At 47.7% G+C, this 115,343-nt stretch carries 117 protein-coding genes and 1 riboswitch (1 of these 118 cut by a window edge); of the genes, 33 read left to right on the plus strand and 84 right to left on the minus strand.

Translation table 11 applies throughout. The features are described from left to right. The 8 genes from B3G15_RS01310 to adhE form a co-directional block, all read right to left on the minus strand. Nucleotides 1-1,058, minus strand: the 5' portion of a protein-coding gene (locus B3G15_RS01310) for a GTP-binding protein (protein WP_214748260.1). 64 nt of this gene lie to the left of the window's left edge; only the first 1,058 of its 1,122 coding nucleotides appear in the window; the start codon lies at nucleotides 1,056-1,058; its stop codon lies off the left edge, out of view. A 133-nt stretch (nucleotides 1,059-1,191) separates the two neighbouring features. Then, nucleotides 1,192-2,073, minus strand: coding sequence for an alpha/beta fold hydrolase (locus B3G15_RS01315; RefSeq protein WP_290714718.1), 882 nt, complete (start codon nucleotides 2,071-2,073; stop codon nucleotides 1,192-1,194). A gap of 19 nt (nucleotides 2,074-2,092) precedes the next feature. After that, on the minus strand, nucleotides 2,093-2,539 hold the full coding sequence (locus B3G15_RS01320) for a DinB family protein (RefSeq protein ID WP_290714721.1): 447 nt from the start codon (nucleotides 2,537-2,539) through the stop codon (nucleotides 2,093-2,095). Then, on the minus strand, nucleotides 2,532-3,050 hold the full coding sequence (locus B3G15_RS01325) for a GrpB family protein (RefSeq protein ID WP_290714724.1): 519 nt from the start codon (nucleotides 3,048-3,050) through the stop codon (nucleotides 2,532-2,534). The genes B3G15_RS01320 and B3G15_RS01325 overlap by 8 nt, the downstream gene beginning before the upstream one ends. Nucleotides 3,051-3,104: 54 nt before the next feature. Further along, a complete protein-coding gene (locus B3G15_RS01330) occupies nucleotides 3,105-4,901 on the minus strand; it encodes a hypothetical protein (RefSeq protein ID WP_290714727.1) in 1,797 nt (598 codons plus the stop codon). Nucleotides 4,902-4,985: 84 nt separating this feature from the next. Then, nucleotides 4,986-7,700, minus strand: a complete 2,715-nt coding sequence (locus B3G15_RS01335; RefSeq protein WP_290714729.1) for a bifunctional 2',3'-cyclic-nucleotide 2'-phosphodiesterase/3'-nucleotidase — start codon at nucleotides 7,698-7,700, stop codon at nucleotides 4,986-4,988. Between the two features lie 456 nt (nucleotides 7,701-8,156). Then, nucleotides 8,157-9,557: a hypothetical protein gene (locus B3G15_RS01340; RefSeq protein WP_290714731.1), complete on the minus strand. Its 1,401-nt coding sequence runs from the start codon at nucleotides 9,555-9,557 to the stop codon at nucleotides 8,157-8,159. Nucleotides 9,558-9,748: 191 nt separating this feature from the next. Then, on the minus strand, nucleotides 9,749-12,343 hold the full coding sequence (adhE, locus tag B3G15_RS01345) for a bifunctional acetaldehyde-CoA/alcohol dehydrogenase (protein WP_290714733.1): 2,595 nt from the start codon (nucleotides 12,341-12,343) through the stop codon (nucleotides 9,749-9,751). 335 nt (nucleotides 12,344-12,678) lie between these two features. On the opposite strand from adhE, the gene B3G15_RS01350 reads away from it, so the two are divergent. The 8 genes from B3G15_RS01350 to B3G15_RS01385 all read left to right on the plus strand — a co-directional run bounded on the left by B3G15_RS01350 (nucleotide 12,679) and on the right by B3G15_RS01385 (nucleotide 19,651). Further along, nucleotides 12,679-13,230, plus strand: a complete 552-nt coding sequence (locus tag B3G15_RS01350; protein WP_035397969.1) for a beta-class carbonic anhydrase — start codon at nucleotides 12,679-12,681, stop codon at nucleotides 13,228-13,230. A gap of 313 nt (nucleotides 13,231-13,543) precedes the next feature. After that, nucleotides 13,544-14,863 (plus strand): Na+/H+ antiporter family protein, encoded by a 1,320-nt coding sequence (locus tag B3G15_RS01355; protein ID WP_290715982.1) that lies wholly within the window; start codon nucleotides 13,544-13,546, stop codon nucleotides 14,861-14,863. Nucleotides 14,864-14,986: 123 nt separating this feature from the next. Beyond that, nucleotides 14,987-15,580 carry a DedA family protein gene (locus B3G15_RS01360; protein ID WP_023467894.1) on the plus strand — a complete coding sequence of 198 codons (594 nt, stop codon included), beginning with the start codon at nucleotides 14,987-14,989 and terminating at the stop codon, nucleotides 15,578-15,580. Nucleotides 15,581-15,638: 58 nt separating this feature from the next. Continuing rightward, complete coding sequence (locus B3G15_RS01365) at nucleotides 15,639-16,520, plus strand: hypothetical protein (protein ID WP_290714740.1); 882 nt, start codon at nucleotides 15,639-15,641, stop codon at nucleotides 16,518-16,520. A 164-nt stretch (nucleotides 16,521-16,684) separates the two neighbouring features. Beyond that, the gene (locus B3G15_RS01370) at nucleotides 16,685-18,055 is read left to right on the plus strand and encodes an amino acid permease (RefSeq protein ID WP_064300124.1); all 1,371 of its coding nucleotides are present in this window, start codon (nucleotides 16,685-16,687) and stop codon (nucleotides 18,053-18,055) included. A gap of 335 nt (nucleotides 18,056-18,390) precedes the next feature. After that, a complete protein-coding gene (gene amaP, locus B3G15_RS01375; protein WP_023467891.1) occupies nucleotides 18,391-18,933 on the plus strand; it encodes an alkaline shock response membrane anchor protein AmaP in 543 nt (180 codons plus the stop codon). A gap of 20 nt (nucleotides 18,934-18,953) precedes the next feature. Beyond that, on the plus strand, nucleotides 18,954-19,160 hold the full coding sequence (locus tag B3G15_RS01380; RefSeq protein ID WP_029341361.1) for a DUF2273 domain-containing protein: 207 nt from the start codon (nucleotides 18,954-18,956) through the stop codon (nucleotides 19,158-19,160). Nucleotides 19,161-19,213: 53 nt separating this feature from the next. Then, nucleotides 19,214-19,651 carry an Asp23/Gls24 family envelope stress response protein gene (locus B3G15_RS01385; RefSeq protein ID WP_050677037.1) on the plus strand — a complete coding sequence of 146 codons (438 nt, stop codon included), beginning with the start codon at nucleotides 19,214-19,216 and terminating at the stop codon, nucleotides 19,649-19,651. A 55-nt stretch (nucleotides 19,652-19,706) separates the two neighbouring features. Here B3G15_RS01385 and B3G15_RS01390 read toward each other — a convergent pair whose 3' ends face one another. The 5 genes from B3G15_RS01390 to B3G15_RS01410 all read right to left on the minus strand — a co-directional run bounded on the left by B3G15_RS01390 (nucleotide 19,707) and on the right by B3G15_RS01410 (nucleotide 23,511). After that, nucleotides 19,707-20,474 (minus strand): ABC transporter permease, encoded by a 768-nt coding sequence (locus B3G15_RS01390; RefSeq protein ID WP_023467885.1) that lies wholly within the window; start codon nucleotides 20,472-20,474, stop codon nucleotides 19,707-19,709. 1 nt (nucleotide 20,475) lies between these two features. After that, the gene (locus B3G15_RS01395; protein ID WP_231681704.1) at nucleotides 20,476-21,426 is read right to left on the minus strand and encodes an ATP-binding cassette domain-containing protein; all 951 of its coding nucleotides are present in this window, start codon (nucleotides 21,424-21,426) and stop codon (nucleotides 20,476-20,478) included. Between the two features lie 79 nt (nucleotides 21,427-21,505). Then, nucleotides 21,506-21,787, minus strand: a complete 282-nt coding sequence (locus B3G15_RS01400; RefSeq protein ID WP_290714755.1) for a hypothetical protein — start codon at nucleotides 21,785-21,787, stop codon at nucleotides 21,506-21,508. Nucleotides 21,788-21,890: 103 nt separating this feature from the next. Next, on the minus strand, nucleotides 21,891-22,688 hold the full coding sequence (locus B3G15_RS01405; protein WP_290714758.1) for a transporter substrate-binding domain-containing protein: 798 nt from the start codon (nucleotides 22,686-22,688) through the stop codon (nucleotides 21,891-21,893). Beyond that, nucleotides 22,681-23,511 (minus strand): transporter substrate-binding domain-containing protein, encoded by an 831-nt coding sequence (locus B3G15_RS01410; protein WP_290714761.1) that lies wholly within the window; start codon nucleotides 23,509-23,511, stop codon nucleotides 22,681-22,683. The genes B3G15_RS01405 and B3G15_RS01410 overlap by 8 nt, the downstream gene beginning before the upstream one ends. A gap of 263 nt (nucleotides 23,512-23,774) precedes the next feature. On the opposite strand from B3G15_RS01410, the gene B3G15_RS01415 reads away from it, so the two are divergent. Then, nucleotides 23,775-24,413 (plus strand): SDR family oxidoreductase, encoded by a 639-nt coding sequence (locus B3G15_RS01415; RefSeq protein ID WP_290714764.1) that lies wholly within the window; start codon nucleotides 23,775-23,777, stop codon nucleotides 24,411-24,413. A 126-nt stretch (nucleotides 24,414-24,539) separates the two neighbouring features. On the opposite strand, the gene B3G15_RS01420 is transcribed toward B3G15_RS01415, so the two are convergent. The 6 genes from B3G15_RS01420 to B3G15_RS01445 form a co-directional block, all read right to left on the minus strand. After that, complete coding sequence (locus tag B3G15_RS01420) at nucleotides 24,540-26,198, minus strand: FAD-dependent oxidoreductase (RefSeq protein WP_290714767.1); 1,659 nt, start codon at nucleotides 26,196-26,198, stop codon at nucleotides 24,540-24,542. A 20-nt stretch (nucleotides 26,199-26,218) separates the two neighbouring features. Continuing rightward, entirely contained in the window at nucleotides 26,219-27,523 is a 1,305-nt protein-coding gene (locus B3G15_RS01425; RefSeq protein WP_290714770.1) for an arsenic transporter, read from the minus strand. A 129-nt stretch (nucleotides 27,524-27,652) separates the two neighbouring features. Beyond that, nucleotides 27,653-27,967, minus strand: a complete 315-nt coding sequence (locus tag B3G15_RS01430; protein ID WP_223041661.1) for an ArsR/SmtB family transcription factor — start codon at nucleotides 27,965-27,967, stop codon at nucleotides 27,653-27,655. Between the two features lie 182 nt (nucleotides 27,968-28,149). Next, nucleotides 28,150-29,160 carry a hypothetical protein gene (locus tag B3G15_RS01435; protein ID WP_290714776.1) on the minus strand — a complete coding sequence of 337 codons (1,011 nt, stop codon included), beginning with the start codon at nucleotides 29,158-29,160 and terminating at the stop codon, nucleotides 28,150-28,152. Nucleotides 29,161-29,228: 68 nt separating this feature from the next. Then, nucleotides 29,229-29,651, minus strand: a complete 423-nt coding sequence (locus B3G15_RS01440; RefSeq protein ID WP_290714779.1) for a MarR family winged helix-turn-helix transcriptional regulator — start codon at nucleotides 29,649-29,651, stop codon at nucleotides 29,229-29,231. A gap of 75 nt (nucleotides 29,652-29,726) precedes the next feature. Continuing rightward, nucleotides 29,727-30,461, minus strand: coding sequence for a nuclease-related domain-containing protein (locus B3G15_RS01445; protein ID WP_290714782.1), 735 nt, complete (start codon nucleotides 30,459-30,461; stop codon nucleotides 29,727-29,729). A 130-nt stretch (nucleotides 30,462-30,591) separates the two neighbouring features. Here B3G15_RS01445 and B3G15_RS01450 point away from each other — a divergent pair, with 130 nt between their 5' ends. Further along, entirely contained in the window at nucleotides 30,592-30,897 is a 306-nt protein-coding gene (locus B3G15_RS01450) for a hypothetical protein (protein WP_035398001.1), read from the plus strand. A 52-nt stretch (nucleotides 30,898-30,949) separates the two neighbouring features. Here the strand turns inward: B3G15_RS01450 and B3G15_RS01455 are convergent, their stop codons facing one another. The 5 genes from B3G15_RS01455 to B3G15_RS01475 all read right to left on the minus strand — a co-directional run bounded on the left by B3G15_RS01455 (nucleotide 30,950) and on the right by B3G15_RS01475 (nucleotide 37,302). Continuing rightward, nucleotides 30,950-31,489, minus strand: a complete 540-nt coding sequence (locus B3G15_RS01455) for a class I SAM-dependent methyltransferase (RefSeq protein ID WP_290714785.1) — start codon at nucleotides 31,487-31,489, stop codon at nucleotides 30,950-30,952. Nucleotides 31,490-31,593: 104 nt separating this feature from the next. Beyond that, complete coding sequence (locus B3G15_RS01460; protein WP_195865361.1) at nucleotides 31,594-32,331, minus strand: Bax inhibitor-1/YccA family protein; 738 nt, start codon at nucleotides 32,329-32,331, stop codon at nucleotides 31,594-31,596. A gap of 57 nt (nucleotides 32,332-32,388) precedes the next feature. Then, nucleotides 32,389-33,180, minus strand: a complete 792-nt coding sequence (locus tag B3G15_RS01465; RefSeq protein WP_290714792.1) for an aminoglycoside N(3)-acetyltransferase — start codon at nucleotides 33,178-33,180, stop codon at nucleotides 32,389-32,391. A gap of 13 nt (nucleotides 33,181-33,193) precedes the next feature. Then, a complete protein-coding gene (locus B3G15_RS01470) occupies nucleotides 33,194-36,199 on the minus strand; it encodes an AAA family ATPase (RefSeq protein ID WP_290714795.1) in 3,006 nt (1,001 codons plus the stop codon). Continuing rightward, the gene (locus B3G15_RS01475) at nucleotides 36,181-37,302 is read right to left on the minus strand and encodes an exonuclease SbcCD subunit D (RefSeq protein WP_050677105.1); all 1,122 of its coding nucleotides are present in this window, start codon (nucleotides 37,300-37,302) and stop codon (nucleotides 36,181-36,183) included. Before B3G15_RS01475 ends, B3G15_RS01470 begins: the two co-directional genes overlap by 19 nt. A gap of 295 nt (nucleotides 37,303-37,597) precedes the next feature. Between B3G15_RS01475 and B3G15_RS01480 the strand changes: the two genes are divergently transcribed. Beyond that, a complete protein-coding gene (locus B3G15_RS01480; protein WP_290714800.1) occupies nucleotides 37,598-37,966 on the plus strand; it encodes a hypothetical protein in 369 nt (122 codons plus the stop codon). A gap of 130 nt (nucleotides 37,967-38,096) precedes the next feature. Here B3G15_RS01480 and B3G15_RS01485 read toward each other — a convergent pair whose 3' ends face one another. From B3G15_RS01485 to B3G15_RS01520, 8 genes are all read right to left on the minus strand, one after another. Then, the gene (locus B3G15_RS01485) at nucleotides 38,097-38,453 is read right to left on the minus strand and encodes a hypothetical protein (RefSeq protein WP_290714803.1); all 357 of its coding nucleotides are present in this window, start codon (nucleotides 38,451-38,453) and stop codon (nucleotides 38,097-38,099) included. A 121-nt stretch (nucleotides 38,454-38,574) separates the two neighbouring features. Beyond that, a complete protein-coding gene (locus tag B3G15_RS01490; protein ID WP_290714806.1) occupies nucleotides 38,575-39,582 on the minus strand; it encodes a ThiF family adenylyltransferase in 1,008 nt (335 codons plus the stop codon). Next, on the minus strand, nucleotides 39,579-40,343 hold the full coding sequence (locus B3G15_RS01495; protein WP_290714809.1) for a thiazole synthase: 765 nt from the start codon (nucleotides 40,341-40,343) through the stop codon (nucleotides 39,579-39,581). The genes B3G15_RS01490 and B3G15_RS01495 overlap by 4 nt, the downstream gene beginning before the upstream one ends. Nucleotides 40,344-40,345: 2 nt before the next feature. Beyond that, nucleotides 40,346-40,546, minus strand: coding sequence for a sulfur carrier protein ThiS (thiS, locus tag B3G15_RS01500; protein ID WP_058705114.1), 201 nt, complete (start codon nucleotides 40,544-40,546; stop codon nucleotides 40,346-40,348). After that, a complete protein-coding gene (locus tag B3G15_RS01505) occupies nucleotides 40,543-41,487 on the minus strand; it encodes an FAD-dependent oxidoreductase (protein WP_290714814.1) in 945 nt (314 codons plus the stop codon). The genes thiS and B3G15_RS01505 overlap by 4 nt, the downstream gene beginning before the upstream one ends. Continuing rightward, nucleotides 41,484-42,077, minus strand: coding sequence for a thiamine phosphate synthase (locus B3G15_RS01510; RefSeq protein ID WP_290714817.1), 594 nt, complete (start codon nucleotides 42,075-42,077; stop codon nucleotides 41,484-41,486). Before B3G15_RS01510 ends, B3G15_RS01505 begins: the two co-directional genes overlap by 4 nt. 82 nt (nucleotides 42,078-42,159) lie before the next feature. After that, nucleotides 42,160-42,262: riboswitch (TPP riboswitch) on the minus strand. Between the two features lie 56 nt (nucleotides 42,263-42,318). After that, the gene (nagZ, locus tag B3G15_RS01515; RefSeq protein WP_290714820.1) at nucleotides 42,319-43,539 is read right to left on the minus strand and encodes a beta-N-acetylhexosaminidase; all 1,221 of its coding nucleotides are present in this window, start codon (nucleotides 43,537-43,539) and stop codon (nucleotides 42,319-42,321) included. Then, nucleotides 43,536-43,961: an OsmC family protein gene (locus tag B3G15_RS01520; protein ID WP_023467853.1), complete on the minus strand. Its 426-nt coding sequence runs from the start codon at nucleotides 43,959-43,961 to the stop codon at nucleotides 43,536-43,538. The genes nagZ and B3G15_RS01520 overlap by 4 nt, the downstream gene beginning before the upstream one ends. 190 nt (nucleotides 43,962-44,151) lie before the next feature. Between B3G15_RS01520 and B3G15_RS01525 the strand changes: the two genes are divergently transcribed. Next, the gene (locus B3G15_RS01525) at nucleotides 44,152-45,336 is read left to right on the plus strand and encodes an MFS transporter (RefSeq protein WP_290714827.1); all 1,185 of its coding nucleotides are present in this window, start codon (nucleotides 44,152-44,154) and stop codon (nucleotides 45,334-45,336) included. 127 nt (nucleotides 45,337-45,463) lie between these two features. Then, nucleotides 45,464-45,952, plus strand: coding sequence for a DoxX family membrane protein (locus B3G15_RS01530; protein ID WP_290714830.1), 489 nt, complete (start codon nucleotides 45,464-45,466; stop codon nucleotides 45,950-45,952). 28 nt (nucleotides 45,953-45,980) lie between these two features. On the opposite strand, the gene B3G15_RS01535 is transcribed toward B3G15_RS01530, so the two are convergent. The 8 genes from B3G15_RS01535 to B3G15_RS01570 form a co-directional block, all read right to left on the minus strand. Continuing rightward, nucleotides 45,981-46,274 (minus strand): hypothetical protein, encoded by a 294-nt coding sequence (locus tag B3G15_RS01535; RefSeq protein WP_023467850.1) that lies wholly within the window; start codon nucleotides 46,272-46,274, stop codon nucleotides 45,981-45,983. Between the two features lie 82 nt (nucleotides 46,275-46,356). After that, the gene (locus B3G15_RS01540) at nucleotides 46,357-47,451 is read right to left on the minus strand and encodes a hypothetical protein (protein WP_290714835.1); all 1,095 of its coding nucleotides are present in this window, start codon (nucleotides 47,449-47,451) and stop codon (nucleotides 46,357-46,359) included. Nucleotides 47,452-47,461: 10 nt separating this feature from the next. Beyond that, a complete protein-coding gene (locus B3G15_RS01545) occupies nucleotides 47,462-48,277 on the minus strand; it encodes a hypothetical protein (RefSeq protein ID WP_290714838.1) in 816 nt (271 codons plus the stop codon). After that, complete coding sequence (locus B3G15_RS01550) at nucleotides 48,274-48,951, minus strand: ABC transporter ATP-binding protein (RefSeq protein ID WP_290714841.1); 678 nt, start codon at nucleotides 48,949-48,951, stop codon at nucleotides 48,274-48,276. Before B3G15_RS01550 ends, B3G15_RS01545 begins: the two co-directional genes overlap by 4 nt. After that, entirely contained in the window at nucleotides 48,944-49,324 is a 381-nt protein-coding gene (locus B3G15_RS01555; RefSeq protein WP_290714844.1) for a GntR family transcriptional regulator, read from the minus strand. Before B3G15_RS01555 ends, B3G15_RS01550 begins: the two co-directional genes overlap by 8 nt. Nucleotides 49,325-49,473: 149 nt before the next feature. After that, nucleotides 49,474-49,665: a hypothetical protein gene (locus tag B3G15_RS01560; protein WP_290714847.1), complete on the minus strand. Its 192-nt coding sequence runs from the start codon at nucleotides 49,663-49,665 to the stop codon at nucleotides 49,474-49,476. Between the two features lie 13 nt (nucleotides 49,666-49,678). Continuing rightward, nucleotides 49,679-50,554 (minus strand): SDR family oxidoreductase, encoded by an 876-nt coding sequence (locus tag B3G15_RS01565; RefSeq protein ID WP_290714849.1) that lies wholly within the window; start codon nucleotides 50,552-50,554, stop codon nucleotides 49,679-49,681. 86 nt (nucleotides 50,555-50,640) lie between these two features. Further along, the gene (locus B3G15_RS01570; RefSeq protein ID WP_290714853.1) at nucleotides 50,641-51,120 is read right to left on the minus strand and encodes an NUDIX hydrolase; all 480 of its coding nucleotides are present in this window, start codon (nucleotides 51,118-51,120) and stop codon (nucleotides 50,641-50,643) included. Between the two features lie 308 nt (nucleotides 51,121-51,428). Between B3G15_RS01570 and B3G15_RS01575 the strand changes: the two genes are divergently transcribed. Together B3G15_RS01575 and B3G15_RS01580 are read left to right on the plus strand one after the other, a co-directional pair. Next, a complete protein-coding gene (locus tag B3G15_RS01575) occupies nucleotides 51,429-52,166 on the plus strand; it encodes a peptidoglycan DD-metalloendopeptidase family protein (protein WP_050676998.1) in 738 nt (245 codons plus the stop codon). Nucleotides 52,167-52,424: 258 nt separating this feature from the next. Next, on the plus strand, nucleotides 52,425-53,369 hold the full coding sequence (locus tag B3G15_RS01580) for a peptidoglycan DD-metalloendopeptidase family protein (protein WP_290714858.1): 945 nt from the start codon (nucleotides 52,425-52,427) through the stop codon (nucleotides 53,367-53,369). Nucleotides 53,370-53,410: 41 nt separating this feature from the next. On the opposite strand, the gene B3G15_RS01585 is transcribed toward B3G15_RS01580, so the two are convergent. Together B3G15_RS01585 and brnQ are read right to left on the minus strand one after the other, a co-directional pair. Further along, nucleotides 53,411-54,520: a glycerol dehydrogenase gene (locus B3G15_RS01585; RefSeq protein ID WP_290714861.1), complete on the minus strand. Its 1,110-nt coding sequence runs from the start codon at nucleotides 54,518-54,520 to the stop codon at nucleotides 53,411-53,413. A gap of 153 nt (nucleotides 54,521-54,673) precedes the next feature. Further along, on the minus strand, nucleotides 54,674-56,014 hold the full coding sequence (gene brnQ / locus B3G15_RS01590; protein ID WP_290714864.1) for a branched-chain amino acid transport system II carrier protein: 1,341 nt from the start codon (nucleotides 56,012-56,014) through the stop codon (nucleotides 54,674-54,676). 280 nt (nucleotides 56,015-56,294) lie between these two features. Between brnQ and B3G15_RS01595 the strand changes: the two genes are divergently transcribed. After that, complete coding sequence (locus B3G15_RS01595) at nucleotides 56,295-57,227, plus strand: DUF2268 domain-containing protein (protein ID WP_290714867.1); 933 nt, start codon at nucleotides 56,295-56,297, stop codon at nucleotides 57,225-57,227. 59 nt (nucleotides 57,228-57,286) lie between these two features. On the opposite strand, the gene B3G15_RS01600 is transcribed toward B3G15_RS01595, so the two are convergent. The 5 genes from B3G15_RS01600 to B3G15_RS01620 are packed head-to-tail and all read right to left on the minus strand — an operon-like array spanning nucleotide 57,287 to nucleotide 62,124. After that, entirely contained in the window at nucleotides 57,287-58,477 is a 1,191-nt protein-coding gene (locus B3G15_RS01600; protein ID WP_290715986.1) for an acetyl-CoA C-acetyltransferase, read from the minus strand. A gap of 22 nt (nucleotides 58,478-58,499) precedes the next feature. After that, nucleotides 58,500-59,276 (minus strand): 3-hydroxybutyrate dehydrogenase, encoded by a 777-nt coding sequence (locus B3G15_RS01605; RefSeq protein WP_290714870.1) that lies wholly within the window; start codon nucleotides 59,274-59,276, stop codon nucleotides 58,500-58,502. A 5-nt stretch (nucleotides 59,277-59,281) separates the two neighbouring features. Continuing rightward, nucleotides 59,282-59,944, minus strand: coding sequence for a 3-oxoacid CoA-transferase subunit B (locus tag B3G15_RS01610; RefSeq protein ID WP_064300169.1), 663 nt, complete (start codon nucleotides 59,942-59,944; stop codon nucleotides 59,282-59,284). Nucleotides 59,945-59,957: 13 nt separating this feature from the next. Continuing rightward, a complete protein-coding gene (locus B3G15_RS01615; protein ID WP_290714875.1) occupies nucleotides 59,958-60,659 on the minus strand; it encodes a CoA transferase subunit A in 702 nt (233 codons plus the stop codon). 25 nt (nucleotides 60,660-60,684) lie between these two features. Beyond that, on the minus strand, nucleotides 60,685-62,124 hold the full coding sequence (locus B3G15_RS01620; RefSeq protein WP_214860864.1) for a GntP family permease: 1,440 nt from the start codon (nucleotides 62,122-62,124) through the stop codon (nucleotides 60,685-60,687). A gap of 240 nt (nucleotides 62,125-62,364) precedes the next feature. On the opposite strand from B3G15_RS01620, the gene B3G15_RS01625 reads away from it, so the two are divergent. From B3G15_RS01625 to B3G15_RS01635, 3 genes are read left to right on the plus strand one after another with little or no spacing between them, the layout of a single operon-like run. Further along, nucleotides 62,365-63,480 (plus strand): GGDEF domain-containing protein, encoded by a 1,116-nt coding sequence (locus B3G15_RS01625; protein WP_290714882.1) that lies wholly within the window; start codon nucleotides 62,365-62,367, stop codon nucleotides 63,478-63,480. A 55-nt stretch (nucleotides 63,481-63,535) separates the two neighbouring features. Further along, nucleotides 63,536-63,703, plus strand: coding sequence for a hypothetical protein (locus B3G15_RS01630; RefSeq protein WP_023467823.1), 168 nt, complete (start codon nucleotides 63,536-63,538; stop codon nucleotides 63,701-63,703). Between the two features lie 13 nt (nucleotides 63,704-63,716). Further along, nucleotides 63,717-64,121: a DUF350 domain-containing protein gene (locus tag B3G15_RS01635; RefSeq protein ID WP_023467822.1), complete on the plus strand. Its 405-nt coding sequence runs from the start codon at nucleotides 63,717-63,719 to the stop codon at nucleotides 64,119-64,121. Between the two features lie 94 nt (nucleotides 64,122-64,215). Here the strand turns inward: B3G15_RS01635 and B3G15_RS01640 are convergent, their stop codons facing one another. The 5 genes from B3G15_RS01640 to trhA form a co-directional block, all read right to left on the minus strand. Then, the gene (locus B3G15_RS01640; RefSeq protein ID WP_290714893.1) at nucleotides 64,216-64,962 is read right to left on the minus strand and encodes a hypothetical protein; all 747 of its coding nucleotides are present in this window, start codon (nucleotides 64,960-64,962) and stop codon (nucleotides 64,216-64,218) included. A gap of 132 nt (nucleotides 64,963-65,094) precedes the next feature. Next, nucleotides 65,095-65,355 carry a hypothetical protein gene (locus B3G15_RS01645; protein WP_290714896.1) on the minus strand — a complete coding sequence of 87 codons (261 nt, stop codon included), beginning with the start codon at nucleotides 65,353-65,355 and terminating at the stop codon, nucleotides 65,095-65,097. Nucleotides 65,356-65,376: 21 nt separating this feature from the next. Further along, nucleotides 65,377-66,075 carry a ribose-5-phosphate isomerase RpiA gene (gene rpiA / locus B3G15_RS01650; RefSeq protein WP_290714900.1) on the minus strand — a complete coding sequence of 233 codons (699 nt, stop codon included), beginning with the start codon at nucleotides 66,073-66,075 and terminating at the stop codon, nucleotides 65,377-65,379. Nucleotides 66,076-66,117: 42 nt separating this feature from the next. After that, a complete protein-coding gene (locus B3G15_RS01655) occupies nucleotides 66,118-67,842 on the minus strand; it encodes a M3 family oligoendopeptidase (protein ID WP_290714903.1) in 1,725 nt (574 codons plus the stop codon). 118 nt (nucleotides 67,843-67,960) lie between these two features. After that, nucleotides 67,961-68,608 carry a PAQR family membrane homeostasis protein TrhA gene (gene trhA, locus B3G15_RS01660; protein ID WP_023467814.1) on the minus strand — a complete coding sequence of 216 codons (648 nt, stop codon included), beginning with the start codon at nucleotides 68,606-68,608 and terminating at the stop codon, nucleotides 67,961-67,963. 112 nt (nucleotides 68,609-68,720) lie between these two features. Here trhA and B3G15_RS01665 point away from each other — a divergent pair, with 112 nt between their 5' ends. Both B3G15_RS01665 and B3G15_RS01670 read left to right on the plus strand, forming a co-directional pair. Continuing rightward, nucleotides 68,721-69,236 (plus strand): DUF1836 domain-containing protein, encoded by a 516-nt coding sequence (locus B3G15_RS01665; protein ID WP_290714910.1) that lies wholly within the window; start codon nucleotides 68,721-68,723, stop codon nucleotides 69,234-69,236. A gap of 54 nt (nucleotides 69,237-69,290) precedes the next feature. Continuing rightward, a complete protein-coding gene (locus tag B3G15_RS01670) occupies nucleotides 69,291-70,256 on the plus strand; it encodes a DUF4003 family protein (protein ID WP_290714913.1) in 966 nt (321 codons plus the stop codon). A 76-nt stretch (nucleotides 70,257-70,332) separates the two neighbouring features. On the opposite strand, the gene B3G15_RS01675 is transcribed toward B3G15_RS01670, so the two are convergent. The 4 genes from B3G15_RS01675 to B3G15_RS01690 form a co-directional block, all read right to left on the minus strand. Continuing rightward, the gene (locus B3G15_RS01675; RefSeq protein ID WP_214857217.1) at nucleotides 70,333-70,599 is read right to left on the minus strand and encodes a hypothetical protein; all 267 of its coding nucleotides are present in this window, start codon (nucleotides 70,597-70,599) and stop codon (nucleotides 70,333-70,335) included. Between the two features lie 61 nt (nucleotides 70,600-70,660). Beyond that, nucleotides 70,661-72,415: an EAL domain-containing protein gene (locus B3G15_RS01680; RefSeq protein WP_290714918.1), complete on the minus strand. Its 1,755-nt coding sequence runs from the start codon at nucleotides 72,413-72,415 to the stop codon at nucleotides 70,661-70,663. A 32-nt stretch (nucleotides 72,416-72,447) separates the two neighbouring features. After that, nucleotides 72,448-74,082 carry an ATP-binding protein gene (locus B3G15_RS01685; RefSeq protein ID WP_290714921.1) on the minus strand — a complete coding sequence of 545 codons (1,635 nt, stop codon included), beginning with the start codon at nucleotides 74,080-74,082 and terminating at the stop codon, nucleotides 72,448-72,450. 95 nt (nucleotides 74,083-74,177) lie between these two features. Then, entirely contained in the window at nucleotides 74,178-74,597 is a 420-nt protein-coding gene (locus B3G15_RS01690; protein ID WP_290714924.1) for a YaiI/YqxD family protein, read from the minus strand. A gap of 124 nt (nucleotides 74,598-74,721) precedes the next feature. On the opposite strand from B3G15_RS01690, the gene B3G15_RS01695 reads away from it, so the two are divergent. Together B3G15_RS01695 and B3G15_RS01700 are read left to right on the plus strand one after the other, a co-directional pair. Then, entirely contained in the window at nucleotides 74,722-76,467 is a 1,746-nt protein-coding gene (locus B3G15_RS01695; RefSeq protein ID WP_290714927.1) for an ABC transporter ATP-binding protein, read from the plus strand. Beyond that, on the plus strand, nucleotides 76,464-77,345 hold the full coding sequence (locus tag B3G15_RS01700) for an NAD(P)-dependent oxidoreductase (protein ID WP_023467807.1): 882 nt from the start codon (nucleotides 76,464-76,466) through the stop codon (nucleotides 77,343-77,345). Before B3G15_RS01695 ends, B3G15_RS01700 begins: the two co-directional genes overlap by 4 nt. Nucleotides 77,346-77,397: 52 nt before the next feature. On the opposite strand, the gene B3G15_RS01705 is transcribed toward B3G15_RS01700, so the two are convergent. From B3G15_RS01705 to acnA, 10 genes are all read right to left on the minus strand, one after another. Further along, a complete protein-coding gene (locus B3G15_RS01705; RefSeq protein ID WP_050678317.1) occupies nucleotides 77,398-78,033 on the minus strand; it encodes a DUF975 family protein in 636 nt (211 codons plus the stop codon). 186 nt (nucleotides 78,034-78,219) lie between these two features. Beyond that, complete coding sequence (locus B3G15_RS01710) at nucleotides 78,220-78,882, minus strand: copper homeostasis protein CutC (RefSeq protein ID WP_290714934.1); 663 nt, start codon at nucleotides 78,880-78,882, stop codon at nucleotides 78,220-78,222. Between the two features lie 25 nt (nucleotides 78,883-78,907). Next, nucleotides 78,908-79,672: a DeoR/GlpR family DNA-binding transcription regulator gene (locus B3G15_RS01715; RefSeq protein ID WP_047391234.1), complete on the minus strand. Its 765-nt coding sequence runs from the start codon at nucleotides 79,670-79,672 to the stop codon at nucleotides 78,908-78,910. A 191-nt stretch (nucleotides 79,673-79,863) separates the two neighbouring features. Beyond that, the gene (gene plsY, locus B3G15_RS01720) at nucleotides 79,864-80,478 is read right to left on the minus strand and encodes a glycerol-3-phosphate 1-O-acyltransferase PlsY (RefSeq protein WP_029341281.1); all 615 of its coding nucleotides are present in this window, start codon (nucleotides 80,476-80,478) and stop codon (nucleotides 79,864-79,866) included. A 17-nt stretch (nucleotides 80,479-80,495) separates the two neighbouring features. Then, nucleotides 80,496-81,527, minus strand: coding sequence for a M15 family metallopeptidase (locus tag B3G15_RS01725; protein WP_290714942.1), 1,032 nt, complete (start codon nucleotides 81,525-81,527; stop codon nucleotides 80,496-80,498). Between the two features lie 233 nt (nucleotides 81,528-81,760). Next, nucleotides 81,761-82,198: an acyl-CoA thioesterase gene (locus B3G15_RS01730; protein ID WP_290714944.1), complete on the minus strand. Its 438-nt coding sequence runs from the start codon at nucleotides 82,196-82,198 to the stop codon at nucleotides 81,761-81,763. Between the two features lie 12 nt (nucleotides 82,199-82,210). Then, nucleotides 82,211-84,454 carry an AAA family ATPase gene (locus tag B3G15_RS01735; protein WP_290714947.1) on the minus strand — a complete coding sequence of 748 codons (2,244 nt, stop codon included), beginning with the start codon at nucleotides 84,452-84,454 and terminating at the stop codon, nucleotides 82,211-82,213. Nucleotides 84,455-84,530: 76 nt separating this feature from the next. Next, complete coding sequence (locus tag B3G15_RS01740; protein ID WP_029341277.1) at nucleotides 84,531-85,238, minus strand: hypothetical protein; 708 nt, start codon at nucleotides 85,236-85,238, stop codon at nucleotides 84,531-84,533. Between the two features lie 190 nt (nucleotides 85,239-85,428). Continuing rightward, nucleotides 85,429-85,893, minus strand: coding sequence for a DUF3939 domain-containing protein (locus B3G15_RS01745; RefSeq protein ID WP_023467798.1), 465 nt, complete (start codon nucleotides 85,891-85,893; stop codon nucleotides 85,429-85,431). A gap of 57 nt (nucleotides 85,894-85,950) precedes the next feature. Beyond that, nucleotides 85,951-88,677, minus strand: coding sequence for an aconitate hydratase AcnA (acnA, locus tag B3G15_RS01750; protein WP_064300185.1), 2,727 nt, complete (start codon nucleotides 88,675-88,677; stop codon nucleotides 85,951-85,953). Between the two features lie 257 nt (nucleotides 88,678-88,934). Between acnA and B3G15_RS01755 the strand changes: the two genes are divergently transcribed. Next, on the plus strand, nucleotides 88,935-89,429 hold the full coding sequence (locus B3G15_RS01755; RefSeq protein WP_050678322.1) for a hypothetical protein: 495 nt from the start codon (nucleotides 88,935-88,937) through the stop codon (nucleotides 89,427-89,429). A 33-nt stretch (nucleotides 89,430-89,462) separates the two neighbouring features. Here B3G15_RS01755 and B3G15_RS01760 read toward each other — a convergent pair whose 3' ends face one another. Genes B3G15_RS01760 through B3G15_RS01770 form a run of 3 tightly spaced genes read right to left on the minus strand, consistent with a single transcriptional unit; the run spans nucleotide 89,463 to nucleotide 92,103 of the window. Next, nucleotides 89,463-90,032 (minus strand): hypothetical protein, encoded by a 570-nt coding sequence (locus B3G15_RS01760; RefSeq protein WP_290714954.1) that lies wholly within the window; start codon nucleotides 90,030-90,032, stop codon nucleotides 89,463-89,465. A 33-nt stretch (nucleotides 90,033-90,065) separates the two neighbouring features. Next, the gene (locus B3G15_RS01765; RefSeq protein WP_064300188.1) at nucleotides 90,066-91,250 is read right to left on the minus strand and encodes an RtcB family protein; all 1,185 of its coding nucleotides are present in this window, start codon (nucleotides 91,248-91,250) and stop codon (nucleotides 90,066-90,068) included. A gap of 31 nt (nucleotides 91,251-91,281) precedes the next feature. After that, nucleotides 91,282-92,103 carry a LysR family transcriptional regulator gene (locus B3G15_RS01770; RefSeq protein ID WP_214857208.1) on the minus strand — a complete coding sequence of 274 codons (822 nt, stop codon included), beginning with the start codon at nucleotides 92,101-92,103 and terminating at the stop codon, nucleotides 91,282-91,284. A gap of 107 nt (nucleotides 92,104-92,210) precedes the next feature. On the opposite strand from B3G15_RS01770, the gene B3G15_RS01775 reads away from it, so the two are divergent. Further along, a complete protein-coding gene (locus B3G15_RS01775) occupies nucleotides 92,211-93,449 on the plus strand; it encodes a purine/pyrimidine permease (RefSeq protein WP_149427056.1) in 1,239 nt (412 codons plus the stop codon). A gap of 142 nt (nucleotides 93,450-93,591) precedes the next feature. Here B3G15_RS01775 and B3G15_RS01780 read toward each other — a convergent pair whose 3' ends face one another. The 4 genes from B3G15_RS01780 to B3G15_RS01795 form a co-directional block, all read right to left on the minus strand. After that, complete coding sequence (locus B3G15_RS01780; RefSeq protein ID WP_290714962.1) at nucleotides 93,592-94,245, minus strand: hypothetical protein; 654 nt, start codon at nucleotides 94,243-94,245, stop codon at nucleotides 93,592-93,594. A gap of 93 nt (nucleotides 94,246-94,338) precedes the next feature. After that, nucleotides 94,339-95,427, minus strand: a complete 1,089-nt coding sequence (locus tag B3G15_RS01785) for an MBL fold metallo-hydrolase (protein WP_214724584.1) — start codon at nucleotides 95,425-95,427, stop codon at nucleotides 94,339-94,341. 122 nt (nucleotides 95,428-95,549) lie between these two features. Next, the gene (locus tag B3G15_RS01790) at nucleotides 95,550-96,053 is read right to left on the minus strand and encodes a general stress protein (protein ID WP_290714967.1); all 504 of its coding nucleotides are present in this window, start codon (nucleotides 96,051-96,053) and stop codon (nucleotides 95,550-95,552) included. Between the two features lie 124 nt (nucleotides 96,054-96,177). Next, nucleotides 96,178-97,758 (minus strand): peptide chain release factor 3, encoded by a 1,581-nt coding sequence (locus tag B3G15_RS01795; RefSeq protein WP_035408673.1) that lies wholly within the window; start codon nucleotides 97,756-97,758, stop codon nucleotides 96,178-96,180. Between the two features lie 402 nt (nucleotides 97,759-98,160). On the opposite strand from B3G15_RS01795, the gene B3G15_RS01800 reads away from it, so the two are divergent. Continuing rightward, the gene (locus B3G15_RS01800; RefSeq protein ID WP_064300193.1) at nucleotides 98,161-99,405 is read left to right on the plus strand and encodes an MDR family MFS transporter; all 1,245 of its coding nucleotides are present in this window, start codon (nucleotides 98,161-98,163) and stop codon (nucleotides 99,403-99,405) included. A gap of 58 nt (nucleotides 99,406-99,463) precedes the next feature. On the opposite strand, the gene B3G15_RS01805 is transcribed toward B3G15_RS01800, so the two are convergent. Next, on the minus strand, nucleotides 99,464-100,261 hold the full coding sequence (locus B3G15_RS01805; protein WP_064300194.1) for a hypothetical protein: 798 nt from the start codon (nucleotides 100,259-100,261) through the stop codon (nucleotides 99,464-99,466). A 140-nt stretch (nucleotides 100,262-100,401) separates the two neighbouring features. Between B3G15_RS01805 and B3G15_RS01810 the strand changes: the two genes are divergently transcribed. From B3G15_RS01810 to B3G15_RS01820, 3 genes are all read left to right on the plus strand, one after another. Beyond that, a complete protein-coding gene (locus tag B3G15_RS01810) occupies nucleotides 100,402-100,842 on the plus strand; it encodes an RrF2 family transcriptional regulator (RefSeq protein WP_023467786.1) in 441 nt (146 codons plus the stop codon). Nucleotides 100,843-100,935: 93 nt separating this feature from the next. Next, a complete protein-coding gene (locus tag B3G15_RS01815; protein WP_058265204.1) occupies nucleotides 100,936-101,949 on the plus strand; it encodes a hypothetical protein in 1,014 nt (337 codons plus the stop codon). Between the two features lie 26 nt (nucleotides 101,950-101,975). Then, nucleotides 101,976-103,280: an LD-carboxypeptidase gene (locus tag B3G15_RS01820; RefSeq protein WP_290714984.1), complete on the plus strand. Its 1,305-nt coding sequence runs from the start codon at nucleotides 101,976-101,978 to the stop codon at nucleotides 103,278-103,280. A 43-nt stretch (nucleotides 103,281-103,323) separates the two neighbouring features. Here B3G15_RS01820 and B3G15_RS01825 read toward each other — a convergent pair whose 3' ends face one another. Beyond that, entirely contained in the window at nucleotides 103,324-103,647 is a 324-nt protein-coding gene (locus B3G15_RS01825; protein WP_023467783.1) for a hypothetical protein, read from the minus strand. A gap of 91 nt (nucleotides 103,648-103,738) precedes the next feature. Between B3G15_RS01825 and B3G15_RS01830 the strand changes: the two genes are divergently transcribed. Further along, nucleotides 103,739-104,164 (plus strand): DUF2621 family protein, encoded by a 426-nt coding sequence (locus B3G15_RS01830; RefSeq protein ID WP_023467782.1) that lies wholly within the window; start codon nucleotides 103,739-103,741, stop codon nucleotides 104,162-104,164. A 42-nt stretch (nucleotides 104,165-104,206) separates the two neighbouring features. Here the strand turns inward: B3G15_RS01830 and B3G15_RS01835 are convergent, their stop codons facing one another. Next, nucleotides 104,207-104,686: a CcdC family protein gene (locus tag B3G15_RS01835; RefSeq protein ID WP_035398107.1), complete on the minus strand. Its 480-nt coding sequence runs from the start codon at nucleotides 104,684-104,686 to the stop codon at nucleotides 104,207-104,209. Between the two features lie 16 nt (nucleotides 104,687-104,702). After that, complete coding sequence (locus B3G15_RS01840) at nucleotides 104,703-105,401, minus strand: cytochrome c biogenesis CcdA family protein (protein WP_023467780.1); 699 nt, start codon at nucleotides 105,399-105,401, stop codon at nucleotides 104,703-104,705. 220 nt (nucleotides 105,402-105,621) lie between these two features. Here B3G15_RS01840 and B3G15_RS01845 point away from each other — a divergent pair, with 220 nt between their 5' ends. The 3 genes from B3G15_RS01845 to B3G15_RS01855 all read left to right on the plus strand — a co-directional run bounded on the left by B3G15_RS01845 (nucleotide 105,622) and on the right by B3G15_RS01855 (nucleotide 107,510). Beyond that, nucleotides 105,622-105,816, plus strand: coding sequence for an aspartyl-phosphate phosphatase Spo0E family protein (locus B3G15_RS01845; RefSeq protein WP_023467779.1), 195 nt, complete (start codon nucleotides 105,622-105,624; stop codon nucleotides 105,814-105,816). 205 nt (nucleotides 105,817-106,021) lie between these two features. Next, entirely contained in the window at nucleotides 106,022-106,309 is a 288-nt protein-coding gene (locus B3G15_RS01850) for a hypothetical protein (RefSeq protein WP_290714995.1), read from the plus strand. Nucleotides 106,310-106,613: 304 nt separating this feature from the next. Then, the gene (locus B3G15_RS01855; protein WP_290714998.1) at nucleotides 106,614-107,510 is read left to right on the plus strand and encodes an SH3 domain-containing protein; all 897 of its coding nucleotides are present in this window, start codon (nucleotides 106,614-106,616) and stop codon (nucleotides 107,508-107,510) included. Nucleotides 107,511-107,567: 57 nt separating this feature from the next. Here B3G15_RS01855 and B3G15_RS01860 read toward each other — a convergent pair whose 3' ends face one another. The 7 genes from B3G15_RS01860 to yneA all read right to left on the minus strand — a co-directional run bounded on the left by B3G15_RS01860 (nucleotide 107,568) and on the right by yneA (nucleotide 115,136). Beyond that, a complete protein-coding gene (locus B3G15_RS01860) occupies nucleotides 107,568-109,331 on the minus strand; it encodes an ABC transporter ATP-binding protein (RefSeq protein ID WP_064300196.1) in 1,764 nt (587 codons plus the stop codon). Further along, a complete protein-coding gene (locus B3G15_RS01865; protein WP_290715002.1) occupies nucleotides 109,321-111,078 on the minus strand; it encodes an ABC transporter transmembrane domain-containing protein in 1,758 nt (585 codons plus the stop codon). The genes B3G15_RS01860 and B3G15_RS01865 overlap by 11 nt, the downstream gene beginning before the upstream one ends. 120 nt (nucleotides 111,079-111,198) lie before the next feature. Continuing rightward, nucleotides 111,199-111,429 (minus strand): YneF family protein, encoded by a 231-nt coding sequence (locus tag B3G15_RS01870; RefSeq protein WP_012370001.1) that lies wholly within the window; start codon nucleotides 111,427-111,429, stop codon nucleotides 111,199-111,201. Between the two features lie 123 nt (nucleotides 111,430-111,552). Further along, on the minus strand, nucleotides 111,553-113,541 hold the full coding sequence (tkt, locus tag B3G15_RS01875; RefSeq protein WP_223041598.1) for a transketolase: 1,989 nt from the start codon (nucleotides 113,539-113,541) through the stop codon (nucleotides 111,553-111,555). Between the two features lie 258 nt (nucleotides 113,542-113,799). Continuing rightward, on the minus strand, nucleotides 113,800-114,036 hold the full coding sequence (locus B3G15_RS01880) for a DUF896 domain-containing protein (RefSeq protein WP_023467773.1): 237 nt from the start codon (nucleotides 114,034-114,036) through the stop codon (nucleotides 113,800-113,802). 113 nt (nucleotides 114,037-114,149) lie between these two features. After that, a complete protein-coding gene (locus B3G15_RS01885) occupies nucleotides 114,150-114,803 on the minus strand; it encodes a YneB family resolvase-like protein (protein ID WP_029341251.1) in 654 nt (217 codons plus the stop codon). 45 nt (nucleotides 114,804-114,848) lie between these two features. After that, nucleotides 114,849-115,136 carry a cell division suppressor protein YneA gene (gene yneA, locus B3G15_RS01890; RefSeq protein ID WP_023467771.1) on the minus strand — a complete coding sequence of 96 codons (288 nt, stop codon included), beginning with the start codon at nucleotides 115,134-115,136 and terminating at the stop codon, nucleotides 114,849-114,851. Between the last annotated feature and the right edge of the window lie 207 nt (nucleotides 115,137-115,343).

Below are 115,343 nucleotides of genomic sequence, written 5' to 3' on the forward strand. Positions count from 1 at the left end.
GTTTCGTGTTCCTGGACGAGACACGCATCAAATAGCGCTTCGAGCTTCTCCTGTTCTAGTCCGATGCCGATCAAGACGAGTTCGGTCCGTCGATCCTCATCTGATGCAAAACGACCAGCGTATTCCATGTTCGACGCATATCCTGCCTGATGGAACAGCAATGCCATCTCGGGACGTGTCGCAAGGAACAAGAAGCCTTTCGCCCGAACGACTTCTTGCGGCCAGTCTTCGATCAAGGCAAGCAAACGCTCCGGGTGGAACGGCACGTCGCGCTTGTAGACAAACGAACTGATCCCATACTCTTCCGTTTCCGGAATATGTTCTTCCGCATTCAACTCACGGATCCAGCCAGCACTCGCCACCGCTTGTTCAAAATCAAATAGATCAACGTCTAAGATGTCTGCCGGATCGACTTGACCATATGTCGTCTCGATCAAGCGGGCAACTGGATTTAATGCCTTTAGATAGCCGATGACGGTATGGCGTTCTTCCGGTGTCAGACGATCAACTTTGTTCAAGACGATGATGTCCGCGAACTCGACTTGATCGACGAGTAGATCGACGACTTCGCGCACGTCTGTCTCATCGACTGCCTGTTTCCGCTCAATCAACGATTCACCGGATTCGAAGTCCTTCAGGAAACGGTAACCATCGATGACCGTGACCATCGCGTTGATTTTCGTGACTTGTGATAAGTCGATGGCACTGTCCGGATCCTCGTACGTAAAAGTCTGTGCGACTGGAATCGGTTCCGAGATACCACTCGATTCGATGACAATACCGTCAATATCGCCTTGGTCGACGAGGCGTTTGACTTCAAGCAAAAGATCATCACGTAACGTGCAGCAAATGCAGCCGTTCGAGAGCGTGACGAACGACTCTTCCGTCCGCGAGAATCCGCCTTGCTCAATCAATGCCGCGTCAATGTTGACCTCACTCATGTCGTTGACGATGATCGCGAGGCGGCGTCCTTCGCGATTATGTAGTAAATGGTTCAATAGTGTCGTTTTACCGGATCCAAGATATCCAGATAAAACGGTGATCGATATCGGTTGCATCATCATTCATCTCCTAAAACGTAATCGTTACGTTTTATAGAGTAACCGACTTTTTACCTGACGTCAATCGTAATGATTTCGATTTATTTTTCATATAAGAAAAAAGCCGACGCTTGTCGACTTTCTCCATCACTCATTTTTGAATCGGTAAATCCCATGTCGTACCAATCAAATCCGTAATTCTCTTTGCCGCCTCGTGGGAAAAACCAGCAATCGTATAATGATTCGTGTCCGCAATCACATGATACATTCCGTTCGATAAGTGGTCTGCAAACATAGCATGAGCAGTATTGATTTGTTTGGTCAATGCCGGATTCAACCAACTTTCTGGCATACCACCTGCCCAGTCCGAGGCAGACAGAATGAGAACTGGCTGTGTCACTTCTTCAATCAGTGAAAGGATTTTTTGATTGTTTTCCTCGACCGCCTGCCATTCATCAAGTGTTCCACGCCAATGCCCGGGCGCTGCAAAATGTCGCCACATCGGTAGTTGATCAGCTTCTGGTAAGACACTGAACATCTTTTTACCAATTCGATCAGGAATCATCCAAGCAATCGGTCGTATGTGACTAAGGAAATAGAGAAAACGATTCCACTCCTCTTGCATTCGTTCATACCAGTTCGGCAATGCCGCATCAACATCCGGATGCGATGGATCGAGTAAGACAATACCACGGGTCTCATCATCAAACAGTCGTCCACTCGCAAGTGAAATGTAGGCTCCAAGCGAGTGACCGATGAAAACGTATGGTCCTTCGACACGAAGGATCCGTAAGACGTCCGCGAGTTCATCCGCTTGATGTGAAAAGAGACGTTTATTTTTCCCACGACTCGAGCGACCATAACCAAGACGCGAGTATTCAAAGACCCGTCCACGTTTTAATAATTCAGTTCGTAACCAACCCCATTGATGCCGATTCGACATCATCCCGTGATCGAGGACGAATGTGATGTCCCCGCTTCCTGTTAGCCGGATATCAAATCGACCGGCTGGTGTTTCAACAATATATTCCACGCTATCTCCCTACTTCCATTCATTCAAATAACGATATTTTTAGCTCATAGCCAAGGATGTTCAAATAATCAAACAGCTGGGATCGATGATGGTAGAGATGGACTGCAGCCTCAATCGCCCAGCCGTTCATCGAATCTTCAACACCCCAGTAGGTCGGACGCGTCACAAATCCAGTCGTTAGTTTTTCTTGATAGATGCAAAACGCACGATCAATTCGTTCAGAGAGCTGATCGCGTGTGACCGGCTTTACGTAAAATGTCTCCATCGTTTCCGCTGTTACCCCTGATGCAATCAACAAATCGGCTTCGAGCAAAACAGCAAGATGAACCGCCACTTCGCCAACAGTCCGTTTGCCAGGGATTGGCCTTGCGTCCCAATCCTTCGCCTCAATCTTCTCAAATAACACTTTCGACGTTTTGACACCAACTCCAACATGGAGAATAAGGGCACGCTCCCAGTCAGTCATGTTCTTTCCCCCAAGCAATGGCACGGTGTTCAAGTTCCTTGACGAGTGCATCCTTTCCGGCGATATAGGCTTCGATATCATACGGATATGTTGCAGCCAACTGCTCTTTTAATGTCCCATAAGCATTAGCTTCTTCTGGATGCGCGCGCAAGTAGTCCCGGAAGACGAGATGCCGCTCGATTTCTGGATTTCCTACCGCATACAGATGAATGTGATGCGTCCGTTCGTCTCCGCCTTTTCGGTAATAGCGTCGTCCGGGCATCCCGAATTCACCCTTCGCTTCGTAACCAAGTGCTTCCATCGGTTCATCAAACTGCTCGATTCCATCAAGCGAATTAACGACAGGTAAGATATCGATGATTGGTTTTGCTGCGAGTCCTGGAACAGATGTACTTCCCATATGATGAATGCTATTTAGACGTGCCCCAAACACGTCTCGTAATCGTTTTGCTTCTCGCGCGTATTCACTTTCCCATTCTGATTGATACGGTAACACAAAGACTTGTCGCATTATGCTATACCTCTGCAATTTGATTGTTAATGCTTAATAAAGATATTAATGAATTTATTCAAAACAATAGTTTTTAATTATTTTGACATATGAAGTGTATTCATCGTTAGAAATTTTTCCATCAACAAATCTTGAATCAATCTCTTTATACAATTCATTTATATTCTTGAAGTCTTTGTTAAATATATTTCTTTCAGTACCAGTAATAGTTTTTTCTATAAATTGAATACCTGACTCGTCTTTTCTCAAAAATAACGATTTAACACTCGATTTAGAATTTAAATAAGAGCTTAAACAAATAGTTAATAAAACCAGACTGCTTATTACTTGAGTTAAATGAACTGGTCTAATGAAATATATTTTAGTTTTTAATAGATCTTTCAAGCTTTCAAAAGATACATTAAATATGGAAACTGAGATTGTATACATAAATATGTTAACTAAATTGATTAATTCGTTTTTCAAAAATAAAAAAATAGATATGTTCACATTAGGTATTTTTACTGATATAACACACAAAATTAAGAGATATGAAAAAAGTATGATTTCTAACAGACTATTTAATGCTAGCTTAGATCTCATATTTTTATCGAGATTAGACTTTTTATCTTCTGGTTCGTCATGTATATCCATGAAAAATGAATAACAAATTTCAACAGATCTAATAAATAATCTATAAAAAATTAAAATGTAAATAATATCCATAAAATTTAAGAATAAATTTTCCGAATGTATAATCTCCTTATAAATTACTAATTTGAGTAAAATATAAGAAATAAAAAATATCAGCAGTGTATAAATAGAAATATATAAGTTATTCATGTTTCTCTCTCTTATATACTCACCTCTAAATTTTTTTAATTGTTCAAATGGTACAATTTGTTTCTCAAAATAGTCTTCACTCGATTCTTTTGTATTATTGATCACTAAATTGTTTTCATTAATAAATTTTAAGAAACTTTTTTTATTCCTTAAGGAACCTGAGAAGTTATTCATTTCATCTTTTATATTATATTCATCAAATAAAAATTCAGAGTTATATTGTTTTAAATAATCATTAACAATTACCTCATTTTCTATAATAATTTTTCGCTTATTTGCTGAATAGTACTCTTTCATTGATACTTTTTTAAAATTACATACTATGTATATCAATGCTAAGATAAAAGGATTTAATATTATTATGGATATGACAGTAATTTGAGCACTATACATTAACTCCATTACATCTTTTAAACTAGATAAATTTAAATAATTCAAAAAACCACTAAAAGAAAAATTAACATTTCTAAAAGTTTGCCCCAAAAATAATAATAATGTAATTAACACTGATAATTTTTTCTGGACAATTGTTAAATCTATAAGTTTATTCATTTCATTTCTCTCAAAATAAATTGAAGTAGCTAATAATAAATGTTTTATCCAGATAATTGATAAGAAAAGATATGTATTGTTGAATTGTCGATTACTGTCCACAAAATTATCAATAATATAATGACCAAAAGCTAAACTTGATACATAAAAAATAAATAAATATGGAATAATAAATTTTCTGGATTCGTTGTAACTTTTTATAGAAAAATCATCATTTATTATCAAATAATCAAAAGATACTATATTTTGATTGAATTTAATAAATTGATTTTTTTTCTGTTGTACTACAATAAGTTGATTTACATATAAATACAAAAAAATAAAAATTGAGACATTACTGAGGTTCAAGATTTTTTCTGGGGAAACTAGAATTGATTTAAATAAATCTCTTATTCTAAAATCATTTGTGAAATATAGCATTAACAAAATAAACAACCAGAAAAATATTTGTTGCTTAAATACTTCATTTTTTTTCATAAATCCAACTCTTTTCTATTTATTCGACATAAGATAGCCCGCAATCCAAATTCTAACATAATTGAATTACGGGCTACATATTTATTATTTTGTAATGAAGTAGCGTGATTGATCAAGATGATCCTTCGCTGTATAGATGTTGAGTTTGTACGAACCGTTCGTCAATTCCTTACGCATCTTCAGAACATAGTTCCCGTGCTGATCCGCCACGTCTTGAGCGATCAACTGATAACCAGATGCTGTCTTTTGATAGAGACGGACGATTTGACGTTTTTCGACTTTACCTGTCAACGTCTTTTTACCTGACCATTTTTTAACTGGGTATGTGTTCTTAATCGTGAACGACGCTTTTTTCGTGATCTTGTTCGAGATGTCTGTCGACTTGACCGTGTACGTCCCTGTCGTTAGACCGTTCTTGACCGCAATCTTGAAACCGCTTGCCGCCGTTTTTGCTTTTGCGATTTTCGTTGATCCTTTATAGAGCGTCACGTCAAGACCTTCCGTTGCTTTACCGCGGAGGACCGTCGATCCGTAGACTGCTGACTTTTTATCGATCGCTGGTGTCGCAACGACACCTGTTCCGACTGTGACGTTCGTTTCTGTCTTCATGAAGCTGAGTTCAGAGACGATCGTCAACTTGTCACGCAATTTGAGCGGACGTGTTCCGACTTCGTATTGACCCGCTTCGTTTGCTGTTGCTGTTCCAAGAACTTTTTCGCCAAGTTTGACTGTGACTTTCGCACCTGGAACGGCTTGACCAGTAACGACTTTTGCACCCGGTTTAACTGCTTTTGCCGAGACCGTGAAGTCTTTCATCGGCACGTTCATATTGAATTTAAGGAACGTACCTGTCTCACCTGGACGTGTTTCACCTGTGTTCGTGATGCCTTCATACCGCTTGACGTACGGTGCAGCTGCAGCCGCTGAATCAAAGCTGACCGTCGTCGGTTTGCTTGCGACGAGTGACCAGTTGTCATCGGCTTTATAATCAACCGGTTGTTTCGCTTTGATGAAGTCCGAGATGACATTACGTGTTTCGTAGGCTGATTTGTAGACGATATTCTTTCCGCCACCAAGACCTGGGAACGTCGCACTGCCTGCGCGGTAGTTGTTCGTCGCAACAAGGAATTCTTGATCGTCTGCGATCGCTTTGCCTTGATACTTGATATTTTGGACGCGATTTGCGTCTTTATTGACAACGACACCGTTAAAGTCGAACTTCGCTGGTTTCGTGATATCGATTTCATACGTCAATCCATCGAGGATATCAAAGTTATAGCTACGGAATTCTTTATTCAACAACTCTGTCTGCTCACCGCCGACTTGGTTGAATTGACCCGCAGACATCTCGAGCCAGTCTTTGACGTCAGCACCTGTTACTTTGACGACTTCGAGTGTATTCGGATAAACATAAAGATCGGCGACGTTCTTGAGTGCGATTGGTCCTTTTTTGATCAACGTGTAATCGGATGCGTTGACCTGGTTACGACCACCTGTCTTGAATGGTGCACCTGCAGACAACAACGGGAGATCTTTATATTTCGCAAGATCGGCATTTTCTTTGAGTTGTTTCTCGACATACCATTTCTGAGCGTTCGTTACGAACTGAACGGAATCATCGTCTTGCGCGAGAGCGAAGAAGCTCTGGATATCATCATTGATCGTCCCGACTTCTTGACGAATGTAAGCGAGCGTTCCTTCATGTGCTTTTTCGATCAACTTGACAGCACCGGCATCTGCTGTCGTGTCTTTCGTGACGTCCGCTAGTTTCGCACCAGACGTATCAACGACCCATTTCCCGTCGACTTGCTTCAACTGAAGATCGATGACTCCGACGTTTTTCCCTTGTGTGTTTGCCATGACGACCGGTTTGCCATTGATTAGACCGTTCGTCGCGTCAACGTTCGGCAGCTTGTTGAACGCTGAATCGGCTGCTGGGAACTTCCCATGCTGATGACCTGTCATCAAGACATCGATGTCTGCGACTTTCGTCAACGCGTAACCAACGTTCTCATCGCCATCTTTTTGATCCGTCGTATCTCCGATCCCTGTGTGTGCGAGTGCTACGACGACGTCTGCGCCAGCATCTTTTAATTTTTTCGCTGTTGCTTTAGCAGTCGGAATGATATCTTCAGCCGTGACTTTCCCCGTCAGGTTCCCCGCATCCCATGCCATGATTTGTGGCGTGACGACTCCGAACACACCCACCTTGACTGTTTTCATGTCACCGTTCTGGTCCTTGACTTGACGTTCGATGATTTGATAGTCTTTTCCATCTTTGTTGTAGTCCGCGACGATCGGCTTTTTCGTGACTGCATCCAATACGTTCGAGTTGACGAACTTGATTGAACCGCTCGAAGCACTCATCGCTGACTTGAGGAAATCAAGACCGAAGTTGAATTCATGGTTTCCGAGCGTGACTGCATCATAACCGAGGTATTCCATCAATTCGTACATCGGATGTTTGCCTTTGTTTCCTTTATCATACTGATTCTTGACGTAATCACCGAATGGCGTTCCTTGAAGTGTATCCCCGTTATCGAATAAGAAACTGTTCGTTGCGCCCACTTCAGTTTGTTGCTTTTTGATGACTGTAGCCGCTTTGACGAGACCAATCGTTTCGTCCTGCGCATCCTTGAAGTAATCGTAGTTCATTGAGTTCGTATGTAAATCCGTTGTTTCTAAGAAGCGTAACTTGACGACACTGTTGTCGGCAGCAAGTGTCTTGACTTGAACGACTGGTACGAGCATCGGTGCGATCAATGTCGACGCGATGACGAGTTTCGTTGCTTTTTTCATATGGATTTTCCCCCCAGGATGTTTTGACTGCTTCATTAATTTAGCATGGTTCGATTATAGCTAATAGTCCTTTCAAATAGGTCGGACATCCGTCTTATTTAACCTACTTAACTAATTCCAAATACTGGCTTAACATTGTTGATTTTACCTTTACAAACCAAGTTTATATGGTAAAAAAAGGAGATGATGCAAATGAGATGAACCACGTAAAAAAACGATACATTTCAGGACATGAACCTGAAAACGTATCGTTTATGCTTGATGTAGAACGTAACTGTTCCTTCTCGACTCCTACAGGCAAAGAAAGCATGTTTTTCGCTTTCGCCCGGCAGATGAAACATAGTTTAGGATACCGCGGCTTACCTTCCGCCTGTGGAAAGCGGCAATTACAGCAACGTTCGTCGTCTCCATTCAGGGCACATCTCCTAGTGGAGGAGCTTCATCACTCCACGTCCCTTAAACCGTTTTCTCTGGTTTCCGTCGGACGACATAACCAAGAATTCCGCCAAGTAACGCAAGACCTGCAGCGTAGAGTACCGTCCAGCCTGCCGTCTGTTGAGCGAACTCGAATAAGACGTCACTGCGCCATTTCATCGCGAACTGAACGTATGAAGCTTGACTGACGATGAAGCTGATGACACCGATCGCGATCGCAAAGACGAACGGATCGATAATCGACTTGAAGCTGCGGATACTACAGACAAAGTAGATCGCGAACGTTACGAGCAACAGCACCCAGTACGCACTCTCACTCGAGACATTCGGTGGCGTCGCTCCTGCCGATTCCGCATCAATTACTTGGATCGTCTGCCGCGCGACACCGTAATCAACCGGATCGAGCTTCAATTGTGTTGCTGACAAATCCGGACGTTCTCCACCGAGTAACGTCAACAATTGTTCTGTCACCCGGTCCGTGTCGATTCCATCGACGACTTTTTGGATCGAGTCATTGAGCTGATCCGTTGAGGTCTCCCCGTTCAACATCGAGACCGGGATTTCCGCATTCGCTCCAAGGACGTCTGCTTGATACACGACCTGACCGCCGTGGATCCAGTCGTACATCCCGCCACTTCCGGCGTTCAGACTCGCGACGGTGAGTGCCGTCCGAAGTGAGGAATCTCCGTCATATGCCGCTTCGTCCTGTACCGTAAAGACGAGTTGAAGTGTACTTGCGAGCATCAAAATCAGCAAGCTGGCACGACCGGCAGCTGTCAGACCAGATAACTTTTGCGGGAAGAACGCCATCCAACCAAGCAAACTGACGACGAGAAGCGGTAGGATCCCACTCATCGCATAGCCGTCTTGTAACGAGAGGAACGGCACGTCGTTTCCGCGTCCGGCAAGGACGAACCAGATGATTCCGACCGTTAAGAAGAAACTGATCGATCGAATCGTCCACCCGAGACGACTTGCCTTAATCCGTAACACCAAAAATAACAGGACAATCAAACCGATGCCAAAAACGGAATAGAGTAACGTGCCGTAAGAGACATCAAACGTAAGTGGTGCAAGGACTTGCTTTAAGTCAATCCCAAACAACGATAAGACGTCGCCGGCAGAACTCGCATCGAGCACCTGATTGATGATTCCTTCTCGGACCGCGCTCGGCATCGTGATCGATAGCCCACCGACGAACAGAAGCATAAATGACACCGTGATGTCTGCATCTTTCCAGGAGACGTCCGCCTGTTGCATCTGCGTCACGAGATCCTGATAGTCTGAGGATGAAGTGATTTGTGAAGTCAAAAATGCCATCACGCCATAGATGACACCGAAAAAGATGAGACCGATGAGGACGCCAAACAGGACATCCCAGACGGAAAACCGTCGTTGTTTCCTTTCTTGCCTTGACTCCATCCCATTTCCTCCTTTTTATGTCTGATGTTTGAATATTCCTGCTACAGCGAAACCAAAAACATCAAATTCATTCAACAGCCATTATATCCCACCTTTTCTCCGACTGTCTCCACTGATTTCCAAAATAAAAACCGGCTTCTCACAGTGAGAAGCCGGTTGAACGATCAGGTGCCATGGTATTTTTTTCTCTATTAGATGCCTTCGTATGCTTGTTCCATGATCGTCCGTAACTCAGCGACAAGCGGCATCTTCGGATTCGCCGTCGTACATTGATCCTCGAAGGCATCGACTGCCATCTTATCGAGTTTTGCCTCGAAGTCTGCTTTTTGAATGCCTTGCGCCTTGAATGACATCTTGATGTTGAGACGTTGCCCAAGATCAGCAACCGCTTGAATGAGGGATTCGACCCCTTGTTCCGTCGTTGCTGCCGGAAGACCGAGGTAGCGTGCGATGTCAGCATACCGTTCATCGGCAACGAATGATTCATATTTCGGGAATGCTGCTAGTTTCGTTGGTCGTGACGCGTTATAGCGAATGACATGTGGCATCAGGATCGCGTTCGTCCGTCCGTGTGGTGTGTGGAATTCGCCACCGATTTTGTGTGCGATCGAGTGGTTGATGCCGAGGAAGGCGTTCGCGAATGCCATCCCTGCCATCGTTGACGCGTTATGCACTTTTTCGCGTGCTTCGGCGTCTGATCCGTTAGCATATGCTCGTGGCAAGTAGTCGAAGATCATCTTGATTGCTTTCAGTGCCAGTCCATCCGTATAGTCGTTCGCAAGAACCGAGACGTATGCTTCTGTTGCATGTGTCAAGACATCCATTCCAGTATCAGCAGTGATTGAAGCTGGGACGGTCATGACGAATTCTGGATCAACGATTGCGACGTCTGGTGTCAATGCATAGTCAGCAATCGGGTATTTGACGTTTTTCTCTTTATCCGTGATGACGGTGAACGGTGTCACTTCTGAACCCGTACCAGAAGTCGTCGGAATCGCGACAAACTTCGCTTGACGACCGAGTGCCGGGAATTGATATGCCCGTTTGCGGATATCGAGGAATTTTTGACGTAAGTTCGAGAACGTTTCGTTCGGTTGTTCGTAGAAGAGCCACATTCCTTTCGCAGCATCCATTGCTGAACCACCACCAAGAGCGATGATCAAGTCGGGTTTAAAGTCACGCATCGCTTGAGCACCCGTCTGAACAGTTGTCACCGATGGATCTGGTTCAACTTGGTCGAAGATCCGGTAACTGACGGACTGTGGCAAGTTTTGAATCACTTTATCGGCATACCCGAACTGTACCATCGTTGGATCGGTTACAATCATGACGCGTGAAACGTCAGTCATCGACCGCAAGTACTGAACAGAGTTCTTTTCGAAGTATATTTTTTCAGGGACTTTGAACCATTGCATGTTCACGCGTCGTCTCGCCACCTTTTTGACGTTGAGTAAGTGTTTCGCTGTTACGTTTTCAGAAACAGAGTTTTTCCCGTATGATCCGCAACCGAGTGTCAGAGATGGTGTCAACTCGTTGTACAGATCACCAATTCCGCCATGAGCAGATGGGCTGTTAACGAGGATCCGGCAGGCTTTCATGCGGAGTCCGAACGCTGTCATCAAGTCATCGTTCGTCGTATGAATGACAGCTGTATGACCGAGACCTCCGATTTCAAGCATTTGTTCAGCAATCGTGAACGCTTCTTCGGTCGAAGCGACGCGATACGCACCGAGGACGGGACTGAGTTTTTCATGAGACAATGGTTCTGCCGCTCCGACGTGCTCGAGTTCCGCGACGAGCATGACCGTTGTTTCCGGAACATCGATGCCGGCTTTTTCTGCGATCCATGTCGCAGGTTTCCCGACGATGTCCGCGTTGACGGCACATGTATCGGTTTTGATGACGAGTGATTCGAGGCGTTGTTTTTCTGCCGGTGTACAGAAGTAACAACCGAGTGCTTCCATTTCCGTACGAACCATCGCATAAATCTCTTGATCGACGATGACGGCTTGCTCAGACGCACAAATCATCCCGTTATCAAACGTTTTTGAGAGAACAAGATCGCTGACTGCCCGTTTGACTTTCGCAGACTGTTCGATATAACACGGAACGTTCCCTGGTCCAACACCGAGTGCCGGTTTACCAGTTGAATACGCTGATTTGACCATTCCTGCTCCACCTGTCGCAAGGACCATGGCGATTTTTTCATGGTTCATCAAGACTTTCGTTGCTTCAAGTGATGGTTCTTCGACCCATTGAATACAGTCTTTTGGCGCACCTGCTTTAATGGCTGCGTCACGGAGTGTTTTCGCTGCTTCAACGGAACAACGTTGTGCCGATGGATGGAATGCGAAGACGATCGGGTTGCGTGTCTTAATTGCAATCAATGCTTTGAACATCGTCGTTGATGTCGGGTTCGTGACCGGTGTGACACCACAGACGACACCAACCGGTTCAGCGATATAGGTGATACCGTTTTGGACATCTTCTTCGAGAATCCCGACCGTTTTTTCATGACGTAGACTATTGTAGATGTATTCTGTCGCAAACATATTTTTAATCATCTTATCTTCAAAGACACCGCGTCCCGTCTCTTCTGCTGCGAGACGAGCGAGTTCGACGTGCCGTTCAAGTCCGGCAAGTGCCATATCCCGGACGATCGTGTCGATTTTTTCTTGATCGAATGTCAGTAATTCTTGTAATGCACGTTGCCCTTTTTCAACGATTTGCCCAACTGCTTGTTCGACCGGCGTTGCCGTCGATTTTGTTTTTTCTTTCACAGCCATGAGTGGTTTCCTCCCTGTCGTGGAACGAATCTGAGTTTGATTTGCCAACCATTATGTCAGGAATGCCAAGCTGTTTTTCAATAGTTTGTGCTTTCCTTCACAAATCAATCATAACCCCTTTTTCCTGTTTTGTGCATGACCATCCTGTGAATTCCCTCACACCTTTGATAGCGTTTACAACTGTTGTAAATTCTTCTTTTTTATCGTTTTGCTTCATGTACATGAATGTGTGCGATTTGTCACACCTTGCATTTTCGTGACTTGATAGCCGTTTCATCATCTTGTATTCTGATATGGGGACATATTAAGAGCTACCACTAAAGGAGGACACTTGAATGTCAGTTGTACAGGAAATGCTAGCCTTCAACGAGCGATTCGTCGCCGAAAAACAGTATGAGCAGTTCGTCTCGGATAAGTTCCCAGACAAAAAGGTCGTCATCCTGACGTGTATGGATGCCCGCTTGACGGAGCTCCTCCCACACGCACTTGGTCTTAAGAACGGGGATGCGAAGATCATCAAAAATGCCGGCGCTATCCTATCGCACCCATTCGGCTCCGTTATGCGCTCGATTCTCGTTGCGTTGTATGCTCTTGGCGCTGAAGAAGTCGTCGTCATCGGTCACCACGACTGTGGCATGAGCACGATTGATCCTAACCACATGATCAACGAGATGAAGGATCGGGGAATCGACCAACAGATTCTTCATACACTCGAAGTATCCGGGGTTGATTTGAATCAATGGTTGCGTGGCTTCACGTCAGTTCAAGAAAGCGTCGCTCACTCAGTCAGCCTCGTGAAGAACCACCCATTACTGCCACCTGGGACGAACGTCCACGGACTCGTCATCGATCCAGGTACTGGTAAGCTTGACGTCGTCGATTGCTGATCACTCTCTATAGAAGAAACGCAAATAGAATTGGATGATTTACTCCGCTTTAAACTAAAGATAACGTGCCATCCTCTCTTACCGGAGAAGGATGGCACGTTTTTTCGTATGAGTCATTTTCAGTGATCAAAACGCTTCTCACTTCATGCTTCGGGGTATAACAGAATGTATCATCTTGTAGAGAGCTAATAAGCGTATCATTCATCTTTTGATTACGAGGTCAGACTTTTACTCTTGACAGCATTCCAACATGGCTGTAAGATACTTTAGTATAGTACAGTGATAACAAAAGAAAGTGTGGTTTTACTGAATGATAAACGCCGTATTGTTTGCCGTCTTTTTACTGTTTATTTTAGCGATCTTCCGCGTCCACATCGTGCTCGCGATGGTCATCAGTGCGTTTGCCGGTGGTCTCGTCGGTGGTCTTGATTTAACGAAAACAACCGAAGCGTTTGCCGGTGGTCTTGGTGACGGGGCAGAAATCGCCCTGAGCTACGCGTTGCTCGGTGCATTTGCCGTTGCCCTCTCGAAAACGGGCTTACCGGATGCACTTGCTCACTCTTTGATTGCGCGTTCGCGTGGTAACGCAAGTGCCGCTTCCGTCAAAAAATTAAAAGGATTCATCTTGTTTGCGATTCTCTTGCTTGCGATCAGTTCACAAAACGTGTTGCCGATCCACATCGCTTTCATTCCAATCATCATTCCGCCGCTTCTTGGTCTCTTCAATCAATTGAAGATGGATCGACGCCGGATTGCGATCATCATGACGTTTGGTCTTGTGACACCATACATGTTCCTACCAGTCGGATTCGGAGACATTTACCTCAACCAGATTCTATTAAAGAACTTGAAGGCAAATGGTCTCGATACAGCAGGAGCATCCGTCATCGAAGCGATGGCGATTCCAGCACTCGGGATGGTCGTCGGTCTCTTGATCGGTCTATACTCATATCGTAAAGAACGGACATATGAGATGCGTGACATCGCACCGGACGATTATGAAATCCCAGTCATCACGAAAACGAAGCTTGTCTTAAGTGGTATCGTCGTCATCGCGACATTGATCGTCCAACTGCAAACGGAGTCGATGATTCTCGCTGCGACGACGGGGTTGATCCTCTTCTTGCTGCTTCGTCTTGTTCGTTTCAGTGAAGCAGATGACGTCATTACACGCGGTATGCGCATGATGTCATTCATCGGTTTCGTCATGATTTCAGCGAACGGCTTCTCGAACGTCTTGCGTAAGACGGGCGATATCGAGCCACTCGTCGAGAATTCGAAAGCGTTGATGGGCGATTCACAACTCGTTGCCGCCTTCGTCATGCTCTTGATTGGTCTTCTCGTCACGATGGGGATCGGCTCGAGTTTCTCGACCGTTCCGATCATCGCTGCCATCTTCGTTCCACTTTGTATCCAGTACGGATTCAGCTTAGAAGCGACGATTGCCATCATCGGTACAGCCGGTGCGCTCGGTGACGCGGGTAGCCCGGCGTCTGACTCGACACTCGGACCAACGAGTGGTTTGAATGCTGATGGTCAGCACGATCACATGCGAGAAACGGTCATTCCGACGTTCCTGCATTACAACATTCCATTACTCATCTTCGGTACGATCGCTGCGGTCGTATTATAAAAACAAGACGGATTCGCTGTCATCGCGAATCCGTCTTTTGAATTGTCTCCGTTTTTTTCCTTTTCATTTCGTCGCCGGTTCTCTAAAATAAAGGAATGAACTGATACAAAGGAGTTGTCTAACGTGTTATCTCAAGTCGTCAACCAGATTTTACTTTCGCTTGCCGATCTCGGATATTTCGGCATCGCCCTCGGGTTGATGATTGAAATCATACCGAGTGAAATCGTCCTCTCTTACGGTGGATTCATGATTTCCCAAGGAACGATCGGCTGGCCGCTCGCCATCGTCGCTGCCGTCATCGGTGGATTATTCTCGCAATTATTCTTATATTGGTTCGCTCGCTACGGCGGTCGTCCCCTTATCCTGAAATATGGGAAGTATGTTTTGATTTCAGAGCATCACTTGGACTTAGCCGAGCGTTGGTTCTTGAAATATGGTCAAGGCGTCATCTTCGGAGCCCGTTTCATCCCCGTCGTTCGTCATGCCATCTCGATTCCGGCAGGTCTTGCTAAGATGGATCAAACGAAGTTCTCTCTCTATACGGTGCTTGCGATCATTCCGTGGTCAATTTTGTTCCTGTATCTTGGTGAAACGCTCGGAACGAACTGGCGCTCGATCAAAGAAGTAGCAGCACCTTATACGAACGGTGTCCTAATCGCTGCCGTTGTCTTGATCATCTTCTACGTTATCTACAAACGCCGTCAACGAACGGTTTGAACAACTAGCAGTCTGTCTGACGACGGACTGCTTTTTTAAACAAACAGGAGGTCCTGCCATGCTCACATCCCCACTTGCTCATTTTCCACTCCGTCGTTTGACTGCATCCTATCGGAACGGTAAGCCGGTCGCGACCGGTATCAGTGTCGACGGACACATCCTACTCGTTGAAGAGACATTGGATGAAGCGCGCGGTCGTACGGTTTTGTCGATCCATCAATTAAAGGACGAGTGGCGTAAGACGACGATCGTCGCTCAGTCAGAAACTGATTTCTCGTTCGTTGATCGTTTCCCGGACGGTCGGCTCCTGCTCGTCGCCTCACGCTGCGATGACGACATCGACGGCTCCTGGATGCCGAATGCATTCATTTATGATGTTCAAGGGCACATACTCGATAGCTACTGTCTCGACGATGGGATTCAGAACGTTCAAATCGATGAACAAGGTCAGATCTGGGTCAGTTATTTCGATGAGGGCATTTACGCGGACGCAATGACGAGTTCAAACGGAGCGTTTGGTCTCGTTGCCTTCAACGACCGCGGTGAGGTCCAGTATAAAAATCGTCAATATCCAATTGATGACTGCTACGCTTTAAACGTTTGTTCGTCAAAGGAAGTCTGGTTTTTCTATTATTCCGATTTTCGCTTCGTCCGTATCAGTCAAGAGGATTTAGTCTGTGAAGCACCAACGATTGCTTTTTCCCAGTTTGCTCGTCATGGTGAATACCTTCTCGCTGCCGATCACGAGGATGTCCAATTATTAAAGCGGGATGGGACTATCTTTCAGCCGATTCGCTCGATTCGATTCGTGTCTGAACAGGGTGAAATCCTGTCAGGTGAACTTACAATGCGTCAAGATTTGATTGTTTTATCCACCTCGAATCAGTTGTTTTTCGGTAAGTTGGATCGACACCTCCCGGCTTTGATTGCCAACGAATGAAAGCTGTTACACAATCGTTTCATGAATTTCTGATTTTTGAAAACCTCATTTCAAATTTTCAAAAAGACTAGCCGAGTTCTATCTGAGGATAGTATACTCAGCGTTATAGTTATTCGGGCAAGTTGTCTGAACATTATGACGTCACAGAATTTTTTTTGGGGGAAATGATGAGTTCGAATTTGAAACGCGATTTAACAGCACGACAGGTACAAATGATTGCACTTGGTGGAACGATCGGGGTCGGTTTGTTCCTTGGGGCATCAAGCACGATCGCTTGGACGGGTCCATCCGTCTTACTTGCGTACATGCTAGCAGGAGTCTTTATCTTTTTCATCATGCGGGCACTTGGTGAGATGGTCTACACCCATCCTCACAGTGGTTCGTACGCAAAGTTCGCAAACGACTATATCCATCCAGCAGCTGGTTTCTTGACAGCAAGCAGTAATATCTTCAACTGGGTCGTCGTCGGGATGAGTGAAGTCATCGCTGTCGGGACATACTTACGCTTCTGGTGGCCGGAACTACCGACTTGGATTCCAGGCGTCGTCGTCATCATTCTCTTGACGCTTGCGAACCTTGCTTCCGTCAAGATGTTCGGTGAACTCGAGTTTTGGTTCGCCTCAATCAAGGTAATAACGATTCTTCTAATGATCGTCGCTGGACTTGGAATCATCTTCTTTGGTCTAGGAAATGACGGAAATCCGGTCGGCTTCTCGAATCTTTGGGCGAACGGTGGATTCTTCACAAATGGTTTCACCGGCTTCTTCTTTGCGCTCTCGATCGTCTTCGCCTCTTACATCGGTGTTGAGTTGATCGGCGTGACAGCTGGAGAAACGAAAGATCCAGAGAAGAACATTACGAAGGCGATCAATGGTGTCGTCTGGCGAATCTTGATTTTCTACGTCGGCTCCATCTTCATCATCGTCACGGTGTATCCGTGGAATGAGTTGTCTGATCTCGGCAGTCCGTTCGTTGCGACATTCGCCAAGGTCGGTGTCACGATTGCTGCCGGGATCATCAACTTCGTCGTCATCACGGCCGCTTTATCCGGTTGTAACTCCGGGATCTTCAGCGCAAGCCGGATGATCTATGCATTGGCTGAAAAAGAACAAGTGCCGTCCTTCTTCTTAAAGGTCAACAAACGCGGCATTCCATTCTACACGGTCTTAGCGATTTCAATCGGGATTTTCTTCGGTGTCATTCTCGATATCACCTTGCCACTCGTTCTCGGGAAGGATACGAATATCTTCGTGTATGTCTACAGTGCTTCGGTACTACCAGGGATGGTACCGTGGTTCGCGATTTTAATCAGTCATATCCGGTATCGTAAACTCGAAAGTGAACGGACAGCCTCACATCCGTTCAAGATGCCCGGTGCGCCGGTGACGAACTATCTGTCGATCGTCGCGCTGTTGACAGTGCTCGTCGGGATGTTGTTCAACGATGAGACACGCGTCTCGATCTTAATCGGAGTCGCTTTCTTGATCTTAAGTACGGTCTATTACATCGTAAAAGTACCGAAAATCGAAAAATAAACGTCTGTCTCTCCTCTCATGACCGCATGAGAGGAATTTTTTGATGGAGATGATTTTCTATATTGACATTGAATAATATTCATGATAGATATTTTTCGCGAACGCTTAAACCCTTAAGACGTCGTAACATTCTTGATTTCAATGCGTAAAGCCGTATTTCATCTACTATTTTTCTAATAAATAGATGAATTTTCAGAATAAATAGTCTTTTCATTCTAAGTGCATTTTCATGTTTCGAGTTCGTTTGAGCGGGAATATTCTCACCATACACATAATATTTCATGTGTAGAACAATCACGTTAAAACAATTTAACGGCAGAAAGGAGAGATGTAACATGAACGGATTCAATCGTTTCCTACTCGTTCTGATCGGCATTCTCGGTTTAGTCAGCGTCGGTCTTCTTGTACTTGGCGTCTATGATGTTCCACGACTCAGTCCTTTGATTGAACAGTGGCAAGATCAACAATGGTATAGCTACACGATTTTATCACTTGGTGGCTTCCTAGCATTCGTATTTGTCATTCTATTATTCACTGGACTACTCAGTCGTTCAAAAGGACAACGTCTCCTGATTCAGACGGGTGACGGGAATATCACGATCTCTAAGCAAACGATCGAACGAACGGCACTCGAGTCGATTCGTGGTATCAACGGCGTACGTTCGCCACGCGTCAACGCGGATATTCACTCGAAAAAAGAAACCGTCGCGTTAGAAGTCGACTGTTCCGTCTTCGGTCAAGAAGGCTTGCCGACAATCGGCAAAGACATTCAAGAACGCGCCAAGAACGCGGTCGAATCGTTGCTCGAACTACCTGTCACAAAAACACGCGTCCGAATCAGTGACACGAAGACCAAAACGTCTGAACGCGTCGTCTAAGATCCGAGAGGAGGAAGATCATGAAAACGAGCGAAGCACTTCGTCCGTATCGCTACCGTCTACTTGGCGGGCTAGTCGGACTGATCCTCGCCATCTTGTTCTTGACGATCGGTTTTGGACCGACGTTGTTGATCATCGTATTCGCAACAATCGGTTACCTGATCGGTCAGTGGCGGGATAATGCGCTCGATGTTGAAGGATGGATTCAGTTCTTTCAGCGGGATTGAGCATAGACAGAAAATAAAAATCACTTAACTTACACTAAAAGGAGAGATTTCTCATGGCTAACGAAATCAACACTAAACAAAACGAAAACGAAGTAGTACGCGAAAACAAACTCACATTCGAAGATCAAGTCATTAAAAAAATCGCCGGTATCGCATCAAATGATGTCAAAGGCATCCTCTCAATGAGCGGTGGCTTCATGAGTGGATTGACAGATCGTTTCCGGAGCACGGAAGATATCACAAAAGGCATCGACGCGGAAGTCGGCGAACGACAAGTCGCACTCGACTTAAAAGTCATCGTCGAGTACGGCAAAAACATCCCTTCCATCTTCCAAGACGCTGTAACGAAAATCAAAAAATCAGTCCATGATATGACAGGACTCGATGTCATCGAAATCAACATGCATGTCGAAGATGTCATGACACGTTCTGAGTTCGACGCAAAAAGTAAATCGTCGAAAGAAGAGGAAGAAAAACGCGATTTGAAATAAGACAGTCAACTAGATAGCCGCATAAAATGGACCCGCTTAAAAACGGGTCCATTTTTTACTTTTTCAATGCCCCGCGTGCGTTCAACGCAGCAAAGATCACCATCGCAATACTGAGAACAGCAGCGACGATCAAACCTTGCCAGTAGACCGACCAATCAATTTCCGGACGAGTCAGTACACTACGCATGCCTTCCATGATATAGGTCGTCGGATTGATTGTCGCAGCAATCTTCAACCACTCGGCTTCAATCAAGTCTTTCGGCACAAACGTCGTTGACAAGAAAATCAGCGGGAAGAATAAGAGCGTTCCGGCTTGAGCGGCTTGCGCATTCCGTGTCTTCAAAGCGACACCGACCGAATAACCGGCAAAGGCGAGACCGAAGCCAAGCGCGAGTAAAATCGTCAAGAAAAAGCCGCTAACACCGACTGGAATCGATAGACCAAGCAAAAAGGCCATCCCGAAAATCAGTAACGTTTGAACGAATAATTGCAGCATCCCGGCAAGCATTGGTCCGAGGACGATTGCCGTTCGCGAGACGGGTGTCAATAAGAGTCGAGCGAAATAACCACTCTCGATGTCCTTGACGAGTGCTTGCCCCGCTCCCCCTGCTCCGCCGACAGCACCCGAGACGATCGAAACAGGCAAAATGAAGTTCAAATAATCGACGCCGTCGAACTGCGGTAAATTCGAGATTCCGGACAAACCACTCGTGTAGACGAGCAGGAAGAAGACACTGATGATCAAGTTCGGAATGAAGGAAAACGGATTCCGTAACGTGACGAGGAGACTCCGACGCATCAAAAACCACGTTTCACGTATCATGTCACGATTCCTCCTTATAAGCTTGTCCAGTCAAACGAATGAAGACATCATCAAGCGACGGTTGTTTGACGACCAGTGACGTAGCGACCATTTTTCGTTCATCGAGAAAACGGACGACCGCGCGCAATGTCTCCGTTCCCCGCGAAGGAATGACGAGACGGTCTTTTTCCTGACGACCGGCAAACGTCTCTAAGACGATCCGTTCGTTCTCTTTTTCAGCTAGCGTCAATTCGATCCGCTCTTCTCCGTTTGCTGCTTTCAGCTCAGCTGCCGTTCCTTCCGCAATCAATTGTCCCTCATTGATGATCGCGATTCGGTCGGCTAGCTGATCGGCTTCTTCCAAGTACTGTGTCGTCAAAAAGATCGTTGTTCCGAACTCTTCGTTTAATCGTCGGACCTCGTTCCAGATTTGTACACGGCTCGCGGGGTCGAGTCCTGTCGTTGGTTCGTCAAGGAACAAGACAGTCGGTTGATGGACGAGCGTCAATGCCAGATCAAGCCGTCGTTTCATCCCGCCGGAGTAAGTACCTGATCGACGCTGACCGTCTTGATCGAGTCCGACGAGCTGCAACAATTCCTCTGCCCGTGTTTTTGCTTCCGTCTGACTTAATCCGAATAATTTTCCCTGTAAGACGAGTAATTCAAGTCCGGTCAAATCTTCATCGATGCCGGTATCTTGCAAGGCGACCCCGATTTGCAATCGGACCTGTTTTTCCTGTTTGACGACATCAAATTCCTGAATCGTCGCCCGACCTCCGGAAATTGGAATCAACGTCGTCAGCATCTGGACGGTCGTCGACTTTCCTGCCCCGTTCGGTCCTAGAAAAGCAAAGATCTCTCCTGCCTCTACATCAAACGAGATGCCTTTGACGACATCTTTCCCATCGTACGTCTTCGTCAAGTTCTCGACATGAATCATCTTCATTCCTTCTTTCCCTGAATTCAAAGTCATGTCCAAGATTTTCCCGTTTTTTCTGATCTCGAATCAAAAAAAGACATCTGATTCGATGCCTTGATTCAAGCTTTAACGATTATGCTACAATCTGATACACACCATACAAGACGCCGGCAGATACTACGAGCGTTGTGACGATCGACACCAGCATCATCGTTAATCCGATTCCTGTTAATCGAACAGTTCGGGCTAACGCGAGACTAAACGAAACCACTGTACCACTCGCAAGTACAATCGCCCCTGCGAATAACAATGTAGGATTGATCCATGCATCTCCGATGACGATCCATGCGTAAGTGATACCAGCAAAAAGAACGGTCATGATGAGCCATCGCCTTGCTGACAAATTTTTCAACATATTGGTTTCCTCCTAATTTACTTCTACATACTTGTTCGCCCTTTCCCATTAGATTCCTGTTACTAAAAAATCGTGCCTCCTGCTGTCAGGAGACACGATTCACTTATGACGCTACTTGCCATTTCTCTTTTAATTGCTCCATCTCTTCTTGACCTTCGTGCGATTGCATCCACAGATTGAAGACATCGACGACGTCCCCTTCCGACTCTCGGACGAGGTAGCTCTTCTCCGCCGGAATCCATTTTTCTTGAATTCTTGGTGCTGCGAGTCGTTTGTCGAGCGCTTCATAATGAATCGCCTCGACCGTATCGGTGATCATGACATCGACTTCGCCCGATGCGACTGCATGCGGGATTTCGAGATTTTGTTCATACATGACGATGTTCGCCTTCGTGAACGTCTTACGGACGAACTGTTCATTCGTTCCCCCTGGATTTAGACCAATCGTCACGTCTGGACGATTGATTTGTTCGATCGAAGCAAGCCGTTTAGCATCTTCTTTACGGACGAGCGGTGTCTTTTGGAATGACAGATAACTCGACGTGAAGTCGCCGATGATCTCGCGCTCGATGTTTTTCGTCACACCCCCGACGACCATATCGAATTTCCCGCTAGCAAGATCAGCAGACAGCGTGGGCCATGTCGTCGGGACGAATTCGACATCGATGCCGGTCGTCTTCGCGAATGAACGGATCACTTCGATATCGAACCCTTCGTACTCGTTCGTCTTCCGGTTCAAGTACGTGAATGGTTTGTAATCCCCAGTCGTTCCGACGACGATTTTTTTCGTCGCAAAGACATTCTTCGCTTGTACACGTCGTGGTTGCTCCGTTTGCCATAGCGTCAATAAGCTCGCAAATAAGACGCCACCTCCGACGACGATCCATCCCCATTTACTCATGTGCTCCCGCTCCTTTCGCTCCGACCGTCTCACGCGTCGAGACGATGTTCCATTTTTTCTTTAGTTGTTCAACCTGTTCTTGCCCCTCTGCACTTTCAATCCAGACCCGGAAGACATCTCCAAGCTGTTTTTGGTCCGGTTTCATCAAATACGCCATCTCAGCTGGTTCCCACGCCTCTGTCAGTTTCGGCACCGCAAGATCGAGTTCTGTCGCGTAATGCAACGCCTCGATGTCGTCCGTCACCATGACATCGACTTGTCCGCTTTTTACGGCTTTCGGAATGTCCAAGTTGTTCTCAAAGACGGTCACATCTGCCTTCGGAAAATGCTTCTTCACGAACGCTTCGTTCGTGCCACCCGGATTGACACCGATTTTGACTGCTGGATCATTGATTGCAGCGAGCGAATTCAAGCGTTCGACATCTTTCTTATTTACGAGCGGTGCTTTTTGAAAGGAGAAATACGACAATGTAAAGTCTCCGACGACCTCGCGCTCGACTTTCTTCGTGATGCCACCGACAGCGATATCAAACTTGCCTGATTTCGTATCCTCCGATAATGTCGGCCATGTCGTCTTGACGAACGTCACATCAAGATTTGCTGCTTTGGCGAACGCTTGGATGACATCGATATCAAAGCCTTGATAACGATTCCGTTCCTCGTTCCAGTATGTAAAGGGCTTATAATCCCCCGTCGTCCCGACGACCAGCTTGTGGTCTTCGAAGATGTCATGTGCTTTGGCATCCGTCTGTTGATTCCAGATTGTCCAAGCGGCAACGCCTGTCAAAACAAGTCCTGCCAGTAGCCATGGTTTCTTTCTCATCGTATCTCTCCTTTCTGTTTCGTCGTTGCCCATTCACCGAATATTGCTACAATTTAACCCAAATGATTTTCGGTGTGGGTAATAGTCATTATCCTACCACACTTACACGTGATTTCAAGATAATTTGATGATTTTATGCATAAAAGCGTTAAAAAGATATTTTGATGACGGTTACAGTTCTACAAGTCGTCTCTCTTTACAGAACCCCCCGTCTTTTCCATACTGAAACAGAATCATCAAATCGTGAAATGGAGGAATGGAACATGAGTCAGATTTTCATCATTGGTGCAAATGGTAAAGTAGGTCGTCATGCTGCTCGCTTACTGCAGGATTCGGAGCACGATGTCAAAGTAGGATTACGTTCCAAGAACCAGTTCAGTGATTTTGAGAAATTAGGTCATACCCCGGTCCATCTCGATCTGGAAGCGGACGTCGCGACGATCACTGATGCATTACAAGGATCAGATGTCGTCATCTTTACGGCAGGATCCGGCGGTCACACAGGAGCGGACAAGACGATGCTGATCGATTTCGACGGTGCTGTCAAAGCGATCGAAGCAGCGGAAGCAATCCATGCAAAACAGTTCATCATGGTCAGTGCCTTGAATGCCGATTCGCCGGAAACATGGTCCGACAGCATGAAGCCGTATTACATTGCAAAACGCTACGCGGATCGTGTCCTGAAAGAATCGTCACTTAATTACACGATTCTTCGCCCAGGCGGACTATCAGATGAAGCCGGCACAGGAAACGTCACGACGGATCCGTCCGAACAAGCAACCAAAAAAATTCCGCGCGAGGATGTCGCACGCGTCATTCTGGCTGCAATCGGTCACGACAAGGCGTCGAAGCAAGTCGTCACACTACTCGAAGGTGACACACCAATCAACGAGTTATTCTAATACAAAAGCTCACGTCTCCATTTTCGAGACGTGAGCTTTTTATAAACAAAATCTTGTCTATTCATTAAAAGCAGGTGTGCACTTCTTACATAATGGTTAGAAATTCTTATATAACTCAATTCAAGATTATGACAAACATTTTTTGATATGTTGATAGTTCTTATTGCCACCTGATAAGTTGCATACATCCGTAAATCCAAGATTTTTCAAGACGTTTTGCGCAGCATTCCCCGTCACGCCTTTGTTGCAGTAGACGATCGTCGGTAACGTCGGATCCAATTCCTTTGCGCGTGTCCGTAGTTCACCAAGCGGAATATGGATTGCTCCATCGACATGGTTTTTTTCAAATTGGGCTTTTGAGCGTGTATCGATGATTTGGAACGACTTCCCATTCGCGACTTGGTCAATTAATTCGTTCGGTGTCATCAAACGCGCTGTTTTTTTGATGGCATTATCGAGTGCCATTCCCGTATAGAGAACGGGATCCTTCGTCGTCGCGAACGGTGGAGCGTAAGCTAAGTCGAGATGGAATAAATCCTCTGCCTTCGCTTTAAAGGTGATCGCTGTCGCTAGGACATCAATCCGTTTGTCGACACCTTGCGGACCTACGATCTGGGCTCCGAGAACTCGCCCTGTTGCCCGATCGGCAATCGCTTTGATCGTCATCTCTTTCCCGCCCATGTATTCCGGACGATCTGGTTTGATGTTATGCAAGACTTCGATGTCATAGCCTGACTCACGCGCTTCTTTTTCCGTCAACCCCGTTTGAGCGACAGTCAAATCGAACGCCTTAAAGATTCCTGTCCCTAAAATACCACGGTGCTCCGCTTCTTCTCCGGTAATGACCATTCCGGCAATCCGTCCCATCTTGTTTGCTGTTGAACCAAGCGGACGATAAAGTGCCTCACCCGTGATGACGGAGAAACTCTCCGCGACATCGCCGACTGCGTAGACATCGGCTACATTCGTCTGCATGTGACGGTTGACTGCGATCGCCCCTGTTTTACCGAGCTCCACACCGATCTGTTTCGCAAGACCCGTGTTCGGCTTGACGCCAACAGATAAAATGACAAGATCCGTCTCGATCGTTTTTCCACTCTCAAGCGCGACCTCAGAAATACGTTCTTCTCCGTTGAACGCTGTCACGGATTCGCCAAGCAAGAGGGATACCCCTTTATCTTTCAAATGATCCGCTACACGTTCTGCCATATCGCGATCAAGTGGCGGCATGACTTGCGGCAAGCGTTCGACGAGCGTGACTTGAATACCGCGATACGTCAATTGCTCTGCCATCTCGAGTCCGATGAATCCTCCGCCGACAATCGTTGCTGTCTTCGGATCGTGAGCATCAATGTAGGACCGGATCGCGTCGGCATTGCGGACATTTCGAACCGTAAAGACATTCTCATGTTCAACGCCTGGAAGTGGTGGAATGATACTTGAAGCACCGGTTGCCAGCACTAACGTATCATACGTGTCCGTGAAACGATCCCCTGTCAGGAGATTGACGATCGTCGCCGTTTTTGTCGCATGATCAATCGATTCGACTTCGTGTTGTGTATGAATATCGATGTTATATCGTTTTTTAAAGAAAGCGGCATCGCGCGGTGTCAATTCGTCGATGTCAGCGATCTCCCCACCGACGAAGTAGGGAATCCCACAACCTGAATACGAGATGTCCTGATCCCGATCATAAATCGTGATTTGCAACTCTTCACTGTTACGACGTGCTTTTGCTCCAACGGAAGTTCCCGCAGCAACTGAACCAATAATCATCAATTTCATCTCTCGTTCCTCCTTGAAAATCAATAAAGTATCAAGCTGATATACAAGCCAAGCAATGTGATGGCAAGTGTCGGGATCGTCAGAATCGTTCCGATTTTAAAGTATTGACCCCAACCAATTTTCACACCCTTCGTTCGAAGCACGTGCAACCAAAGTAATGTCGCTAAACTACCAATCGGCGTGATCTTCGGTCCAAGATCAGATCCGATGACGTTCGCATAGATGAGCGCTTCTCGAATCGTTCCAGTTGCCTGGCTCAAGTCGATCGCAAGGGCATCAATCATGACGGTCGGCATGTTATTCATGATGGACGACAAGATGGCAGCCAAGAAGCCCATACCAAATGTCGCGGCTGCTAAATTCGTCGCAAAGCCATCAATGATGTCAGCGAGAACTTGTGTCAATCCTGCATTTTGAAGTCCGTAGACGACGATGTACATGCCAAGTGAAAAGAAGACGATCGCCCACGGTGCACCACCGATGACCTTTTTCGTCGGTACGCTCGGTGAACGGCGTGCCATCAATAAGAAGAACAAAGCGATGATTCCAGCGACAAGACTGACGGGAATGCCGATGACGTCACTCGTAAAGTATCCGACGACAAGCAAAATGAGGACGAACCATGAAAGCTTGAACATCCGTTGATCCTTGATCGCTGTTGCGGGTGCGACGAGTTGCGCGACATCGTAATTCTTTGGGATACTCTTTCGGAAATAGAGATACAAGACGATCAGACTGCCGATGACAGAAAAGAGATTGACGAACACCATCCGTGACGCATACTCCGTAAACCCGATGTTAAAGAAGTCTGCTGAGACGATGTTGACGAGGTTCGAGACGACGAACGGTAAACTGGCCGTATCGGCAATGAATCCGGAAGCGAATACGTAGGCTAACACGACATAATCCGGAAGTTTCAAGTGACGAACCATCGCGAGGACGATTGGTGTCAGAATCAAGGCTGCCCCATCGTTCGCGAATAAAGCCGCAACGACAGCACCGAGTAATGTCATGTACACGAATAGTTTGACACCACCACCTCGTGCGATGCGTGCCATGTGGAGTGCCGCCCATTCGAAGAACCCAATCTCATCAAGAATCAATGAGATGATGATCAGAGCGATGAAAGTAAAGGTGGCATTCCAGATGATGCCCCAGACCGTCGAGACATCATCGAGGTTGACGACTCCCGTCAATAGCGCAATGAGCGCCATTCCCATCGCGGAGTAACCGATGCCGAGTCCTTTCGGTTGTTTAATGATTAAGAATAAGGTGATCAGAAAAATTCCGATCGCTAGTAAATGTGTACCGGTCAATGCGTTCACTTCATTTCTGTATTAAATTTCGAGTGGTTTTGTTAACGATTCGTCATCCTTGAACGTGTCATTCAGAATGGAATATCGTTTTAATTCCCCTGCCTTACTCGGGCTAATCCATTTCATCCACAATGTGTCTTAGCAGCTTCTGTCCGGGATGTCCGGCGTGTCCATTTCTGCTAAAATCGTCAATAACAATCTGTGTTGCGGGTGATCTGGATTGATTCGAAAATAAATCCATTGTCGTTCCCGTCGTTCCAAGATGAGCTGGGATTGACGCAATAATTTTAGATGACGACTGACTGCCGGTTGCGAAATATCAAACATTTCGACGAAATCACAGACACAATGTTCCCGAACGTGTAGCCTTCGCAAAATTTCAAGTCGTGTTCCATCGCTCAGTAGCTTCAAGAACTGACTCATTTCTTCTACCCGTTTTGCTGTCTCGATCACTAGAGTATCCTCCTCTCTGTTATACGTATAGTCCATGCATGATACAGGAGCGAAAATATCAATTTCGCTTTTCACATAACCATATTATTATATAACGATTTTGTTATGCAATGATTTTTTCGTAAATCGATTTCAAACAAAAAAATCGCCATCTCATTCGATGACGATTCTTCTTACATTCTTCATGCAACAACACGTCGAGCTTGTCGTTGCTCCATCCAACTCAGCACTAAGCACGTTATGATAAAACTACCGAAACAAAGCAGGGATAAATGCAACACTTGCGTACCGATGGATCCATTCATGAATAACAATCGACTGAATCCAGCCACGGCATTCGGAACAGGTAAGAACGTTCCGAGGGATTGATAAAACGGTGCCAGCATCTTCGCCGGCACGATGTTTCCGGCAGTCATCAATTGGAACGGAATCAACGCAACATTGACGAGTGGAGCAATCGGTCCAAATATCGCAAAGTTCATCTGTGTGACGGCGATACAGGTCGCGACGACAAGGAGCTCAAACGCCCATAGTTTGATGAATGGTGTCGTAATATCCGTTAATACATGCGCCACGGAAACGAGTAGCAATGGAACAACCAAAAGAACGATCCCGTGTAATAGTTGGCGACTCCAAAATAGTGACCAGATCGAATGACGCTTACTTAAGATCGTGCTGACGAGATTGAATTGAATTCCCATCGTCATCGTCGCGATATAGATGACGAACCCGAGGATGAGTGGCAGCATCGACAAGGCAAAATCTGAGACGGCATGCTCCGTGACGACCGACGTCGTGAACGTTGGCTCACCATTCAACTGTTTGCCGATCGTTTCCGTTGCCCGCTCGAGAATTGCATTCGCGAATTCGGCATTCGACTGGCTGACGTGTGCCGTCAGTTGACGCGAAGCATCATCCTTTTGTAGAACGAGATCGACTTCATTGGCATCGAGTGCTTCCAACCCTTTCGCTTCGGTCGGAACTGCTTGGACCGTGAACGGTGCTTCTTTTAGTGATGTGACGAACGGGTCGTTCACTTCGCCAACGACACCGACGTTCAATTGATCGAGTCGTTCCGTCGTTCCTTCGTAACCAGTCATCCAGACGACGAGGAACAAGAGCGGGACGACAATCGCGAAGACGAGTCCCACTTTCGTTTGTGTCATTGACCAGACATCTTTCCATGCTTTCATATTACGATCTCCTTTTATATGCATTACTTATAATATCACGTGCAACTATATGTCCGAAGGAAAACCATTCACGTCACATTCCGGTGAATGGTCTCAAGTGTTTCCTTTAATTGCTCGATTTGATCTCGCGAGAGTCCACGGAACGCTTCGAGTTGTAGCTGATCGAGCTCTGGTCCGAGGCGATCGACGATATCGCGTCCTTCTCGTGTCATCAAGAGCAGAACCGCTCGTCGGTCCCGGGGATCCGGCGTTCGAACAATCAATTCTTTTTTACCGAGCTTATCGAGAATCTTACCAATCGTCGTTTGATCACGTTCTGTCACGAGTGCCAGTTGCTTTTGCGAAACACCATCTTGTTTAGCGAGTTCGCTCAGGACAGAAAACTGCTCTGGTGTCAGTCCGAACGCTTCCATCCGTTTAGCAGCAGCACGTTTGAACGCATAATAACTACGGGATAATTGCATGCCAAGCGACCATTCCGATTCTTTCATCCCATCATCTCCATATAGTTGCACTACTTATTATTTATCCACTATACCTGAAGAAGAACAAGTCCGTCAACGGTCTCATTTTGCCTGGCGTTGACGAATCCCATCGATATGCGCTTGTTGCGTGGCACGATCGACTTGTGAATGAACTCCGAGTTTTCCCGCGATCGTATCGACTTGACTCGGTGTCAATGGCTTTCCTGTCGCGAGTTGCTCGATCGTCTTACGTAAGACGTTTCGTTTCAAGACACGGACATGAGCTGAATCGACGGTGATCTTTTTCAGTTCACAGCGTTCGCTGAAGACGATCAAGGAGTGAAAGAGCGCGGGATCCGTTCCTTCTAAGAAGCGTTGCATGCTTTTGAGATGCCCTTCATTTTGTTTGATCGGATTATAGAACCGTTGCTTGAAGCGATTCTGGAACTGCTGCGTCCACTGACGGTCCTGCTCGCGTCCGAAAATCCACCCGCTGTAGTTTTTCGATTCGAGTACATAGATGCCACTTTCATGAATGAACGTCACATCGATCTCCGTCGTTCCTTCTCCACGCGCACGTGGTAAGTATGTATTAAAGACATACGTGCCGTATCCGGAAACTTGATCGAGTTGACGTGTCGTCAAGTATTCGCCCCATTTCCCTTTATCACGAACGATCCGTAAAAACGGTTCGCGCGTTAAACGATAATAACGACTACTGTGATACGAACTGCGTTTTACGAAGAAAAACAGACCAAACGTTCCGAAGAAGAACAGTACCATGATCAGTCCGATTTGAATCAAGAGCGGTAAAAATGTCACTAACACATTATCCACTAGATTTATCTCCTTTCCATATTAACCCTTTATTTTCCACTATATCAGCATAATCAATTTCTGCATCATTTTCCACTATTTGTTATGGTGACTATCCTATGGTACGGTGAAACAAAGGAAGGTGTTCACCATGGATTCTGTCGTCACGTTCGCACCACTGATCGTCTTATTCTTCATCTGGATGTCCTTATCCCAAAAAGCAGACGAAGCGAAACGCCGCCAACAAACGATTCTGAAGAAGCTACAACGGATCGAAGAGCACCTCGGTCTGAATGAGGTGTCACTAGAAGAAGCAGCGTTACAAGTCGAACTGGTTCAGTTGCTTCATGAAGGAAAGACGGTTGAAGCTGTGAAACGCGTTCGAGAGACGCTCGGATCGTCCTTGCTCGAAGCAAAACAATACGTCGATCAACTAAAAAGTGAGCACGGACTATGATCAAAAAGACCATCTGACAGCGAAGTTCAGATGGTCTTTTTCAACTATGTATTCATTTATATGCATCAAGTATCAACGAAGGAAATCTCATCTGTTCTGCATTACGGGGATCATATCGTTTCGAACGGAAAATGATACCGTCTGCGCCGTCCCAATCCGCTTGATGGAACACCCCATTCTCATCAAAATATTCGAGAAAACGTACCTGAAACCCAGCTTCTTCGAATACGTTCCGTAACGTTTCGTACGTATAGACGATTTTGTGACTCGCTGCCGGATGGTCAACTGGACCGGGACCACCGACTTGGACGATTGATTGGTATGCCTCATCCCGAAAATAACCGTCCGGCACTGCACAACGGACGTATCCTCCTGGTGCAAGGTATGTAAAACAATGACTTGCCGCGTCAATCCCTTCTTCGAATGTCAAATGCTCCCAGACATGTTCCGCAAGAATCGCTTGCAACGTGTCGTTCGAAAACAATCGTTCCCAATCGGACCGATTGAGCAAATTCAACTCATCTTCTTGTGAATGATACCAACCGGGATTGTTGTGATACGGTCCTGCTCCAATGACGATACGTTCTTTCATGTATCTTCTCTCCTTTCAGTTACGTTTTATCATTTCTTGTTTTCCGCGACCATCCCTGCTTTCGATAAAAAAATAGACGACGGATTCTCCGTCGTCTATTGCTGTTAATCCCGCGCCGCGAGGCGATACAAGAGATCAAGTAATTCGATATAGAGCCAGATGATCGTCACGATCAATCCGAATGCTGCAACCCACTCCATCGACTTCGGAGCACCGGCGCGAACTTGTTGCGATATGAAATCGAAGTCCATTACGAGTGACAAGGATGCCACGATGACGATGACGAACTGAACGCCGATCGCAATCGGTGAGCTACCTGTCATGAATGGGAGGTCGACACTAAATAACGCGAGAATCAAGTTGACCGCATACAAGACGAAAATCGAGAGAATCGCTGCTGTGACCGCAGAACGGAAACGTTGCGTCACTTTAATCATCCCCGTCGAGTAGACGAACCACATCGCAAACGCGACGACGAATGTCGCAACGACTGCTTTTCCGACGATTCCTGGGTACATACTTTCGAACATCAACGATAACGCTCCGACTGCCACACCCTCAACGATCGCATAAACCGGAGAAAGGACTGGAGCTGTTGCTGGTTTGAATGTGATGATCAAGGCAAGGATTAGACCGATGACGAATCCACCGATTAAGGCTGGGAATAGGAACGCTTGGTTTTCTGCGAGGAAGAACCAACTGCCCCCTGCTGCTGCCGTGACGAGAGCGAGCATCAAGAAAATCTTGCTCATCGTACCGCTTTTTGTCATTGGTCGTTCTCCGACACGTGCCGTATCGAATCCGCGACGCAATGCCGGGTTTACTTTAAAACGCGAAGCCATTGCTTTCACTCCTTTTTGTGATTCTGTTTTCTACTACGAAGGTTTCCCGAAAAAGTTTCAAAATAACCATTGATCAAGCGCTTTTAATTGCAACATGACGACTGGGATCGAGGCTTTCGCATCGATGCGGTACGATTTCGCTTGTCCGATCAGACCGGACGTGACGAAATCGGCACTTTCTAACGCTTCGCCGATCGGACCAAACGCGTCACTATCGATTTGGCGGTGTCGGTAATGAATGAATCGTTCCGTCGTTCCCTCTTTGATTTTACAACCATCCTCGACGTCCGGACGATTCAACCCGTATTCTGCATAATGCCAGACGGTCGTCGTATCCCAAGGAGAACCGATATGCAGAATTTGACCGTCCGCCTCGATGAAGCGTTCAATCGGTGAACCGGGACCGAAGCCATTTTCTAGTGTATGACCGGCAACGAATGTCGCCGCATCTTTCCCCCAGGCAGTCACGGACCACATCGGATGATCGCTTCGAACGACGCCGGGATACGTCCGGAAGACTTCCGGGACGCGCCCGATACCGCGTGTGACCGTTTTTGCCGGGTCATATGCCGGCATTTCCCGGCGGATCGTTTCCCACCATTCCTCGGGAACAGCGGGTTGGCTCCAGTTCTTCGGATCCGAATTATCGGTACTTTGCGCCGGCATCATGATCAACCCTTCCGTCGTGACGACTTCCTGTAATGCCTCAATCAATGCTTGTACGCCGCCGGGAATCCAGCCGATTTGTTTAAGTGACGTATGGACGAACAGTTTCATACCGGGCGTCACACCTAATTCGTGTAACGCCTCTTTGATTTGTGATTTCGTGACCATGTTTCGTGTTTCCATCGATCTTATCTCCTTACTCGACGACTAGTGCAATCGTCGACCCCGTTTTTCCTTGTTTGACCTCGATTTTTGCGTCAACTCGTGACTTCAGTTCCTGGACGTGACTGATGATCCCGACCATGCGACCGCTCGCTTGAATCGAGAGCAACGTCTCAATCGCTTGTTCGAGTGATTCTGGATCAAGTGTTCCGAATCCTTCATCGATGAACATCGTCTCAAGTGACACGCCACCGCTTGCTTCTTGCACGACTTCCGACAATCCGAGCGCAAGCGCAAGGGATGCTTTAAAGCTTTCGCCACCGGATAACGTCTTGACATGACGCGTTTGCGACGTGTAAGCGTCAAAGACATTTAAATCAAGCCCGTATTTCTTAAGCCCTTTTCCCGCCTCCGTTTTCCGTTCAAGCTGGAAACGCCCGGAGGTCATCTCGTGCAGATGCCGGTTTGCGGCGAACAATATTTCATCAAAGTATGCCGTCTGGACGTACGTCTCGAACGTCATCCGTTGCGCATTCTCCCCGACACCAACGCGAGCGAGTTCGCCGATGATGCCGTATCTCGCATCCTCGTCCTCAATCTGGCGTTGCAAGCTTTCCCAGGCCGCGATCAATTGATCGATATGTGCGCGTTCCTTCTCGAGCCCGACTCGTCGGTCAATCTGCTCCGTCAGTTCGAGCGACACCGTCTTCACATCCATCCGCAATTGTTCAAGGTCCGGACGCACTTGACCTTCCGTCTTCAAGCGGGCTTGTTCCTGTTTCAACTTTAATTCCTGCCGCGCTAGACGGTCTTGTTCCAAACGTTCTTGGAGGTGACGAAGCGCGTCACGCGACCGTCTCGCTTCACGGAAGGCTTCGATCGTCGGAAACGTTTCTTCTGCCAGGACTGCGTGTAATGCGTTTTCGCGGTTCGTTAATCGGTCGTTTTGTTCAGCAGATGCCTCGGTCAATTGACGGAATCGTCCTTGGTGTTCCGCGAAGTCACGATCAAGCTGTTCCTTCTCGCGTAACTGTTGCTGTTTGTCTTGTTTGAACTGCTCGATACGTGTTTCTGCCTGTTGTTGTTCCTCACGGAGTGCTGGTAGCGATTTCTCGGACTCTCCTGATTGACTCAGACGACCCGTCAAGTGTGCCAATTCCGATTCAATGCCGGTCCGGTCTTTGATCATTGCATCGATCTTTAGTTGTAGCTGGTCCATGGATTGTTCGAGTTGTTGCAGACGAGTCTCAAGACGCGCTTTTTCCGTCTGCGCTGCCGCTAATCGGGCTTCCGTCTGTCCGACTTCCTGAAGCTGTACTGAAACATCCGCATGAGATGACTCGTTTTCACTCGTCTTTTGCATCTCGGTCGTCAGTTGCTGCAGACGCTCCGCAACCGTCCGGTACGAGGCTTGTAATTCTTGATGCGCTTGTTGGGCTTCAAGGAACCGCTGCTGTGCTACATCGACGGATAATTCCTTTGCGACGGCGACAGCATGATGTGGATGCGACGTACTGCCGCAAACCGGACAAGCCGTCCCGTCCGTCAATCCTTTAGCAAGTTCAGCAGCCAGTTGTTCCCGTTCGTATCTGCGCGCTTCTTCATACTGGCGCGCCGCTGCCTCTTTTTGATCCCGGACGCTCGTGCCGCGGACGATCAGCTGTTGCCGTTCTGCTTCCAATTTGTCATGTTCCGCCATCTTTGTCGCTAGTTGTTGCAGGATGAAGCGCCGTTCTTGCACCTGTAAGCGCTCTGCTCCAACGTTTTGCAATGGATGCAGTTGTTCTTGAATAGTCTTACGTTCTGTCCGTGCTTGTTCGAGTTGCTTCCGTAATGGCTCTGGGTCCAAAAGCTTCAAACGTTCTACTAGTTGTTGCTGTTGTTGTCGTAAAGCCGTTTCTGCTTCCAAACGTTCGCGCTCTTCTTGAATCTTTTCGAGACGACGACTGAGTTGCTCGATCTGTGGTTCCTCCGCTAGCAATCGATCGACTTTTGCTTGCACGACATCTTGTTGCTCTCTCAAGCGAGCGATGTGCTGTTCGGTTTCCTGTTTTCGACGCGTGAGTTGCGTCAATTGTTCTTGATCCTGTTGCCACTGGTCATAGATCGGTCCGACGATTTGAGCGCGCTCAGCCGCCATTGCTTCTTCTTGCATCCGCTTGATTTCCGGTAAGCGGTCAATTAGCAACTGTTCCGTCTGTTGAAGTCGCTCCTGCTCTTGGAAAACCGCTTCAAGTTGCTCGCCTTGTTGCAATTGCGTCGTTTTCTTCTCAACGATCGCACGTGTCTCTACTTCAGCTTGACGTGCAGCCGTTAACCATTCGTCCCGTTCTGTCGTCAATGCCTCCATCCGTAACCGGATGTCGCCTTCCGTCAGTTCACTCCAGTTCGCTTGCAATGGTAATTCCTCAAGCTTTGCCCATTGTTTCGTCTTTGTTTCCTTGATGCGTGCCGCAAGATCGAGCGCTTGTCGATGCAAACGTTGCTGGAACTCACCATAGTGTTCCGTCTTAAACAGCTGTTTGAGAATCTGGAGTTTGTCTTTTGACTCTGCCATCAACAGTTCGCGGAACTTATTTTGCGGCAACAGGAGAATTTGTGAAAATTGTTTATGGTCGAGCTGGATCAACTCTTGAACGCGTTGTTTGATTTCTGGAATCTTGACCGCGAGCGGCTTCCATGTCGTTCCGTCGAACCGAGCGAGCTCGGCTTCATGCGAGTAACCGGTTTTATTGACTGGATGCGGTTGACTCGGTTGGCGGATGATCCGGTACCGTTCTCCTTTCAGCGTAAACTCCAGTTCAACTTCCGTCTTTTGCTCAGGCACGGCAAAATGACTTCGCAGTTCGCTCATTTCCCGTTCGCCGCCTGACGTTTCGCCATACAGAGCGAACGTCAATGCGTCAAAGATCGTCGTTTTTCCTGCTCCGGTATTCCCGGAGATGACGAACATCGTCCGTCCGGCAAGTGCAGTGAAATCAATCGTCTCTTCACCAGCAAACGGTCCAAAGGCGCGTAATGTCAGTCGTTCTGGGCGCATGTCGCTTCCTCCTTCAGGACGGCTTGCATCGCTTCCGTCGGTTTCTTTTCACGGACTGCTTCATAAAACTCACTGAATAGATCTGCAACGGATGCATCCTTGACTTGCTCCCGCGACGCCTTGACTGCCCGCGTACTCTCACGGACGAATCCAATTCGCTCGAGGTGAAGGATGTTCGGGTAGATTTTTTTCAGCTTGCCCATCGGATCCATCAAAGCTTCTCCGTCCGTTAGATTGATCTTTAAGTAATCGTCCGTGTCTTGTGTCGCGACGAATGCCGGGTCTGTCAGCTCAGCGAGACTTCCGGTCAATTCCCGCAAGTCACGTTTTGGTGCAAGTGGTTCGAATCGGCGATCGAACGTACCCGCTTCGTTCAACGTCAATACATCGACCCCTTTGACATGATGTGCTTCCGAAAAGGAATATTTCAAGAGCGATCCGCTGTAGCGAACCGTCTCGGATTGAATCGCAAGCGGATTGTGTAAATGACCGAGTGCCGTATACGTAAACGGTGCAAACTGGCTCGCGCTGACCTGTCCTGCTGTTCCGACGGACAATTGTCGCTCCGAATCGGTCTCGAGTCCACCGATCACAAAGGCATGACCGACGAGGACACTCGGTCCATCCGGAATACATCCGGCAAGGATCGTCCGCATCGCGTCATCATGTGTCTTGATCGTTTCGTCTTGATGCACGTAACGAACGGTCGCAGGATCGGCAAATGGCACCGGGTAAAATGACACCCCTTTGATCGTGACCGGAGTAATGACCGGCGTTAGTTTTCCGACGAGATGCAGACCAGCCCGTTGGAGTAACGTCGTTCCGAAACTTAACCGTTCGGCCGAATCGTGATTTCCGCTGATCGCAACGACCGGGATGTCTCGATCGAGAATCAAGGCAGCGAGCGTCTCGTCAAGCAGTTCGACGGCTTCCGTTGGTGGTACAGCGCGGTCGTACAAGTCACCCGCAATGACGATCGCATCCGGTTGTTCGCGGTCGACGAGTGTCAAAAAATCCGCTAAGACCGCCCGCTGGTTCTCGAGCATCGACTCGCCATGAACGATTTTGCCGAGATGCCAATCGGCAGTATGTATCCATTTCATCTTCATCACACTCACTTTTTGAATATAGTAGCTTAAGTGTAGCATGCAAGCGTTCGTTCTGCGACGAACATCCGTTTGGAACACAAAAAGCAGGAGTTATTCTGACACCCAGCGATGCTATGACAAATTTAGACGAAATGAAATTAGGATTCTTCTTGATCAAGAGAAAATTACTTTATCTTCAACATCAAATCAATTTCTGTTTACCTTATCATTTTTAATAATTTTGAACTTCAAAAAACTGCTAAGATATATATAAGGTATACATTTCCATCCGAATTGAAGGAGCTAAAATATGAAGAAATTATTAATGTTGACTGTATTATGTACTACTTTATCAGCCTGTAACGTAAACGATTCTAAACTCAGTTTTAGTGAGTTAAAGATTGTACCAAACGAAATACAAACGAAGATCAATCCCGCCAATACCTTGCAATTGATCAATACGAAAGACAAAGTCGCTTATGTTGTTTATCAGTCAAAGAAAACAGTTGCTACTGATCTTGAGGAACAAGGAGATACGCTAAAGATTAAATTGAATGAATCTAAAACTTATAAGAAAACGAAGCAGCATGTCTACAAGTTAACATTAGATCCTGAACATAAAATCATCGATGTTTACGTGAACGGTAAATCTACCGCATTTGATAACGTAACTAATTGATAAATCTAGATATAACAAGTAGAAACAACATACATACTAAAACCCCTTTATTTCTTTTATGAAACGAAAGGGTAACACAAAAAGCAGAAGGCGAATGCCTCCTGCTTTTTTCACTCTTGCGACGAATGTGTTATTTCGTCCGTTTTTTTCTAGAGCGTTGAACGGAACGAATCACAGAAACTGATCCGCCGATGATCGCACCGACGCCGACGACGATGCCTGTCTTGAATTTTTTGCCCGATTGTTCTGATGTATGCGTTGCTTGATTGTGTTCAAAAAGTTGTTGGAGGGGCGACGACGTCTCGACTTCGAGAATTTTCGATGCATCCTGATGCACGTCTTCTCTACGTTCGACACTACAAGGTGACAGATAGAATGGGTTCAAGTTCGTCCGGTACCGATCCGGATTCCAGTTGGCTTGCTGAACAACTGCTTGGGCGTCTTCCGTCTGTGCTTGATCCTTGATTGGATCGAATTCTTGTTTCATCTGAATCACTCCTCTTCACGTTCAAAACCTGTAAACCGATTTACGTCTGAAGTCTTATTTACCTGTTTTTCAAACGTTTAAAACATATATATTTAAAATTAGTTTTACTGTTTTGTGAACGTTAGCTGAAATAGGCATGATAGAGCCGCTTCGCTTTAACGAGATCCGCCTCGCCATGAATCAGAACACGTCCATCTCGGAAAGCAACCATCCGATGTTCGTCCGTCGTAAACGCCAGCAAATATGGATTATGAGCGGAAATCGCAGCGACCGGCAGGAGACGTTGTTTCAACTGTTCCAGATCCCGCTGTCCGTCTCCCCGGATTTGAACGGCATCGCGACCGCACAGTGCCGTGAAACGTACCGTTTGATCCGATAAGTAAGGATAGGACGGCTCGATGCCGCACGACGGGCACTCCTTTTTCTTCAGTGACTGGACGTTGATTTGTTGAAACGTATTCGACCAGACATCAAACGCAAGCAAGCGCGTCCGCATGGCGTCCGTCTGTCCGCTCAACCACTTCAATGCTTCTGTCACCTGCAAGGAAGCGACCATCTGTACAGCTGGTCCGATGATCCCCGCCGTATCACACGTCTCCTGATCCCGTGGTAATTGATCGAGTAGACAATGCAGACACGGCGTCTCCCCGGAACGGACGGTAAACGTGATCCCATAACTGCCGACACAGCCACCGTAAATCCACGGAATCGAACGCATCAACGCCATATCGTTCATCAGCAAGCGAATATCGAAGTTATCCGTCGCATCGATGATCAGATCGATATCATCGAGAAGCCACGTCAGTGCTGCCCGGTCGACGTCTACTACATGTGCTTCGATCGCCACTGTCGAATTGATCGCTTCAAGCCGTGCTTTTGCGGCAATCGCTTTTGGTACGATGTGACGCGCATCTTCCTCGGTATAAAGCTGTTGGCGTTGTAGATTACTCCACTCGACATAGTCGCGGTCGACGATGCGGACGACACCGACACCGGCGCGGACGAGTTGCTCTGCCGATGCCGTTCCGAGCGCTCCCATGCCGATGATCAGTACCTTTGCTGCTGCCAAGCGTGCTTGTCCCGCTTCCCCGATCGGTTGAAATCGAGTTTGCCGTGAGTAACGGTTCATCGAATCAATCCACTTGTCGGACTACTCGCGACCGCATACTGTTTCTTCTCGATACGTCCCGCTTCGTATCCGAAGCGCCCTGCTTCGACAGCTAGTCGCATGGCGTACGCCATCTTGACCGGATCTTGAGCATGGGCGACAGCGGAGTTCAATAAGACACCGTCCGCACCGAGCTCCATCGCATAGGCAACGTCGGTCGGCGAGCCGATCCCGGCGTCGACGATGACAGGGACCGTCGTCTGCTCGATGATGAATTGCAAATGGAGCGGATTGAGAATACCTTGTCCGGAGCCGATCGGTGACGCCGCCGGCATGATGGCGTGACAACCGAGTTCTTCGAGTCGTCGCGCAAGGACGACGTCGTCCGACGTATACGGTAAGACGATGAAGCCTTCTTTAAGTAATTCTTCAGAAGCCCGTAACGTCTCGATCGGGTCAGGTAATAACGTCTTGTCGCAACCGATCACTTCGACCTTGACCATGTCGCACATACCGGATGCCCGCGCAAGCTTCGCCAACCGTACGGCTTCCTCCGCCGTCTTCGCACCGGCCGTGTTCGGTAGTAGATCGTACTTTGTTAAATCAAGCGACTCCAAAAAATTCGCTTGTTGTTTATCAAAAATATCGAGCCTACGGACGGCGAACGTCAAGATTTGTGAGGCGGACGCATCGATTGCTTTCTGCTGTACCGTAGCATCCGTATATTTCCCTGTTCCGAGTAATAACCGTGATTCAAATGTCTTTTCTCCAATTTTCAGCATGTTTATCCTCCTCCTACGAAATGAACGATTTCAAATGTGTCATTGTCCCGAACGACCGTCTGACCATACGCCGCGCGATCGATGATTTGTCGATTCTGTTCGACGATGACAAGCTTCTCCCCTAAGCCGAGTTGCGTGAGCATGTCCTCGATCGTTTTAATCTGTTCGATCGTGTGGTCATTGCCGTTAATCGTAATGTTCATCGGACTTCCTCCTTCTGAATCAACCGTAATGTATTTACCAAGACTTCCGCTGTCGCCGGTGCGAGTAAGATGCCATGCCGATGATGCCCCGTCGCTAGGAAGATTTGACGGGATGAATCGGCGACTCCGATATATGGCAAGCCGGACACCGTTTGCGGTCGTACACCGGACCAGACTTCTTCGATGACCGCGTCACGAATCGGTGGATACAGTCGTTCTGCTGCTTGAAGCAGTGACGTGATCCCAGCGACACTGACACCGACCGTCTCGTCGTACGGCAGTTCGGTCGCACCGATCAAAATTCGTCCGTCTGCTTTCGGAACGAGGTAGACGGCGTCATCAAACAGAATCGAGCGTAACGGCTGACCCGCGAGACGGACGGCGAGACATTCCCCTTTGACCCCATAAGTCGCGATCGAAATACCAGCTGTATCGAGCAAGGCTTGCGACCCGCGTCCGGCAGCGACCGTCACCGTTCGTCCGGTCCACATTCTCGCGTTCGACTCGATCCTGACGAAGTCATCGCTCTCTTCGATGCGTGTGACTTCCACCTGTTCTTCAATCGATATGCCACGTGCGTGTAAGGCATACATCAATGCAGTCGTTAGTCGTCGCGGATCGATTTGACCGACCGATGGAAATAAGTATTCTTGCCCATTTCGTTTCAATAAAAATGGTTGTTCCCGGTAGCCACAATCGATCCCGGTCTCGCGCGTGAGGCGTCGCGCAAGTAACGGATACAGACGGCGACTTCGCGCGGCAAGCGTATGCAATTCTTCTCTCAGCTCGATGTCCGTCGCAAGCATCCCGGCAGCCGCCCGACTCGTCCCTTGTCCGCATGTTCCGCGATCAAGGACAAGAACGGATTCGTTCTGACAAGCGAGACTGTAAGCAAGCGTCAAACCGATGACTCCACCACCGATGATGATGTGATCCGTCATACCCGTACCCCCTGATAACGCTGAATGGCAGCAAGTGGATCCGCTTGACCGAGAATCCCCGATAAGACGGCGATTCCGGTTACACCGGTCGCTGCGATTTCAGGCATGCGTTCTGGTGTAATCCCGCCAATTGCAATGACTGGTTTCGTCGTGAAGGTGACGACTTGCTTCAAGGCGTCAATCCCTCGTGGTGGCACATTCGGCTTCGACGCTGTCGAATAAATATGACCGTACAGCAGTCGGTCGGCTCCTTCCGCTTCTGCTGCCAGTGCCTCTGCTAGTGAATGGACCGATTTCCCGATGACGAGATTCGGAAAATGACGACGGACATCACGGACACTCAAGGACCGGCGCGTCAACTGCACACCGATGCCTGCGACATGGGCGACATCGACCCGGTCATGAACCGTTAACTGCTCAGGCGAATAACCATGTGTAAGGAGCGCGTCAATCAGATCAAGCAATTCTGCTGCCGATAAGTTCGGTTCTCGTAGATGTAGCTGATCCGTATAAGGTTGAAGCGATTGAAAGGTCTTTATTTCGTCAAGCGGATTAATGGATCCCGTCGAAATCAGATGTAAACGCATCATGTTCTTCCTTTCCATACGAAAAAGGACCACTCCCGATGTTGAAGGGAGTGGTCCGAAAATGCGCTGAAGCGCTAAGGATATCTAGGATTTCGAGCCACTTCCCTCCGCTAGTACGAACTAGATCAGGTTCAAAGGGTCCGGATACTTCCGTCTCAGTCTGCTGGGAGACTCCCCTAGTGTCTTTTCGTGTTTAATTGGCTTGCCCCATTAGTCTAGCATGAGTCGCTTTGCTTCGCTAGTCCTAGTTGAGCGCTTCCACTTGCTGAATCAGCTCCGATTTCGTCGGTCGCTGTTGCTCTTGGCTGTCGGCATAGGTCTGCTTCAGCTTTAAGATCCGCATCACTTTAGCATCGAGCATCGCAGGCGTCAGCGTTTTGTCTTTAACGGCTTGCATTACTTCGGTGTGGACCTTCGTATAGGCACCTGCTTCCGAAAACATCGCCATATCTGCTCCATTGACAAGTGCCTGGCGTGCCGCTTCCGCAAGACCATATTGTTTCGTGATCGCCCCCATGACGAGATCATCCGTGATGATGACACCGTTGAATCCGAGTTGCTGACGCAAGAGGTCAGTCAAGATCGGCTTTGAGAGCGAGGACGGATTCGTATTGTCATACGCGGGATAGAGAATATGGGCGACCATCACCATCTCGGCGCCCTCTTGAATCGCTTCTTGGAACGGTAACAGTTCCGTTCGCTTCAGTTCTTCCTTTGATGCTGTCACTTTCGGCAAACCGACATGGGAATCGACACTCGTATTGCCGTGACCGGGAAAATGTTTGACGACCGGAATCGTTCCCGTCTCTTGCATCCCATGCATCAGGGCCGTACCGAGAGTCGCGACGGTCTTCGGATCAGCACTTAACGCACGGTCGCCGATGATTGGATTGTTCGGATTGCTATTGACGTCAAGGACCGGTGCGAAGTCCATGTTGAACCCATAAAATCGTGACAGGTGACCGAGCGTACGTCCGACATCTTCCATTTTTGCAGCATCTGCACCTTGCGCCATCCGTTGACTCGTCGGGAGACGTAATCGTTGATCCGGTACCCGGCTGACGCGTCCGCCTTCTTCATCAATCCCGACGAACGCATACGGTTTTTGGTTCGTCTCTTGAATCGCACGCGTGAACGTCAAGAGTTGCTCTTCCGACGTAATGTTTCCGCCGAGCAATAAGACCCCGCCAATCGCATGCGTCTGTAACAATTTCCGGTCAGCTGCTGAAAGTTCCGTGCCGGCGACTCCGATGTAGAGCAGTTGATCGATTTTTTCTGACGTCGACATCGCTTTTAATTGTTGCTTTAGTTTTGCTTGTTGTCGTTCCTCTTTCGTTGGCTCAGGTTTCGGTTTCTTTTCTTCTGTTGGTTGCTTCGTTTCCGGTTGCGATGGTTTCGTTGGTTCCATCGTCTCCTGCGCACACCCTGCAAGCAACAGGCAACCGATCAGTACGACTTTTTTCACAAAGGATCCTCGCTCCGGACACCATTGATTGAATAATAGACGGAAATCTCAGCGTTCAGGGATTGCGAGACCGAACAATATTTATCCTTTGATAACGAGATAGCGCGACGGACCTTATCTTCCGGGAGATCACCTTCGAGCCGATAATGAATCGAGATCGACGTAAAACGCCGCGGATGGTCCTCTGCCCGTTCTCCTTCGATATCCATTTCGAAATGGGTGATCGTCAAGCGCATCTTCTCTAAAATCGAGACGATATCAATTCCTGTACAGCCGGCAACGGCATGTAGCAAGAGTTCAGTCGGTCGTGGCGCTTGGTTTTCGCCACCGTTTTCGGGTGCTGCGTCCATCGCCAGATGATGCCCTGATTCCGTCTGTCCACTAAATCCCATCTGTTTGTTCCATGTCACTGTCGCTTGCATCGTTTCCACTCCTTTATAAGTAGTCTTCTTCTGTAGTATACGCAAAAAACAGCAAGCCTGGAAATTCACACGCTATTTCGAATAATGGTTCTTTTCCCGAAATCTCGCTTTGCGATACCCGACGAAATCGTTTCATGCTATTCTGTTACTCATAGTTTCGCGCGCAAGCGCTAGAATTGAGGAATCATCCATGTCACCTACTACTCGTTTAAGTCGACGCGATTGGCTCTTGATCGCCACGTTGTCGCTCCTGACGTTCGTTCTCGGAACTAGCGAATTCGTCATCGTCGGGATCCTCGCTGAAATCTCCTCAGCCCTTGATATCACGATCGCAACAGCAGGTACGCTCGTTTCAGCCTTTGCCATCTCCTTTGCAATCGGTACACCGATCGTCATGTCGCTGACCGGTCACCTGGAACGGCGTCGTCTGATCCTACGTCTCTTACTCGCCTGGGTCTTATTGAATCTTGCCAGTAGTTTTGCACCAAGTTACGAAGTATTGCTCGCAACCCGCATTCTGACAGCCATCCTGACTGGTGTCTTGATCTCACTCGCAATGGTTGTCGCCAGTGACGGTGTACCTGTCGCGAAGCGCGGTGTTGCCGTCTCGTTCATTTTCGGTGGTTTTACACTTGCGAACGTTTTAGGTGTTCCGATTGGAACGTTCATCGGTCAACACGCTGGCTTCGAAGCTACGTTCTGGCTAACGACAGTCATGGGATTGATCGCGTTCCTCGCAGTATGGAAGATCGTTCCGGTCCAGCAATCGACGGGTTCCGGTTCAATTAAGGAACAGCTTGGATTGCTCGCCAACCCACGGATCCTGATCGCCTTCTTTATTCCGTCGTTTGGATTCGGGGCAACTTATGTCGTCTACACATACCTCGTACCGATTTTACAAACAGAACTTGGGATTGCGAAAACGTGGATCAGTCCGATCTTGCTCGCTTACGGAGTCGTCTCGATATTTAGTAACATCCTTGCCGGTAAAATCGCCAGTAAAAATCCGATGGGACGCTTACGGTTCGTCTTCGTTGTACAAGCAATCGTCCTTGCTGCGTTATACTTCACGACAGCATCCCTTCCGCTTGGTCTGTTCAACATCGCCTTGATGTCGTTGATGTCGATTCTACTGACGACCTCGACACAAATCTACTTGATTGACCTCGCTGAAAAGTTCAATCCAGAAGCAAAAGGACTCGCCGCTTCATTGATGCCGGTTGCGAGTAACGTCGGGATTGCTTTTGGTTCGGCACTCGGTGGCATCGTCTATGCGAACGGTCCGATGATGAACACGGCACTCGTCGGTGGACTGGTTGCGCTCGTTGCTGCTTTATTAACTGCAATCAGTCATCGCCTCGATCAACGGTCATGAAACCGTTACCTTATCCTTTTTTGTAACAGGTCGATGACGGTTCGATGACGTTATGATGATAGTCCCCATCTCGCTGATGATTTTTCAGTATGATGGGGACTATGTTGTAGTAGAGGAGTGTCTGAAAGTGAAAGCATTACACATCATCGGTCTCGGTCTATTGACGATCATCCGACTCTGGCTCGGAATCCAGTGGTTCATCGCCGGAATCGGTAAGTACATTAATGGCTTCGATGCGAAACCGTTTCTCGAAGGAGCACTCGCGAAGTCAACTGGCGAAGACGCACTCGTCAGTTCCTGGTATGCGACGATGATTGAGCAACTCGCCTTACCGAACGTCGGGCTGATCAACGCCTTGATTCCGTTCGCGGAACTCGTCGTCGGGATCTTGTTGTTTCTTAGTCTGTTGACGGTCCCTGCACTGGTCATCGGTAGTATCATGAATCTCAATTACTTACTCGCTGGGACGATTGCGTTAAACCCGTTGTTCTTAGCAGCGTCAATCGCCTTACTGGCTGCAGGACGCTTTGCCTATCAAATCGGCATCGATCACTGGATCATCCGCTGGTATCGTTCGTCGCAGCAACCGCACCCCCTGGACCGGATTCCGGTCTAACGAAAAAACTCTCCCGCACATGGGAGAGTTATTTTTTTTGTTGCTCAAGAATCGTCTGTTGTGTCGGGGTCCCGCCGACTGAGACCGTCCGCTCGAGGAACAGATAAGGTTTACCATCAACTTCAAAACGACGGTCACCGAGATAACGGGCCGAGTGCCCATCCGTTGCGAGCTTTTGTTCGATGGCTGCAACATGTTCGTCGAGTGAATAAAACCGATCGTCGAACGTCATTGTGATGTTTTTCTTACGGTACCCGAGTAAGAAATTGTAGTAGAACCAATACATGGCACCTGCAAAGACGACAAAAATCAAGAATTGCATGTGAGTTCCCCCTTTGTATAGTCTTTATACGTTGGAAGAAAACGGGAGGTTTCAAATTAAGAGTGGAAATTAGTTAATTTTATTAATTTGTTATGATGCTATTTAAGAGTAGTTCATTTTTTGATCCTTTTTTATGAATGTCAGCTTCATAAACAATCTCAGATGTCAGTGGATTGATCACTAATGATTTGACTTCATCTTTTTTCGTTCGGTAAGCGAAGTAAATATAATCACGATCTACCGTAACGCTTCTATTTGAGAACGCTTCATCCGTCGCAATCGAATCAAGCTGAATCGAGTGCGAAGAGGACTGGTGTGATTCGAAATCGTAGATTTGCCATTCAAATCTTTTCTTATCTGATACTTGTGAAGATGATTCATCAAGACCTAAGAAATATTTTCCACCGTTTATAGCGTATGAGGAGTACACTTCCTCGAATTCTTTTAATATTTTCGTTTGTTTACCATCCTTCACGACGGTTTCAGATAAAAAATCCTCAGAACCTTCTACTTCTTTTACTTGGTCAACAATCATTTTCCCATCATAAAACGATCGAATCGCATCATCTTTTCCTAAAGCGTCAGGTAATTTAATTTTTGTCATCGATTTCTTTGTTAAGTCGATTTGATAGATATGTTCTCTTTCAATTTCTTTGTTAAGAGTAGACGAATCAATCAATAACATATCTTCTGTTCGTTGAAACGGAGAAAAACGTAACTTTTCATTCATTTGTGTTTCAGGCAATTTAATTGTCATGCTTGACAATTTGTTATTCAAAGCATTCCAATACTGTAGCTCCAGCTCGTCATTACTCAACTTATTTATACCATATGTAACCGAATCTTGTGAAAATACATGTGTATCATTTTTCCAAATGAATTGCTGGAACGAACGTGGGGCATCCTTCCAACTAGATTCATCATTAAATAGATACGACAGTATTGATTTATTGTACTGCTTAACGTTCCCGTTCATCGAAATATTGTATTCGTTCGGATTTTGACCCCACTCACTGAGACGAAGTTGCATATTTTGAACGACATCTTCGTTCGGATCGCCTTTTTTCGTTTCGACGATAAATTTCACCTTATCGAACGAAAGGACCTGCCCAACATAAAATCCTAAAGACACAATACAGATGACACCTAAAAGTAATACATATTTGATTGAACGCATAGTGTCCTCCTTAAACAGCAATTTTCCATTTTAATAAACGAAGGCTTCTCCAAATCACATAAACAAAATAGATAACAAACAAGCTCATCAATACATATGCCTTTTCCGAGTTCAATAACAGCTTAGTCTGATCTAAGAAATACATACTTGCTACTAAGCAAATGACCATAATAAAAATCTCAATTCCCACTCGAATGAATCCACTCCATTTACGATAGGAGCGTTCAATTAAGACAAGCAAAAACATAAAGTTTACGATAAACAACGCTACCGCAAGAATGATGAATAAATTCGTCAAATTCAGCGAAAATAATTCACCTAATGTACTTCCGACAGTTCGTAAGCTATTTTTATCCATATAATCCTCTCGAACAACCAACCGGAAGAGACGGTTACCAATTTGAATCAAACACCATTGGATACCAAGAAAACTCATGATGATTAAAAAAACTGTTGTCAATTTCGAGAAGAAAATACTTGCACGATTCCCTGGAAGCATCAATAAACGATAGATATACTTCGTTTCACCTATCCAATCGCGGTACCAAATCTGAATAGAATAAATAACGACTAATGCTACACCAAGCAATGTCATGTAACTGAAAAAGGAAGTTGTATCAATGAATGAAATTTTTCCGATGTCATTGAATGCTTCATACAATGTAGCTGTATTTGACTTCAAGTAATCTTCAATTCTGCGCTCATGTAGTTTGACGTTTACAACGACCGACACTAACTCAATCGCTGCCATTACAAGGACCGCAATTACATATATCTTAAAACTCCGCTTAATCTCTTCGTTCGTCAATTGTATGTATTGTTTCATCGCAAATAGACCTCCCGCATCCGGTCCTGAACCGATTTCCCGTACAGTTCCCGCATCTCTTCCGTCTCATGTTCATCGATGATTCGACCGTCCTGTAAGAAGACGACCCGGTCGATCAAGTGCTCGATTTCCTGAATTTCGTGTGTCGTCATCAGGATGCCGCGTCCTTCCATGAAGTGACTCGAGAATAGTCCGGCAATCTGTTCTTTCGTAAACAGATCGATCCCAGCGAATGGTTCGTCGAGTAATAAGTACGGACGATCGAGAGCGAAACCGAGGATCAAGCTGACCTTCGCCTGGTTCCCTTTTGATAAGTCCGTGATCTTATCTGTCGATAACAGCTGGAAGATCCGCATCAGTTCATCCGCTGTCGCCTGGTTCCAGTCGGAGTAATAATCCGCCATATACGTCAGCGCATCACCGACCGTCATGTAGCCGGGCATCGTCTGGATATCCGGAACGAAGGCAATCTTGTTTCGATTGACCTCTCCATCGACGAGAACCGTTCCCGCGTTAACTGGGACAAGGTCTGCGATTGCCTTCAGGATCGTTGATTTCCCCTCACCGTTAAGTCCAATCAGACACGTCAATTGATCCATCGGAACGGAAAACGAGACGCCTTGAAGAACTGGCTTTTTACCGTATTTCTTTTGTAACCCATGGACTTCAAGCATCGATCTTCCTCCGTTCCGTTTCCTGATACACCGTCTCGATTTTTGAGACGACCTCATCGAGTGGGATTTGAATCGCTTTGACGGCATCGATGAATTCAGAGACGGCCTCTTCTAGCATCTCGGCACGTACTTTTTGGACGACTTGTGGATCAAGTGTAATCTTACTCGGGACATTCCGTTCTGTCGTAATCAATTGCTGCTCCTCCATCTCTTTGTATGCTTTTTGTGCGGTATTCGGATTGATTCCGAGCTGTGCGGCTATTTCGCGGCGGGACGGGATCTCTTGCCCGCTTTGCAATTCCTCGGTCGCGATTCGTTGTTTGAACCAACGGACGACCTGCAGGTACACCGGGCTTCTTTGGTCGAACTGCATCGGTAGACCTCCCTTTCCTGTTTAATGTATTAAAACAATAATACACTTCTCTTCTGTATCATACTCACCATACAGTTTGACTGTCAAGATAGTTTGTCTTCTTTATCACAAAAAAACCACCATCCAATTTTGGATGGTGGTCACTTCACTTATTGGTAGGGATTCGGATCCTCCTGCGGTGTATCCGGAATCTCGGTCGGTTCTGGGAACGTATCCGGTTCCGGCTGACGGACCGGGTCTTCCTGTGGCGTATCTGGCACCTCGCTCGGTGGTGTCTGTGGTATCTCGTCCGGTTGATGATCCGGTTCGCGTTCAGGCACTTCATTCGGATTCTTCTTCATCTTGATCTCCCCCTTAAGACGTGATGTAATCGCCGCCGTTGATATGAATCGTCTGACCTGTGACGTAACTTGAATCACGGGAGGCGAGATAGACATAAGCCGCTGCATTCTCCGACGGCTGTCCCCGACGTTTCATTAACGTGTTTTCCCCATGTGCCTCCACTTTTTCCTTCGTGAACGTCGCTGGAATGAGCGGCGTCCAGATCGGACCGGGCGCGACGGCATTAACCCGAATCCCCTGTTTGATCAAGTTTGATGCAAGCGAACGTGTCAGTGTCGCAATTGCGCCCTTCGTCGCCGAATAATCGATCAACGTCGGTGCACCGGCATATGCTGTCACGGACGAGGTATTGATAATCGTGTCTTCTTTTTTCAAATGAGGTAACGCTGCTTGCGTCAGATAGACAATCGAGAATACATTCGTCTCGAACGTTTCTCGGAGTTGATCTGGTGTGATGGCTAGAAAGTCATCTTGCGGAAACTGCTTGCCGGCATTATTGACGAGAATGTTCAATTGACCGAATTCCGCGATGATGGTATCGATAATTGGTTGTGCGTGTTCCGGTCGACTAATATCCTTCGCAATCTTTAACGCCTTGACGCCGTATGATTCGATGGTTGCCACCGTTTTTTCAGCGTCTTTCCCCTCATTTAAGTAAACGATCGCGACATTCGCTCCTTCTTTGGCGAAAGCGACAGCGACAGCACGCCCGATCCCACTATCCCCACCGGTGATCAGGGCAACTTTCCCTGCTAATTTCCCCGAACCGACATAATCTGGATCATCGTAGATCGGTTCCGGTTTCATGACGTACTCGATTCCCGGCTGTCGCTCCTGCGTCTGCCCTCGCGCCTCCTGATGCATCGCTTCGAACTGCTCTTCTCTCATGAACGGTCAGCTCCCTTAGCTAACGTAATGAACTACATATTCAACGATTCCCTTGCGATACATCTATAAACGTTTTTCCGGAAAAGTCAGATGTCATTCGTCAGTAACGTTGGGAAGAAATTCGTCTGCAACATATGCGCGAGTTCACTTGGATACAATGTATACTGATCCAGTTTGTCGAACGGAACGAAGCGATACGTCAATCCGTCGCCTTCTGGACCGTAAAAGTCTTCCGTCGAAAGTGGCATTGGCTCTCTGCAAACGACTTCATAAAACATTCCTAGTTCATGAAACTGGTGATCAGCGTACTCAAAGAAATTTTCATGGAGGAAACGGAAGACCGGTGGCTCGATCAACTGACCTAGTTCTTCTACCAATTCACGTGCAATCGCTTTAGCACCACTTTCACCGAACTGAACACGCCCTCCCGGTAATGACCAAAAATCATCTTCTCCTTGGCGATGAATCAACAGATGTCTATCTTGAATCAACAGCGCCACTGCGCGAATGTTAAGCTTTTTTTGATTTACTGTAAACGTCAAATCCATTCCATTACCTACTCTCATCTTATTAGACTCCCATACTTTTTCATCATTTCCCACGATTGCGTTTTGTCATCAAATTCATCTCGTTGTAACACGGATTCATCTTGATTTTAAGGGATTTTGAGATTGAATATGTATTCAATATTACAACAATTGTTATTAGAATATATTTAAGCAATCAAATTGAAACACAACCGTCTGATGTTTGAATGCTATACTCTCGTTAGTCAAATGACCGCATCACTCACTTCAACACACACTAAACGCATCCACTTCTATAGATGTCATTCCGACGACAACACTAGATATTCAACTTAGGAGGAACATTCATGAAACGAACAATCACGACGTTAGCAATGAGCGCCCTCGTTGTTTCAGGTTTTGCAGCTACGGGTACAGGTAAGGTTGAAGCCGCTTCTGGCTCATCGTATAAAGTTAAAATCAAGGCAGACGGACTTCGCGTCCGGACTGGCCCATCGTTAAAACACCGCATCGTCGACGGCGTCAATGCGGGTCAAACATTCAAATACCTTGGTCGGACAGGAAACTGGACGAAGATCATGCATAAAGGTGAAAAACGCTTCGTCTATTCTGGTTACGTCAAGAAGTACAGTGTTTCTGGAAAATCAGCGAAAAAAGCATCATTCTCTTCGTCGACTGGATTCATGCGTCCGACAAGCGGATCGATCACACAAGGGTACGGGAATGCTAGTGGGAAATACGGCTACACGTTCCATAACGGAATCGACTTCGGTGCACCTACTGGAACACCAGTTAAAGCAGCCGCTGCCGGAAAAGTCATCAAGTCGTCATATCAGGGAGCTTATGGTAACCATGTCATGGTCGAACATAAAGTGAACGGTATTTCGTACACAACGGTGTATGCTCACTTGAGCAAACGTTCTGTCTTCGTTGGTCAATCGATCCCGAAAGGCGCGAACATCGGAGCAGTCGGTAGTACAGGGAACTCGTCTGGATCACACTTACACTTCGAGATTCATCGTGGAAACTACGTCTACAGCGGTTCTTCTGCAGCAAGCAGTGTCAACCCACTCGCTTTCTTATAAGCATTTCCAGGTACCTCATCTGAGGTACCTTTTTTGATTTTCAATGGGCATTTCATCTTATCCAATTCCATCCAATCTTGTCAAAGTATTTTATGGATTATTGGAAAAAGAATAAAATTAAGTCCGTTTAATATAATTTATTGAAATAATATCGAAATGTGAATGTAACATTTAAACAAATTCGTAAATGTTATACTCATCTATGAAATTTACATAACGGTTTAGTCACACAGATTACATATTCAGGAGGAATGAATCATGCATGGTTTTTGGAAAGGTGTCTCGGCAACAGCCATCGCTGTCGCAAGTTTTGCATCATTTGCCATCCCGCGTGCGGATGCAGCAACGACATTCTATAAGGTGAAGGTCATGGAGGACGGCTTACGCGCTCGGACGGGTCCTTCGACATCTTACGGCACGGTCACGAGCTTTGAAAAAGGTGATACATACAAGTATCTCGGTCGGACAGGGAACTGGACGAAAATCCTCTATGGTTCGAAAAAAGTCTACGTCTCTTCTACATATGTTAAGAAATATTCCGTGACTCGGATCTATAAGATTAAAGTCAACGTCGACAATCTTCGCGTTCGTAGCAGCAACTCTACGAGCAGTGCAGTCGTCGGAAGTATCGATAAAGGCGAAACATTTCGTTACCTCGGTCGTACAGGTAACTGGATCAAGTTCCTATACGGTGGCGACAAACGATTCGTTCACGCTGACTATGTCTCGAAATATGCTGTCTTGACACTGACGAACAGCAGTGGCGCATCAAAAGCCTCGACGTCGACGTCAAAAAGCTTCGCGACACCAACGAGTGGTCCAATCACGCAAGGATATGGTAAGGCAAGCGGTGCTTACGGCTATACGTTCCATAACGGTATCGATTATGGCGCAGCAAAAGGTACTCCAGTCTATGCGACAGCAAGCGGTAAGGTCATTACGTCTCAGTTCAAAGGCGCCTACGGCAACTACGTCATGGTCTCACACACTGTCAACGGATCGCCGTTCATCAGTCTGTATGCACATATGAATAGTCGCTCCGTCTCGGTCGGTCAAACCGTCGCCCAAGGTCAAAAAGTCGGTACAGTCGGCGAGACAGGTAACGCTTTCGGAACACACTTACATTTTGAACTCCATAAGGGATCGTACGTCTACAGCGCAACATCAGCTGGTAGTAGCGTCAATCCACTCGATTATCTGTAAACGACAATAACCCTCACCGTCTCGGTAAGGGTTATTTTTTCTTATTGCTTTTGTTTTGCTTGATACGCTTTCGAATAGCGGTCAGCTGCTATGATCGCATCCGCGACTTCGTCCGCTGTGACGTTGAAACCGCTATGGATCGTCTCACCTTCAGCGGTCGCTGCCTCGCCGACCTTGACGATATCTTCACGCGACGCATCTTTCAGCTTGACGTCTTCGAGCGTCACCGGTAAGCCAAGATCCGTGTAGAGCGCGATGTACCGCTCGATTTCTTCTTGTGGATGTTCTTCGAGCGCCAGTTGAACGAGTGTACCAAAGGCGACTTTCTCACCGTGAGTCAAGTGGTGAATCTCACCATCCAGCGCCGTGAACCCGTTGTGGATGGCATGCGCTGCAGCTAATCCACCACTCTCGAAACCGAGTCCACTTAAGAGCGTATTCGCCTCGACGACGGCTTCAAGTGCCGGCGTGACGACTTGCGCCTGAACGGATTCATACGCCAAGCGTCCATGCTCGAACAAGACTTCCTCACACCGTTTAGCGATCGCTTGTGCCGCAATCGTTGGTCGTCCCCCTGCCATCGTTTGTCCACCAAAAGCGACGACACTCCGGACCTCGACCCACGTCGCGAGCGCATCGGCGATTCCGGACGCGAAGAAACGCGCTGGTGCTTGGGCGATCAGCTTCGTATCGACGAGAACGAGATCGGGATTCTTCTTATAGAAGCGGTAACTTTCGAAAATCCCTTCGTCGGAATAGATGACGGACAGGGCACTCGTCGGGGCATCGGTCGAAGCAAGCGTCGGAACGATGACGACGGAGACGTTCAGCTCATCCGAGACGGCTTTTGCCGTATCGAGCGTCTTTCCGCCTCCCACACCCATGACGAACCGGACATCTGCTGCTTGTGCTTGCTCAGCGATTCGTTTCACTTCATGCCGTGAGGCTTCACCACTGAAGTCCGCTTTCTCGATGCCGACATTTTCTTCGGACAACGAATGCTCGACACGTTCCTTGACGATTTTCCAAACGACATCATCCGCGATGACAAGCGCTTTTTCACCGAACGGGCTCACATATGTACCGAGCCGGTCAATGACATCCTTTCCTTGGACATACTTCGAGGGACTAATGAAGACACGTTCTGACATGTTTCAACATCCTTTCTGTAAGGGACACGATGGTCAATGACATACAATAGAGGAATTGCCGTTTCCGCTTATGCTTAAACCCACAATCGCGTGAACAAAAAAGCGGACTTTGATCATGCGATCAAAAATCCGCTTCCTTCTATGCATGACAATTTAAGCTACACGCGACGACGATTGTGTCTGTGCTGTTTTCTTACCAATGATTGCTCCGATCACTCCACCAATAATGGCTGGAACGACCCATCCGAGACTGACGGAAGCAAACGGTAATACCGCGTCGAACACTTTCGTGACAGCTGAGACGTTAATCTCTGCTGTCTTCAATCCATCAAACAAGCTGACAACGAATGTCATCCACAGTGCCCCTTGATAGACGGCTGGTTTGCCTTTAAAGAGTGGATGCAAGAACGTCAGGAAGATGAGACAGATCGCTAGTGGATAGAGCGTCATCAAGACTGGTTTTGAGACGGCGAGCAATTGATTCAGACCGATGTTCGCGACGAGTGCGCTGAAGACTGATAGACCAATCGTCCATTTGACGTACGAGATTTTTGGCACGAGTGCCGAGAAGAACGACGCACAGGCCGTGATCAAGCCGACACTTGTCGTCATACAGGCGACTGTGATCATCAGACCGAGTAAAATCGCACCGTATTCACCAAAGTAATAATCGGACACAGCAGACAAGATCTCTGCTCCGTTCGCCAGTTGTCCGATTTCAGAGACACTCGAAGCACCCATGAAGGCAAGCGCCGAGTATGTGATTGCAAGCAAGGCTGCTGCGATCAATGACGCTTTCGTACAAATCAAAAGTAACTGTCGCTTCGATGTGACACCTTTTTCCTTGATCGCTGCGATGATGATGATCCCGAAAACGAAAGCACCAAGTGCATCGAGCGTCATATATCCTTCCTGGAAACCGTTAAAGAAGGCATTCGACTGATATGTCTTCAAAGGATTCTGAAAACTTCCGATCGGATGCAGGACAGCGACGACGATCAACAGACCGATGAACGTGATCTTAATCGGTGTTAGTACTTTCCCGACGACATCGACGATTTTCGTCGGATTCAATGATAAGAGACACGCAACCGTGTAGAACAAGACCGTGAAGATGAGCAGCGGCCAGTGGCTCGTCGATTCACTGAAGAACGGCTTGATTCCAATCTCATACGAGACCGTTCCGGCACGAGGAATCGCGAAGAATGGCCCGATCGCAAGATACAGAATGACCGAGAACCCGATTCCGAACGCAGGATGAACGCGTGACGCCATCGCTTGTAGATCGCGTTCCCCTGAAAACGCGAATGCGAGAATCGCAAGCAATGGTAGACCGACACCGGTGACGAGGAATCCGGCATTGGCGACCCAGACATGCTCCCCTGCGAGCTGTCCGAGCATCGGCGGAAAGATGAGATTTCCTGCCCCGAAGAATAAGGCGAAGAGCATCATGCCGATGACGATGATAAATGATGTTGGAACAGTTTTAGACATAATAAACCCCCACTGATGATGATCGACTTCATCTTGCTCCCTAAGCAGATGAAGTACTTCGTTCGAAAGGATACCATACGTTTAAGAGCTCGTGCTAGGAGTTTATCTGGAGAATATTCTGAAAATTGCGCAGGAAGTTTGGTAGAGCTACGGTCTATAGAATTTGTTACGTCTGTGCGTCGAAGCATGAAATCGGATTCATAAGTTCATATGACGTAGTAGGATTAAAAGATTTCATGAAGAAAGTAAATATATGGATAATTAAACAGGAGGTTTTTCTATGAAATCGATCTATCTTCTTAGCGCCACCCTTTTACTTGCCAGTTGTTCCCCCGCTGCCGAAAAACCAAAGACGTATGACATCTCGTTTACGCATGAGAAACAAGAGATTCAAATCGTTCCTTTGTACAAGGCGTATGACGATTACATTCAAGCGGCTTCGAAACATCCAGAGGACAATGAGGCACTATTTAAAAAATATGTATTGGGCGCTAAAAATAGCGTCATCAAAAAAAAACAGCTCCAAGCGATGCCCGTTCCTAGCCTCTATGAACAGCCATCGGAAAACATCAAGGACTTAAAGCAGATGAATACATATTTGAAAAAACACCATCAGCACATCATGAAACAGATCAAGTCCAGTCTCCTGACTTCGATGAAACAACTTCCACGGGATGAGAAGCTCGTCGTCTTCGTCTCCCCGACGACACCAATCGAGCATGATGATGCCAAACGTTATGGTGGTGTCAGCGGTGTCGCGCAAGGAAACAATTCAATGAGTCTGTTCTTCTTGAAGGATTTTTCGGAAACATCATTACGCAACACGACGGCGCATGAGTACCATCACACTGTTGCCCTCGATGAACCGAATCGTGCAACGATGCTCGATTACATCGTTCTCGAAGGAAAAGCGGAATTCTTTGCCCACAAGCTTTATCCAGTGGAATCATCGGAAGCGATCGCCCCTCTACTTGACCATACTTTAGAGCATGTGATTTCGGAGCTGAATGCGGAACGATTGACGACGGATGATCTATTCTTTGGAAATTACGAAAAACAAATTCCAGCGTTCGTAAAATACAGACTCGGCTACATGATCGTCTCCGACTTCGTGAAACAACATCCCGAGATCTCCTTGAAGGAATGGTCACGGATGTCCTCCGTGCAAATTCTCGAAAAAAGCAGTTACAAGAAGAAATTAACGATTCGCTAAAATCAATAAAGCACGAGACAACGGGAGCATGCATCTCCTTCGTCTCGTGCTTTCATTTATCAGCCTTCGTATTTTTTGACGATTGTCGCTACCCCTTGACCGCCCCCGACGCATAACGTCGCAAGACCATGCGTCTCACCCGTTCGCTCGAGTTCATGAATCAACGTAACGAGAATCCGCGCTCCACTCGCACCGATCGGATGACCAAGCGCGATCGCACCGCCGTTTCGGTTGAGCTTCTCATGCGGAAACTGTAGCTCCACATCGACCGCAAGAGATTGTGCCGCGAACGCTTCGTTCGCTTCGATGACATCGATCTCGTCAAGCGTCAGTCCCGCTTTATCAAGTGCCTTTTGGACCGCTTGGACGGGACCGATTCCCATGATGCTCGGATCGACACCAGACGTTCCATTCGCGACGATCTCAACAAGAGGTGTCACACCGCATTCTTTTGCCTTTGTCGCGGACATGATGACGAGTGCCGCAGCCCCGTCATTGATGCCAGATGCATTGCCTGCCGTGACCGTTCCGTCCTTCTTAAATGCCGGGCGCAAACGACTGAGTGTTTCGACAGATGTTCCGGCGCGCGGAAACTCATCTTGATCAAAACGGATCGGGTCGCCTTTTCGTTGTGGAATCAACACTGGCGTGATTTCTGAGACGAACCGTTCTTCCGCTAATGCCGTCTGTGCTTTTTGCTGACTCGTCGCAGCGAACTGGTCCTGAGCTTCGCGGGAAAGTTCATAGGCGTCGGCTAAATTCTCTGCCGTGATTCCCATGTGATAGTCATTAAACGCACACTCAAGTCCATCCTGGATGATCGTATCGACGAGCGGTTGGTCACCCATCTTCAGCCCAGACCGTGCGCCCGATAGGACGTAAGGCGCTTGGCTCATGTTCTCCATTCCACCAGCAACGATGACATCGGCTTCTCCTGATTTGATCGCCTGATACGCGAGATGGACGGCTGAGAGACCGGATCCGCAGACCTTGTTGACGGTCATCGCCGGGCATGTCTCTGGTAGACCGGCAGCCAGTGCCGCCTGCCGTGCTGGATTTTGACCAAGTCCTGCTGAGAGGACGTTACCGAAAAAGACTTCGTCGACGTGATTCCCAGCGACACCTGCTTTTTCAAGTGCTGCGCGGATGACTGTCGCTCCGAGTTCCGTTGCTTTGATGTCCTTCAAACTTCCATTGAAATTCCCGATCGCCGTGCGCGTCGCACTGACGATGACGACTGCTTCACTCATCTGCTCCATCTCCTCCATCTCCTTATTGAATCGTATATCCTCCATCAAGTACGTTCGCTTGTCCGGTGATGCCTTTTGCTTTGCGGCTCGCGAGGAACAATGCATAATCCGCAATCTCCTCGACGGCGAGCAACCGTTTTTGTGGAACGAGCGGATAGATGACTTCCTCGAGTACCTTCTCAAGCTCGACGTGACGCGTCTTTGCTAAATCTTCCATCTGATTGCGGACAAGAGGGGTATCGACGTACCCCGGGCAAATCGCGTTGACGGTGATTCCGTGTTCCGCTCCTTCAAGGGCTGCGACTTTCGTCAAGCCGAGCAACCCATGCTTCGCCGAGTTGTATGCCGCTTTCCCGGCAAAACCGATCAAACCATTGATCGATGCCATGTTAAGAATCCGTCCGTAGCCTTGTTCCTTCATGATCGGAAAGGCATGTTTGATAGCGATGAACGGCGCCGTCAACATGATCTTGATCATCAATTCGAATTTCTCAGTCGGAAACTCTTCAATTGGTGAGACGTGTTGAAGACCCGCGTTATTGATCAAGACGTCGAGTCGACCAAATTGTTCGACCGTCTGCTTCAAGACGGCTTCGACCTGTGCTTCATCGGTGACGTTGAGCGTCATGCCGACCGCTTCATGACCGTCTGCCCGAATCGCCGCCGCCGCCTCTTCTGCTGCTTCCGCGCGAACGTCCGTTACGACGACCTTCGCTCCTGCCACAGCGAACGCCTTTGAGATTTCAAGACCAATTCCGCTTCCTGCACCTGTGACGAGTACGATATCTCCTTGGACCATCTGCTTCACTCCCCTACCGTCACGCGCTCGAGTTCCGGACTGACCGTGAATCGTGCTTCCGTGACTTGTTTGACGTCTTCGACCGTATGACCATTCAGCGTCTCGATCAAGACCATTCCGTCCGGTGTGAAATCAAAGACGGCCCGATCCGTAATCAAACGGTTGACGACGGCGCGTCCTGTCAACGGCAAGGTACACGCCTGTTTGACTTTCGATTCGCCGTGTTTGTTGACATGCTCCATGATGATGACGACGCGTTTTGCTCCGTTGACGAGATCCATCGCCCCGCCCATGCCTTTGACCATTTTGCCCGGAATCATCCAGTTCGCGAGGTCACCGTTTTGATCGACCTCCATCCCGCCGAGGATCGCGAGGTCGATGTGCCCACCGCGAATCATCGCGAATGATTCGGCACTGTCGAAGTAAGAAGCTCCGGATTGTGCCGTGACCGTTTCTTTGCCGGCATTGATCTCGTCGGCATCGACCTCATGATCGAGTGGATACGGTCCGATGCCAAGCAATCCGTTTTCGGATTGCAGCATGACATGCATGTCGTCCGGAATCGCATTGGCGATCAATGTCGGAATCCCGATCCCGAGATTGACGTACATCCCGTCTTCGATTTCCTGAAGTGCGCGTTCAATGATGATCTCTCGTGTCGTTTTCATATCCGTCTCCTCCTCAAGCTTCCCGGACAGTCCGGCGTTCGATGCGTTTTTCATAATCCGTTCCGACGACGATGCGCTGGACGTAGACAGCAGGTGTATGAATCTCATTCGGATCGAGTTCACCGACTTCGACCAGTTCTTCGACTTCAACGATCGTTACTTTTCCGGCTGTCGCAACGATCGGATTAAAGTTGCGTGACGTCTTTCGGAAGACGAGATTCCCGAGTCGATCTGCTTTCCATGCCTTGACGATCGCAAAATCGCCGACGATTCCCTCTTCCAGCAGATACGTTTTTCCATCGAACTCTTTTTGTTCCTTCCCTTCAGCAATCGGTGTCCCGACTCCTGTTGGTGTATAGAAACCGGGAATGCCAGCTCCACCGGCACGGATACGTTCGGCAAGCGTACCTTGTGGGACGAGATCGACTTCAATCTCGCCACTGAGGTATTGTTGCTCGAACGTCTTGTTTTCCCCGACATACGACGAAATCATCTTCTTGATTTGTCGTGTCTGCAAGAGGAGACCGAGACCGAAGTCATCGACGCCACAGTTATTACTGACGACCGTCAAATCCTTGACGCCCTTATCTTGCAACGCGGTAATTGATTTTTCCGGGATTCCGCAGAGTCCGAAGCCCCCTACGACTAGCGTCGCCCCGTCAAAGATGTCTGCTGTCGCTTCCGCGAATGATCCGTATACTTTCCCCTGTTTCATCTGATGATGCCCCCTTTAAAAATCCTTAGTACAAGCCAGTCAAACTATACAATCCGATCATCAAGAAGACCGTCACTGTCTTGAGAATCGTAATCATGAAGATGTCCTTATACGACTGACGATGCGTCAGCCCCGTGACGGCAAGTAACGTGATGACGGCACCGTTATGCGGTAACGTATCCATTCCGCCGGACGCCATCGAGATGACGCGATGCATGACTTCCGGTGGCACGCCGCCTGATGTGATGGCCTGCGTATATTTATCCGACATCGCACTTAACGCGATTCCCATTCCACCCGATGCGGAACCGGTGACGCCGGCAAGCGTCGTCGTCGTGACGGCTCCGTTGACGAGCGGATTCGTAAAGGTCTCTGAGATCCCGCTTGAGACGGACTTAAATCCAGGAAGTGCGGCGATGACGCCTCCGAAACCATACTCAGCACCTGTATTCATGACCGCTAGGAGCGCGCCACCGATACTGACGTTCAGACCAGCTTGGAAATTCGTCTTGATCTTCGGGAAGTCATACAGCATCGCTGCGAGAATTCCGATCAATAACGCCATTTGGACGGACCAGATCGCAAGAACGGCCGGTGTCTCGATCTTTCCGAATGCTTCTAGACCAATTGCTGAAAAATCAAATCCTTCCGGATACCATTTCGGAATCGAGAGTGTGAAGACTTTGTTCATGACGGCAACGAGGACGAGTGGAACGAAGGCAAGGACTTGACGATAGACTGGTTGACGATCCGTCTCGAGTGCCATTTCCGGTTCATTCTTCAACTCCATCTGCGGTGCGGCACTTGCCGCCGTTGCTTCAAATCCAGCGTAGCCCTCCCCTGCTTGATGGGCTTTTTTCTTGCGTGACTCGAGATACCACATGCCGACGACTAGGATGAACAATCCACCGACTGTTCCCATGATTGGTGCAGCATAGATATCCGTTTTGAAGAACGTCGTTGGGATGACGTTTTGAATCTGTGGTGTTCCTGGTAAGGCATCCATCGTGAACGTGAATGCACCAAGGGCGATTGTTCCCGGGATGAGGCGTTTCGGGATGTTCGCTTCGCGGAACAAGTTCGCTGCGAACGGATAAACAGCGAAGACAACGACGAACAGGCTGACACCGCTATATGTAAGAATGGCGCCGAGTAAGACGATGGCAAGAATGGCGCGTTTCGCACCGATCATGCGGATGATCGTCTTCGCGATCGACTCCGCGATACCAGACATCTCAACTACTTTTCCGAAAATCGCTCCGAGGAGGAAGACCGGGAAGTACGCCTTGATGAAACCGACCATCTTTTCCATGAAGATATTCGAGAAGAAGGGTAACACCCAATCCGGGTTCGTCAGTAAGACGGCGAACAAGGCACAGATTGGCGCAAATAGGATGACCGAAAAACCACGATAGGCAACGAACATCAATAAGGATAAGGCAAGAAGAATGATGACAAGTTCCATAAGTAGATCTCCTTCGATTTTAGTAAGCGCTTTCATATCGCTTCTTCATCATTTAACAACGCAGTATCAAGGAGGTCAATTAAATTCCGTCAAACTATAAGTACAGCTTATAGAAATCATAAGTTCACATTATAGACACAATTACATCAGATAGATTATTTTTTTCAAGAAACAGGAGTTAGTCCTTTTATGGCGTATGTCTTTTAAGTAACGTACTTTATTTGAAAGGATGGACAGTTCATGAAAAGCATCCTTTTTGACGTCTTGCATAACGTGACGCTATTAATGGCTGGTTTCTATCTGCTCGGAAAATTATCACCGCTCCCGATCACCCGTGACTCCCCACGGCTGACACGCGTATTGTACGGTCTTGCTCTAAGTGTCATCTCGTTACTACTCATGCAGATGACGATTGAAGCAGCTCCTGGCGTCATGGTTGATTTGCGTCATATTCCGGTCGTCGTCGCTGCCTACTTTGGTGGCGTCCTCCCGACAACGATCGTGACGATCGCGATCATCATTTATCGTTTCAGTTTAGGAACGAACCTAGCAGCCTTCACCGCATTCGGTTTCATCGTCGCCGTCGCCTTAGGAACAAGCTTAATCGTTCGCGAAATGCCACCCTATGCAAAACGAACATTCACACTCGTGACGCTCTACGCGACGGCTTTACACGCTCTTGTCTTATGGATTGTCTTACCGAAACAGATTCTTCTACTTGAAGTGATGGCAGTCGTCATTCCTGCTTCTTTCGTCAGTAGTTGGCTCGCCCTAGTGATCATCCGTGATATTCGGTTGACCAAACAATCATTACGGATGCTTCGGCAAAAAGCGCAACTCGACTTTTTGACAGGATTAAATAATTCACGCGCCTTCAACGAATACTATACGGATGTCAAACAGCGATTGATTCTAACCAAACAGTCGGTCGTGTTGTTGACGATCGATATTGATCATTTTAAACAGGTCAACGATACGTATGGACATGAGGCGGGCGATGAGGTGCTACGGCAGTTCGCCAATCGACTGCGCGATGGAGTGGCAGAAAGCGGGTATTTATCCCGTAACGGTGGTGAGGAGTTTTCAGTCCTGTTCGAGGGTGTTCCGCTTGCTGAAGTCCTGCCTTTAGCAGAGCAATTACGTGAACGGATTGCTTCTAGTCCGTTCCGACTAGCGACGACAGAGCTATCGCTCACAGCATCGTTTGGTTTAGCCGCATACGATGAGACGACACTGCAAATCGACGATCTTCTACTGGATGCGGATGCTGCTCTCTATCAGGCAAAGCAACAAGGACGGAATCAAGTCGTCCTGTTTTCTCCTAATGCAGAATCTGCCGTCAGCTTTCAAGAATAACGATGGACGTCACCTCTGAAATCCGCTACCTTTAAAGAAGAGGTAGGTGATTGGCATGAAGTTAGCAAAAGGTCCCTATATCCTGATCGGCCTCATTTTAGGTCTCTTGTTCGGATTCATTGGTGACAACTTCTATTTGTATGTATCAGCAGGTATTCTCGTCGGAGCACTGCTTGAATTGTATGTTGCATACGAACAACGCAAGAAAAATAAAAAATCATGATGGAGGTACCAGCATGACATTCAGTGATCTATTCCTTTCAACGCTCTCGTATATCGGTGTCGCGACCGTACTCCTTGCAATCGGTGTCGTCCTGTTCGAGGTGACGACGAAATCGAAGGAACTCGAACTCATTCGTAACGGGAAGAAAGCGGCCGTCTACGCCTTCGGTGGACGAATTCTCGGCCTCGCCATCGTCCTCTATTCGAGTATCTCGAACTCCGTCAGCATTCTCGATATGGTGTTATGGGGCGCACTCGCGATCGTCTTACAAATCGTCTTATTCTATCTCGCGGATTTACTAATCCCACGCTTAAGCATGACGAAAGAGATTGATGCAAATAACGAAGCAGTCGGCTTGCTGCTCCTCTTCTTATCGATTTCGATCGGTTTGATCATTGCAGGATCGCTTACATATTAAAATTGCCCGTAATTCTTTTAAAAAGCTCCTATGAGAGAAGAAGATTGTCTTCTTTCATAGGAGCTTTTTTATACCCAAGTATATTTCCATACTCTTATTTTATACTTGTAAAAGTCTGATCCCATTCCAATAACTTATTGAACTCAACCATCTTAAAATCCTTTGGAAGATTCGTTACATCAATCCATACCCATGAACGAAATGCTGTAGCTTTCTCGTCATCTGCTCCCATCACGATCACCTTTCCAGCCTTCATCGATCCGTCTTTCATTTTCGTCACTAATTTTGCCAAGTCTTTTTTCACTGTATGTCTCGCTTCCTTATGTACGTTCACCATGATTTCAACATACCGCATCGATTCTTCGCTCAATTCGGTATATTGCAATACATTATTTAGTTTTACGTCATCTATGAATAATTCTGGTGGAGAGTTTACTTCGATCCTAATAAAATTGTTACCGTACACCTCTTTTGCTTCATTAGAGACTGCCTTACGAATATCACGTGACCAAATTTCTTCCCGATATGTATCGTACAATTCATAATCATTATGATACGTTGCATAGAACGAGACATCATCCTTCTTATCCGGTTCGTTCGTATGAAAAATTGCCCCATATTCGCTTCTAGTCGCATCGTAACGAGTGTACTCTAGGTCAAATTTCTTTTTATACTCTCGCTCTAAATCTAATTCCAATCGTTTTCCGATTTCTTTTTCTTTGATCGGATTGCCATTCATGATTAAAACGAATGAACCAACGATAACAACGAAACAAGCGATTATCACAATCCAGCCAAACTTCAACCACATACGCCTCACTTTTCTTGACCAACTGTACATACATTTGCCTCCTGCTGAACATTTTTAATTTTCTATGGATTGCGTTCAATTTTTACTACGCTCACAACTAAACGGCTAAAGTCCGTTCAAATCCGGACTTTAGCCGTTTTAATTACTCATAGTTGACTGCCACTATTTTTCAAGCTCCTCTAGCTCCGTCCGCGAACGTGGGAATCCATTCGCTTGCCATTCGGCTCGATAGATCGAATCGAGTTTTGTCAATCCGACCTCATCCGGGTCCTTCGCAGCATCTGGACTCGGATCCTGATCGAGATGCGCTAAATAATCACGTAGCGCATCGGTCTGTGTGCCCTGTTCCCGCTTCCTGAACAACAGTAGACTCGCACCGGCAATGACACCTGCTCCGAATAAATACCGTTTTTTCAATCCCATACGGTTCCCTTCTTTCTTTCCTTAAACCAAACCACCACCGTCACGCAGTCGCGGATGCGCGATACGTTTGACCTTTCCCTCTTCGACCGTCAGGACATGATCGGGCTGTCGCTCGAAGTAACCCGTCTCGAGTACACCCGACCAGCTCTTCACTTCTTTTGCGAACAATCGGACGTCCGAGATGGCTGATACATCAACGTCAAGAATCACGTGACCTCCATCTGTGACGAAGGGACGATCATCTTTCAGCCGCAACGTTGCGGAGACATGCTTATCACGTAACCGTTGTCGCACATACGGTAACGCAAACGGATCCAGTTCGACCGGTAACGGTCCGCTTAAATGATGGACGAACTTCGAGGAATCGGTCAGATAGAGCAATTCCCGACTCATCAGCGCGACGATTTTCTCGCGAAATAGTGCACCGCCACCACCTTTGATTGTTTGGAAGTGTCCGTCAATTTGATCGATCCCATCGATCGTCACATCGATTTCCATTCCCTCTTCCAAGTCGATCAACGGAATGTGTAACTGTTCCGCGAGTCGGACCGTCGCAAGTGACGTTGCCACGCCTTGAATTTGTAGTCCCGCCTGCACAAGTGGACCAAGCGCCTCGATGAACCGTTCCGTCGTCGAACCCGTCCCAAGACCCACTATCATCCCATCTTTCACGTAAGTTAGTGCTGCCTCAGCGACTAATTGTTTCTCCTGTTCATACATCCGCATCCCTCCCTACATTTCTGTTCCCGTTTCGATTCGTCTTCAATCGACGGAGAGAGAGGATTCCGTTAACGTCAGGTACTGCTCAATTGCCTGGACGAGCGGTTGCTGGGCTTCCATCCAAAACGCGACAGATGTCGGATCAGCGTCGAGATGACGTTTAACGATCTCATCGATTGTCGCTTGACCGGAATCATGCATGACGGCTTCAAAGACTGTCGAAAATTGACTCGGATCCGCTTGAACCGTCTGATACAGACTATTGCTGAGCAGATAACCGATCGTGTAGGGAATGTTGTAGAATGCAAGATTCGAATTGAACAGATGACTGATGTACATCCATTTATAGCGCGCCGGTTCAGGCAATACCGGACCATAGGCTAACCGTTCTTCCTCTTGCAGTAGTTCACTTAACCGTTCGGCACTGACCGTCCCTTGCTGACGTTCCGCATAAAACCGTTGCTCGAATCGGAACATGCCGGGAACGATGCTGGCATATTTTAACCCTTCTCGGATCTTGACCTCTAAGAGAGCGAGCACTTCCTCCCGTTCCGTCGTCTCTTTGATGGCAGCATCGAGGACGAGATTCTCCATGAACGTCGAAGCCGTCTCCGCGATGCTCGTTCCTTTGACTTGATTTAAATACGGTTCGTCTTGCAGTAAATAATTATGATAGGCATGACCGAATTCATGAGCGAGCGTCGCGACGTCCGGATAACTATCACGGTACGTCATAAAGATCCGGCTCTCCTTGGCAATCGGAAAGGCAGCGCAGAACCCGCCCTCTGCTTTTCCAGGACGATTTTCTGCATCGACCCATCCCTCACTAAACACGTTTTCCGCAAAGGCGCCGAGCTGCGGATTCAATCGTTTGAATTGTGTCGTGACGATGGTCTCTGCCATCTCAAACGGAACGTGACGCGCGGAGCGATAGGTGTTCGTCTCAAAATCATGCCATTCTCCCGTCACCCGCTCCGCCTGGGCAATCTTCCGAGCGTAATAGGTGTGAAAGAGGTCGCGGTGTTGATCGAGTGCTTCCATCATCGCTGTTAGGCTCGCTTCCGAGATCCGGTTCTGCTCAAGCAACTCGGTCAACGGTTGCTCCCAGTTCCGCATCTTGTAGGATTGCAATCTGAAGCCGGCAATCCGGTTCAGAATCGTCGCAAACAGGTCAGCTTCTTGTGCACACGCGGTGTCAACTGCTGTCGCTGCCGCTAAACGAGCCGAACGGTCAGGTGCGAACATCGCTTCGTGTAGCCCTTGACCAATCGTGACCTGCTTTTTGTCCAAGTCGACGCGCAATGCCATGAAGCGCTGTTTGTAGAGCTGCCCCCAGCCTTGGAACCCGTCCACACCGAGATCCTGCAACAATTGTTCCTGAACTAGTGGTGCACGACGAGATTGGATGTCACGGCGTTCGTTCAAGAAAAAGGCGTATGGTGAACCCGTGACGAGCTCCTCCCACTCTTCTTGTGACAGTGCGGCGATCTTCGTATCGAGTGCTGCTGCCTCACTGCGCACCATCGCTTGCACGATTTCGATCTCTTCGAGCAATGGATGGACTTCTGAGCGCGTGACATCTTCAGCGTACAGACAATAAATGAAGTCGCTCCATTCCTCGACGTCGCGCGCGACTTGCTGATAACGCTCGACCTGTTCTGCCACATTAGCCGGATGTTTCGTCAACGCTGCTTGTATCTTAGTAATTCCTGATTTGACGTCATCTATCGTGTAGAGTGTCTCTAACTGCCATCGTGTGTGTTTCATGCTTTTCCCCCTATGCGTGATCTATTCGTTCTTTCATTCGTGAGAACACTCGACTTCTCCTGTAATTTCCATCAGACACAAAAAAACTCCTTCAGCCATTGACTGAAGGAGGACATCCTCATAAGACGAAGAAGTAGACACATAGGAAATGTGCTAAGCTACCAAGTAATACGAAGATATGGAAGATTTCATGGAATCCAAGATGTTTAAACGATAAGATACGTGGCTTCAGCCCATAGATGATGCCACCGATCGTATAGAAGATACCACCAAGGAACAACAATCCGATGCCGAGCGGTGATAAGACTTGCGCGAGTGGTGTGATCGCAAATACCATGATCCAGCCCATTCCGATGTAGAGCGTCGTTGATAACCAACGCGGACTGTTGAACCAAACCAATTTAAAGGTGATTCCAGAGACTGCAATCAACATGACGATGCTGAACAAGACCCAACCGGTCGGACCGTTCAGACTGACGAGACAAAACGGTGCGTAAGACCCGGCAATCAACAGATAAATCATCGAATGATCCAACCGTCGCCAGATCGCGATTGCCCGGTCGCTCGCAAGCACCATATGGTAGGTCGCTGAGACGGCATAAAGCGCCATCATACTGACACCAAAAATAATCGCTGCAACGATTGCAAGTGATGCCCCCCGTTCTAACGATGCCTTGATGACAAGTGCCAGTAACCCGACAAAAGCAAAGACAGCCCCTCCAAGATGCGTTAATCCATTAATCGGTTCTCTCATATAAGCTTTCACTTTCGTTCCTCCCCTGATATGTAGTTTCGAATACTACATGGCGTTATATACGTATTCTATCATATGATGGAGAAGTAGAAAGTCCTATTTTAGCGATTTTGGAGGTTTTTTTATGACACATTCTGATGACACGAGACACGATCGTCAATTACGGATCGAAGATATCCCGAATATCGATCTCTATATGGATCAAGTCATCCAACTGTTCGAGCGGACATTCGAGGAAACGACGCGAAGTGCAGACGAGACGATTTTGACGAAGACGATGATCAACAATTATGCCAAAAAGAAATTATTCTTTCCGGTCACGAATAAAAAATATACGAAGGAGCACTTGATTCTGATCAGCTTGATTTATCAATTGAAAAGTTCGTTTTCGATTAATGATATCAAGACGATTCTCTCGCCCTTAAACGCAGGAATCGAACAGGATCAACTCGATCTTGAAGGGTTTTATCGCAATTACCTCGAACTGACGGAACGAAATACAGCCCGCTTCGTAACGGAACAAGACGCTCTAACCGCCTCGACGACTGACCCACTGGAACAGATCTTAGCGATGGCTCATATGAGTAACTTGTACCGGCGCGCAGCAGAACACTTGATTGACACCCAACTGAAAAAATAAGAGAACGCTTTCACTGCGTGATACACTAGAAGAAAAGGCAGAGGAGGAACAGTCATGGAGATCGCGACGACTTTCTTGCGACAGCTGGATCACATCGGACCAGAATTCAGAACCTATCAGGATGGTATTCTCATCGAACTGGCATTCGACCGGACGATCGGAACGGAGCAGGTTTCCGCAAGTGTGTTGCTTGAGACAGCAGATGACTTGAAAATACGCTTGCATACACAAACCACCCAGGCATTATTACTTGCTTCGAAGATTCATGCCTTTGACGCCCACACACCGAGTCGGATTGCTGAGATGATGTCGATTCATGGCTATTTTAAATCGCATCGCTTGTCGCATCCCTTGAATGCCTACTCTACTGCCCTGTTCATCAGCCGTCTTACTCCACAGGACGCGGTACTTGAACGAACAGTACAATTATACACACGCCTCAAAAAACAACATCGGTTCATCGTGTCACCGCTATTGATCTCTTTCGTCTATTTTCACGCTACGATACGCGGTGAGTTAGACGAACTCGCCTCGCGTATCGAAACGGTCTATCAACGACTCAAACGACGGTTCGGACGCGCTCAACAGACGTATGTCGTCGCCTTGATATTCGCTTTATTGCCTGAAGACGATTGGGATCGCTATATCGCACAAGTGGAGGCATCCCGTAAGATACATCGTAAACACCATGTTCCGCTGTCGTTCCACGGCATGCTTGCGTTACTCGGTGATCCAAACGTTCACGCTTCGTCACTCGAACGGATGGCAGAGGCGTTACGCTCCGATTTACATTTTAAGTACCGGAAAGACTTAGTCTATTTGACAGCGATCCGATTGTATTTAAGTCAACAAACGATCTTGCAACAACTCTTCCCATCTTCGATTCTCCCACCGGACGGCGCCGACGCGCTTCCGTTCTTACTCTTCCCTGTTGATTTGACCGATACGTCCCATGCGACGGACGGCGGGATCGACGGTGGATTTGATGGTGGTGGTGACGGCGGTGGGGGTGGCGAGTAACATTCGAGAACACTACACTAAAAAGGGCAATCGACGCGTGGCATTACTGCCGAACGTCGATTACCCTTATTTTTAGTCATTCTTTATCTTGTTGGTTGTCTTCATCAGACGGCTGGACATCCCCATCTTCATCTGAAGCATGGGACAAATCGGGAGCCTCTTCACTTGAAGCTTCTTCACTTGATGTGTCTGCTTCTTGATCTGGATGCTTCGATTCTTTTTCATCCTTCGATTTTTCCGGAACCTCCGCATGGTTCTGCGGATCACGCCCCGCAATCTCATCCTTCGTCATTCGGTTACCTGAAGTAATTGGATCCGTTTCTTTATCGTGTTGATCAGCCATTTGGCATCCCCCTTAAAATGTACTTGTTCCACCTTTTAAGGTATTCCCGACTGAAGAACGGTTAAACCTCAGCACGTCCTCGCATGATGTCTTCGACGAGCAGTTGATCGATGGGCTGAGGATGATGGACCTCGTATCCTTGCACATACAATAACTCATCTAACGTTTGAATGTGTTGCAGCTGTGACGGTGTTTCGACTTCCTGAATCACGAGCGCGATGTTCAACGTCGACGTCAAGGAATGGACAGAGCGAATCATCGAGCGCTCCAACTGATTTTGAACGAGTCGACGTGTAAAAATCGGATCGAGTTTGACCGCTTGAACAGGTAAGCGTAACAACGAATTGAGCGACGCATAATGACTGCCGAAATGATCGACGGTCAGACGATAGCCTGCTTGGCGTAACTGTTCCAAGCGTTTGATGGCAAAACGACGACGTGTTTGCAGTACTTCCTCACGAATTTCAAGAATGAGACGCTCATTCGGGAAGTAAGACTCTTCCGCTAGTCGAATTAACTCGGAAAATAGTTGATCCGACTCGAACTGATTTGCCGATAGATTGACGGCGACGGAAATCTTACGACCAAACGTTTCTTCTAACCGGCGTTGATCCAAGATGGCCTGACAGATCGTAAATCGACCAATGTCCGGAAAAATCTCCATCTTCTCAGCAATCGGAATGAAATCCGTCGGACTGACGAAGCCAAGCACTGGGTGGTTCCAGCGCAAAAGTGCTTCAACCGCGACATAATGTTCTTGTTTCGCATCGACGATCCATTGGTAATAAAGTTCGAACTGCCCCCGTTCCAGTGCATGCGACAGCTCTGATTCAAGGACCGATGCAAACGGGTGCTGTTCCGCATGCCGGTTTGGATTGACGAACGAGGTCCGTCGTTTTCCGTCGTGTTTGACTTGTTGCATCAAGGCTTCCGCTGCATAAATCTGCGTCTGACGACTCGCCATGTCACCCGTCAAGAGACTGACACCAGACGATGCCGTCACGTGAATCGGTTCGTCCGCGACACCAACGATTGGTTGCTCGATCGCTTCCGTGACGATGCGGGCATAGTCTATTGCATGCTGTTCGAATTCTTGCTCTTGCTCAAGTTCTGCCAATACGACGAACTCATTACCATCCATCCGTCCGACGACATGATTCGGTAATGGTACATATTTTAGACGACTTGCAATTTCACGCAATACTTCATTCCCTATCCGGTAACCGTGCGTAGCATTGATCGCATGAAAACGGTCGAGGTTCAGTACCATCAAAAAGGCCGGATGGATCGTCACACTCGAAATCAAACGATTCATATAGCGTTCGTTATAGACGTCGGTCAGGGCATCCTTAATGACGTATGTTTCGACATTGATTGATTTACTGATGATATCTGCATATCGTTCAACGAGCGCGATGTCCTGTTCCTTGAAGTCGAATGGTTGATCGTCGAAGGCGCACAACGTCCCGATCTTCTCATTCTCAGCATTCTTGATTGCCACTCCCATGAAACTTCCGTTCCCCAGTGCTTTCGTGACCGGATGATTGACCGTCAATGGATCATTGAGCAATTCATTGATCGAGACCTTCCCGTCCGTCTCATCGACGACCAACTTACAGAGGACATGTTGGAAGACATGGGTCGAGCCTTCTTCAATCAATTGTCGTTCTTGATTGATCGCCTTGACGACAAAGTTGCTATAGGAGTCGTTCAATGCAAAAAACAACGTGTTGACGCCAATCCGTTCACTCAGTTTTTCAAGAATCTCTTCGACGAGCGGATGCAATGCTTCATATCGAATGTGTGAATTATTCACCGTGTCTTCCTCCTTTCTCGGTCGATTGTCGGTCATGCGTCGAGCGGAAGTTGAATGATGAAGGTACTGCCCTCTCCTTCCGTTGATTGAACGGAAATCGCTCCACCATGATCAAGCACGATCATGCGACAAATCGCGAGCCCTAAGCCGGTTCCACCGATTTTACGTGTATCCGAGTTATCTGCTCGGTAAAACTTATCAAAGATGTAAGGGAGCGCTTTTTCTGGAATCCCCAGCCCTTCGTCCGAAATCTCAATCCGTAATTGATCCGACTGGTTTGACCCTTTGATCCGGATTGCGCCACCTTCAGGTGAATATTTAATCGCGTTCATGATCAAGTTCGTGAACAGTTGTTTCATCTTTTCACTGCTTGCTGAAATCGTATAGGAGCCTGGATCGAACTGGACGCTGATGCGATGCGCGCGACTCGCGAGATCAAACATCGGTTTCATCTCGAACATCAATTGTTTCACATCAAGCGGTTCTTTTTGCGTCCCATGCGTCGAGTCTTCCCCTTTTTGAATTTCCAGGATGTCATTGATCAATTCCGCCAAACGAACGGTTTCTGAATGAATCGTCTGCAAATATCGCTTTTGGCGCTTCGGATCCACTTCTCGTTTCATCAATAATTCCGTGAAGCCCATGATGGAAGAGAGCGGTGTCCGCAACTCGTGCGACACGATCGAGACGAATTCTGCCTGCTTGAGATCAAGTTCCTTATCTTTCGTCACGTCACGTAAGACGAGCATCATACCCCACTCGACGTTTGCGATCGCAATCCGCTCGGCGTAAGCACTGAGTAGCAAGTTCCCCCGAAACGCTGATAGTTCGATCGTTTCTCCCGGAATATCTCCATTCATCAGTTGACCGATGTAGTCATGGAGTGCGTCTGGCTGATCGACATGTTCAAACAGCGACGTCGCCCGTTCGTAGGCGTGGCGGAATCCTTGCGCCTGATTGACGAGCTTCGGTGGAAACATGTTCAACAAAGCTTGGTTCGCATAGATTTGTTCCCCACTACTCTCGATGTATAGGACAGCTTCCCGAATCGAGTCGAGGAGCTGATACGTCTTGATCTTTTCATGCTCCATCTGATGAAACAGGAGATGGCGCTCAAGCGTCATTCCGAGTTTTCGTGATAAATCAAGTAAGTCCCCGACTTGCTCTAGATTGAACTGAGGAAAAGCATGACGAATATAAAGTAACCCGACGACTTGTCCATTACTTGGAGATTGAACGGGGATCGCCGATTCAAACTGATCGTCAATCGGTAATTGAACCGATTTACGCATGACGAACGCCCGACGTAAGACCGAATATTGATCGAGATCTTTTTCGATCAGCTCCATCTCGTCGATGCCTTGCGCGACGAAATGATTCAACTGTTCACGACGGTACAAGAGGATGGCACCTTCTTTTACATCGAGCAGTTGCAACAGGATCGTCAGGACAGTCTCACAGGCCGCTTCGACATTTTGCGTCGCTAACGCTTCCATGATCTCATTACGTTGCTTCAATTTCAGTTCGACTTCTCGTAAATTCTGTTGTAATCGATTGATTTCACGTTGATCGAGTGATGTGAGTCGTGCCTCAGCTGATGCCGGAACCGTTCCTTGGCGCAATCGGTAAGGACGGTCCTTCGAGTGGTCGCGTAAGATTCGTTTCAACGTGTATCCTCCTTTCTGAATGCATTCCTGTTACAAATTATAGCATGGTCCCTATTTGATCGACAGTTCGAGTACTGTCTTCCTTATATGCTGGTTTACACTAATGCACGAAATGCCTCTTCAAATGCCCGGTCCGCATCGCGCGTCCGTTTTTTCGGTCCTTTCTTCCGTCCACCCGCTCGCCGGATTTGTTGTCCGACATGGCGTGTATGAAGCAATAGATCGATATTCTCGTTCGTGAACTGACGACCGTTTTGGTCAATCGCGAGTCCTCCTCGTGCTAAGACGAGTGCTGCTAGACCGTAGTCTTGCGTCACGACGAGATCACCACGTTTCATCCGATTGACGATCGCGTAATCGACGGCATCTGGTCCTTGTCCGACCGTGATCGTCGTCGCCCCCTCCCGCATCATCTGGTGTGCTGTATCACAAACTAAAAAGACGTCACGTCCCTGTCGGTGTCGAATGACGAGATCGACAACGGGACATCCGTCCGCATCTACGAAAATAGACATTTGCATCCTCCCTTGTTGGTTCCACTATCAGTGTCACAAACCAAAAGATTTCTTGTCAAGTCGCGTTTCCCATTTGACCGTTTCTTCGTTCTTTCGGACAATGGAAAAGAGAGGATGTGTTGAAATGAACGCTGCGACGTTCCAATCTTTTTACCTGTTATTGAAAAAAACGAAACCCCCGGTCGGATTATTATCCGCCGCTGTTTCCGTCTCCGTCATCCAAGCGCTGGCTGCCCTCGCCATTCCTTGGTTCTTAAAGACGTTGATTGACGGTTTTACAGTCGATCGACTGACTCCGCAGCTGATCAGTTTATTTGTGATCGTCTTCGTCGTCCAAGTCGTCGCGAATGCTTTATCCATCTATTGGTTACAGATCGTCGGTCAACGAATCGTCGCCAATTTGCGGACGCTCCTATGGAAACACCTGTTGACCTTGTCGATTCCGTTCTATGATGAGACGAAATCTGGCGAGCTCGTCTCGCGACTCAACAGTGACGCTACGACACTCCAGCAATTGCTGTCGGAGCAACTCGTCCGCCTGCTGACATCACTCGTCTCGATCATCGGGGCGATCACGATCCTATTCTTCCTCGACTGGCAGATGACACTCGTCATGGTCATCGCTGTACCCGTGACGTTACTAATCATCATCCCGCTCGTGCGGAAGCTGCATAAGATATCTCGTGAGACTCAGAAAGAACTCGCGGGATTATCTGGTTTTTTTGCCGAGATGCTCGGCGAAGTCCGACTCGTCAAATCGCAAGCGACTGAATCCTATGAGCTCGACCGTGGGAAAACTCGCATCGAGAATCTTTATGGCTATGGCGTCAAGGAAGGGCGCATCCAAGCCCTCTTGTTGCCGATCTTTAACGTCACCTTGACGACGATGTTGATTTTGATCATCGGCTTTGGTGCCTATCGCGTCGCGACGAACCAGATCACGGCAGGTGAACTCGTCGCCTTCTCACTCTATTTGTTCCAAATCATGACGCCACTCGTGACGATGACTGAATTCATCACGAAGTTACAGAAGGCTCGCGGGGCGACAGAACGAATCATCGAACTTCTCGATGAGACACCGGAAGCACCGGGAGCGCTTGTTGCGCCGCGTCCGTTTACGGACGTCACGGTCGATCACTTGTCATTCGGATACAATGAGACGCCAATCCTCCAGGATGTCAGCTTTACGTTACCACGCGGCAAGACGACAGCGATCGTCGGTCCGAGTGGATCCGGGAAGACGACATTATTCGCGATACTGGAGCGATTCTATCAACCGACGTCCGGGCAGATTCGACTCGGAGATCAACCCATCGCTGATTTGACGCTATCGTCTTGGCGCCAAGCGATCGGTTATGTCGCCCAAGACTCCCCTGTTTTATCAGGAACGATCCGTGACAATCTCGTCTACGGTCTTGCAGAAGACGTCAGTGAAGACAAAATCCGTGAGGCTGCACGGATGGCGAATGCCGATGCGTTCATTGAACGTTTTCCGGAAGGGTATGCAACTGAAATCGGAGAACGGGGCGTCAAGTTGTCTGGTGGTCAACGCCAACGGATCGCGATCGCACGTGCACTCCTCCGAGACCCTGAAATTCTATTGCTGGATGAAGCCACGTCAAGCCTCGACTCTGAGTCCGAGCGGGTCGTTCAGGAAGCACTCGAGCGATTGATGGTCGGACGGACGACGTTCGTCATCGCCCATCGTCTCGCGACAGTTCGTCATGCCGATCAAATCATTGTCCTTGAAGATGGTCGGATTTCCGGCATTGGGACACATGATCGTCTTGTCGTCGACAATCCATTGTATAATAAGCTCGTAACGCAACAATTCATCGGCACGGAACGTGCAAGGGGGAATCACGTATGAAGACAGTCGGTTTCATCGGATTAGGTGTCATGGGACAAGGCATGGTCCGCAATCTGCGCAAGGCAGGTTTTACAGTCAAAGGATATAATCGCACGAAAGAAAAAGGACTCGTCCTTGAAGCAGATGGTGTCGAGATCGTCGATACGATTCAAGACGTCGTCACCGATGTCGACGTCGTCATCTCGATCGTCGGTTATCCGCAAGACGTCGAGCAGATCTACTTCGAAGACGGAATCCTCGATCATGCGGCACCAGGAACGATTCTGATCGATATGACGACATCCAGTCCGGCTCTTGCAGAACGAATCGCGAAGGAAGCGGCAGCACGCGGTCTTCAGGCACTTGACGCACCTGTCACAGGTGGTGACCTCGGCGCGAAGAACGGAACACTCGCCATTCTCGTCGGTGGGGAAGAAGCGGCTTTCGCACAAGCGAAGCCCTTATTCGAAGCGATGGGAAAATCGATTTCACTCTTCGGTGGTCCTGGTAAAGGACAATCGGCGAAACTCGCGAACCAAATCGCGATTGCCGGCTCGATGATCGGAACAGCGGAGATGCTGTTGTTCGTCACGCGGTCCGGGATTGACCCGACGCAATTCATCGAGACGATCAAATCTGGTTCTGCCGGTAGCTGGAGTCTTGAGAACTTGATTCCGCGCGTCATCGCTGAAAACTACTCACCTGGTTTCTTCGTCAAACACTTCATCAAGGATATGCGCCTTGCCCTTGAGCGAGGAGCTGAGATGGGCATCGCGACACCTGGTCTCGCACTGACGAAGGATTTATATGAACAACTTGCTGAGCTGGGTCACGCCGATTCCGGTACACAAGCGCTTTATCTGTTGCTCGCCGAACGTTCACGCGCTTCGGTAGAATGAGCAAAAAGCCTGTACACTACGTCTACTGACGTAATGTACAGGCTTTTTTCGTTCATCCCTCGACGGATGATTGACGTGTTGGTTTCAAGCGTTCATAGAAGTGTGCCATCGTCGTATCGAAATATGGCGTCAAGAAGATGACACCCACAGTACTAAGTAGTGCGAGGATACCCCAGCCGATGAAACTCAAGTAAAGCATGATCAATTCACGCTTATGCCCTTTCATCATCCGACGGCTCTCGCCGAGTACTTGCCAAAACGACAATTCTGGTCGGTCGACCAAAATGTACGGGACGAGGCGATACGCTAGATAAAAGTACAATGCCGGTAAAATCAAAAATGATCCGACATACACCAATACCGTCACAATCGCGTAAGCGGCAATCGTTCGAAAAGCACGTCGAAACGAAGAAAACCCTTCGAATAACGTTCCGATACCGGCAGACTCCCCGCGTGTGAAGCGTAAGTAAGCAATCGTTCGTCCAACCGTCACCGGAGCAAGGACGATCGTTACGACCATGTTCAGTCCAATGAAACGGACCATGCTGTCGATGTCATCTTGGTCAAAGGACATCCGGCTTGCTGCAAGCGCAAAGATAAGGAAGTAGATGATCGAGATGCTTAGCCCGACCAGCCAACGTCCTTTTAGTGTACCAAGGGCGTCTTGTTTTAATTGTTTAGGGTTCATGTCGTACTCCTTCATTTCCACTATTTCCATCTTTGATTCTAGCGTAGTCCCGTTGAAAAACCTAGTTATCCCGCTCTGCTTTTCAAACGCGTCACGGAATCGTCGAAAATCCGTCACGAACACATACAAAAAAATCCATTTCTCTCATCTCATAAGATTTGAAAAATGGATTCGTGCGGTATAGGATTAGCGCAGAAGTCGCGTCAATGCCTCAACACGTTCTTTTTGAATGATACCGTCTTGTAAGACAGCGGAACCCACATGTAGTTCCGATGCCTTCGTCGCCTCAATAAGTGCTTCCGCATTCTCAAGCGTAATCCCGGAACCTGGTAAGATAATTAAGTCCGGATGGTCCTCGATCAAGCGAGCGATTGTCTCTTTTCCTTCTAACGCCGTCGCTTGACCACCCGACGTCAAGATCCGGTCGACTTCTGGAAAATCAGCGAGCACTTCTGCCGCTTCGAGAATATCGCGACTACTGTCGATTGCTCGGTGGAACGTCAATGACAGTTCCCCTTTATGTTTGATGATTCGACCAAGGAATCCTTCGTCGACGCGACCGTCTGCGGTCAATGAGCCGACGACGATCCCGGCAGCACCGAGTTCTCGGATCAAGTCGATATCCGTGATGATCGTTTCTTCGTCTGATTTCGAATAGACGAACGACTTACTATGTGGTCGAACGAGGACGTGAACTGGAATCTCGACCGTCGAGACGACTTGACGAATCAGTCCATAGCTCGGCGTCAACCCACCTTCGGATAATGCGGAAACGAGCTCGATCCGGTCCGCTCCGGCTTGTTCTGCTGCGACCGCTTCTTCTACGGTCGATGCGATGATTTCTAACATGATACATCCCTCCCGCATCAGTGTATCATGAGACGACCATCCAGTTCACGCGTTCGTTGAACAGTTTCATCTCCCACGATGGTGGATAGGAGGCTGGACTGAGGACGATCTTCGCACGTCGGAACTCTGCCACCTTATATTTACGATTGCCCTGGAATTCATCATTCGCCAAAAAGGCATAAACGTCTTTCGTACAACTGATGACGGCTTTTTGAATCAGCGAGGATTCAATATCATCGCTGACGAAGCCACGCTCGATTTCGGCACCGTCAAACGATAGAAAACAGGCATCAAAAGCGTAGGCATCGAGCGCCTGCAAGACTTCGACTCCGACCGTCTGCCCATAGGCATCGACCGTCCCACCAAGTAACCGAATTTCACCTTTGAACGGTCCCGTCTTGCGGCACTGCTCCAAGTGACTAGCGACCACTAGTGAGTTCGTGACGATCGTCGCGTTCCCCGTTAAATACGGCAACAGATGCTCGACCGGCTCGCCTCGACCAAGAAAGATACAGGAATAATCGCTGAGCCATCCTTTCGCATAACGCGCTAAACGGCGAGACAACTGATCCGTCCGACGCGAGATCGGTGTTTCTCGTTTTCCTCCTTGATAGATGGCACCGCCATAGACGCGCTTCAACTGCCGTTCCCGTTCGAGCTCCTCTAAGTAGCGTCGTACCGTTTCTCCTGAGACATCGAGACGTTCGATCAAATCCTTCGTCATGACTTTCCCTTCCTCTTCCAGCCATTCCATGATGCGTGATTTCCGCTCTTCTCCTAACAACGACACGTGCGCTTCCCCCTTCACAGACAAGTTCTAGTTCTAGTGTATCGAACGTCTGTAAAGGTCTTGTAAATCCGATGTAAATAAACGTGTAGTTCCTATGAAATGTCGTTGAATTCGTCCGTTATCCGACTTTTTCCACAAACAAAAGACGCACCCGCATCTCAATGAACGAGATGTAGATGCGTCTTAATGACTCATTCAGACGGTTTCTTTGCAAAGAGTGGAATCTTAGACTCTGTACCTTGGCGAATCCGTTGGATGTTCTCGCGGTGCTTGAAGATGACGAACAAGGCAAGAACCGTAAAGAACGTCGGAACGATCCAGTCGTTCGTCAAGACACCAATCGTGATGGAAACAACGATTCCGACACTTGCTGCCACGATTGAACTGAGCGACACCATCCGGCTCAGACGAAGTGTCGTCAAAAAGGAAACGAGCAGGAAGATGAACAGAACAGGGCTCGTCACGAGCAACATCCCTCCGGACGTCGCAACTGCCTTTCCGCCTTTGAACTTCGCGAAGATCGGATAGATATGACCGATGACAGCTGCTAGTCCAGCAAACAACGGATGTATATCTGCTCCCATCAAGATGGGAACGAGACTTGCGACGGCTCCTTTTCCGAAATCACCGATCAATACGATGATTCCCGCCTTTTTTCCCAAGACACGGAACGTATTCGTCGTTCCGAGATTCCCGCTACCGTGTTGGCGAATATCCATCCCATGTCCCCACTTCCCGACAAGAAGTGCGAACGGTATCGAACCAAGCAGATAGCCAAGAACTAAAATCCCTATGATTTCAATCATAGTCAACCTCCAACCTCTTAGTGACCGACTTTCATATATTCCTCAAGAGTCTGTCCGTTATTTTTAATTTGTGTCGCGACATCGACACCGACATAACGAATGTGCCATGGCTCATACGTATAGCCTGTCCGTGATTGGAAGCCACGATCGTAGCGCACGATGAAACCATATTTCGCTGCGTTATTCGCGATCCATTTTCCTTCTTTCGTATCACCAAGGGCAGCCGTCAATCCGTTACCAACGCTTGGTGCCGAAATATCGAAAGTGAGACCCGTCTGGTGCTCACTGTGACCAGGACGTGCTGAATATTGATCAGCAGCAGCCTTGCCATCACGTGCGACATAATTATTATACAATACTTTTTGACGTTCGCCTGAACGGAATCCACTGACAGCGTTCAATGTCACGCCTTCTTTTTTAGCAGCGGCAAACATCTTCTCCATCTGTTTCGCAGCTGGCGCCCGCATGTAGCTTTGCTCAAGTACACCTGAGTATGAGAAGCTGACGTTTGGTACGACAAGATCTGATGGTTTGTAGTCGATTGGCAAGCTGTATTTTTTATTGACGACGACAAGATTACCAAGTGATAAATCCGCTTTGGCTTCTGCTGATTTATCGACGTCCGGTGTCTCATCTTCTGGTTTCGACGGTTTTTCTTGTTCTGGATCCTGAGATGAACTATCCGGTTTATCCGTCGATTCGTCTTTTTTGTCCTCCGTCTTGTTCTCTGAAGCTGGTGTATCGTCTTTTTGTTCTTCTTCTTTTTTCGTCTCATCCGAAGATTCTTGATCTTCTTGCGTTGCCGCATCAGACGAATTGTCTTCTTGTTTTGCATCTTCTGACGTATCGTCTTTTGTTGTTTCGTCTGCTTTGTTTGTTTCTTCTTTATTCGTGTCTTTTGCTGTGTCTTCTTTTTTCGTTTCGTCGTTTGATTGTTTTGTCTCATCTGATTTCTGTTCCGTTTTCGTTGTATCATCCGCTTGTTGATCCCCAGGATTACATCCTGCAAGGAGAAGCGCTAACGTACTGACGGTTACGATTTTTTTCATGAGTAAGACCCCTCTTCTTTTTATGCTTCTCTATGTTACCGCTAATCGTTCCATCCGTCGAGTCTACTTCCGACAGATAGAGTAAGTCCCTACCTTACTTCAGCTTCTTTATTTTCGCAAATGATCCTGACTTTGTCATCGGTCGTTAGTACCAAGTGCTAAATTTTACTGTTCAGACTGAAAAAAGAAAAAGCGGAACCGATTCACTAAATCGATCCCGCTTTCATTGTATCTTACGCCTCCGTCAACAGAGCTGCATCCGTTTCGCTCATCTTCTCATAGATGGCGTGCCAGTTCGGGAATACCTTCGGCAAGCGAATCGGTCGGAAGTTTTCCTTCTTGACGACGACGTGTGTCGTTTTCGCCGATACTGCAAGCTTCCCGTCCGGATGTTTGACCATATAACCATAAATTGTCCGTAATCCATCGTAATGATCAATCCAGACCGTGACGACCGCTGTATCACCATACGTCAACGAGCGTTTGTAATCGAGATTGACATTCGTGACCGGGGAGACATATCCCGCATCTTCCATCTCTTTGTAATCAAGACCCAAAGACTGGATCAATTCCGTCCGTGCGAGTTCCAAATAGACGAGATAGTTCGAATGATAGACGATGCCCATCATGTCCGTCTCGGCGTAGCGGACAGGTATTTCAATCGTGTGCATGTAGCTTCCCCCTTAAAAATCCTCTTTTTCAAGATAGGACCATTCTGAACCGGATAAGCTAACTTTGTCAATTAATCGCATCGACTGCTTCGCGATCGCCTGTTCGACGATCGTGATCGCCGCTCGTGCGTTTCCGTTCGGAACGACATCAATCTTCTCGGTAAGCGTCAATCGTGCGTCCTCCGTCAGCTCGTATCCGAACCGTGCCGCGTATCCTTCAATGATTTGAATCAACTCGTCTGGCGAGTAATTCGGGAAGTGGAATGACCGTTTGAAGCGTGATTTCAGTCCTGGGTTACTTGCGAGCAAGGCGTTCATCTGTTGCTCGTAACCAGCAAGGACGACGACGAGATTGTCTTGATGTTTCGTCATCTCATCCACGAGCGTATCAATTGCTTCCTTTCCGAAGTCGTTCGCTCCACCATTTAATGCATACGCCTCATCGATGAATAAGACACCACCCAGCGCGTCGCGAATCGCGTCACGCGTCTTTTGCGCTGTTTGTCCGACGTAACCGGAGACAAGATCTGCCCGGCTGACAACTTTCAGATGTCCGCGTTTCAAATAACCGCATTGTCGTAACACATCAGCATAAAGCTGCGCGACAGTCGTCTTTCCGGTCCCGCTATTGCCGCTAAAGACCGCATGCAGTTCAACCGGCAAGACTTTATAGCCTGCTTCTCTTCGACGTTTTTGCATCGACAATAAGGCTTCAATCTGCTTGAGTTCGTCTTTGAGATCAGACAATCCGACGAGCGAAGCGATCCGCTCCTCAACGGTTGCGTCCGGTTCTTGTACCATCTCGAAATCTTCTTGTTCGAGTAAGGCAAAGTCTTCATGACTGGCACTCTCTCCAAGGCTCGCACCCTTCTTGAAGATGGCATCGAGCACGATATTGCGAACAGCGCGTCCGTTTCCGAAACTGGCGTCGACGCGTTCCCGCTCAAGCCGTCCGAGTAACGCCCGCTCTGCTTGTTCCGTCAAGACGTAATCGTTCGCGGTCGCGATCGACCGTCCGATGGCGAGCAGCTCCTGATCCGTATAGTCGGCGAGTAGATAATGATTGGATTCCGGGAAACGACTCCGGAGTCCAGGATTCGCCTTCAGGAAATCACGCATCTCTTCTGGGTATCCAGCAAGAACGACCGCAAATCGCCCTGCATATTCCCCACTCGTCATTGCTGCGACGAGCGTATCGATCGCAGCCTGACCATAATCGTTCCCACTTTGTCCGGCACGTTTTAAGGCATAGGCTTCATCGATGAAGAGCACTCCTCCGACGGCTTCGCGGACTTTACTCATGACCTGTTCTTCCGTCTGACCGACGAACGCACCGACAAGCGACGAACGATCCGTCTCGACGACTTCCGGTCGTTCGAGAAGTCCGAGCTCGTGATAGATCTTCGCCATCAGACGGGCAAGGGTCGTCTTCCCGGTTCCGGGGTTTCCCATGAAAATCATGTGTAGCGATGGTTGATCGCTCGAACGGTAACCATCTTCCGATCGTTTTTGTTGATACTTCAAGAAGCGATACATATGATGGACCCGTTGTTTGATGTCTTCGAGACCAATCATCGCGTCGAGTTCTTCGAGTGCTGAGCGTTCGACTCGTTTGCTTTCGACGGGGAGCAAAGCGACGACACGTTTGAGATCCTGGATCGTCGTCGCTTTCAGTTCCGTCATCTCGCGAAACGCTTCTCGGGAATAGAAACGCTCTTGTAGGCTGTCGACGAATGTCTGCGCTGTCTGTTCAAGCGTGGCACTCGAACGCAGTAATGCCGTTCCAGCTTCGAACAGTTCCGTCCAGCGACCAGCATCCAACCGACGCAGTCGTTCCGTCAGTTCGACGATTTGTTCCGTCTCCTCGACGATTTGACTTGCTTGGAGAATCAGTTCTTTCGTCGCTGATCGTTTGGCGTTCGCATTGTCCGTCTCGCGAATCGTCGGAAACGTATGCGCGACAAGGCGCTGATACGTACTTTGTAATTGTTGTTCCGTCAACAATTGCTCAAGACGAGCTGGCAAACGACCATGCTGACGGATTTCTTGCATCCAACTCTCAGCTAAGGCATCCAGTCGTCCCGTCATGATATAGCGATGTTCGACGAGTAACGCCAAGATGCGGACGAGTGCTTCCGTCTCTCCAAGCAACCGGCTACTTTGAGCATACCGTAAGGCGAGCACCTCCTCGACCTTCGCGCCCTCTTCCCACGCTTTGATTTGATTGAACATCTCCTCTTTCGAGAATGCTTCCATGTTGAACCTCCTGCGTCTCGAAAAAACCGACTTTGTCCGCTACCGTTTCGTAGCGTCATCGCCGGTCGTTTCTTGTTTATTTTGCTTTTAACCAATCCGGATCGAACGTATCGATCGTTTCAAAACTCTTCATCTTGACAGAGTAGAACAATTTACCGTTATTGCGTGACTCCGCACCGAGTACTTTCGAACGGTCGGAAGCGACATAATACGTTGCTTGTTCTTGATTGTTTTCTTTATCGAAGATCGATGGATATTGTTTGATCCATTCTTCTGGTACCGTGCTGGACGGTTCTTTTTTCACATACACGTCCGCTGCCATTCCGGCGATGTCCGCTTCTCCCTCGACTTGTCCAAAGTCACCTTTGTTAATGAAGGCGAGGATCTGTTCGTTGAAGCCACGTGAGAGGAATGGCCGCGGCGCACTGACACTTTTGCCCGCTTTCGTCTCGTTGACTAACTTCCCTGTCGCATCATACTCACGGAACATCGTCCCGTTCCAAATCGCAAGCGATCCTTTTGACGGACCGTCTACGACTTCTGTCCGGAAATGACCTTTGTCATTAAAGACGACTTCATACGTGCGTGATTCAAGTTCATCTTTTTTCGTCGCGAGCTTCTTCTCAACATATTGGATGCGTGTCATCGTATAAAACGGTTTGACCGTCGCGGCTTTTTCATCGCTTGCGGTCTGCGTCTTGTTCAAGAGATAAAAATTGTAGGCAAGGAGGATCGCCATTGCCACGATTGCTACTGCAATCCACGTGCTCGTTCGTTTCGTCATGCCATGTACACCTTCCTAGCTCAAGTCTCTATTCCTTATCATCGTATCGGTTTTATAAGGAGAATACAAAGGGTTTGTCCGAGATTTCACGATTTCTGACTAAATTCGTCAGACTTTTGAACAAATCAGAAAACGGTCAGGACGACAAAAAAAGGCGAACCGAATGAATTCGGTCCACCCTTGATTACGTTTACGCTTCCTTCGGTGTCAGCGAGACGATCATCGACTCATCGACCAAGTAATAGCTATGATGCGGCATTTCACGCAAATAGCCATCCTGAAACAACATCGCACAGTCGACTTGGAACGTTTTGCTATACGGTTTCAACGGGAGTTTCTTCACCCGATCAAAATAGCGATCAACGGCAACTTGGACATGATCCATCTCATAGACGAGTTCCCGGTCTTTTGCCTCCATTATGGTGAATGTCTCACGCGACATGTAAAACACTTGTGTCGAACGTGCTTTCAAATACGGCTCCAACTGCTTTAAGTCAATGCGTTGCTCATTATCTAGAAGCACTGTGCGATTCGTCCCTTTCGGTAGTTCGGATTCAAAGGCATGCGTCGCTTGTTTGACTTCATCAAGCGTCACGTCACGCATCGGCAACGGCTGGTCTTCCTTCGGTTGAAACCACTTCTTGAATCGGTTCACCTTTTTCCTCCTCTCGTCAAAAAAAGGTGGGGTTTCCCCCACCTTTGATTAGACAACTTATGCTTGTTGGAGACGCTCACGAAGGACCATTGGAAGGATCCCGCCGTGACGGTAGTAATCGATGTCAACTTCTGAATCGAAACGAGCGATCGCTTCGAATTCAGTGACTTTTCCATCTGCCGCTGTCGCTGTGACTTTAACGATGTCACGTGGACGAACAGACTCATCGATTGCGATGCTGATCGCTTCTTCACCTGTTAAACCAAGTGTTTCAGCTGTCGTGCCTGCCACGTATTGTAGTGGAAGAACACCCATCATGACGAGGTTTGAACGGTGAATCCGCTCGAAGCTCTCCGCGATGACGGCTTTGACGCCGAGCAAGTTCGTTCCTTTTGCTGCCCAGTCACGTGAAGAACCCATACCGTAGTCTTTACCAGCAAGGATGACGAGACCTGTGCCATCTTCTTTGTACTTCATCGCAGCATCGTACATCGCCATCGTTTCGCCTGTTGGCCAGTACGTCGTGAAGCCACCTTCTGTACCTGGTGCTACTTGGTTACGGATGCGGATGTTCGCGAACGTTCCGCGCATCATGATTTCGTGGTTACCACGACGTGAACCGTATGAGTTGAAGTCTTTTGGTGCAACCCCTTTGTTGACGAGGTATTGACCGGCTGGTGTCGTTTTCGAGAATGAACCAGCTGGTGAGATGTGGTCCGTCGTGACCGAATCAGCGAACTTACCGAAGACACGGAGTCCGTTGAGGGCTTCGACTTGACCAGCTTCCTTCGCCAAGTTCTCGAAGAACGGTGGGTTTTGGATGTACGTCGACTCACCGTCGAAGTCGTACTGATCCCCTGTTGGCACGTCAAGGTTGTTCCAACGTTCGTTTCCTGTGAAGACTGAATCGTATTCTGCACGGAAGCTTTCTGGTGTGACGACCGTGTTGATGATCGTTTGGATCTCATCACGTGACGGCCAGATGTCAGCGAAGAAGACTTCTTGTCCGTCTTTGCCTGTTCCGAGTGACGCGTTCATGATATCGACGTCGACTGTTCCTGCAAGGGCATACGCGACGACGAGTGGCGGTGAAGCCAAGTAGTTCGCTTTAACAAGCGGGTGGACACGACCTTCGAAGTTACGGTTACCGGAGAGGACAGACGAAACGAGTAAGTCTGAACCGAGGATCGCGTCTTCGACAGCGCGGTCGAGTGGACCAGAGTTCCCGATACATGTCGTACAGCCGTAACCGACCGTGTTGAAGCCGAGTTCGTCAAGGTACGTTTGGAGTCCTGATTTCTCGAGGTAATCCGTAACGACCTTCGATCCTGGCGCAAGTGATGTCTTGACGTATTTCGGAACCGAAAGACCGAGTTCGATCGCTTTTTTCGCGACGAGTCCCGCACCGATCATGACGTATGGGTTTGATGTGTTCGTACAGCTCGTGATCGCAGCGATTGCAACGTCACCCGTACGCATTTCAACTGCTTCGTCTTCGAACTGAACGACAGCGACTTTGTCCGCTTCTTCTTCCGCTAAGCCGAATCCAGCGTTTCCTTGTGGAGCCGTCAACGCTTTTTTGAATGATGTATGAACATCCGTCAAATCGATCCGGTCTTGTGGACGTTTTGGTCCAGCAAGGGCAGGAACGATCGTTGAAAGATCAAGTTCAACTGTTTTCGTGAATGTTGGATCTTCGTTTTGTGGCGTGTAGAACAAACCGTTTGCTTTCGAGTAGTTCTCGACTTTTTCGATCAATTCTTCATCGCGACCTGTCAGACGAAGGTACGTCAATGTTTCTGTGTCGACTGGGAAGAATCCACATGTTGCACCGTATTCTGGCGCCATGTTCGCGATTGTTGCCCGGTCAGAAAGTGACATCAAGTGGAGTGATGGACCGAAGAACTCGACGAATTTACCGACGACGTTCTCTTGACGGAGCATTTCCGTTACACGAAGGGCAACGTCTGTTGCTGTCGTTCCTGGGTGCATCTCACCTGTGATGCGTACACCGATGACTTCTGGTACTGGGAAGAACGATGGCTGTCCGAGCATGCCCGCTTCCGCTTCGATCCCACCGACTCCCCAACCGAGGACGCCAAGACCGTTGATCATCGTCGTGTGTGAGTCCGTTCCGACGAGTGTATCCGGGTACACATCAACTGTACCGTCTGCTGTTTCCTTTTCGAGGACGACAGATGCCAAGTACTCGAGGTTAACTTGGTGGACGATCCCTGTTGCTGGTGGTACGGCACGGTAGTTATCGAATGCCGATGTCGCCCAGCGAAGTAATTTGTAACGCTCTTCGTTACGTTCGAATTCGAGATCCATGTTTTCTGCAAGTGCTCCAGCAAAACCGTAAGCATCGACTTGAACCGAGTGGTCAACGACGAGGTCGACTGGTACTTCTGGGTTGATGACCGATGGGTCTCCACCGAGATCTTGCATGGCTTTACGAAGTGACGCGAGGTCAACGACCGTTGGAACACCTGTGAAATCCTGAAGGATAACGCGTGACGGTTTGAACGGAACATCGACATCGTTCGAAACTTGAGCTGTTCCCCATTTCGCCAAGTTCTCGACGTGTTCACGTGTGATCGAACGACCATCTTGTTGACGAAGTACTGACTCGAGTAGGACACGAATCGAGTATGGAAGACGTTTGACTTCCGTCAATCCGAGTTCTTCCAATTTTTCAAGACTATAGTACTGATAATTCTTACCGTTTGCTTCAAACGAACGGCGTGCGCCAAAGACATCTTGCGACACATCTGTTTGCTTCATGGTGATTCCCCCTTTAAGTGTTCACGACATCAAGCCCCTGATACCGCTTACTTGTACAGTTCTATCATAGTATAATATGGATTCCGTTACAATTTGAAAGAACAAAAGACTTTCGATAAGTTTTACTTATTGCCGATATTAGAAAATTATTCTGTTGTCCTGTTTTTCTCATATTTCCAGTCATGCGTTTCCATTTAGAATGTTCAGGGTACTTAAAAAGTGTAGTACGATATCCGATTCTTGTGGAGGCGTTTATTATGGCGAAATATAAAAGCGATGCAACGCACGTCATTACGACAATCATTTTCAGTGATTTAGAAAAAGCAAAAACAGGCTTTGCGATGATTAAGGATCTCGAAGCAATCAAGGAAATCGAGATGGATCAGATGGTTCTCGCAAAACGTGACGAAGCAGAGGGCTTCTCTTTCATCGATGCCATCGACTTCACGCAGCAGGACCAATCCTTCAAAGGCTCATTGATCGGCATGGCAATCGGTGTCGTCGGTGGTCCGTTCGGTATGCTCGTCGGCTCCGTTGCTGGTTACTTGATCGGTGCGAACCGGGATGAGAAGAACGAGCGGGAATCGTTTGATTTATTCAACCGGACGCTGAATCAGATCAATCCTGACCATTACGGTGTCATCTTGATCAGTGAAGTCAACGAAGATTCCGAAGCCGTCAATGCGATCGCCGCTGAACTCGGAGCGACGATTCGCCGGACAGGTGAGACATTACCGGATGGTGCAGTCTAATCAAATCAGTGTTGTCTTCTTTACGTTCTCGTTTTAAACGGGAACGTTTTTTAATTCCTGGATTACCTGTTTTGCTGCTTCCTGTGTCGTGTCTGAATCGACTTTCTGTAAAGCATTTTGTTGCACGGTTATGAGGATATTTTTGTAGCTGATGATGAGGAGCTCGCCGTAATCACCGTTTGATTGATACTGAACCAAATCATTGCCTATGTATCGATCCGTATACGCAAAATGAATCGCTAACTGCGTATCTTGTTTTTGGTTTTCAAAATAAAGTGTCTCCTGGGTCGATGGCGTGTCAATCGTTCCGTCAACCGTTAACCATCGTCTCTTCCCAAAACTCAAGGATTGGTCGACAGCCGTGAAGTCTGCACCGATCGTACTTCCCTTCAAATGAAACTGATCCATCTTCAAGTGTTCATTCATATGCTTGAACAGCCTTTCATACTGAACTGGATTTAAGATGGGGTGTTTCGTCTGATTCGTATGCGTAGTAGTTTTGACTTCTACTTTTTTCTGTTCCGTCGTGACCGCCTCATCCGTGCATCCAGCGAATAAAAACACACTTGAAAACAGAATCAGCATAGTTCCCTTATAGTTCATAGAATATCCTCCCCAATTGATGATACCCTTCCATCATTTCGCCTTAAAGTTGTACAGCGGTTTAATGATCTCGACGACATCGACCGTTTCTTTCGTGTTACGGATGATTTCATCCATCGGTTTGTAGACGAACGGCGACTCGTCACGCGTCGATGCGACGACTGAACTTGACCAGACATCAGTCATCGTCTTTTCGAACGCATCCAGTTCAACAGTTTTGAATGCTTTTGACCGCGACATGATGCGTCCTGCCCCGTGTGGTGCGGAATAATTCCAATCAGGATTCCCTTTTCCAACGACAATCAAGGAGCCGTCACGCATGTTCATCGGAATGATTGCCCGCTCGCCGGCTTTTGCAGAGATGGCACCTTTTCGTAGAATCATCGCGTCAAGATCGATGTAGTTGTGAATCGTATCGAACTGATCCGCAGCCGTCCACCCCATCGCTTCAAAAATAACTTCGGTCATCGCCTGACGGTTCAGTGCCGCGTATCGTTGCGCAATCTTGAGATCATGCAGATAGCGCTCCATCGCTTCGCCGGAAACAGATGCTAAATCTTTGTTAAACGTAGACCGCTTTTCCTTCAATTGCTGTAAGGTGGCTTGAATCTCCGACTCGCGCCCCGCTTGCTTTAATTCCCCGATAACTTGATCCGCGTCAAATTGGAAGCGTGTCGTTTCCGCTTCTGCCTGATAATGTTCAGCGATCGTTTTCCCGAGATTTCGGCTTCCGGAATGAATCACAAGATAAAGCTCGCCTGCCGCGTCCTGATTCAGTTCGATGAAGTGATTTCCTCCACCGAGCGTACCAATCGATAATCGTGCCCGTGTCTCGTTGAACGGTGCGAGTACTTGATCAAATGGTACCTGTTCTGATAATGGATGGGCTTTTTGACGTACCGACATGCCACTTGGAACGAGACGCTGAATCGTCGCGTCAAGTTCCGCATAATCGATTGGTTCTTGTTCAGCAAGTCGTGTACATAACATGCCACAACCGATATCAACACCGACGAGGTTCGGTACGACCTCGTCCGTCACATGCATCGTCGTTCCGATGACAGATCCTTTTCCAGCATGGCAATCCGGCATGATCCGGACGCGACTGTCTGTCGCAAATTGTTCCTCTAACATAGCTGTGACTTGCTTAATCGTCAGGTCGTCGACGTTATCCGTGAAAATCTTCGCTTCCCCATACGTGCCTTGAATCGTTTTCATACGATCGTTCCTTTCTTTCCTATCCATTTAATTATTCTGCTGTTTCCTTCATGATTTCAATGAATTGTTTTGTCAGTGTCGTCGGTCCCGTCTCCGTCAACCAGACGAAGGCTGTCGTACTCGCGGCACCGGATAGGTATGTCTGGTGCAGTCCTGTCATATCCAGTTCCCGCAACGTACTCTCCGGCAAAACGGTCACCGCCTGTCCACTGCGGACGAGTCCAATCAGCGTCAAGACATCGGAACACGTCTCTTGCGATACGACGCCGAGCCTTTGACTTAACGTCTGAAAGACACCGAGTCCTTCCTGACTCGGAATGATGAGATCCGCAGTCGGATGATCGGGGTGCCAGACTTGATGAAACGGTTCTTCTTCCATCCATTCAATCGAGATCCCTTGCGCATCAATCGGCAGACGGACGAACGCTGCATCAAGCGACCGCTCTTTCAACCGTTCGATGAGCGCACTCGATTCTCCTTGGTGGACTTGTAAGATAATGCCAGGATGTCGTCGTTTCATCTGTTCAATCCATTCGACGAGCCGACTGGCTGATAATGTGTTGACACCAATGCGCAAGATTCCCGTTCGCCCGGCTTCGATGTCGCTCACTTCCATCCGTGTCTCCTGCTCGAACTGCAGCAAAGAAACCGCTCGTTCATATAAGCGGTTGCCGCTTGGGGTAATCCGGATCCCGCGTCCTGCCCGCTCAATCAGACGAACGCCTAGCTCTTCTTCCATCCGCCGGATTTGCTGCGTCAAGGCAGGTTGTGCCATCCGTAAGCGCTCCGCTGCTCGCGTGACGGATTGTTCCTCGACGACCGCACAAAAATAGCGGTACTGGCGTAAATCCATATTCATCATCTCTTTCATATGTTTTCATGTATAAAGATATATGAATCATAACATCAATCATATGCTATGATGCAGGAATATCTGAAGTTTAAGAAAGGAGCTTTTTCATGAAACAAACGACTTCTACCTTCCAGTGGATCGTCTTTTTACTCGCGAACACGATTGCTTTACCAATCGTCGTCGCCAGTCTGTTCGACCTCTCATCAGTTGAGACTGCTGCCCTTGTCCAACGGTCGTTCTTTGTAGGCGGGATTGCCTGTTTCCTACACGGAGCCTTCGGCCACCGGCTTCCGATCGTATCGGGACCTGCCGGATCATGGGTCAGCATCTTCGTCGTCATCGCCGCACTACCGGTCGACTCAAAAACGGCCTTTACGATCGCGATGGCAGCCGTCGTCATTGCCGGCGTCGTCCTCATCATTCTCGGTTTGACAGGATGGACGAAATACTTACTACCCGTCTTCACACCGCTCGTCAGCGGAACATTTTTGCTCTTATTATGTATTCAATTAACAGGCGTCATGCTCGGTGCCGTTCTTGCCGTCGAGGCAACACGTCTCGCCGGAATCATCACGTTCTTGCTCGTACTCGGACTCAGCCAATTCGGACCGAGTCGCTTACGTCCGTTTGCCTTGATGATCGGAATCATCGTCGGTTGGCTCGTCAGCCGTCCGTCGCTTCCTGCATCGTCTAGTTTGTTCGCACCACCGCAAGCGTTACCGTTCGGATGGCCACAGTTTGACGGCAGTGCATTCCTTGTCGCGATTCCGTTCGCGATTTTGCTCGTCGTCAATTTAATTGCCGCTTTAAGCGCCGTCGAAGCGACGCTTCAAAAACAAGGACGTCTGCACCAAGGGTTATCCATCGAAGGCGTCATTCATTTACTCGCTGCTACATTCTCGACGCTTGTGCCGGTGCCGTTACCGATCACGAGCGGATTCATCGCGCAAACGGGAAGCCGGAAACGTCGCCCGTTCTTGATTGCCTCGCTCGTCATCGCGTTGATCGGTTTCTTCCCAAGCTTGATCGGTATCATCGCAACATTACCGCGTAGCGTCGCGAGTGCCGCGTTGCTTGCGACATTGCCACACATGTTCCTGATTGCTTGGCAGTCTGCGGAAAGTAACATGGAGAATAGCCGTCGCCGCCATGCGTTTGCGATCAGTGCCGTCATCGGTATCAGTATCTTGTTGCAATCGACCGTCATCGCGGAAGTTCTGCCTTTGACGCTTCGTCCGTTCCTCAGTAATGGATTACTCGTCGGAACGATGCTTGTGCTCGGTTTCGAGATCATCGAAAAAGTACGTTCTCGTCGCGCGAAACAAGCAGATCGATTGGCAAGCTAAATGGTATTTTACGACCGGACGATGTCATCATCCTCGCTTTTCTATAAGAGTCGAGGATGAACATCTCGTCCTGAATCATTCAAATAGCAAGGGAGTTCGATTCCGAAGTACATTTCGGTTATCGAGCTCCCTTTCTGTTTACTTATTTAATTCGAATGACACGATCATCTATCAATTCCGTTGTTCCACCGTCATCGATTATTAAAAATACTTCCTTAGCGTTAAAGTTTGTCGCTTGAAGATATTCTCTCACTTTATCCTGCAGACGATAGTCATGATGTTCTGGAATTTGTTCTAGTTCCATGATGTGAATACTAAAAACTAAACTTACATCACTGTAATTTTTTGTAGCTTTTTTATCGATGTTCTTTTTTGTTTCTTCTAAAAAATGTCTCCGTTTCTCTTCTAATGTACCCAAACTACTTAATCGCGATCTCCACATACCCTTCTCATTTAAAGCTTTGGCAATTTCAACTTCTCTCGGACCATCTATGTACGATGTAAATTCAAGCTTTTCGATTAAACCATCTTCTAATTTCATCAATGCATCATATCCTTGGTTCCCAATGACAATCTTAATTTGAGCATCTTCAGGAAAATAAGCTGATTTCGAAAAAGTATAAGCTGGAATAAATTCCTCGATGAACTCTTTAAACCTTCCTTTTTTCAATCTGATTAACTCAGTGATCTGACGATTTTTACTAACTTCTTCTTTTATGTAGTCATAGTATTCATCCATCTGTTTTTTATTTCGAAAACTTGATAAGTCATCTAGCACTTTGAAGTATTCTTGCAATCTTCTCACTCCTTTATTAGATATAACAAAGAGCACGATTTTAAAATCGTGCTCTTTGATAAAAACTTATGAATTAGATTGAAAATCAACTACTCAACGCACTTCCCGCCACCATTTCCGTGTCGTGCTCTCGGGTGTCACACTTTCCCCGATCATTGGTGTCAGAACCGGAATCTCATCGCGTTTTGCTTCCTTGAGCAACCGTTCGACCGGCTCGAACCATGCATGAAACGCGAGGATGAAGGCAGACCAGTGAATTGGCATCAGGACGCGACCTTTGACGTCACGATGTGCTTGAACCGTTTGTTCCGGTAACATATGCGAATTGGACCACCGGACATCGTACTGCCCACATTCCATCATCGTCAGGTCAAACGGACCATATTGTTCGCCGATTGCTTTAAAGTGTGGACCATATCCACTATCGCCACTAAAGAAGACCTTTTGCGAGCCTTCGATGACCCATGACGCCCATAGCGTTGAAAATTGATCAAGACCATTTCGCCCTGAATAATGGCGCGACGGAGCCGCTGTCAGTTTGATGCCACCGACTTGTGTCGATTCATGCCAGTCGAGTTCCGTGATTCGCTCAGCTGAGACGCCCCATCCACGGAGACGACTCCCCACACCGAGCGGCACGATGAAGCGACCGACTCGATTTTTCAAGGCGAGGACGGATGGATAATCCAGATGATCATAATGATCATGCGAATAGACGACGACATCAATCAACGGTAAACGTTCGAGATCAACCGTCTGCGTTGTTTGAAAACGTCCTCCGCCCAGCTTCGGGAACGGTGATGGTGCGCGCCCGAGCATCGGGTCAAAGAAAATCGTTTGCCCATCGAGTTCGAGTAAAAATGCCGAATGTCCGAACCATGTGACACGTGGTGTTTCGCTATCGTCTTGACGTCGCTGATACGGAAGCGTCGGTAACGCTTTGACAGGACGCAGATTCGGAATGTTTCTTCCGTAATCCTTTAAGATACTTTTCATCGAGTCCCATTCCATCTTCAACTGGAAATCCATCTCATTTTTGAACTTCCCGTCGACAAAACGGTCTGATCGTTCGAAACTCCGCCGCTCTGCACGGCTTGGTCGTTTCCCGAACACTGGGTATCGGTTGATGAACCAAGCACTGGCAAGACCGATTCCTGCTAAAGCTGTCACTATTTTTTTCATGTCTTATCACCTCTTCGATGCTCTCAGTATAGCACCTCGATTCCCCACACATCTCGCTTTGCGACTCCGGATGCGAGAAAAAAAGTGAAGTCCACCGCAAGCGGCGCCTTCACTTCTAGGTATTAGTCGATATCGTCCGCTTTCCACTTCGCCCGGTCGCTCTTCTCACCGTCCCCGCGGTGATTGGATTCATAGGCGTTGTTCCCTGGATTTTCGACCTTGTTATCATCGTGCCGATGGTCATGATCATGATCATGATCGTGGTCATGGTGATGATGGTGCTCATGGTCGTGGTCATGGTGATGATGGTGCTCATGGTCGTGGTCATGATCGTGATCTCGATCTTTGACGAACAATGCAAGACCGCCACGCTCGACTTCTGCGTAATGCCGTTCTGCCTCATCGTCCGAGTGTCCGACACGTTTTAATGTCTCGCGGAGCGGTGGTTCTTTAGAAAATTTTGATTTGACCTGATCAATCCAACTTGCACCCGATGCTTCGTCTGCCGCATCATCTCGACCGACGACAGAAAAATCCGAATCATGATACCCCTGTTGTTTCAATTCCTCGATTTTTCGTTCCAGACTCGATTGATCCTGATAGATTCCAACAAACCGTTTCGCCATCACATGACACCTTCCTTTTTCATATGAATTCAAACTCGCTCTGTTTTTACCCTTGTTCGCTTGCCATCAAACGAGATTTCAGGAACGAAAAAACGGACCACTTCGAAAAGTAGTCCGTCAAAGCTTAGAGTTGTTGCGGTGAATCGACCAATGTGATCGTTCCTTCGTTTTTCTGAACGAACCGCTCGTAGACGAAATCATTTGCAAATAACAACACGGCATTCTCCCAACGGTCGTAGACGAGAACCGTCCGAGAATCCGTCAATTGTTTGACGGCAGCGACTTCAGCTGGCTTGATCCATTTCGCGACTTGGAAGTTCGCAGCATCCTTCAAGATGTCAACGCCATATTCGCCTTTGAGCCGGTGCTCGAAGACTTCGAATTGGAGTTGTCCGATTGCTCCAAGGATGATTTCGTTGTATTCCGTTTTGTAGACCTGGATCGCACCTTCTTGCGCGAGCTGTTCGACACCTTTTTGGAACTGTTTCGACTTCAAGGCGTTTTTCGTGTAGACCTTCAAGAAGAGTTCTGGTGCGAACGTTGGTAGTGCCTCATATTGTAATGATGGATCACCGTTCGTGATCGTATCACCGATTTGATAGTTGCCTGAATCGTACAACCCGATGACGTCTCCTGCGAACGCTTCATTGACTGTTTCCCGCTCATCCGCCATGAATTGTGTCGATTGAGATAACTTCATCTTCTTGCCTGTCCGTGTCAAGACGACGTCCATTCCACGATCAAATTTACCCGTACAAATACGGACGAACGCAATCCGGTCACGGTGATTCGGGTTCATGTTCGCTTGAATCTTGAAGACGAAACCGCTGAAGAAGTCTTGTGCCGGTTCGACTTTCCCTTTGTTCGACTCACGTGGTGTCGGTGAAGGAGACAAGTTCAAGTAATGCTCGAGAAGTGGTGTGACACCGAAATCGACGAGGGCTGATCCGAAGAAGACCGGAGTCAACTCACCTTTTGCGATCAATTCTTCATCGTATTCGTTACCTGCGCCGTCGAGTAAGTCGACTTCATCCATCAACGTCTCGTACATTTCCGAGTTGATCGTCGTCGCGAGTTCTTCGTTTGCGAGACCTTCCTCGCCGAGTTCGATCGTCTTACGATCATTTTTAAAGCAGTGGAATTGTCCTTTGACGCGGTCATAGACCCCTTCGAACTGTTGACCTGAACCAGCTGGCCACGTCACAGCAACAGACGGGATGCCGAGGACTTCTTCGAGTTCTTCCATCAATTCGAGTGGGTCACGCGCTTGACGGTCCATCTTGTTGATGAACGTAAAGATTGGAATCCCGCGCATCCGACAGACTTGGAACAGTTTCTTCGTTTGTGACTCGATCCCTTTCGCCGCATCGATGACCATGATCGCTGAGTCAACCGCTGTCAGGATTCGGTACGTATCTTCACCGAAGTCCGAGTGACCTGGTGTATCCATGATCGAGACGATCTTTTTGTCGTATTCGAATTGCATGACCGAAGACGTAACGGAGATTCCGCGTTGTTTTTCGATTTCCATCCAGTCGGATTTCGCAAATTTCGAGTTTTTCCGTGCTTTGACAGAACCTGCCTCACGGATTGCCCCTCCGTGCAGGAGGAATTTTTCAGTTAATGTCGTCTTACCCGCATCCGGGTGGGAAATGATGCCGAAAATCCGACGCTTTTCGACTTCCGTTTGTAGAATGTTTGTCATGTATGGTAGTTCCTTTCACCGATATATTCAAAAGTCCGATCAATCTTTTTCGCAACTAGTCTATCATACCGAATTTTCAAGGTCTCGTCCATTTCACTTCATTGACTCAATTTTCAGATTTAAAGTTGACAATTCATCACGATCTTCTTTACGATGACAAGGAAGTTCACTATTACAGAAGGAGGAGACGTACAATGGTATTCCATCAAGCCCGGACATCTGTCCACACTGTCTTTGTATCGGCTACAACTGTACGTCACCCAATCGTTTAATTTTTAATTAAGCAGGGTGTACGTATGCGTATACGTACATGCTGCCCTCTTATATTAGGACGGGTATGCCCATATTTGTGCGTATCCGTCTTTTCTATTGTCTAAAAACGGAATATAAGGGGTTTTCACTATGCTTAACGCACTTAAACAGCTTGATCGCAACATCTGGATCCGGTTCGTTGGGGAAACGATCACGGGGATCATGATGTTCATGATTGCACCATTTTTAGTTCTTTATTATGCGGATCGACTCGATTCCTACTTCTTGGTCGGTGTCATCATGGCGACCGGACCGATCATGTCGCTCGTCGGTGCCGTCCTTGGTGGTCACTTCGCCGATAAATTCGGTCGAAAACCACTGATGGTCCTCTCGATCATCGGTGACGTCATCGCACTAATCGGTTTTTCGTTCGCTGATTCATTCGGACCACTTCTCGCTTTGAACGCGCTGCTCGGTTTATCGAGTTCACTGTTCCATCCGGCGGCAAGCGCGATGGTCGCTGACGTCACACCACCAGAACGCCTGAACGAATCGTTCGGCCTGCTGCGGATGGGACATAACGTCGGGGCCGCATTCGGTCCACTTCTCGGAAGTGCGGTCCTATTCGTCGACCGTTCACTCATCTTCTACTCTGCCGCTTTCGTCTTTTTCCTGTACGGACTCGTTCTCTACTTCTTCATCGAAGAGACAAAACCGGAGTATATCGAAAAGACGGACGAAGTCAAAGTATCACCGCTCACTGTATTGCGGAAGGATCATGTCTTTTTAATCTTCATCGGGGCGGGTGTCTTCATCTCGATGGGATTTGCCCTCGTCGAGAGTATGTTACCGGTCTTCTTGAAGGAAGCACTACCGGGATTACCGACGAAACAAAATCCGTTCCCTTATCTGATGGCTCTGAACGGAATCATGGTCGTCTTGTTCCAGTTCCCGATCGCTGCTCGCTTGTCTGGCAAAGCATTCGGAAAAGTCATGTTGCTCGGGGCCTCGATTTTCGGAATCGGCATGATTTTCCTCGCATTCGTCCCGTCTTACCTGTTCTCACTCGGAACGAGTTATGTCGTGCTCGTGACGGTATTGCTTGCGATTTATGCGTTCTATACGCTCGGTGAGATGATCATGTCTCCTGTGCAGATGACGTTCATCGCTTTGATCGCCCCGGAACACCTCCGCGGAACGTACAACGGTGCTGCGAGTCTCCAGTGGTTGATTGGCGGCGTCACCGCACCGCTTCTCGGATCGTTATTCCTTGATACCGGAAAAGGTGACTTTGCGCTCGGATTCGTCGGACTGCTCTGCTGTGTATCAGGTGGGGTCTATCTCGCACTAGACCGATCGATTCAACGCGCGAAACGCTTAACGAAATCCGCCTAAAAAAAAGCGATGTGTCATGCTCCGACTTCAGTCAGAGCGTTACACATCGCTTTTCTCGTTAAGAGGGTAATTGATTTGCCGCTACGAACGGACCGAACAGGACCGGCAAAGGATCAAGTCGTTGCTGGATTTCTTCAATGAAATTCGTCGATCCACTGACGAAGACAATCGGATCATTTGCCGTGATCATCGTCAAGAATTCGTGCATCTGTTGTTCCCATCCTTCTTGACGAATGTGATGAACGACCATCCCTTTCGTCGTCAAGGATAAGACATTCGCTAACATTCGTTCTGCCAGTTCCTCAGCTGAGACATGTAACAAGGTCGTTTTTCGACCACTCAGGAGCGCATGCCGGGCTTCGTCGATGACGGCTCCGAGATGATGTTCTTCTGCGATCAACAAAATATCTTGTTGACGCCAATTTTCAGCATGACGGTATTTACAAAAATGGCGGCACGTATCGACGAGTTGATGGTGAACAATTGCCCATGCTTGAAGTAAAGGTGCATCTTCTTTAAGGTCATATTCGATTTGAATAGCTTGAAGAATTTCACGACTGATGATGTCCGGGTACGTCAGCAGAAACGATTTCGTCTGATCGATTTCATTCAGCAAAATCAATTTAAACAGTTCACTCGATTCGTGCTGGTTGGTAATCTGGTTCAGTAATTGACTCAGGCGTAAAATCCGTAATGCGCGAGTTCCGTCCTGAGCTCCTGCTTCTCGAAGCGCGCGCAATTCTTCTTCGTACGTCGCCTCGAGCGAGTCATAGAAGCGCGTCGCGATCCGCAATCCCTTTTGCTCCATCGATGGACCGAGCTGTTGCAAAAGGTGTAATGCCTGATCGAAATGCATAATTTAACCTACCTTTCACCGTCCATTATGCGTGAATTCACTCTCAAAAACAATCTCTAAAATGCATCTTATTTTTTGCACATTGAAAGTTGTAAATGCTTGCGCCCCCCCCTAGTATGTGTGTTAAGTAGGTGATGAAAATGCGCATGACACGTTATACGGATTACGCGATTCGGTCCCTGCTGTTCGCAGCAGCTCATCCCGATCGTTTAGTCCGAATCCAGGAAGTAGCGGATTGTTACGACATTTCTAAGAATCATTTGATGAAAGTAGTCTATCGTTTAGGACAGAGTGGTCTGATTGAATCTGTCCGTGGTCGTGGAGGTGGTTTTCGATTAGCGAGCCCTCCGGATGCAATTCATATCGGTGACGTCGTACAACTGTTTGAACCAACCGTTCATTTTCTCGATCCGCAAGAAGGCATTCACGAGATTCCTTCGCTCAATCCAGCACGTGATGCTTTCGATGATGCCATTGCGGCGTTCCATCAAGTACTCAATGGTTACACAGTACATGATTTGCTACATCCGACAGCTGAAACTCATCCACAAATACTTGAAATGATTCCGAACCGCGATTGAGCGGGTTCGGAATCTTTTTTTTATTCCATCCTCGCTCAATTGCGATTTCTCAAAACGCTCGTGGTATACTTATATAAGAAAGGAGGGGTACAGATGAACCCTCAAGAAGAACTCCATCTCTTATATCTTCGCTTAAAGGAAGAAGAACCCTCCGTTGCACGCGGTGAAGCCTTATGGGCCATCTTTGAGGAAACAGCTGATGATTCACTCCGCTTCCTCTCCTTATGGGCATTTTCACAAAATCAATTTGATTTAGGACACTTCCGATCGTTTCTCGTGTCCTTCACGCTCTTGATGGAATGGATTCGAAAAGATGAGATGACACTGACTCCCAAACAAGAACTTGATTTGTACTGGAACTACAAGTCCTACTTGATCTATATGGCAGAACAAGAAGATGTGACGGTCTCGCTTCTCGAAGAAGACCTCGACCGTTTCATCGACTTCTGTGACGCGCATGGCTTTATTCGAACGCGCGACTATATCAGCTTCATGGTCTACAGCAAACTCGGTGACGAGGAACAGGCCGATCATTATCTATCGGAATGGGTTGACGCGCCAAGTGACGAACTCAGTGATTGCCCGTCCTGTGAAGCATTCAGCCGGATGACGTATGCGATTGATCGTGGCTTCGAAGATCGTGCCTTGCTACTTTATGCAGCACTGCGGCATGAACGCGGTTGCTCGCGGATGCCGGATCAGGCTCATCCATACATCCTACCGTTGTTCCTCAGTCGCAAAAAAGAACGCTTCGATTGGAGCGAACGCTTGATCGAAGAAGTCAAACGGGGTGAAACCCTCTTTACAGGCGGTGACGAACCGTATCACCTGTATGCGAAGATGTATTATGATACGAACTATACTTGGTCGATGGAAGAGAAAAAACAATTGATCCCGTTCTTGACTGATCGTGGATATCTTCAGTTCCTACTCGCTCACTATGCCTTTGCTCATCGTCAATCGCTTGGTGAGGAAGCGTCGTATCTCGCAGCGCTTCGGACGAATCTCTATGAGATTGCACAGTCTCTCGATCGCCGGATCGAAGGTGTCTTCTACTTGAACCTCGTCGAACGTGAACTAAAACGAATCACCCAGTTCGTTGCTTGAATCTCATTTGTAAAGGAAGTGTCTTCATGTTAGATCATGTCCAGCTCGCTATGCCGAAAAACGAAGAAGATCGCGCCCGTGCATTTTATGCCGGGCTTTTACATATGAAGGAAGTCGAAAAACCGACTGGTGTTCAAGCCAGTGGCGGTGTCTGGTTCGAGAATCATGGTGCAGCACTTCATCTCGGCATCGAGGATCCCTTCTCCCCTGCTAAAAAAGCACATCCTGGATTAACCGTCGCTGCGTTCGAAGCCTTGAGCGATGCTCTTCAAGCTGCCGGTTATCCGGTTGAGCATGACACACGCCTTGCGCCACGTCGTCGTTTCTTCACAGCCGATCCCTTCGGTAACCGGTTAGAAATCATCGCTGCTCATCTGTCGACGTTAACACCGAAGAAATTGACGGATGGTTCTCATGTCCGTTTAGTCGCACCAGCCTCCAGTCTCTCGACAGTCGAGATGAAGATCATCGATGGTGCGATTCAAACCCTCGAATCACTCGGATTACGTGTCTCGATCAGTCAACATGCGCGTGCTGTCAATCCGTTTGGTTCCAGTGATCCTGAGTTACGCGTCGCGGACCTCCATGCCGCGTTCGCTGATCCGAACGTTGATGCGATTCTGTGCGTTCGCGGTGGATTCAGTACGAATGAACTCGTCGACTTACTCGACTACGAATTGATTCGGACACATCCGAAAATCCTGTGTGGCTTCTCCGATATCACAGCACTCAGTCACGCCATTCTAACGAACACTGGATTAATCACTTACTCCGGACCAATGTTACGGGCTTTCCGTGATCGCGACGCCTATACAATCGATTACTTCAAGCAAGTGTTGTTTGGAAAAGAACCCGTTACGATCAAGCCGTCGGTTCATTGGCGCGATACCGATCGTGGACACGTCATCACGTTACCAAACAAAGGACCGATTCTATTATCTCCGGGACAAGCAAGCGGTCGACTGCTCGGCGGGAATCTTTGTACGCTAAATCTTCTGCAAGGCACACCGCACTTCCCTGATTTACGGGATACGATTTTATTCCTTGAAGACGATTACGAAGTCCATCCAGCGACGTTCGCCCGTGATTTCGCCTCTTTGATGGCACAACCGGGTGCCGAAACGATTCGCGGGATCGTCTTCGGGCGCTTCCAACTCGCAACGAAGATGACGGAAGAGCATCTGCGATATCTGATCTCACTCTATCCATTCCTAGAGCACGTACCGGTTCTTGCGAATGTCGACTTCGGACATACGAGTCCTTTGTTCACGTTCCCGATTGGTGGTCAGGTGGAACTGCATGACGAGGTCATCCGACTTCATATTTCTTGAATATCAAAAGAAGGAGACGCGGCAATCCGCATCTCCTTCTTTTTTAGTAGTCGAGCAATCTCGAAGCGTCGATTTGACGTTTCGACCCATCCGCAAACATCTCGAGTGTCGCGAAAATCTGGTCATTTGCCCATTCATAGTGAAGTAACGTGAAGTCTTCAAGAGTCGAGACCGTCTTGAACGTTTTCCCGACCGTAAACGCACGCTTCCGGCTCGCATCTTCTGCCGGAACGGTGACGAAGATGACTGTGATCTCCTCACCCTTCGTATCATAATAGAATTCAACGATCCGACCGTCCGCTGTTTCAGGTAAGACACCTTTACGGGGCTGTCCGGTCTCGTCCAATTGTACGTATGGTTGCAGCATTCTTTCGCCTCACTTTCTCCGTCATTCATCATAGCACGTCCACCTGATTTATGCTAATCTATATTTGATGTGAAAGGGGGATGAGTCGCGCATGGAATGGTTCATGAACGGGATTCTGCTCTGGGGCTTTATCATGATCACACTCATGGCAATTGGCGGGTTTTTCATGTTCCGGAAGTTCCTCAAGAAGTTACCGAAAGAAGACGGTAAATCGATGATGGACTGGGAAGATGAGTACATCGACCAAACACGACATCTTTGGACGGATGAGACGATGGAATTATTGAACGCTCTCGTCATGCCGGTTCCATCGGCATTTCGTGATGTCGCACGCCGCAAGATTGCCGGGCGGATCGGACAGTTCGCACTTGAAGAACGGGCGACAGAGATGACATCCGAACTGGTCGTCAAAGGATATATTTCTGCGACACCGAAACGCGATCATAAATTCTTGAAAAAAGCACTAACGGAGCACGCCATCGACTGGCGAGACTACGCATTATACTTCCAAAATTGAAGGATGCACAAAAAACCGCCGAAGTCACCTTCAGCGGTTTTTTTAGTGAGGTAAGTGCGCAACCGGCACGGTGCCCGACTTGACTCGTTTGTATTTCATATACATCGCGAAGCGCCACGGTGCAATCATTCCAAAGGCAACGAGATAAAAAATCCCACCCGTTTCGAAGATATCGATTTGTCCGCCGATGAAGAACTTCGCAACCGTCCGAACGAGTAAGATGCCGAATAAGACGATGAAAAATGCTTTCGAACGTTGCAAATAAATTTGCCCTTCCGCTTCATAAAAATTGGATGTCTTGATCAAAAAGATACTGAAGATGGCTCCAACGAGCAATGCTTCTGCCACTTCCGTCCATGTCAGACGGGATGCTGGGTATAAAAACTGCAGCATCCCCGTCGACATCGCAAAAGGCGGGATCAAGATTTTTTTAGCATTCGTCGGTTTTGCTGATGCCTTCACACGAATGAAGCTGATCAGCAATCCCATAACGAGCGCTACCCCAGTTGATATCCAAATCATCCGATCACTTCCTTGATTAAAATCCAGTGAATCCGACGATGTCACTCATCCATGCTGCGAATTTACTCAAGCCATCAAAATACAGCATGACTCCGAACACCATCATCAAGGCTCCCCCGAATTTCGTTAATTTCAGACTATACTGCACGAACAAGCGCGAACGACCGACGAAGAACGCCATCAATAAGAACGGAATCGAGAAGCCAAGGACATACGCCAGCATGTAGAACATACCTTGACTCGGATTGGTCGCAGCTAATCCGATGACTCCTGCGAGAATCGGACCTGTACATGGTGTCCAACCGGCTGCAAAACCGATTCCGACGAGTACCGTCCCGACGTATCCTCCTTTTCGTTCCCCGAGATTCAGTTTCTTTTCACGCATCAAGAATGTTGGTTGCCATAATCCGACGAGAACAATCCCAAATACGAAGATGACGAGTGCCCCAACCATCCGTAACGTATCCCGATATGTGATAAAGACATCTGCGAACAACGATGTCGATAAACCGAGTACAACGAATACCATCGCAAAACCAACGAGGAACGCTAACGTATGAAACAAGGATCGCTTTTCTCGTACGCCCCGTTCTTTTAAATCCGTCACCGACACGCCTGTGATGTATGAGAGAAACACAGGATACAGTGGTAGCGTACATGGAGAGACGAAAGATAATAATCCTGCTCCAAACGCTAACCATAATGAGAGCTCCATATGAGCATCCCCTTTCTTTACTACTATAGAAGAAGTTCCTCCTCTATTTTGCCAAACTCCTCTGCATTTAGCACCTATTATCTCACAGAAAGTTGCAAAAGATTCGTGTCCGCCAAAATTACAAAAAAATTACATTTCATCGATTTTACTGAAATCTCATTGCACCTAGTAAATGGACTTGCTAGAATATGGATACGACACCAATGTAAGGGAGACTGCTATGACGACACAACAACTATTGACGTTAGCCATCGAAGCCAAACGTAGCGAACTATATCATCAAGCTGACCAGTCCAGCTTCACCTCCCCGCGTGTTCTACAACTTAGCCATGAACTTGACGTCCTGCTTTTAGAATATTCACGGACAGTCCAAAACTACACCATTCACGGTTCGAACGAACCGCTCTTATCTTAATGCACGATTTGGTCAGCATTCGAGTGTGAATGCTGACTTTTTTTATGACTTTTTATTTCTGATGGAGGTGCTTCATGTCCGCTCTTACATTCATTGCTAGTTCTCGTCCTCTCTATATACCTGACGATCTCCCTCAACTATACGTACATGAAGTCGAACCGCTTGAATATGTCTCATTGAAGCGAGGTCGATTCACGATGCCTACTTGTACACGATCGAAGGTGCCGATCAGTGGGAGTTCATGATTTATCTACAGCGTTATATGGAAGAAGGAGATGTCCTCGAGCTGCTCTATATCGAAAATCAAAATGAAAGCATGCAGGACCATCTCCCGTCCACTCCGCTACTAGAGCCAATCGAAATCAATATTCGACAGCGAACGTACCAAACGATTCACGGCACGTTTCAGCTTTCCGCTAACGATTGGATGCAGGAATTGTTCCATCGTTCTTACCTGACAGCGTTCGGCGTGACGACGATCGTCAAGTATTGATCTGCGTATCCTCCATTTCACTTTTTCATCACTAGACGATAGAAGGATGACATAGTTTCTATTTTTAAGACTTTTTTCTGTTGAATTGTGCGAATCTTTCAGCAAAAGTAATCCAAAAGACCTATAAACATCCGTTTTTCATAATCAGTATGTCCTATCGATGACAAAAACCGACCTTTTGCAATCTCGTTGTCACAATAGCCCGGTTTGTAACTCGAATGACATTGACCTGTAAACGCACAGGTCAGTTTTGCCGTGTAAAGTAGGAACAGTAAACACAGCATATGTCAGGAGGACATCAATAATGAAAAAAGCAGTTTTCGCTGCCGGTCTTGCAGCAACAGCTCTATCAGTAGGATTTGCCCAAGAGACAGAGGCTGCCTCAGAAACGGTAACAGTAAATACACCAGTACTCAACGTACGCACAGCACCTACAACTGCATCAGCAGACGTAGGCAATGTATATAAAGGTCAAACATTAAATGTCGAAGGACGTTCTGGCGCATGGATCCAAACACACATTAACGGTCAAAAACGTTATGTTCATGGCGCGTATACGTCTGCAGCAGGCTCATTCGACTTTAAAAAAGCGACAGTTACTACGGCAGTACTAAACGTCCGCACACAACCAACGACAAGCTCGAAAGATGTCGGTAACCTCTACAAAGGTGAAAAAGTCAACGTAGAAGGAAAAGTTGGTGCATGGATCAAGACAACAATCGACGGTAAAACACGCTATGTACACAGTGCATATACAACACTCGGTAGCGTAGCTAAAGCACCAGCAGCACAAGCACAACCAGCGGCTAAACCAGCTGCGAAGCCAGCACCAAAAGCAGCTGCTAAACCAGCAACTGCAACAAAACAATCGACACCTGCAAAATCAGGTACGAAAGTGACGATGAACGTCAGTGCTTACACAAACGACCCATCTAACAACGGTAGCCAACTCTACAACGGTCGTGCGTTGACAGCAAGCGGTTATGACGTTACAAATACGATCACGTACAATGGTATGCGTATCGTAGCAGCTTCTTCACAATACCCAATCGGTACACGTATGCACATCGAAGGCATTGGTGAAGCAATCGTACTCGACCGTGGTGGCGCAATCCAAGGTAACAAACTTGACCTTCTCGTTGGTTCACAACAAGAAGCACTTAACTGGGGACGCCAAAACGTCACAGTCACAGTCTACTAATCAGAACAAACAACCTGCCGGGCGAGGCCGCCTGGCAGGCTTTTTTTATGTCTTTTTTTAAGAGACCGTGACATGACCGGATTGCAACTGATACATCTTCTTATACAGACCATCTTGTGCGATTAATTCTTGGTGATTTCCTTGCTCGATTACTTCCCCTTGATGCAACACAAGAATCAAATCTGCATCTTGAATCGTCGATAGACGGTGGGCAATGGCAATCGTCGTCCGCCCTTGACGCATCCGTTCAAGTGCGACTTGCACTTTCTCCTCTGTCTCCGTATCAATCGAACTTGTCGCTTCATCGAGGATCAGGATTTTGGGATCTCGCGCCATCGTGCGTGCGAAGGAGATCAACTGACGTTCCCCAGCTGAGAACGTCGCCCCCCGTTCCGCAACGGGACTGTCATATTGCTGGTCGAGTTGATTGATGAATCCGTCCGCTTGTACGAATTTAGCAGCCGCTTCGACACGATCAAAGGAAATCGAACTGTCGAATAATCGAATATTGTCAGCGACCGTTCCCGTGAACAAGAATGAATCCTGCAACACGAGTCCGACATGCTGTCGTAGTTCTTCTTCCGATAACTGCTCAAGCGGTTGACCATCAATCAAAATCTGACCCGATTGGTACGCGTAAAAGCGCATCAAGATATTGATGATTGAACTTTTCCCACTTCCCGTATGACCAACGAGCGCAATCGTCTGCCCCTTTTTCGCCTCGAACGAAATCCCTTTCAAGACATCTTTCTCTCCGTCATAACTAAAGCGCACGTCTTCAAAGACGATATGTCCTTCCGATACTCGTGCATCCCCTTCGAGTTGTTTCGTTGGTTCCGGCTCATCCGTATCGAGGACCTTGAATACACGGTCTGCTGAGACGACAGCTTGTTGGAACTCGGACAACCGTTGCATGATTTGCTGAACCGGTTGGAAGATCCGCTCCATGTAGCTGATGAAGGCATAGACGACACCGACTTGGACCGTTTGTGAGAACGATAGGACACCGAAATACGTCACGAGTGTTGCGATTGAAATCGCCAGTAACAATTCAATGATTGGTCGCAGTAACCAACTATCGAGCTTCAAGTTCTTATAACGTCCATTCTGGTGGGCGACGTTCGTTTCCTCGAACTCTGCCATTAAGCGTTTTTCTTGGCGGAATTGTTGGATGATCGCCATCCCGTTGATCGATTCGTTCAGTTGGGCATTGATTTTCGATAGTAAATCGCGGACTTCCGCGTAATACTTCGTCGAATACTTTCGGTAAATCCAAATGATGAAATAAAACAATGGTAACAACAGTAATGCAATCGTCGCGAGTCGCGGCTCTAGTAGATAGAGGAAGATATATGTTCCAATCAACTGGACACCACTTTGTACGAATGTCGACAAGACGCCGATATAGAGCTCCTTGATTGCTTCCGTATCGTTCGTGATCCGGGACACGAGCACTCCAGCAGGCGTCCGGTCAAAATAGGCAAGCCGTAGGTGCATGACATGACGGAACACATCAATGCGTAAGCGTTGAATGACTTGCAAGGCAATCTTTTGGAATTCGAACGCCTGCAAGTAATCGACGATGATCCCTGTCGTATGCAGTAACAAGTACGCTGTAAACAAAAGTGCGACTTCCTGTACCGGATACGTACCCGGTGCGACGTATTCATCAATGAAAATCTTGACGAGATACGGTCCCCCGAGTTTTGCCGCCGTCGTAATGAACAGCAGGATGAAGGCGATACTGACCTGTTTTTTGAACGGTTTGACGAAATCAAGCAATCGTTTCAGGACGGCTTTTTCATTGATATCATGATTCATTAGAACGCCCTCCTTGTTCGACGAGTGATTCTAGTTGCTGACGATCGTACGTCTCTTTATACCAACCGTCATGAGCGAGTAATTGCTCATGTGTGCCCCGTTCGATGATCCGACCGTCTTCAAGGACGATGATCTCATCGGTATGCGACACAGCCGACAGGCGATGGGCAACGATGATTTGTGCCTGATCGTGATCCGCCGTGCGGAAGTGGTGGATGATCGCTTCCTCGGTTTTAGCATCGACTGCAGACAAGGCATCATCGAGCACTAAAATCGGACAGTCTGCTAGTAATGCCCGGGCAATCGAGATCCGTTGTTTTTGACCGCCGGATAACGTCACCCCACGCTCCCCGACCATCGTCGCATACCCTTCCTTAAACCCAAGAATATCATCATGGACTGCTGCGATCCGCGCTGCTTCCATGATGTCTTCCATTGATGCATCCGGTTTTGCAAAGGCAATATTGTCAGCAATCGACGCCGAGAATAAGAAATGATCCTGTGGAACGATCGCTACTTGACGACGGACGGTGTCACGCGTCAATTGTTTGATGTCTCGTCCACCAATCGTGATGGCGCCTTGTTTGACGTCGTATTCGCGAGACAATAAGCGAACGAACGTCGATTTCCCGGCACCTGTCTTCCCGACGATTCCGAGCGATTTACCGGGCTTCAACGTCACATCGATGTCTTGTAAGACCGGTTGCGTATCATAGATGAAACGCTCAATCCCAACGTGGAGTTCAGGTGAGGAAACACTTGTTGCTGCTTCCTTCGCATCTTTAATTTCCGGTTCGATCGCAAGCATTCGCTCGATCCGATCGTAGGAAGCACGACCACGTTCGACAATGTTGAACAACCAACCGAAGGCAAGCATTGGCCATGTCAATAAACCAAGATATGTAGTGAATGAGACGATGTCACCGATTCGGATTTCACCTTGTTGTAACAGATATGCACCATATCCGACAGCGATGATGTACGATAGACCGACTAATCCAAAAATCGTCGGATCAAATAATGCATCGATTTTTGCGACACGACGGTTCTTTTGGACGACGTCATCCGATAGATCCGTAAACGTCTGCACGTCAGATTCCACTTCCCCTGTTGCTTTTAAGACGCGGACACCACTAATGCTTTCCGCGACCTTGTCATTCAAATCGGAGAAGGCTTCCTGTGCGTCATGAAAACGCGAATGTAACATTTTCCCGTAACGTGACGTCAAGTAGACCATCAGCGGCATCGGTAGAAGTGATACGAGCGTCAATTTCCAACTGATCGTCGTGACCATCGTGATGATGACGAAGCTCCCCATCGTCACCGAGTCGACGAGCGTTAGAATACCGGCACCTGCTGTCATCGATACCGCCTGTACGTCGTTCGTCGCATGCGCCATCAAGTCTCCGCTCCGATATTTCTTATAGAACGATTGATCCAAATCTGAAAAATGACCATACAGTTGACTGCGTAACAATCGACCGAGACGAATCGATGCCCCAAAGATATGAAAACGCCAAAAATAACGAATAAAATACGTCGCGACCCCTATGAGCAACAATGTACCTGCTAGACGAATCAAATCATTCTTCGTCAAGCTCCCCTCGCTTAGACCATTGACTGTCGTCCCGATGATCTTCGGTGGAATGAGTTCTAACGCTGCTACAAAAATCAAGCAGACGACCCCAAGACTATATGCTTTCCATTCTCGTCGGAAAAACCAACCGAGTTTCCTGAAGACTCCCATTCAAGTCTCCCCCCTTTTTTAAATCCTATGATTATTTGAAATAGTCTCACATTTTAGATTAGTTCTCTTTCTAAAAAATAGCAAATAAAAAGGAGACCATTTGGTCCCCTTTCGTACAGCTTATTTTTTAGGTGATTTCATTGAACCACTCATTGAACGCATCACTTGGTTGACTTTCTTTTGTGATGGCTTTTGACCCATTTGCATCATCAATGTCTTAATCATATCTTCGTTGATTGGTGGGTTTTGCTCCAAGTAGTTCATCATGTATCGACGAGCGATATAGAAACCAAGGGCGACACCTGCTACCAAGCAAAGAAGGGCAATTAAAATCCAAATCCATGTAGCCAAGTTGCTTCCTCCTCTAACTTAAAACGTCGCTTTTTACTATACTATAATTCCAATTGTTTGCATAGATGATAATAGATGAAAAACGAGCCCGACGTAAGATCGGACCCGTTTTTCCGGAAAAGATTATCCGAGTTGCTTGACTGTCGCTAAAACGTTCTCAACAGACATACCGTATTCTTTCAAGAGGAAGTCTCCAGGCGCAGATGCGCCGAAACGATCGATTCCGATGACTTGTCCTTCTGTTCCTACATATTTGTACCAACCAAGCGAAGCGCCTGCTTCGATCGCGACACGTTTCGTGATGTGTTTCGGAAGAACTGATTCTTTATACTCTGCTGACTGCGCTTCGAATACTTCCCATGATGGAAGCGAAACGACAGCTGCTGATTCACCAAGTTCTTTTTGTGCTTCGACAAGAAGGTGAACTTCTGAACCCGTACCGATCAAGAGCGTATCAGCTTTCGTGACGTCACCAGCGATGACATAACCACCTTTTTCAGCGCCCTCTGTCGTCGTACCTTCAAGTTCAGGAAGACCTTGACGCGTCAAGACGAGAAGCGTCGGTTTGTCTTTTGCTTGAACCGCTGTTTTCCATGCTGCGATCGTCTCTTTTCCGTCTGCTGGACGGTAGATCGTGACGTTCGGCATTGCACGGAAGCTCATCAAGTGCTCGACTGGCTCGTGTGTTGGACCATCTTCTCCGACAGCGATCGAGTCGTGCGTCAAGACGAAGATTGATGGAAGTCCCATTAATGCTGCTAAACGAACCGCTGGACGGAGGTAATCCGAGAAGACGAAGAATGTCGCGCCGTAAGGAATGACGCCACCGTGAAGCGCCATACCGTTGACAGCCGCAGCCATTGCGAATTCACGTACTCCGAACCAGATGTTACGACCGCTTGGGTCGATATCGAAGTCTGCTTCGCCTTTGAGCATCGTGTTGTTCGATCCTGCAAGGTCAGCTGAACCACCGAACAATGTCGGAACGTTCTTCGCAAGACCGTTCAAGACTTCACCACTCGTTTGGCGTGTCGCTTTTTTCGATGACAAGTCGTACGTCGGAAGATCTGCTTCCCAGTTGCTTGGCAATTCGTTTGCGATTGCGCGAACGAGTTCAGCATGCAATTCTGGATGCGCTGCTTCGTATTGTTTCATCGTCTCGTTCCATGCGTCTTCTGCAGAAGCACCACGTTGGACGATCCGCTCGTCAAACAATGACTTAACTTCTTCAGGCACGTAGAACTCTTCGTGATCCCAAACGTAGCTTGCTTTCGTTAATTTGATTTCCGCTTCACCGAGTGGTGCACCGTGAGAAGCCGATTTCCCTGACTTGTTCGGTGAACCGAAGCCGATGACTGTCTTGACTTCGATCAACGTTGGTTTTGTCGTCTCTGCTTGTGCAGCCGCGATCGCTTTCGAAATCGAATCGATATCCGTTCCGTCTTCTACGCGAATGACTTGCCAGTTGTACGCTTCGAAGCGCTTCTGGACGTTTTCAGAGAATGATTTATCGAGATCGCCGTCAAGTGAGATATCGTTTGAATCGTACAATACGACCAATTTACCAAGACCAAGGTGACCTGCGAGTGAAGCCGCCTCAGCTGAGACACCTTCCATTAAGTCTCCATCTCCACAAATTCCGTATGTGAAGTGATCGACGACGTTGAGATCGTCACGGTTGTATTTTGCTTCAAGATGACGTTCTGCCATCGCCATACCAACTGCCATTGCAATCCCTTGACCAAGTGGACCTGTTGTCGCATCTACACCAGCCGTGTGACGGTATTCCGGGTGACCTGGTGTTTTGGATCCCCATTGACGGAATGATTTAAGATCATCCATTGATAGATCATATCCCGATAGGTGGAGGAGTGAGTAGAGAAGCATCGAACCGTGTCCGGCTGAAAGTACAAAACGGTCGCGGTTGAACCATTCTGGATTTTTAGGGTTGTGGTTCATATGATCCGCCCAAAGCGAGAATGCCATCGGCGCTGCTCCCATTGGCATACCTGGGTGACCCGAGTTCGCCTTTTGTACGGCATCAATCGATAAGGTACGAATCGTATTAATTGCTAATTGTTCTACTGTCGTCATGTTCGTCAAAACAATCATCCTCTCTCTTTTTCACAAATTCCTACTCATTTTAGCACACTCTCAAATGTGATACAACTTTTCTAAATAGTATGTCACATTAAAATGAATGCGCTATCTATAGCCGTTCTATCGACTCATACAGGATGCATGAATTGATGAAAGATCGTTATTAAGATGTATTGCTATCGTGCAATGTTTCCTCATCTAACAGCACTAAACAAAAAAGAGGTCCGCTTAACGCGAAACCTCTTTCTTCTTATAAGAAGAAACAAACGATTATTGTTTATTCCGTTCTTCTTCTTGTGCTTGTTTTAATTTCTCTGGTGTTACGTCCGTACCTTCTTCATCGACGATTTTCATGCCCATGAGTTGGTTTTTAAATGATCCACGGAATGCTGCGAGATACGCTGCACGTAACTCTTTTTGCTCTGCTGCTTCTGCTTCCGATAACGGCTCGACTTTTGATTTATTCGCTAATGCATTGATTCGATCTAATTGTTCTTGTGATAACATGGAATCCCTCTTTCTGTACGACTCAAACTTGAGTTGTTCAATTGTATTCTTACTGTAAAAGAGCTTACTAAAAAAAGCAAGTTAACCGCGTCAGTCGACGGGTTACTTGCTTCTCATTCCGGGCTAGGCGTCAATTCGCGGTATTCAAGGTATCGACGATTGACCGTTGCCTTTGAAATATCATGTCCCATCCCGCGAAGCGTAATGGCGATATCTGAAAACGTCAGTCCGAGTTCACGGAGACGTACGATTTCTTCGATCGGTACGTCCTTTCGACTACGCCCAGCGTTCTCTCCTTGGCGATTCAGATTTCGTTCCGGGCGAAAACCTTGTTCGACAGCTCGCCGCATGCCGCGCGCGATTTTTGCGTTATGCAGTTTCCGTTGATATTCTTCCACTAGTGAGACGATCTCAAGGACCATCGCTTCTGCATCAGCAAGCTGGTATTCTCCATCAGAATCAAGTGTCATCAACCGAACACCGTGCTTCTTAAACGTGTGCAAAATAGCGATTTTCGCATTCCCTCGACCAATCCGTGTGTCATCCGTCACGAGGACCGCATCTACCGCATCACGTGTCACATGATCAAGAACCGTCAGCATCCCTTCCCGATCGACGTCATATCCACTCTCTTTTTCAGAGACGACATCCACGACATCAAAACCCTTTTGAGACGCAACCTTCGAAAGTTCCATCCGTTGGCGTTCAATCGAACTATCTTGTGCTTCTTTTTCGGTCGACACCCGACAATAAATCACGACCTTCATCGTACCTCACATCCCTGTTCGTTCTTTCACAACTTTTCCATTTTGTCATTGTTGTGCGATTGGTACAACGATTTTGCTTTTTGAGATGACGTGTTTTGTCTCGACATCATTATTTTTAATCAACCAGTTGACGTATTCTTCATCTGACATCGAACCGTCATTGTAGACTTCAGCAATTTGTTCGACTGTGGCGTTCTCATCGACCGTAACGGAAGCAGTCATCAGTTGCGCCACTTTTTCATCCGGGCGTGGTGTGAGTAAAAAGATCACGAAGGCAATACTTAATGCATAGAAGAGAATTGAAAAAGCATGAGTACGAATCGTATGAATCATCATGAATCCCTCCAAATATGAAATGAATGAGTTAGAATAAATGTTCGCGGAACAATTGTTCGCATAACTCATAATAAACACAGAACCCGTGTTCGGTCAACACAAAATGTCGAACAATTGTTTGTACGCTCATTTGTTCTATGTTATAGTGAATCTAGAAACATATATTCTTACATTTCAAACTTCAATCCAGAAAGAGGTGGCAAT

It is taken from the genome of Exiguobacterium sp. UBA1053 (assembly GCF_002316465.1).
In the GTDB taxonomy this organism is placed as follows: Bacteria; Bacillota; Bacilli; order Exiguobacteriales; family Exiguobacteriaceae; genus Exiguobacterium_A; species Exiguobacterium_A abrahamii.

Excerpts from the sequence above, each read along its gene's own strand:
- B3G15_RS01320 (WP_290714721.1), bottom strand. The coding sequence starts at position 2,539 with ATGACTGACTGGGAGCGTGCCCTTATTCTCCATGTTGGAGTTGGTGTC.
- B3G15_RS01325 (WP_290714724.1), bottom strand. The coding sequence starts at position 3,050 with ATGCGACAAGTCTTTGTGTTACCGTATCAATCAGAATGGGAAAGTGAA.
- B3G15_RS01330 (WP_290714727.1), bottom strand. The coding sequence starts at position 4,901 with ATGAAAAAAAATGAAGTATTTAAGCAACAAATATTTTTCTGGTTGTTT.
- B3G15_RS01335 (WP_290714729.1), bottom strand. The coding sequence starts at position 7,700 with ATGAAAAAAGCAACGAAACTCGTCATCGCGTCGACATTGATCGCACCG.
- B3G15_RS01340 (WP_290714731.1), bottom strand. The coding sequence starts at position 9,557 with ATGGAGTCAAGGCAAGAAAGGAAACAACGACGGTTTTCCGTCTGGGAT.
- adhE (WP_290714733.1), bottom strand. The coding sequence starts at position 12,343 with ATGGCTGTGAAAGAAAAAACAAAATCGACGGCAACGCCGGTCGAACAA.
- B3G15_RS01350 (WP_035397969.1), top strand. The coding sequence starts at position 12,679 with ATGTCAGTTGTACAGGAAATGCTAGCCTTCAACGAGCGATTCGTCGCC.
- B3G15_RS01365 (WP_290714740.1), top strand. The coding sequence starts at position 15,639 with ATGCTCACATCCCCACTTGCTCATTTTCCACTCCGTCGTTTGACTGCA.
- B3G15_RS01370 (WP_064300124.1), top strand. The coding sequence starts at position 16,685 with ATGATGAGTTCGAATTTGAAACGCGATTTAACAGCACGACAGGTACAA.
- amaP (WP_023467891.1), top strand. The coding sequence starts at position 18,391 with ATGAACGGATTCAATCGTTTCCTACTCGTTCTGATCGGCATTCTCGGT.
- B3G15_RS01380 (WP_029341361.1), top strand. The coding sequence starts at position 18,954 with ATGAAAACGAGCGAAGCACTTCGTCCGTATCGCTACCGTCTACTTGGC.
- B3G15_RS01385 (WP_050677037.1), top strand. The coding sequence starts at position 19,214 with ATGGCTAACGAAATCAACACTAAACAAAACGAAAACGAAGTAGTACGC.
- B3G15_RS01390 (WP_023467885.1), bottom strand. The coding sequence starts at position 20,474 with ATGATACGTGAAACGTGGTTTTTGATGCGTCGGAGTCTCCTCGTCACG.
- B3G15_RS01395 (WP_231681704.1), bottom strand. The coding sequence starts at position 21,426 with ATGACTTTGAATTCAGGGAAAGAAGGAATGAAGATGATTCATGTCGAG.
- B3G15_RS01400 (WP_290714755.1), bottom strand. The coding sequence starts at position 21,787 with ATGTTGAAAAATTTGTCAGCAAGGCGATGGCTCATCATGACCGTTCTT.
- B3G15_RS01405 (WP_290714758.1), bottom strand. The coding sequence starts at position 22,688 with ATGAGTAAATGGGGATGGATCGTCGTCGGAGGTGGCGTCTTATTTGCG.
- B3G15_RS01410 (WP_290714761.1), bottom strand. The coding sequence starts at position 23,511 with ATGAGAAAGAAACCATGGCTACTGGCAGGACTTGTTTTGACAGGCGTT.
- B3G15_RS01415 (WP_290714764.1), top strand. The coding sequence starts at position 23,775 with ATGAGTCAGATTTTCATCATTGGTGCAAATGGTAAAGTAGGTCGTCAT.
- B3G15_RS01420 (WP_290714767.1), bottom strand. The coding sequence starts at position 26,198 with ATGAAATTGATGATTATTGGTTCAGTTGCTGCGGGAACTTCCGTTGGA.
- B3G15_RS01435 (WP_290714776.1), bottom strand. The coding sequence starts at position 29,160 with ATGAAAGCATGGAAAGATGTCTGGTCAATGACACAAACGAAAGTGGGA.
- B3G15_RS01440 (WP_290714779.1), bottom strand. The coding sequence starts at position 29,651 with ATGAAAGAATCGGAATGGTCGCTTGGCATGCAATTATCCCGTAGTTAT.
- B3G15_RS01450 (WP_035398001.1), top strand. The coding sequence starts at position 30,592 with ATGGATTCTGTCGTCACGTTCGCACCACTGATCGTCTTATTCTTCATC.
- B3G15_RS01455 (WP_290714785.1), bottom strand. The coding sequence starts at position 31,489 with ATGAAAGAACGTATCGTCATTGGAGCAGGACCGTATCACAACAATCCC.
- B3G15_RS01460 (WP_195865361.1), bottom strand. The coding sequence starts at position 32,331 with ATGGCTTCGCGTTTTAAAGTAAACCCGGCATTGCGTCGCGGATTCGAT.
- B3G15_RS01465 (WP_290714792.1), bottom strand. The coding sequence starts at position 33,180 with ATGGAAACACGAAACATGGTCACGAAATCACAAATCAAAGAGGCGTTA.
- B3G15_RS01470 (WP_290714795.1), bottom strand. The coding sequence starts at position 36,199 with ATGCGCCCAGAACGACTGACATTACGCGCCTTTGGACCGTTTGCTGGT.
- B3G15_RS01475 (WP_050677105.1), bottom strand. The coding sequence starts at position 37,302 with ATGAAATGGATACATACTGCCGATTGGCATCTCGGCAAAATCGTTCAT.
- B3G15_RS01480 (WP_290714800.1), top strand. The coding sequence starts at position 37,598 with ATGAAGAAATTATTAATGTTGACTGTATTATGTACTACTTTATCAGCC.
- B3G15_RS01485 (WP_290714803.1), bottom strand. The coding sequence starts at position 38,453 with ATGAAACAAGAATTCGATCCAATCAAGGATCAAGCACAGACGGAAGAC.
- B3G15_RS01490 (WP_290714806.1), bottom strand. The coding sequence starts at position 39,582 with ATGAACCGTTACTCACGGCAAACTCGATTTCAACCGATCGGGGAAGCG.
- B3G15_RS01495 (WP_290714809.1), bottom strand. The coding sequence starts at position 40,343 with ATGCTGAAAATTGGAGAAAAGACATTTGAATCACGGTTATTACTCGGA.
- thiS (WP_058705114.1), bottom strand. The coding sequence starts at position 40,546 with ATGAACATTACGATTAACGGCAATGACCACACGATCGAACAGATTAAA.
- B3G15_RS01505 (WP_290714814.1), bottom strand. The coding sequence starts at position 41,487 with ATGACGGATCACATCATCATCGGTGGTGGAGTCATCGGTTTGACGCTT.
- B3G15_RS01510 (WP_290714817.1), bottom strand. The coding sequence starts at position 42,077 with ATGATGCGTTTACATCTGATTTCGACGGGATCCATTAATCCGCTTGAC.
- B3G15_RS01520 (WP_023467853.1), bottom strand. The coding sequence starts at position 43,961 with ATGCAAGCGACAGTGACATGGAACAAACAGATGGGATTTAGTGGACAG.
- B3G15_RS01525 (WP_290714827.1), top strand. The coding sequence starts at position 44,152 with ATGTCACCTACTACTCGTTTAAGTCGACGCGATTGGCTCTTGATCGCC.
- B3G15_RS01535 (WP_023467850.1), bottom strand. The coding sequence starts at position 46,274 with ATGCAATTCTTGATTTTTGTCGTCTTTGCAGGTGCCATGTATTGGTTC.
- B3G15_RS01540 (WP_290714835.1), bottom strand. The coding sequence starts at position 47,451 with ATGCGTTCAATCAAATATGTATTACTTTTAGGTGTCATCTGTATTGTG.
- B3G15_RS01545 (WP_290714838.1), bottom strand. The coding sequence starts at position 48,277 with ATGAAACAATACATACAATTGACGAACGAAGAGATTAAGCGGAGTTTT.
- B3G15_RS01550 (WP_290714841.1), bottom strand. The coding sequence starts at position 48,951 with ATGCTTGAAGTCCATGGGTTACAAAAGAAATACGGTAAAAAGCCAGTT.
- B3G15_RS01555 (WP_290714844.1), bottom strand. The coding sequence starts at position 49,324 with ATGCAGTTCGACCAAAGAAGCCCGGTGTACCTGCAGGTCGTCCGTTGG.
- B3G15_RS01560 (WP_290714847.1), bottom strand. The coding sequence starts at position 49,665 with ATGAAGAAGAATCCGAATGAAGTGCCTGAACGCGAACCGGATCATCAA.
- B3G15_RS01565 (WP_290714849.1), bottom strand. The coding sequence starts at position 50,554 with ATGAGAGAAGAGCAGTTCGAAGCGATGCATCAGGAGGCGCGAGGGCAG.
- B3G15_RS01570 (WP_290714853.1), bottom strand. The coding sequence starts at position 51,120 with ATGAGAGTAGGTAATGGAATGGATTTGACGTTTACAGTAAATCAAAAA.
- B3G15_RS01575 (WP_050676998.1), top strand. The coding sequence starts at position 51,429 with ATGAAACGAACAATCACGACGTTAGCAATGAGCGCCCTCGTTGTTTCA.
- B3G15_RS01580 (WP_290714858.1), top strand. The coding sequence starts at position 52,425 with ATGCATGGTTTTTGGAAAGGTGTCTCGGCAACAGCCATCGCTGTCGCA.
- B3G15_RS01585 (WP_290714861.1), bottom strand. The coding sequence starts at position 54,520 with ATGTCAGAACGTGTCTTCATTAGTCCCTCGAAGTATGTCCAAGGAAAG.
- brnQ (WP_290714864.1), bottom strand. The coding sequence starts at position 56,014 with ATGTCTAAAACTGTTCCAACATCATTTATCATCGTCATCGGCATGATG.
- B3G15_RS01595 (WP_290714867.1), top strand. The coding sequence starts at position 56,295 with ATGAAATCGATCTATCTTCTTAGCGCCACCCTTTTACTTGCCAGTTGT.
- B3G15_RS01600 (WP_290715986.1), bottom strand. The coding sequence starts at position 58,477 with ATGAGTGAAGCAGTCGTCATCGTCAGTGCGACGCGCACGGCGATCGGG.
- B3G15_RS01605 (WP_290714870.1), bottom strand. The coding sequence starts at position 59,276 with ATGGTCCAAGGAGATATCGTACTCGTCACAGGTGCAGGAAGCGGAATT.
- B3G15_RS01610 (WP_064300169.1), bottom strand. The coding sequence starts at position 59,944 with ATGAAAACGACACGAGAGATCATCATTGAACGCGCACTTCAGGAAATC.
- B3G15_RS01615 (WP_290714875.1), bottom strand. The coding sequence starts at position 60,659 with ATGAAACAGGGGAAAGTATACGGATCATTCGCGGAAGCGACAGCAGAC.
- B3G15_RS01620 (WP_214860864.1), bottom strand. The coding sequence starts at position 62,124 with ATGGAACTTGTCATCATTCTTCTTGCCTTATCCTTATTGATGTTCGTT.
- B3G15_RS01625 (WP_290714882.1), top strand. The coding sequence starts at position 62,365 with ATGAAAAGCATCCTTTTTGACGTCTTGCATAACGTGACGCTATTAATG.
- B3G15_RS01630 (WP_023467823.1), top strand. The coding sequence starts at position 63,536 with ATGAAGTTAGCAAAAGGTCCCTATATCCTGATCGGCCTCATTTTAGGT.
- B3G15_RS01635 (WP_023467822.1), top strand. The coding sequence starts at position 63,717 with ATGACATTCAGTGATCTATTCCTTTCAACGCTCTCGTATATCGGTGTC.
- B3G15_RS01640 (WP_290714893.1), bottom strand. The coding sequence starts at position 64,962 with ATGTACAGTTGGTCAAGAAAAGTGAGGCGTATGTGGTTGAAGTTTGGC.
- B3G15_RS01645 (WP_290714896.1), bottom strand. The coding sequence starts at position 65,355 with ATGGGATTGAAAAAACGGTATTTATTCGGAGCAGGTGTCATTGCCGGT.
- rpiA (WP_290714900.1), bottom strand. The coding sequence starts at position 66,075 with ATGTATGAACAGGAGAAACAATTAGTCGCTGAGGCAGCACTAACTTAC.
- B3G15_RS01655 (WP_290714903.1), bottom strand. The coding sequence starts at position 67,842 with ATGAAACACACACGATGGCAGTTAGAGACACTCTACACGATAGATGAC.
- B3G15_RS01665 (WP_290714910.1), top strand. The coding sequence starts at position 68,721 with ATGACACATTCTGATGACACGAGACACGATCGTCAATTACGGATCGAA.
- B3G15_RS01670 (WP_290714913.1), top strand. The coding sequence starts at position 69,291 with ATGGAGATCGCGACGACTTTCTTGCGACAGCTGGATCACATCGGACCA.
- B3G15_RS01675 (WP_214857217.1), bottom strand. The coding sequence starts at position 70,599 with ATGGCTGATCAACACGATAAAGAAACGGATCCAATTACTTCAGGTAAC.
- B3G15_RS01690 (WP_290714924.1), bottom strand. The coding sequence starts at position 74,597 with ATGTCTATTTTCGTAGATGCGGACGGATGTCCCGTTGTCGATCTCGTC.
- B3G15_RS01695 (WP_290714927.1), top strand. The coding sequence starts at position 74,722 with ATGAACGCTGCGACGTTCCAATCTTTTTACCTGTTATTGAAAAAAACG.
- B3G15_RS01700 (WP_023467807.1), top strand. The coding sequence starts at position 76,464 with ATGAAGACAGTCGGTTTCATCGGATTAGGTGTCATGGGACAAGGCATG.
- B3G15_RS01705 (WP_050678317.1), bottom strand. The coding sequence starts at position 78,033 with ATGAACCCTAAACAATTAAAACAAGACGCCCTTGGTACACTAAAAGGA.
- B3G15_RS01710 (WP_290714934.1), bottom strand. The coding sequence starts at position 78,882 with ATGTTAGAAATCATCGCATCGACCGTAGAAGAAGCGGTCGCAGCAGAA.
- plsY (WP_029341281.1), bottom strand. The coding sequence starts at position 80,478 with ATGATTGAAATCATAGGGATTTTAGTTCTTGGCTATCTGCTTGGTTCG.
- B3G15_RS01725 (WP_290714942.1), bottom strand. The coding sequence starts at position 81,527 with ATGAAAAAAATCGTAACCGTCAGTACGTTAGCGCTTCTCCTTGCAGGA.
- B3G15_RS01730 (WP_290714944.1), bottom strand. The coding sequence starts at position 82,198 with ATGCACACGATTGAAATACCTGTCCGCTACGCCGAGACGGACATGATG.
- B3G15_RS01735 (WP_290714947.1), bottom strand. The coding sequence starts at position 84,454 with ATGGAAGCATTCTCGAAAGAGGAGATGTTCAATCAAATCAAAGCGTGG.
- B3G15_RS01740 (WP_029341277.1), bottom strand. The coding sequence starts at position 85,238 with ATGACGAAACGAACGAGCACGTGGATTGCAGTAGCAATCGTGGCAATG.
- acnA (WP_064300185.1), bottom strand. The coding sequence starts at position 88,677 with ATGAAGCAAACAGATGTGTCGCAAGATGTCTTTGGCGCACGCCGTTCG.
- B3G15_RS01755 (WP_050678322.1), top strand. The coding sequence starts at position 88,935 with ATGGCGAAATATAAAAGCGATGCAACGCACGTCATTACGACAATCATT.
- B3G15_RS01760 (WP_290714954.1), bottom strand. The coding sequence starts at position 90,032 with ATGAACTATAAGGGAACTATGCTGATTCTGTTTTCAAGTGTGTTTTTA.
- B3G15_RS01765 (WP_064300188.1), bottom strand. The coding sequence starts at position 91,250 with ATGAAAACGATTCAAGGCACGTATGGGGAAGCGAAGATTTTCACGGAT.
- B3G15_RS01770 (WP_214857208.1), bottom strand. The coding sequence starts at position 92,103 with ATGGATTTACGCCAGTACCGCTATTTTTGTGCGGTCGTCGAGGAACAA.
- B3G15_RS01775 (WP_149427056.1), top strand. The coding sequence starts at position 92,211 with ATGAAACAAACGACTTCTACCTTCCAGTGGATCGTCTTTTTACTCGCG.
- B3G15_RS01785 (WP_214724584.1), bottom strand. The coding sequence starts at position 95,427 with ATGAAAAAAATAGTGACAGCTTTAGCAGGAATCGGTCTTGCCAGTGCT.
- B3G15_RS01790 (WP_290714967.1), bottom strand. The coding sequence starts at position 96,053 with ATGGCGAAACGGTTTGTTGGAATCTATCAGGATCAATCGAGTCTGGAA.
- B3G15_RS01795 (WP_035408673.1), bottom strand. The coding sequence starts at position 97,758 with ATGACAAACATTCTACAAACGGAAGTCGAAAAGCGTCGGATTTTCGGC.
- B3G15_RS01800 (WP_064300193.1), top strand. The coding sequence starts at position 98,161 with ATGCTTAACGCACTTAAACAGCTTGATCGCAACATCTGGATCCGGTTC.
- B3G15_RS01805 (WP_064300194.1), bottom strand. The coding sequence starts at position 100,261 with ATGCATTTCGATCAGGCATTACACCTTTTGCAACAGCTCGGTCCATCG.
- B3G15_RS01810 (WP_023467786.1), top strand. The coding sequence starts at position 100,402 with ATGCGCATGACACGTTATACGGATTACGCGATTCGGTCCCTGCTGTTC.
- B3G15_RS01815 (WP_058265204.1), top strand. The coding sequence starts at position 100,936 with ATGAACCCTCAAGAAGAACTCCATCTCTTATATCTTCGCTTAAAGGAA.
- B3G15_RS01820 (WP_290714984.1), top strand. The coding sequence starts at position 101,976 with ATGTTAGATCATGTCCAGCTCGCTATGCCGAAAAACGAAGAAGATCGC.
- B3G15_RS01825 (WP_023467783.1), bottom strand. The coding sequence starts at position 103,647 with ATGCTGCAACCATACGTACAATTGGACGAGACCGGACAGCCCCGTAAA.
- B3G15_RS01830 (WP_023467782.1), top strand. The coding sequence starts at position 103,739 with ATGGAATGGTTCATGAACGGGATTCTGCTCTGGGGCTTTATCATGATC.
- B3G15_RS01835 (WP_035398107.1), bottom strand. The coding sequence starts at position 104,686 with ATGATTTGGATATCAACTGGGGTAGCGCTCGTTATGGGATTGCTGATC.
- B3G15_RS01840 (WP_023467780.1), bottom strand. The coding sequence starts at position 105,401 with ATGGAGCTCTCATTATGGTTAGCGTTTGGAGCAGGATTATTATCTTTC.
- B3G15_RS01845 (WP_023467779.1), top strand. The coding sequence starts at position 105,622 with ATGACGACACAACAACTATTGACGTTAGCCATCGAAGCCAAACGTAGC.
- B3G15_RS01855 (WP_290714998.1), top strand. The coding sequence starts at position 106,614 with ATGAAAAAAGCAGTTTTCGCTGCCGGTCTTGCAGCAACAGCTCTATCA.
- B3G15_RS01860 (WP_064300196.1), bottom strand. The coding sequence starts at position 109,331 with ATGAATCATGATATCAATGAAAAAGCCGTCCTGAAACGATTGCTTGAT.
- B3G15_RS01865 (WP_290715002.1), bottom strand. The coding sequence starts at position 111,078 with ATGGGAGTCTTCAGGAAACTCGGTTGGTTTTTCCGACGAGAATGGAAA.
- tkt (WP_223041598.1), bottom strand. The coding sequence starts at position 113,541 with ATGATTGTTTTGACGAACATGACGACAGTAGAACAATTAGCAATTAAT.
- B3G15_RS01880 (WP_023467773.1), bottom strand. The coding sequence starts at position 114,036 with ATGTTATCACAAGAACAATTAGATCGAATCAATGCATTAGCGAATAAA.
- B3G15_RS01885 (WP_029341251.1), bottom strand. The coding sequence starts at position 114,803 with ATGAAGGTCGTGATTTATTGTCGGGTGTCGACCGAAAAAGAAGCACAA.
- yneA (WP_023467771.1), bottom strand. The coding sequence starts at position 115,136 with ATGATTCATACGATTCGTACTCATGCTTTTTCAATTCTCTTCTATGCA.